The 115343-nt window shown below is 67.0% G+C and carries 97 protein-coding genes, 3 tRNA genes and 2 riboswitches (2 of these 102 cut by a window edge); of the genes, 28 read left to right on the top strand and 72 right to left on the bottom strand.

The features are described from left to right. A protein-coding gene (locus LFT46_RS07295) for a lipase maturation factor family protein (protein ID WP_236822008.1) crosses the window boundary here: on the top strand, positions 1 to 912 show its 3' portion. Its footprint begins 558 nt before the window's first position; the window shows 912 of its 1470 coding nt (coding positions 559-1470); the start codon falls outside the window, past its left edge; it ends in the stop codon at positions 910 to 912. Between the two features lie 47 nt (positions 913 to 959). Here LFT46_RS07295 and LFT46_RS07290 read toward each other — a convergent pair whose 3' ends face one another. The 7 genes from LFT46_RS07290 to LFT46_RS07260 are packed head-to-tail and all read right to left on the bottom strand — an operon-like array spanning position 960 to position 9029. Beyond that, on the bottom strand, positions 960 to 1799 hold the full coding sequence (locus LFT46_RS07290; RefSeq protein ID WP_236821716.1) for an HpcH/HpaI aldolase/citrate lyase family protein: 840 nt from the start codon (positions 1797 to 1799) through the stop codon (positions 960 to 962). Between the two features lie 4 nt (positions 1800 to 1803). Further along, a complete protein-coding gene (locus LFT46_RS07285; RefSeq protein ID WP_236821715.1) occupies positions 1804 to 2373 on the bottom strand; it encodes a MaoC family dehydratase in 570 nt (189 codons plus the stop codon). Then, on the bottom strand, positions 2370 to 3152 hold the full coding sequence (locus LFT46_RS07280) for a CoA transferase subunit B (RefSeq protein ID WP_373462204.1): 783 nt from the start codon (positions 3150 to 3152) through the stop codon (positions 2370 to 2372). The genes LFT46_RS07285 and LFT46_RS07280 overlap by 4 nt, the downstream gene beginning before the upstream one ends. After that, positions 3149 to 3913: a CoA transferase subunit A gene (locus tag LFT46_RS07275; protein ID WP_236821714.1), complete on the bottom strand. Its 765-nt coding sequence runs from the start codon at positions 3911 to 3913 to the stop codon at positions 3149 to 3151. Before LFT46_RS07275 ends, LFT46_RS07280 begins: the two co-directional genes overlap by 4 nt. A gap of 46 nt (positions 3914 to 3959) precedes the next feature. Beyond that, positions 3960 to 5135, bottom strand: a complete 1176-nt coding sequence (locus LFT46_RS07270; protein WP_236821713.1) for an acyl-CoA dehydrogenase family protein — start codon at positions 5133 to 5135, stop codon at positions 3960 to 3962. Between the two features lie 2 nt (positions 5136 to 5137). Beyond that, complete coding sequence (locus LFT46_RS07265) at positions 5138 to 7414, bottom strand: ATP-binding protein (RefSeq protein WP_236821712.1); 2277 nt, start codon at positions 7412 to 7414, stop codon at positions 5138 to 5140. A 7-nt stretch (positions 7415 to 7421) separates the two neighbouring features. Beyond that, positions 7422 to 9029, bottom strand: a complete 1608-nt coding sequence (locus LFT46_RS07260) for a carboxyl transferase domain-containing protein (RefSeq protein WP_236821711.1) — start codon at positions 9027 to 9029, stop codon at positions 7422 to 7424. A 145-nt stretch (positions 9030 to 9174) separates the two neighbouring features. Here LFT46_RS07260 and LFT46_RS07255 point away from each other — a divergent pair, with 145 nt between their 5' ends. Next, entirely contained in the window at positions 9175 to 9867 is a 693-nt protein-coding gene (locus tag LFT46_RS07255) for an SACE_7040 family transcriptional regulator (protein WP_272910826.1), read from the top strand. 97 nt (positions 9868 to 9964) lie between these two features. On the opposite strand, the gene LFT46_RS07250 is transcribed toward LFT46_RS07255, so the two are convergent. Genes LFT46_RS07250 through pdhA form a run of 3 tightly spaced genes read right to left on the bottom strand, consistent with a single transcriptional unit; the run spans position 9965 to position 13529 of the window. After that, a complete protein-coding gene (locus LFT46_RS07250; protein WP_236821710.1) occupies positions 9965 to 11341 on the bottom strand; it encodes a dihydrolipoamide acetyltransferase family protein in 1377 nt (458 codons plus the stop codon). Positions 11342 to 11349: 8 nt separating this feature from the next. Beyond that, positions 11350 to 12360 carry an alpha-ketoacid dehydrogenase subunit beta gene (locus tag LFT46_RS07245; protein WP_236801883.1) on the bottom strand — a complete coding sequence of 337 codons (1011 nt, stop codon included), beginning with the start codon at positions 12358 to 12360 and terminating at the stop codon, positions 11350 to 11352. After that, complete coding sequence (gene pdhA, locus LFT46_RS07240; protein ID WP_236801882.1) at positions 12360 to 13529, bottom strand: pyruvate dehydrogenase (acetyl-transferring) E1 component subunit alpha; 1170 nt, start codon at positions 13527 to 13529, stop codon at positions 12360 to 12362. Before pdhA ends, LFT46_RS07245 begins: the two co-directional genes overlap by 1 nt. Before the next feature lie 192 nt (positions 13530 to 13721). Here pdhA and LFT46_RS07235 point away from each other — a divergent pair, with 192 nt between their 5' ends. The 4 genes from LFT46_RS07235 to LFT46_RS07220 all read left to right on the top strand — a co-directional run bounded on the left by LFT46_RS07235 (position 13722) and on the right by LFT46_RS07220 (position 16155). After that, a complete protein-coding gene (locus LFT46_RS07235; RefSeq protein ID WP_236821709.1) occupies positions 13722 to 14195 on the top strand; it encodes an Lrp/AsnC family transcriptional regulator in 474 nt (157 codons plus the stop codon). Positions 14196 to 14463: 268 nt separating this feature from the next. Further along, complete coding sequence (locus tag LFT46_RS07230; protein ID WP_236821708.1) at positions 14464 to 14955, top strand: hypothetical protein; 492 nt, start codon at positions 14464 to 14466, stop codon at positions 14953 to 14955. Positions 14956 to 15112: 157 nt separating this feature from the next. Further along, positions 15113 to 15517 (top strand): DUF4383 domain-containing protein, encoded by a 405-nt coding sequence (locus LFT46_RS07225; RefSeq protein WP_236821707.1) that lies wholly within the window; start codon positions 15113 to 15115, stop codon positions 15515 to 15517. A gap of 14 nt (positions 15518 to 15531) precedes the next feature. Further along, positions 15532 to 16155, top strand: a complete 624-nt coding sequence (locus LFT46_RS07220) for a hypothetical protein (RefSeq protein WP_236821706.1) — start codon at positions 15532 to 15534, stop codon at positions 16153 to 16155. A 145-nt stretch (positions 16156 to 16300) separates the two neighbouring features. Here the strand turns inward: LFT46_RS07220 and LFT46_RS07215 are convergent, their stop codons facing one another. Beyond that, positions 16301 to 17917 (bottom strand): solute symporter family protein, encoded by a 1617-nt coding sequence (locus LFT46_RS07215; protein WP_236801877.1) that lies wholly within the window; start codon positions 17915 to 17917, stop codon positions 16301 to 16303. After that, positions 17914 to 18294 (bottom strand): DUF485 domain-containing protein, encoded by a 381-nt coding sequence (locus tag LFT46_RS07210; protein WP_236801876.1) that lies wholly within the window; start codon positions 18292 to 18294, stop codon positions 17914 to 17916. The genes LFT46_RS07215 and LFT46_RS07210 overlap by 4 nt, the downstream gene beginning before the upstream one ends. A 184-nt stretch (positions 18295 to 18478) precedes the next feature. On the opposite strand from LFT46_RS07210, the gene LFT46_RS07205 reads away from it, so the two are divergent. Genes LFT46_RS07205 through LFT46_RS07185 form a run of 5 tightly spaced genes read left to right on the top strand, consistent with a single transcriptional unit; the run spans position 18479 to position 22990 of the window. Continuing rightward, on the top strand, positions 18479 to 19660 hold the full coding sequence (locus LFT46_RS07205; RefSeq protein WP_236821705.1) for a sensor histidine kinase: 1182 nt from the start codon (positions 18479 to 18481) through the stop codon (positions 19658 to 19660). 32 nt (positions 19661 to 19692) lie between these two features. After that, positions 19693 to 20409 (top strand): LytR/AlgR family response regulator transcription factor, encoded by a 717-nt coding sequence (locus LFT46_RS07200; protein WP_236801874.1) that lies wholly within the window; start codon positions 19693 to 19695, stop codon positions 20407 to 20409. Next, positions 20406 to 20777 carry a hypothetical protein gene (locus LFT46_RS07195; protein ID WP_236801873.1) on the top strand — a complete coding sequence of 124 codons (372 nt, stop codon included), beginning with the start codon at positions 20406 to 20408 and terminating at the stop codon, positions 20775 to 20777. The genes LFT46_RS07200 and LFT46_RS07195 overlap by 4 nt, the downstream gene beginning before the upstream one ends. A 7-nt stretch (positions 20778 to 20784) precedes the next feature. Beyond that, complete coding sequence (locus tag LFT46_RS07190) at positions 20785 to 22251, top strand: sodium/solute symporter (protein WP_236821704.1); 1467 nt, start codon at positions 20785 to 20787, stop codon at positions 22249 to 22251. 19 nt (positions 22252 to 22270) lie between these two features. Continuing rightward, the gene (locus tag LFT46_RS07185; RefSeq protein WP_236821703.1) at positions 22271 to 22990 is read left to right on the top strand and encodes a hypothetical protein; all 720 of its coding nucleotides are present in this window, start codon (positions 22271 to 22273) and stop codon (positions 22988 to 22990) included. Between the two features lie 21 nt (positions 22991 to 23011). On the opposite strand, the gene LFT46_RS07180 is transcribed toward LFT46_RS07185, so the two are convergent. From LFT46_RS07180 to rpsB, 6 genes are all read right to left on the bottom strand, one after another. After that, positions 23012 to 23596, bottom strand: coding sequence for a DivIVA domain-containing protein (locus LFT46_RS07180; RefSeq protein ID WP_236801870.1), 585 nt, complete (start codon positions 23594 to 23596; stop codon positions 23012 to 23014). 121 nt (positions 23597 to 23717) lie between these two features. After that, entirely contained in the window at positions 23718 to 24638 is a 921-nt protein-coding gene (locus LFT46_RS07175; RefSeq protein ID WP_236801869.1) for a phosphatidate cytidylyltransferase, read from the bottom strand. Beyond that, positions 24638 to 25195: a ribosome recycling factor gene (gene frr / locus LFT46_RS07170; RefSeq protein ID WP_043452867.1), complete on the bottom strand. Its 558-nt coding sequence runs from the start codon at positions 25193 to 25195 to the stop codon at positions 24638 to 24640. Before frr ends, LFT46_RS07175 begins: the two co-directional genes overlap by 1 nt. Positions 25196 to 25325: 130 nt before the next feature. Continuing rightward, entirely contained in the window at positions 25326 to 26063 is a 738-nt protein-coding gene (gene pyrH, locus LFT46_RS07165; RefSeq protein ID WP_236801868.1) for a UMP kinase, read from the bottom strand. A 149-nt stretch (positions 26064 to 26212) separates the two neighbouring features. Further along, the gene (gene tsf, locus LFT46_RS07160) at positions 26213 to 27049 is read right to left on the bottom strand and encodes a translation elongation factor Ts (RefSeq protein WP_236801867.1); all 837 of its coding nucleotides are present in this window, start codon (positions 27047 to 27049) and stop codon (positions 26213 to 26215) included. A gap of 127 nt (positions 27050 to 27176) precedes the next feature. Beyond that, positions 27177 to 28052: a 30S ribosomal protein S2 gene (rpsB, locus tag LFT46_RS07155; protein ID WP_236801866.1), complete on the bottom strand. Its 876-nt coding sequence runs from the start codon at positions 28050 to 28052 to the stop codon at positions 27177 to 27179. Between the two features lie 449 nt (positions 28053 to 28501). Between rpsB and LFT46_RS07150 the strand changes: the two genes are divergently transcribed. After that, positions 28502 to 29083, top strand: coding sequence for a murein hydrolase activator EnvC family protein (locus LFT46_RS07150; protein WP_236821702.1), 582 nt, complete (start codon positions 28502 to 28504; stop codon positions 29081 to 29083). A gap of 33 nt (positions 29084 to 29116) precedes the next feature. Here the strand turns inward: LFT46_RS07150 and LFT46_RS07145 are convergent, their stop codons facing one another. From LFT46_RS07145 to LFT46_RS07120, 6 genes are all read right to left on the bottom strand, one after another. After that, a complete protein-coding gene (locus LFT46_RS07145) occupies positions 29117 to 30307 on the bottom strand; it encodes an acyl-CoA dehydrogenase family protein (RefSeq protein WP_236801864.1) in 1191 nt (396 codons plus the stop codon). A 148-nt stretch (positions 30308 to 30455) separates the two neighbouring features. Continuing rightward, positions 30456 to 30529: transfer RNA gene (locus tag LFT46_RS07140), tRNA-Ile, on the bottom strand. A gap of 75 nt (positions 30530 to 30604) precedes the next feature. After that, positions 30605 to 31801 carry a glycosyltransferase gene (locus LFT46_RS07135; RefSeq protein ID WP_236821701.1) on the bottom strand — a complete coding sequence of 399 codons (1197 nt, stop codon included), beginning with the start codon at positions 31799 to 31801 and terminating at the stop codon, positions 30605 to 30607. Between the two features lie 110 nt (positions 31802 to 31911). Next, positions 31912 to 32820, bottom strand: a complete 909-nt coding sequence (locus tag LFT46_RS07130) for a DMT family transporter (RefSeq protein ID WP_236801862.1) — start codon at positions 32818 to 32820, stop codon at positions 31912 to 31914. After that, positions 32820 to 33443: a CDP-alcohol phosphatidyltransferase family protein gene (locus tag LFT46_RS07125; protein ID WP_236821700.1), complete on the bottom strand. Its 624-nt coding sequence runs from the start codon at positions 33441 to 33443 to the stop codon at positions 32820 to 32822. Before LFT46_RS07125 ends, LFT46_RS07130 begins: the two co-directional genes overlap by 1 nt. A gap of 83 nt (positions 33444 to 33526) precedes the next feature. Beyond that, positions 33527 to 34378, bottom strand: a complete 852-nt coding sequence (locus tag LFT46_RS07120) for a phage holin family protein (RefSeq protein WP_236801860.1) — start codon at positions 34376 to 34378, stop codon at positions 33527 to 33529. Between the two features lie 180 nt (positions 34379 to 34558). Here LFT46_RS07120 and LFT46_RS07115 point away from each other — a divergent pair, with 180 nt between their 5' ends. The 3 genes from LFT46_RS07115 to LFT46_RS07105 all read left to right on the top strand — a co-directional run bounded on the left by LFT46_RS07115 (position 34559) and on the right by LFT46_RS07105 (position 36528). After that, entirely contained in the window at positions 34559 to 35782 is a 1224-nt protein-coding gene (locus LFT46_RS07115; protein ID WP_236801859.1) for a multidrug effflux MFS transporter, read from the top strand. A gap of 66 nt (positions 35783 to 35848) precedes the next feature. Then, positions 35849 to 36028, top strand: coding sequence for a glycine zipper 2TM domain-containing protein (locus LFT46_RS07110; protein WP_236821699.1), 180 nt, complete (start codon positions 35849 to 35851; stop codon positions 36026 to 36028). Between the two features lie 92 nt (positions 36029 to 36120). Beyond that, a complete protein-coding gene (locus LFT46_RS07105; protein WP_236821698.1) occupies positions 36121 to 36528 on the top strand; it encodes a hypothetical protein in 408 nt (135 codons plus the stop codon). Positions 36529 to 36616: 88 nt separating this feature from the next. Here LFT46_RS07105 and LFT46_RS07100 read toward each other — a convergent pair. The 11 genes from LFT46_RS07100 to LFT46_RS07050 all read right to left on the bottom strand — a co-directional run bounded on the left by LFT46_RS07100 (position 36617) and on the right by LFT46_RS07050 (position 46713). Continuing rightward, a tRNA-Asn gene (locus LFT46_RS07100) sits at positions 36617 to 36689 on the bottom strand. Between the two features lie 135 nt (positions 36690 to 36824). After that, positions 36825 to 36897 (bottom strand) — tRNA-Asn (locus tag LFT46_RS07095). Positions 36898 to 36994: 97 nt separating this feature from the next. Continuing rightward, a complete protein-coding gene (gene dnaG, locus LFT46_RS07090) occupies positions 36995 to 38974 on the bottom strand; it encodes a DNA primase (protein WP_236801856.1) in 1980 nt (659 codons plus the stop codon). A 42-nt stretch (positions 38975 to 39016) separates the two neighbouring features. Further along, positions 39017 to 39277, bottom strand: coding sequence for a ferredoxin (locus LFT46_RS07085; RefSeq protein ID WP_236821697.1), 261 nt, complete (start codon positions 39275 to 39277; stop codon positions 39017 to 39019). Continuing rightward, complete coding sequence (locus LFT46_RS07080) at positions 39274 to 40545, bottom strand: NADH-ubiquinone oxidoreductase-F iron-sulfur binding region domain-containing protein (protein ID WP_236821696.1); 1272 nt, start codon at positions 40543 to 40545, stop codon at positions 39274 to 39276. Before LFT46_RS07080 ends, LFT46_RS07085 begins: the two co-directional genes overlap by 4 nt. After that, positions 40542 to 41099, bottom strand: coding sequence for a ferric reductase-like transmembrane domain-containing protein (locus LFT46_RS07075; RefSeq protein ID WP_236821695.1), 558 nt, complete (start codon positions 41097 to 41099; stop codon positions 40542 to 40544). The genes LFT46_RS07080 and LFT46_RS07075 overlap by 4 nt, the downstream gene beginning before the upstream one ends. Continuing rightward, on the bottom strand, positions 41092 to 42192 hold the full coding sequence (locus LFT46_RS07070) for an FAD:protein FMN transferase (protein ID WP_236821694.1): 1101 nt from the start codon (positions 42190 to 42192) through the stop codon (positions 41092 to 41094). The genes LFT46_RS07075 and LFT46_RS07070 overlap by 8 nt, the downstream gene beginning before the upstream one ends. A gap of 1 nt (position 42193) precedes the next feature. Beyond that, positions 42194 to 42559 (bottom strand): hypothetical protein, encoded by a 366-nt coding sequence (locus LFT46_RS07065; protein ID WP_236821693.1) that lies wholly within the window; start codon positions 42557 to 42559, stop codon positions 42194 to 42196. Between the two features lie 127 nt (positions 42560 to 42686). Further along, complete coding sequence (locus LFT46_RS07060) at positions 42687 to 44036, bottom strand: deoxyguanosinetriphosphate triphosphohydrolase (RefSeq protein WP_373462203.1); 1350 nt, start codon at positions 44034 to 44036, stop codon at positions 42687 to 42689. Further along, on the bottom strand, positions 43984 to 45162 hold the full coding sequence (dusB, locus tag LFT46_RS07055) for a tRNA dihydrouridine synthase DusB (protein WP_236821692.1): 1179 nt from the start codon (positions 45160 to 45162) through the stop codon (positions 43984 to 43986). The genes LFT46_RS07060 and dusB overlap by 53 nt, the downstream gene beginning before the upstream one ends. Positions 45163 to 45231: 69 nt before the next feature. After that, positions 45232 to 46713, bottom strand: coding sequence for a YibE/F family protein (locus tag LFT46_RS07050; RefSeq protein WP_236822005.1), 1482 nt, complete (start codon positions 46711 to 46713; stop codon positions 45232 to 45234). A gap of 83 nt (positions 46714 to 46796) precedes the next feature. Between LFT46_RS07050 and LFT46_RS07045 the strand changes: the two genes are divergently transcribed. Next, positions 46797 to 47582 (top strand): alpha/beta hydrolase, encoded by a 786-nt coding sequence (locus tag LFT46_RS07045; RefSeq protein WP_442863691.1) that lies wholly within the window; start codon positions 46797 to 46799, stop codon positions 47580 to 47582. An 11-nt stretch (positions 47583 to 47593) separates the two neighbouring features. Beyond that, a complete protein-coding gene (locus LFT46_RS07040; RefSeq protein ID WP_236821691.1) occupies positions 47594 to 48418 on the top strand; it encodes a lysophospholipid acyltransferase family protein in 825 nt (274 codons plus the stop codon). 77 nt (positions 48419 to 48495) lie between these two features. Here LFT46_RS07040 and LFT46_RS07035 read toward each other — a convergent pair whose 3' ends face one another. The 3 genes from LFT46_RS07035 to LFT46_RS07025 all read right to left on the bottom strand — a co-directional run bounded on the left by LFT46_RS07035 (position 48496) and on the right by LFT46_RS07025 (position 52057). Beyond that, complete coding sequence (locus LFT46_RS07035; protein ID WP_236821690.1) at positions 48496 to 49548, bottom strand: GNAT family N-acetyltransferase; 1053 nt, start codon at positions 49546 to 49548, stop codon at positions 48496 to 48498. Between the two features lie 2 nt (positions 49549 to 49550). Next, the gene (locus LFT46_RS07030; protein WP_236821689.1) at positions 49551 to 50936 is read right to left on the bottom strand and encodes a glycine--tRNA ligase; all 1386 of its coding nucleotides are present in this window, start codon (positions 50934 to 50936) and stop codon (positions 49551 to 49553) included. 131 nt (positions 50937 to 51067) lie between these two features. Next, entirely contained in the window at positions 51068 to 52057 is a 990-nt protein-coding gene (locus LFT46_RS07025; RefSeq protein ID WP_236821688.1) for a DMT family transporter, read from the bottom strand. Positions 52058 to 52089: 32 nt separating this feature from the next. Here LFT46_RS07025 and LFT46_RS07020 point away from each other — a divergent pair, with 32 nt between their 5' ends. Further along, entirely contained in the window at positions 52090 to 52323 is a 234-nt protein-coding gene (locus LFT46_RS07020; protein ID WP_236821687.1) for an RNA-binding S4 domain-containing protein, read from the top strand. Between the two features lie 34 nt (positions 52324 to 52357). On the opposite strand, the gene LFT46_RS07015 is transcribed toward LFT46_RS07020, so the two are convergent. Next, positions 52358 to 53008, bottom strand: a complete 651-nt coding sequence (locus LFT46_RS07015) for an alpha/beta hydrolase (RefSeq protein ID WP_236821686.1) — start codon at positions 53006 to 53008, stop codon at positions 52358 to 52360. A 78-nt stretch (positions 53009 to 53086) separates the two neighbouring features. Between LFT46_RS07015 and LFT46_RS07010 the strand changes: the two genes are divergently transcribed. Together LFT46_RS07010 and LFT46_RS07005 are read left to right on the top strand one after the other, a co-directional pair. Further along, positions 53087 to 53956 (top strand): SGNH/GDSL hydrolase family protein, encoded by an 870-nt coding sequence (locus tag LFT46_RS07010; protein ID WP_236821685.1) that lies wholly within the window; start codon positions 53087 to 53089, stop codon positions 53954 to 53956. Between the two features lie 48 nt (positions 53957 to 54004). Next, entirely contained in the window at positions 54005 to 54595 is a 591-nt protein-coding gene (locus tag LFT46_RS07005; protein WP_236801841.1) for a hypothetical protein, read from the top strand. 95 nt (positions 54596 to 54690) lie between these two features. On the opposite strand, the gene LFT46_RS07000 is transcribed toward LFT46_RS07005, so the two are convergent. Continuing rightward, positions 54691 to 56175, bottom strand: coding sequence for a CoA-acylating methylmalonate-semialdehyde dehydrogenase (locus tag LFT46_RS07000; RefSeq protein WP_236821684.1), 1485 nt, complete (start codon positions 56173 to 56175; stop codon positions 54691 to 54693). A 51-nt stretch (positions 56176 to 56226) separates the two neighbouring features. After that, positions 56227 to 57144 carry a 3-hydroxyisobutyrate dehydrogenase gene (gene mmsB, locus LFT46_RS06995; protein WP_236821683.1) on the bottom strand — a complete coding sequence of 306 codons (918 nt, stop codon included), beginning with the start codon at positions 57142 to 57144 and terminating at the stop codon, positions 56227 to 56229. A gap of 111 nt (positions 57145 to 57255) precedes the next feature. Here mmsB and LFT46_RS06990 point away from each other — a divergent pair, with 111 nt between their 5' ends. Continuing rightward, positions 57256 to 58188 (top strand): LysR family transcriptional regulator, encoded by a 933-nt coding sequence (locus LFT46_RS06990; protein WP_236822004.1) that lies wholly within the window; start codon positions 57256 to 57258, stop codon positions 58186 to 58188. A gap of 31 nt (positions 58189 to 58219) precedes the next feature. Here the strand turns inward: LFT46_RS06990 and LFT46_RS06985 are convergent, their stop codons facing one another. From LFT46_RS06985 to LFT46_RS06970, 4 genes are all read right to left on the bottom strand, one after another. Then, on the bottom strand, positions 58220 to 59356 hold the full coding sequence (locus tag LFT46_RS06985; protein ID WP_236821682.1) for a zinc-dependent alcohol dehydrogenase family protein: 1137 nt from the start codon (positions 59354 to 59356) through the stop codon (positions 58220 to 58222). Between the two features lie 5 nt (positions 59357 to 59361). After that, entirely contained in the window at positions 59362 to 60744 is a 1383-nt protein-coding gene (locus LFT46_RS06980; RefSeq protein ID WP_236801836.1) for an MFS transporter, read from the bottom strand. A gap of 240 nt (positions 60745 to 60984) precedes the next feature. After that, positions 60985 to 62100, bottom strand: a complete 1116-nt coding sequence (gene metX / locus LFT46_RS06975) for a homoserine O-acetyltransferase MetX (protein WP_236801835.1) — start codon at positions 62098 to 62100, stop codon at positions 60985 to 60987. A 12-nt stretch (positions 62101 to 62112) separates the two neighbouring features. Then, positions 62113 to 62228: riboswitch (SAM riboswitch) on the bottom strand. A gap of 122 nt (positions 62229 to 62350) precedes the next feature. After that, on the bottom strand, positions 62351 to 63667 hold the full coding sequence (locus LFT46_RS06970; protein WP_236801833.1) for a bifunctional o-acetylhomoserine/o-acetylserine sulfhydrylase: 1317 nt from the start codon (positions 63665 to 63667) through the stop codon (positions 62351 to 62353). Between the two features lie 44 nt (positions 63668 to 63711). Further along, positions 63712 to 63826, bottom strand: a riboswitch (SAM riboswitch). Positions 63827 to 64129: 303 nt separating this feature from the next. Here LFT46_RS06970 and LFT46_RS06965 point away from each other — a divergent pair. From LFT46_RS06965 to LFT46_RS06955, 3 genes are all read left to right on the top strand, one after another. After that, positions 64130 to 66400 carry a S8 family peptidase gene (locus tag LFT46_RS06965; protein ID WP_236821681.1) on the top strand — a complete coding sequence of 757 codons (2271 nt, stop codon included), beginning with the start codon at positions 64130 to 64132 and terminating at the stop codon, positions 66398 to 66400. 115 nt (positions 66401 to 66515) lie between these two features. Beyond that, positions 66516 to 67154 (top strand): VOC family protein, encoded by a 639-nt coding sequence (locus LFT46_RS06960; RefSeq protein WP_236801831.1) that lies wholly within the window; start codon positions 66516 to 66518, stop codon positions 67152 to 67154. A 201-nt stretch (positions 67155 to 67355) separates the two neighbouring features. Next, positions 67356 to 69125: an HNH endonuclease signature motif containing protein gene (locus LFT46_RS06955; RefSeq protein WP_236821680.1), complete on the top strand. Its 1770-nt coding sequence runs from the start codon at positions 67356 to 67358 to the stop codon at positions 69123 to 69125. A 78-nt stretch (positions 69126 to 69203) separates the two neighbouring features. Here the strand turns inward: LFT46_RS06955 and LFT46_RS06950 are convergent, their stop codons facing one another. The 6 genes from LFT46_RS06950 to tdh form a co-directional block, all read right to left on the bottom strand. Next, positions 69204 to 69983 (bottom strand): CPBP family intramembrane glutamic endopeptidase, encoded by a 780-nt coding sequence (locus LFT46_RS06950; RefSeq protein ID WP_236821679.1) that lies wholly within the window; start codon positions 69981 to 69983, stop codon positions 69204 to 69206. A 68-nt stretch (positions 69984 to 70051) separates the two neighbouring features. Further along, the gene (locus LFT46_RS06945; RefSeq protein WP_236801828.1) at positions 70052 to 70840 is read right to left on the bottom strand and encodes a DeoR/GlpR family DNA-binding transcription regulator; all 789 of its coding nucleotides are present in this window, start codon (positions 70838 to 70840) and stop codon (positions 70052 to 70054) included. 101 nt (positions 70841 to 70941) lie between these two features. Further along, positions 70942 to 72153, bottom strand: a complete 1212-nt coding sequence (gene hutI / locus LFT46_RS06940) for an imidazolonepropionase (RefSeq protein WP_236801827.1) — start codon at positions 72151 to 72153, stop codon at positions 70942 to 70944. An 11-nt stretch (positions 72154 to 72164) separates the two neighbouring features. Beyond that, positions 72165 to 73295: an NAD(P)/FAD-dependent oxidoreductase gene (locus LFT46_RS06935; RefSeq protein WP_236821678.1), complete on the bottom strand. Its 1131-nt coding sequence runs from the start codon at positions 73293 to 73295 to the stop codon at positions 72165 to 72167. A gap of 40 nt (positions 73296 to 73335) precedes the next feature. Next, the gene (locus LFT46_RS06930; RefSeq protein WP_236801825.1) at positions 73336 to 74532 is read right to left on the bottom strand and encodes a glycine C-acetyltransferase; all 1197 of its coding nucleotides are present in this window, start codon (positions 74530 to 74532) and stop codon (positions 73336 to 73338) included. 21 nt (positions 74533 to 74553) lie between these two features. Continuing rightward, positions 74554 to 75600: an L-threonine 3-dehydrogenase gene (tdh, locus tag LFT46_RS06925; RefSeq protein ID WP_236801824.1), complete on the bottom strand. Its 1047-nt coding sequence runs from the start codon at positions 75598 to 75600 to the stop codon at positions 74554 to 74556. 130 nt (positions 75601 to 75730) lie between these two features. Between tdh and LFT46_RS06920 the strand changes: the two genes are divergently transcribed. After that, positions 75731 to 76642 (top strand): LysR family transcriptional regulator, encoded by a 912-nt coding sequence (locus LFT46_RS06920; protein ID WP_236801823.1) that lies wholly within the window; start codon positions 75731 to 75733, stop codon positions 76640 to 76642. Between the two features lie 23 nt (positions 76643 to 76665). On the opposite strand, the gene LFT46_RS06915 is transcribed toward LFT46_RS06920, so the two are convergent. From LFT46_RS06915 to LFT46_RS06895, 5 genes are all read right to left on the bottom strand, one after another. Further along, positions 76666 to 77373, bottom strand: a complete 708-nt coding sequence (locus LFT46_RS06915; RefSeq protein ID WP_236821677.1) for a hypothetical protein — start codon at positions 77371 to 77373, stop codon at positions 76666 to 76668. A 204-nt stretch (positions 77374 to 77577) separates the two neighbouring features. Then, positions 77578 to 79086, bottom strand: a complete 1509-nt coding sequence (gatB, locus tag LFT46_RS06910; protein ID WP_236821676.1) for an Asp-tRNA(Asn)/Glu-tRNA(Gln) amidotransferase subunit GatB — start codon at positions 79084 to 79086, stop codon at positions 77578 to 77580. After that, entirely contained in the window at positions 79086 to 80657 is a 1572-nt protein-coding gene (gatA, locus tag LFT46_RS06905) for an Asp-tRNA(Asn)/Glu-tRNA(Gln) amidotransferase subunit GatA (protein ID WP_236801820.1), read from the bottom strand. Before gatA ends, gatB begins: the two co-directional genes overlap by 1 nt. A 2-nt stretch (positions 80658 to 80659) precedes the next feature. Then, entirely contained in the window at positions 80660 to 80956 is a 297-nt protein-coding gene (gene gatC / locus LFT46_RS06900; RefSeq protein WP_175319340.1) for an Asp-tRNA(Asn)/Glu-tRNA(Gln) amidotransferase subunit GatC, read from the bottom strand. A gap of 146 nt (positions 80957 to 81102) precedes the next feature. Next, a complete protein-coding gene (locus LFT46_RS06895; protein WP_236821675.1) occupies positions 81103 to 82584 on the bottom strand; it encodes a CitMHS family transporter in 1482 nt (493 codons plus the stop codon). A gap of 231 nt (positions 82585 to 82815) precedes the next feature. On the opposite strand from LFT46_RS06895, the gene LFT46_RS06890 reads away from it, so the two are divergent. The 3 genes from LFT46_RS06890 (at position 82816) to LFT46_RS06880 (ending at position 86305) form a co-directional block, all read left to right on the top strand. Next, on the top strand, positions 82816 to 84558 hold the full coding sequence (locus LFT46_RS06890; protein WP_236821674.1) for a sensor histidine kinase: 1743 nt from the start codon (positions 82816 to 82818) through the stop codon (positions 84556 to 84558). Continuing rightward, positions 84551 to 85213 (top strand): response regulator, encoded by a 663-nt coding sequence (locus LFT46_RS06885; RefSeq protein ID WP_236821673.1) that lies wholly within the window; start codon positions 84551 to 84553, stop codon positions 85211 to 85213. Before LFT46_RS06890 ends, LFT46_RS06885 begins: the two co-directional genes overlap by 8 nt. A gap of 123 nt (positions 85214 to 85336) precedes the next feature. Continuing rightward, positions 85337 to 86305 (top strand): IS481 family transposase, encoded by a 969-nt coding sequence (locus LFT46_RS06880; protein WP_236799412.1) that lies wholly within the window; start codon positions 85337 to 85339, stop codon positions 86303 to 86305. Here LFT46_RS06880 and LFT46_RS06875 read toward each other — a convergent pair. The 16 genes from LFT46_RS06875 to LFT46_RS06800 form a co-directional block, all read right to left on the bottom strand. Beyond that, on the bottom strand, positions 86302 to 86682 hold the full coding sequence (locus LFT46_RS06875) for a RidA family protein (protein WP_236821672.1): 381 nt from the start codon (positions 86680 to 86682) through the stop codon (positions 86302 to 86304). The two genes, LFT46_RS06880 and LFT46_RS06875, sit on opposite strands and share 4 nt — an antisense overlap. 47 nt (positions 86683 to 86729) lie before the next feature. Then, positions 86730 to 87233 (bottom strand): GNAT family N-acetyltransferase, encoded by a 504-nt coding sequence (locus tag LFT46_RS06870; RefSeq protein ID WP_236821671.1) that lies wholly within the window; start codon positions 87231 to 87233, stop codon positions 86730 to 86732. 109 nt (positions 87234 to 87342) lie between these two features. Then, entirely contained in the window at positions 87343 to 88152 is an 810-nt protein-coding gene (locus tag LFT46_RS06865; RefSeq protein ID WP_236821670.1) for an inositol monophosphatase family protein, read from the bottom strand. Then, complete coding sequence (gene ligA, locus LFT46_RS06860; protein ID WP_442863680.1) at positions 88149 to 90443, bottom strand: NAD-dependent DNA ligase LigA; 2295 nt, start codon at positions 90441 to 90443, stop codon at positions 88149 to 88151. Before ligA ends, LFT46_RS06865 begins: the two co-directional genes overlap by 4 nt. 111 nt (positions 90444 to 90554) lie before the next feature. Then, the gene (locus LFT46_RS06855; protein ID WP_236821669.1) at positions 90555 to 91187 is read right to left on the bottom strand and encodes a hypothetical protein; all 633 of its coding nucleotides are present in this window, start codon (positions 91185 to 91187) and stop codon (positions 90555 to 90557) included. A 121-nt stretch (positions 91188 to 91308) separates the two neighbouring features. Beyond that, positions 91309 to 95751 carry an FtsK/SpoIIIE domain-containing protein gene (locus LFT46_RS06850; protein ID WP_236821668.1) on the bottom strand — a complete coding sequence of 1481 codons (4443 nt, stop codon included), beginning with the start codon at positions 95749 to 95751 and terminating at the stop codon, positions 91309 to 91311. Then, the gene (locus LFT46_RS06845; protein ID WP_236821667.1) at positions 95748 to 96452 is read right to left on the bottom strand and encodes a hypothetical protein; all 705 of its coding nucleotides are present in this window, start codon (positions 96450 to 96452) and stop codon (positions 95748 to 95750) included. Before LFT46_RS06845 ends, LFT46_RS06850 begins: the two co-directional genes overlap by 4 nt. Positions 96453 to 96555: 103 nt before the next feature. After that, the gene (locus LFT46_RS06840; protein WP_236821666.1) at positions 96556 to 98334 is read right to left on the bottom strand and encodes a serine/threonine protein kinase; all 1779 of its coding nucleotides are present in this window, start codon (positions 98332 to 98334) and stop codon (positions 96556 to 96558) included. Continuing rightward, positions 98331 to 100367, bottom strand: a complete 2037-nt coding sequence (locus LFT46_RS06835) for an FHA domain-containing protein (RefSeq protein WP_236821665.1) — start codon at positions 100365 to 100367, stop codon at positions 98331 to 98333. The genes LFT46_RS06840 and LFT46_RS06835 overlap by 4 nt, the downstream gene beginning before the upstream one ends. Then, positions 100354 to 101325, bottom strand: coding sequence for a PP2C family protein-serine/threonine phosphatase (locus LFT46_RS06830; protein WP_236801788.1), 972 nt, complete (start codon positions 101323 to 101325; stop codon positions 100354 to 100356). The genes LFT46_RS06835 and LFT46_RS06830 overlap by 14 nt, the downstream gene beginning before the upstream one ends. After that, positions 101322 to 103079, bottom strand: coding sequence for an RDD family protein (locus tag LFT46_RS06825; protein WP_236801787.1), 1758 nt, complete (start codon positions 103077 to 103079; stop codon positions 101322 to 101324). The genes LFT46_RS06830 and LFT46_RS06825 overlap by 4 nt, the downstream gene beginning before the upstream one ends. Continuing rightward, positions 103079 to 105640: a transglutaminase-like domain-containing protein gene (locus LFT46_RS06820; RefSeq protein ID WP_236821664.1), complete on the bottom strand. Its 2562-nt coding sequence runs from the start codon at positions 105638 to 105640 to the stop codon at positions 103079 to 103081. Before LFT46_RS06820 ends, LFT46_RS06825 begins: the two co-directional genes overlap by 1 nt. Beyond that, positions 105637 to 106980, bottom strand: coding sequence for a DUF58 domain-containing protein (locus LFT46_RS06815; RefSeq protein WP_236821663.1), 1344 nt, complete (start codon positions 106978 to 106980; stop codon positions 105637 to 105639). The genes LFT46_RS06820 and LFT46_RS06815 overlap by 4 nt, the downstream gene beginning before the upstream one ends. A 70-nt stretch (positions 106981 to 107050) precedes the next feature. After that, a complete protein-coding gene (locus LFT46_RS06810; RefSeq protein ID WP_236801784.1) occupies positions 107051 to 108022 on the bottom strand; it encodes an AAA family ATPase in 972 nt (323 codons plus the stop codon). Between the two features lie 83 nt (positions 108023 to 108105). After that, positions 108106 to 114219 carry an Ig-like domain-containing protein gene (locus tag LFT46_RS06805; RefSeq protein WP_236821662.1) on the bottom strand — a complete coding sequence of 2038 codons (6114 nt, stop codon included), beginning with the start codon at positions 114217 to 114219 and terminating at the stop codon, positions 108106 to 108108. 147 nt (positions 114220 to 114366) lie between these two features. After that, positions 114367 to 115343, bottom strand: partial view of an Ig-like domain-containing protein gene (locus LFT46_RS06800; protein WP_236821661.1) — the 3' end only. It continues 5194 nt past the right edge of the window; 977 of the gene's 6171 nt are visible here — the last part of the coding sequence; its start codon lies off the right edge, out of view — the gene reads right to left on this strand; it ends in the stop codon at positions 114367 to 114369.

Here is a 115343-nt window from a genome sequence, read left to right as displayed (position 1 = left end):
TACCACCATGAAACCCAGCCCATGCCCGGGCCGCTCAGCAGGCAGGCGCACCTGTTACCCAAGCCGCTGCACCGCATCGAGGTAGTGGGCAACCACATCGCCCAGTTGGTGGTGCCGTTCCTGCTCTTTGCACCCCAGCCCGTGGCCAGCGTGGCGGCCGCCGTCGTGGTGGTCACCCAGCTGTGGCTGGTGGCCAGTGGCAACTTCGCCTGGCTGAACTGGATGGCGATCGTGCTCGCGTTCGCCGCGGTAAGCGACCCCGTGGCGCACGCAGTGATACCGGCCATCCCGGCGGACTGGGAGGCGGCCACCGGAATGCAGCGGGAGACCCCGCCCTGGTGGCTGGCCATCACACTGGCCGCCTCCCTCCTGCTGCTGGTCCTGAGCTACTGGCCGCTGCGGAACCTCTTCTCCCGCCGGCAGCTGATGAATGCAAGCTTCAACCGGTGGCAGCTGGTCAACGCCTACGGTGCGTTCGGCACCGTGACCAAGCAGCGCATCGAGATCGTGGTGGAGGGAACGCTGGACGAGGACCCCGGCGACAGCTCCGACTGGCGTGAGTACGGGTTCAAGGGCAAGCCCGGCGATGTCCGCAGGATCCCCCGGCAGTGGGCCCCGTACCACCTGCGGCTCGACTGGCTGATGTGGTTCCTGCCGCTGCGCAGCGTGCACGAGGAATGGTTTTACGCCTTCCTGGCGAAGCTGCTGGCGGCGGACCGGCAGATGCTGCGGCTGCTGCGGCGTGACCCGTTCGACGGCGCCGCGCCCCGGTGGGTGCGCGTGCGCAGCTTCCATTACCGTTTCGCCAGCCGGAAGGAGTTCCGCGAGACGGGGAACCGCTGGGTGCGGACCCTCCTGTACGAACCCATCCCGCCTACGTCCCTGCGCCGTTCTCAGGGACAACAACGGTAGCTGGACCCGGCCAGACCTTCAGTGCTGGCTAAATTTTCAGTCCTGGGCTAAACCTTCTGGGCAGCCCGCCGGATGATCTCCTGGGCATGCTTGAGGATGGGGCCGTCGATCATTTTTCCCTCGTAGCGGAACACTCCGGACCCTGCTGACTCTGCCGCAGCCAGGAGTGCCTGGGCCGCGGCCACTTCCTCATCGGTAGGCGCGTAGGCCTTGCGCACGACCGCGGCCTGGCTCGGGTGGATGCACGCCTTGGAACTGAACCCTGACGCCACCGCGTCGGCTGCCTCCACCGCAAGCCCATCAAGGTCGGGAATGTTGGTATAGACGGCATCCACAGCTTCCTTGCCGAACGCCCTGGCCGCCACAAGCACTGACGAGCGGGCGTGCAGCGCAACAGCCCGGTAGCCGCCGTCGTCCGTCCTGCTGGAGGTCCCGCCAAGCGTGGCCAGCAAGTCCTCGGCCCCCCACATAAGACCCACCACGTTGGGGGCGGCGGCGATGGCCGGGGCGTTCAGCACGCCAAGGGCCGTTTCACACAGTGCGATCACCTGGTACCCCTCAAGGGCCTTGAGCTGTTCGGCGGATTCGGCCTTGGCCAGCATCACGGTGCGGTACGGCGTGTGGGCAAGGCAGTGCAGGTCCTTTTCAAAGTCCTCCGTTCCCACGGGGTTGACCCTGACGATGGTGCAGCTGGGTTCCAGTTCCGGCTCCACCCCGGTGGTTCCCAATTGGGCGAGGATCGCGCCGCGGGCGCGCTGCTTGTCCGCCGGCGCCACTGCGTCCTCAAGGTCAAGGATCACGGCGTCCGCCCGGGCCGCGGCCTTTTGGTAGCGCTCCGGCCGGTCGGCGGGGCAGAACAGCAGGGCGGGGCCCATCACGAAAGTCATAAGGCTATTCTCCGATGTTTTGAACGTTCCGTGCGTCCTGGTGAGCATCCCGCGTCCACATCAGGCAACTGCGCGTGGCCCGGGCCACCACGGTTCCGTCCTGGTTGCGGCCAGTGTGTTCCATGGTCACGATCCCCTGGCCGGGGCGCGAGGAGGAAGGCCGCCTGCCGGCGACGACGGTCTCTGTGTAGAGCGTGTCGCCATGATAAAGCGGGTGCGGGAAGGACACGTCGGTCAGGCCCAGCTGGGCGATGATGGTCCCCTGGGTCAATTGCGTGACGGACTGGCCCACCATGGTGGCAAGGGTGAACATGGAGTTCATCAGCCGCTGGCCGAAGGGCTGCCCGGCGCTCCAGGCCGCGTCCAGGTGGAGGGCCTGCGTGTTCATGGTCAGCGTGGTGAACAGGACGTTGTCGGCTTCGGTCACGGTGCGCCCCGGCCGGTGGGCATACACCACGCCTTCCTCCAGTTCGTCGAAGTACAGCCCGCGCTGCTCGACGACCCGCCTGCCTCCGTCAACGGCTGCGGTGGTTGGGCTGTCCGAATTGCTGCCCGCGGGGCTGTTGCCGGTCATACGGTCAGTTCCCTGTCTTCCTCGAACAGGTCAGTTCCAGTGGCGGCCACCACGTCTTCGACGGAGACGTTGGGAGCCAGTTCGCGCAGGACCAGCCGGGAGGCGCCGCCATCCTTGACGACGTCGATGACGGCCAGGTCCGTGATGATCCGATCCACGCAGCCCTTGCCTGTCAGCGGCAGCGAGCATTGCCGGACGATTTTGGGGTTTCCGTTGCGGTCAACGTGCTCCATCATCACGATCACCCGTTTGGCCCCGAACACCAGGTCCATGGCCCCGCCCATGCCCTTGACCATCTTTCCCGGGATCATCCAGTTGGCCAGGTCTCCGTTCTCGGCCACCTCCATGGCGCCCAGCACGGCCAGGTCCACGTGGCCGCCGCGGATCATGCCGAAGGAGGTTGCCGAGTCAAAGAACGCCGCTCCCCTGTTGACGGTCACGGTTTCCTTGCCGGCATTGATCAGGTCCGGGTCCAGGGCGTCTTCAGCGGGATAGGGTCCGACGCCGAGGATTCCGTTCTCGGAGTGCAGCACCACTTCCACCCCGTCAGGGATGTAGTTGGGTATCAGGGTGGGCATGCCGATCCCCAGGTTCACGTACTGGCCGTTGCGCAGTTCCCTGGCCACCCGCGCGGCCAGTTCGTTGCGGTTCCAGCCTTTGGTGTCTGCCGGCGACGTGGAGTCACCAGGGCCGGCGTGCTGCTGGGACCCTGCACGCCGGTACTCGGGGCGTACGGCTTCCGGGCGCGGAGCCTCGGGGCTGTTGGGATCCATGCTCATGCTCCTGCCTTGCTGAGGGCGACCGTCCGCTTTTCGATCCGTTTCTCACCATTCGGGACATGGACCACGCGCTGGACGAAGATGCCTGGGGTGTGGATATGTTCGGGGTCCAGTTCGCCAGGCTCCACCAGTTCCTCCACCTCGGCGATGGTGATCTTTCCGGCCATGGCACACAGCGGGTTGAAGTTCATGGCCGTGGCGTGGAAGACCAGGTTGCCGTGGCGGTCGCCCTTCCACGCGTGCACCAGCCCGAAATCCGGGGTGAGGGACTCTTCCAGGACGTAGTCGACGCCGCCGAACGGGCGCACTTCCTTGGGGGCCGAGGCAACCGCGATGCCTCCGTTGGCGTCGTACTTCTGCGGCAGGCCGCCGTCGGACACCTGGGTGCCTACCCCCGCCTTGGTGTAGAAGGCCGGGATGCCCGCGCCGCCGGCACGCAGTTTCTCGGCCAGCGTGCCCTGCGGGGTGAGCACTACCTCGAGCTCGCCGGCCAGGTACTGGCGGGCGAACTCCTTGTTCTCGCCCACGTAGGAGCTGATGGTGCGGCGGATACGCCCGTCCCGCAGCAGGATGCCCAGTCCCCAGTCGTCGACGCCGCAGTTGTTGCTGACGGTTTCCAGGTCCGTTGTCCCGGCCCGGTGCAGGGCATCGATCAGGGCCACCGGGATCCCGCAGAGGCCGAACCCGCCCACGGCCAGGGAAGCGCCGTCGGGGATGTCCCCCACGGCTTCATCAGCACTGGCAACAACCTTGTCAATCATCCTTGATCCTTTCAGGCCGGCTTGCGTGCCCTGTGCAGGCGCAGGGCTAAAGTCCCAGTTCGCGGGCGATCAGCATCAGCTGGACCTCCGTGGTGCCCTCCCCCACTTCAAGGATCTTGGAGTCGCGGTAGTGGCGTGCCACAGTGAACTCGTTGATGAAGCCATAGCCGCCGAATACCTGGGTGGCATCCCGCGCGTTGTCCATGGCTGCCTCGCCTGCGACCATCTTAGCGATGGCCGCCTGGGTCTTGAACGGCTTGCCTGCCAGCATCCGGGCGGCCGCGTCGTAGTAGGCCAGCCGGGCGGTGTGGGCCCGTGCCTCCATGCGCGCGATCTTGAAGGAGATGGCCTGGTATTTGCCGATTTCGTGGCCGAATGCCCGCCGCTCGCGGGCATACCGGACCGACAGGTCCACGCAGCCCTGGGCCGCGCCGGTTGCCAATGCCGCGATGGCGATCCGGCCCTCGTCCAGGATGGACAGGAAGTTGGCGTAACCGCGCCCCTCTTCGCCAAGCAGGTTTTCTTCCGGCACCCGGACGTCCTTCAGGGTCAGCGGGTGGGTATCGGAGGCGTTCCAACCCACCTTGTTGTAGGGTTTCTCCGCCTTGAAGCCGGGGGTGTCCGTTGGCACCAGGATGGTGGAGATTTCCTTTTTGATGCTCCCGTCTTCGCGTTCCTGCTGGCCGGTGACGGCCGTGACGGTGACCAGCCGGGTGATGTCGGTTCCGGAGTTGGTGATGAACTCCTTGTTGCCGTTGATCACCCAGTGTGTTTTGTCTCCGACGGCCTCGCGCCTCGCGTGGGTCTTGGTGCCGCCGGCGTCGGACCCTGCCTCCGGCTCGGTGAGCCCGAACCCGGCGAGCGCCTGGCCGGACGCAAGCATGGGCAGCCACTCCTGTTTCTGTGCTTCCGTGCCGAAGCGGTACACGGGCATGGCGCCCAGGGACACCCCGGCCTCCAGGGTGATGGCCACTGACTGGTCCACGCGGCCCAGCTGTTCCAGCGCAAGCGCCAGGGCGAAGTAGTCCCCGCCCATGCCGCCGTATTCCTCCGGGAACGGCAGCCCGAACAGGCCCATCTCCGCCATCTGCTTCACCACTTCGTAGGGGAAGCTGTGCTCTTCGTCGTGCTTTGCGGAAACCGGGGCCACCACGTTGTCCGCAAAGTCGCGCACGGTGTCGCTGAGGTCCTGGTATTCCTCGGTGAGTTCAAAACCGCTCATGGTCAGGCTCCTTCGCCTTGGTCTTCGTCTGCAACTGTTTCTGTGTCCGTGGAGCTGGGTCCGGCACCCGTGGGATGGGGGTGGACGGTGGCCAGCACCTGGTCGGCCTTCACCAGGTCACCGGTGCGGGCGGACAGATGGACCGTCCCTGCCAGCGGGGCCACCAAGTGATGCTCCATCTTCATGGCCTCCACGGACACCAGGACTTCCCCGGCCTGGACTTCATCCCCGTCGGCGACCGGGACAGCCACCACCGTGCCGGGCATTGGCGAACGCACCTCCGGATCGGCGGCGCCTTCCTGCCGCTGGACGGCTGCCAGCACCCGCTCCAGCCGCGCCTCGCGGGTCAGGACGTCAATCCGGCAGGACCAGCCGGCGTTGCCGAGGAAGAGTTGGGTGGGGCGACCGGGCAGTGGATTGCTCCACGTCGGTTCCACCGGCCCCGTGACGACGGGAGCCAGCCGGTAACTCCGGTGCTCGCCGTCAAGGTCAAGGTCGATGCAGTGCCGGCTGGACCAGTCCAGGGCTGCACGCCGCCGGGCGCCGCCGTCGACCGTTACCGTGACTGTCTGTCCCCCGCTGGGGCTGCCGCTGACCAGCACGGTTTTCACGCCGCCGTCGGGCATTCCTAGGCTGATCCGGCGCGGAGCTGGTGCGCCAAGCCGCCAGCCGCTCCTTTCCAGCCACGGGCCGGACGCAGGGGCCGGATGGTCCTGCGCCTCCATGGACAGCGCGTAGAGCGCGGCGGCCACAAGTTCGGGCTCTTCGATACGGCGGAATTCGAGTGCGGGCAGCTTCCGCTCGATCAGGCCGGTGTCCAGGCGCCCGGCGCGGACGTCGGGATCGTTGAGCAGGAGCCGAAGGTACTCGACATTGGTCTCGATGCCCAGAGCGGTGTACCCGGCCAGGGCTGTATCAAGGGACGCGAGGGCTGCGCCGCGGTCCGCGCCCCAGGCGATCACCTTGGAGATCATGGGGTCGTAGTGTGCCGAAAGCTCCAGCCCTTCCACCAGGGAGGAATCCACGCGGAGCCGGCCGCCGGGCTGGTCCACTTCACCCCGTGCGGGAGCGCTGGGCCGCTGCTGTGGTCCCGGCAACTCGTCCAGCTGCAGCACCGTCCCGGTGGACGGCAGGAAGTTCTTCTCCGGCACCTCGGCGTAGACCCGCGCCTCCACCGCATGGCCGGACAGTTCGACGTCGGCCTGCCGCAGCGTCAGTTCCGCCCCGGCGGCGATCCGCACCTGCCATTCCACGAGGTCGATGCCGGTGACCATCTCGGTGACGGGGTGTTCTACCTGCAGCCTGGTGTTCATCTCCATGAAGAAGAACTCATCTGGCGCGTCGTCGGACACCAGGAATTCCACTGTTCCCGCCCCGGTGTAGTTCACGCTGCGGGCGGCGTTGCATGCGGCTTCGCCAATCCGCGCCCGCACTTCCGCACCGTTGGGCAGGCCCTCCAGCAGGGGGGACGGGGCTTCCTCGATGACTTTCTGGTGCCGTCGCTGCAGGGAGCACTCGCGCTCGCCCAGGTGGATGACGTTGCCGTGGTTGTCAGCCAGCACCTGCACTTCGATGTGCCGCGGGGTGGTCACCAGGCGCTCCAGGAACAGGGTGTCATCGCCAAACGCCGCACTGGCAACGCGCCGCGCCGTGGCCAGGGCTGCGGGCAGGTCCGCCGGCTTTTCCACCACGTGCATGCCTTTGCCGCCGCCACCGGCGGAGGGCTTGATCAGGAGCGGATAGCCGACGGCGGCGGCCGCCTCGGACAGTTCGCCGTCCGTCATACCGGGCCTGGCAACGCCGGGGACCACGGGCACGCCGTAACCCGCCACATGGTTTTTGGCGCGGATCTTGTCGCCCATGACATTGAGGGCTTCCACGCCCGGCCCGATGAACGTGATGCCGGCCTTTTCAAGGGCCCTGGCGAAGTCCACGTTCTCGCTGAGGAAGCCGTAGCCCGGGTGGACGGCCTCGGCACCGGACCGCCTGCAGGCTTCGACGATCGCATCGGCGTTCAGGTAGCTCTCGGCCGCCGCGGCAGGGCCGATCCGGACCGCCGTGTCGGCTTCGCGCACGTGGCGGGCGCCGGCGTCGGCATCGCTGTAGACGGCCACCGAGCGGATCCCAAGCTGTCGCAGGGTGCGGATGACGCGGCAGGCGATTTCGCCGCGGTTGGCCACCAGGACCGTGCTGAAAAGCGGCGTGGCGTCGTTGGTGGCGGTGGCCGCTGCGGTCCCGGCGCCGGTGGTTTGGGTGGCGGTGTTGGTCTGCATGGTCATTGCTGGCTCACATCCGGAAGAGGCCGAAGGAGGTCTCCGGCAAGGGGGTGCGGGAGACGACGTCCAGGGCGAGGCCCAGGACGGTGCGGGTATCGGCGGGGTCGATGACGGCGTCATCCCAGAGCCGCGCAGTGGAGTAATACGGGCTCCCCTGGTCCTCGTACTGCTGGCGGATGGGGGCTTTGAAGGCTTCCTCGTCGTCGGCCGGCCAGTCCTCCCCCGCCGCCTCATACTGGTCCCGCTTCACGGTGGCCAGCACGCTGGCCGCCTGGTTGCCGCCCATTACCGAGATGCGGGCCGCGGGCCACATCCACAGGAACCGCGGGGAATAGGCGCGGCCGCACATGGAGTAGTTCCCGGCACCAAAGGAGCCGCCGATCACCACGGTCAGCTTGGGCACGCGGGCCGTGGCGACGGCGGTGACCATCTTGGCCCCGTTCTTGGCGATGCCGCCCTGTTCGGCGTCCCGGCCCACCATGAAGCCGGAGATGTTCTGCAGGAACAGCAGCGGGATGCCGCGCTGGTCGCACAGCTCGATGAAATGCGCGCCCTTGAGCGAGGACTCGCTGAACAGCACGCCGTTGTTGGCCACGATGCCCACGGGGTGACCGTCGATGCGGGCGAAGCCGGTGACAAGGGTGGTGCCGTAGTCCTTCTTGAATTCGTGGAACCTGCTGCCGTCCACCAGCCGGGCGATCACCTCATGGACGTCGTAGGGTGCGTTGACGTCCGTGGGCACGGCGCCGTAGAGCCCCTCCGGGTCGACGGCAGGTTCGACCCCGGGTTCCACCTGCCAGGCGGGCGCGGCGGGAGGAGGCAGGGTGGCAACGATGTCCCTGATGATCTGGAGGGCATGTTCGTCGTTGTCGGCCAAGTGGTCGGTCACACCGGAGACGCGGGAATGCACCTCGCCCCCGCCCAGTTCCTCAGCAGTGACGATTTCCCCAATGGCGGCCTTCACCAGCGGCGGTCCGCCCAGGAAGATGGTGCCCTGGTTCCGGACAATAACGGTTTCGTCGCTCATGGCGGGGACGTACGCGCCGCCCGCCGTGCACGACCCCATGACGGCGGCGAGCTGCGGGATCTTGGCGCCGGAGAGGCGTGCCTGGTTGTAGAAGATCCGGCCGAAGTGGTCCCTGTCCGGGAACACCTCATCCTGCTTGGGCAGGAACGCCCCGCCCGAATCCACCAGGTAGATGCAGGGCAGCCGGTTTTCCAGGGCGATCTCCTGCGCGCGGAGGTGCTTCTTGACCGTCATTGGGTAATAGGTGCCGCCCTTGACGGTGGCGTCATTGGAGATGACCAGCACCTGCCTGCCGTGCACCAGGCCGATCCCGGCGATTACTCCGGCGCCCGGGGCATCGCCGTTGTACATGCCGTTGGCGGCAAGGGGCGCGATTTCCAGGAACGGGCTGCCGTCATCCAGGAGCTGGTCGATCCGGTCCCGCGGCAGCAGCTTGCCACGGGCCACATGCCGGTCCCGCGACTTCTGGGGACCTCCCAGCGCCGCATCCGCCAGCCTTTTCCGCAGGTCCTCCGCGAGCGCCAGCTGCGCTTCCCGGTTGGCGCGGAAGGACTCGCTTGCCGGGTCGAGCCGGGTGGCCAGGGTCTCCATTGACGATCCGTCCTTGTGTGCACCGGGCCGGCTCCACGCCAACTCGGTTAGTGACTAATAACTGAAATTCAGGTTAGTCTCGATTAACTGTGATGTCCAACACACGGGCGCCTTGCTAGACTCTGCGTCGGCCCCAGGAGGAAAAGTGTCCAGCAATCCAGTGCAGCCGGTTCCTGCCACGCACGTCCCCACACCGCAGGGTCCCACGACGCAGGTCCCCACGACGCAGGTCCCCACAACGCAGCGCGGCAAGGCCAAGGAGAACCGGCGGCAGGCGTTGCTGACAGCTGCGGCCTCGCTGTTCGCAGCCAACGGCTTCAACCGGGTGTCCCTGGAGGACCTCGGCGCAGCTGCGGGCGTCAGCGGGCCTGCGGTCTATCGCCATTTTCCCGGCAAGCAGGCGGTCCTGGCCGACCTGCTGGTCACCGTGAGCCGGGAACTGCTCGACGGCGGCCGCCAGGTTGTGGAGCACGCCGCCGATCCCCTGGCGGCGCTGCGCCAGCTGGTGGAGTTCCAAGTGGACTTCGCGCTCGGCAAGCCGGACGTAATCCGGGTGCAGGACCGCGACCTCAGCAATCTGTCGGAGCAGGACCAGTCCGCCGTGCGCGCGCTGCAGCGCAGCTACGTAGAGGTGTGGGTGGACGTCCTGGCAAAGGTGCACCCCCGTATCGATGCCGCTGAACTGCGAATGCGCGCCCACGCCACCTTTGGCCTGATCAACTCCACGCCGCACTCCGTCCGCAGCCACGGCAGGCGGATGGCTGCCAGCGTTGCCCGCCCCTTGCTGGAGCGGATGGCGCTGGCAGCCCTGATGGTGGACAGCGGGCCTTCAGCCTGAGCCGCCCAACACCGGGCACCACACGAACGGCCCCCGCCCGCACAACCGGGCCCTGGCAGCACCGCTTATGCAGGTTGGGGCCGGTGGTGATGGGCCGCTACACCATGGTGAGGACCATCCCCGGCTCGGCCAGGATGGCACCGACGTCGGCCAGGAAACGGGAGCCTTGTTCCCCATCCACCAGGCGGTGGTCGAAGGACAGGCTCAGCGTGAGCACCTGGCGCAGCGCCACCTCGCCCCGGTATTCCCACGGCATGGTCCGGACCGCGCCCAGGCCGAGGATCGCCGCCTCCCCCGGGTTGAGGATGGGGGTGCCGGCGTCGATGCCGAAGACACCGATGTTGGTGATGGAGATGGTGCCGCCGGAAAGGTCCGCGGGGGTGGTCTTACCCGCCCGGGCGGTCTCGGCGAGTTCCGCCAGGGCCTGGGCGAGCTCCGGGAGCTGCAGGGCGCCGGCGTCCTTGATGTTGGGCACGGTGAGCCCCCTGGGCGTGGCCGCGGCGATGCCCAGGTTCACGTAATGGAACGTGACGATCTCCTGGTTTTCCTCGTCCCAGCGCGAATTCAGCGCCGGCTGCCGGCGAAGGGCAATGAGGACCGCCTTGGCGGCGAGCGTCAGGGGTGTGAGCTTGATGCCGGCGAATACCCTGCTCTCCTTCAGTTTGGCCAGCAGCTCAAGGCTCGGCGTGACGTCCACGGTGAGGAACTCGGTGGCATGCGGCGCAGTGAAGGCGCTTTGCACCATTGCGGCCGCGGTGTGTTTCCGGACGCCTCTGATGGGAGTCCGGGTCTCCCGCTCCCCCGCGCCTGCTCCAGCTGCAGCCGCCCGCCCAGCCATGGGAGTGGCGGCCTCTTCCGCGTGCCCGGAAAATCCCTGCACATCTTCCCGGGTAATCAGCCCGCCGGGACCGGTACCGCGGATCTGCGCGAGGTCCAGCCCCAGGTCCTTGGCCAGCTTGCGGACGGGAGGAGTGGACCGCGGTCGCTCGGCCGGCCTGGTTTCGACAGGTGTGGTTTCGACTGGCTCAACCACCGGCACCGCGCTTTCAGCCTGTTTTGTTTTGGCCGGCCCAGCCACCGGCGCGAAGTTGCGCGCCCGGCGCGTGGGGCGTCCGGATCCTTCGACGACGGCACCGTACCCCACCAGGTTCGGTTCCCGTTTGGGCGTCTCCGCCGGTTGTTCCCCGAGCCCGGCCGAACGGCCGTTCCCCTCCGAAGGCGACCCGCCGTCGTCGTCCGCCACCTCAAAGGAGACGATGGGCTTGCCCACCTCCACGACGGAACCGGGCTGCTCGTGAAGTTCCTTGATGACGCCGGCAAAGGGCGACGGAAGCTCCACTACGGCCTTGGCCGTCTCCACCTCGGCGATGACCTGGTTCAGGGTGACGGTATCGCCAACGCCCACTTTCCAGCTGAGGATTTCGGACTCCGTGAGTCCCTCACCCAGGTCCGGGAGCCGGAATTCCTTGATCATGGTGGCGCTCATCCTTCCAGCCCGCTCAGGGAGTTGGGGCGGCCTAGGGCACGATCCACACCGTCCAGGATGCGGTCCAGGCCCGGCAGGTGGTGCATTTCCAGCTTGGAGTAGGGGTAGGGGATGTCGAACCCGGTCACCCGGACGGGTGCTGCTTCCAGGTGGTAGAAGCACCGCTCCGTGATGCTCGCCGCCACTTCCGCGCCGAGCCCGCCGGACTGCCCGGCCTCGTGGGTGACCACCAGCCGCCCTGTCTTCCGCACCGAGGCCACCACGGGTTCGTAGTCAACGGGGGCCAGCGAGCGCAGGTCGATGACTTCAATCGAGATGCCTTCATCCGCTGCGGCGGAGGCGGCGTCCAAAGCGGTCTTGACCAGCGGCCCGTAGGCCACCAGGGTGACGTCCGCGCCGTCGGTCAGCACCCTGGCCTTGTCCATGGGCAGGGCCATGGCCGGGTCCACGGACTCGTCCACCTCACCTTTGTCGTGATAGCGGCGCTTTGGCTCGAAGTACAGGACGGGATCGTCACAGGAGATGGCCTGCTGGATCACGGTGTAGGCGTCCTGCGGATTGGCCACTGTCACCACCCGCAATCCGGAGGTGTGGGTGAAGTAGGCTTCCGGTGATTCCGAGTGGTGCTCGGGCGAGCCGATGCCGCCGCCAAAGGGGACGCGGATGGTGATGGGCATCTTGACGGCCCCGCGGGTGCGGTAGTGCAGCTTGGCCACCTGGCTGACGATCTGGTCGAACGCCGGGTAGATGAACCCGTCAAACTGGATTTCCACCACCGGCCGGTAGCCCCGGTAGGCCAGGCCGACGGCGGTGCCCACGATGGCGGACTCGGCCAGCGGCGTGTCCACCACGCGGTGGGTCCCGAAATCCTTTTGCAGGCCGTCCGTCACGCGGAACACCCCGCCCAGGGTGCCAATGTCCTCGCCGAGGAGGACCACCTTTGAGTCGTTTTCCAGCGACTTGCGCAGCCCGGCGTTGATGGCACGGGCAAAGGTCAACTGCGTCATCAGCGTGCACCTTCCTCTGAAACGGCTCCTGCGGGATCGCCGAAGGACGCCAAATAACGTGCGTAATGGTCCTGCTGGCGTTCCAGCCAGGAGTTGGGTGCGCTGTAGACGTGCTTGAAGATGTCCATGGGCTGGGGATCGGGCATGGTGGTGCAGCCCCGGCGCATCTCCGCCGCAACGGCGTCTGCCTTGTCCTTGACCTGCTGCTGCAGTTCCGCGGTGAGCAGGCCCTTCCGGTCCAGGAGGCCGGCGAGCCTGGAGATGGGGTCCTTGGCCGCCCAGTCCTCAAGTTCATTGGCGTCCCGGTAGCGGGTTGGGTCATCGGCCGTAGTGTGCGGCCCCATGCGGTAGCTGACCGCTTCGATGAAGGTGGGACCGCCGCCGCGCCGGGCCCGGTCCAGCGCCAGCCGGGTAGCGGCCATGACCGCCAGGACATCGTTGCCGTCCACCCGCAGGCTGGGGATGCCGAAACCGGTGGCCCGGTCCGCGAGCTGGATATGGGACTGCAGTCGTACCGGCTCGGAGATGGCCCAGTGGTTGTTGGTGCAGAAGAAGACCACGGGGACCTGGAAGCTGGCGGCAAACACCATGGCCTCGCTGACGTCGCCTTCGCTGGTGGCACCGTCGCCGAAGTAGGTGATGGCTGCGGCATCGGCGCCGTCATTCTGGATCCCCATGGCATAGCCGGTGGCGTGCAGGGTCTGGGCACCGATAATGATCTGCGGCGTGGCCATGTTGATGCTGTACGGGTCCCATCCGCCGGAGGCATTGCCGCGCCATACCCGGAGGAGGTCGGTCAGATCCACGCCGCGGCAGTATGCCACTCCGTTCTCACGGTAGCTGGAGAACACAAAATCGTCGGCCCGCAGGGACCGGCCGGACCCGATCTGGGCCGCTTCCTGGCCGAGCAGCGGGGGCCACAGGGCCAGCTCACCCTGCCGCTGCAGCGCGGTGGCCTCCACGTCGATCCGGCGGATGACAGTCATATCCTCGAACAGGGAACACAACTGCTCGTCGGTAATATCCCTGACCCAGAAGTCGAACTCCGGGTGGCTGATGCGCTCGCCTGCCGGGGTGATCAGTTGGAGAAATTCCTGCCCGGGGCTGCCCGGGTTTCCTGCGCTTTCGGGGGTCTGTGCGCCGCCAGGGCCCGTTTCGTCTGTAGACACGATTGCCGCAACCTTCGTACGTCGTTGACCCGTGGCTTCCGGGCTTTTGGCCCTGCCGCCACCGGCCTTCCGGGCGTCATTGCCCCAGATACTGTGACCCTACTCACAACACCCATGGGGTACAACCACTCGGGCATTTTTTGAGCAAAATGCCCTGTCAGGGCTGTTGGCACCGTGCTAGCGTTGCGCATTATGCAAGCTTTGGATGGCACTGACACCCGCCTTCTGTCGGCGCTCGCGGAGGACCCCCGCCGGACGGTGGTGGCGCTCGCCCAGAAGCTGGGGCTGTCCCGCAACACGGTCCAGGCGCGCATGGCCCAGTTGGAAAAGAAGCACGCCTTCCTGTCCTTTCAACGGCGCATCAATCCGGTGGCGCTGGGGTACCCGCTCATGGCCTTCATCTCGGTGCACGTCCAGCAACAGAAACTTGGGAGGCTGGCGGAGGAGATCGCGGCCATTCCGGAGGTTTTGGAGGGATACGGGCTGACGGGATCGGCGGACCTGCTGCTGCGCGTGGTGGCCCGGGATGCCGAGGACCTGTTCCGCATCAACGGAAAGATCCTGGCCTGCGACGGCGTGGAGCGGGCGGACACGGCCCTGGCGATGGGCGAGCTGATCCCCTTCCGTGTGCAGCCCCTGCTTGACCGCGGCTCAGAGGGCGCATAGCGGCAGGATTTGGAGGCGGCGCTGAAAGCACGACGGCGGCGGGCCGGGTTATAGGCTGGTTTCAGTCATACGCGGGCCGGGACCGGCCCGTCCGCCCGCCGGCGCCGAAGCGCCTGTTCGATGAAAGCCGCCAGTTTGATGAAAGGCTCACCACTTGACTAGTCCCCAGGACGCGGGCAGCCCCCAGGATCCGTACCAGCAAGGACCGTACAGGCAGGGCACGTATCAGCAGGGCCCTCCGGGCTTAACACCGCATCAGTTTCCCCCGATGCCGGAACAGCCGGCCCCGTTCGGCCTGCCCGGTGAGCCTCCCCCGCAGCGAAGCCGGCAGCGGAGCCGGCGGAAGCTGTGGATCATCCTTGGCAGCATCGGCGGAGTGCTGGTGCTGGTGACCATCGGCGTCGTCATCCTGGTGAACATCGTGGGCAGCGCCACCAACCAGGCCAGGGGCCTCGCGGACGACTTCACAAAGAAGGTGATCGCCGGCGACACCTCCGGCGCGTACGACGAATATCTCGACCCCGCCCTTCAGGAGCAGCTTTCCAAGGAGGCATTCATCTCCGGGGTGAAGAGCCTGGAAATGGACAGCTCCTGCCAGCCCTCCTACAACAACCTGAAGGTGGCCACCGAGAACGGCGTCAAGTCGGCCGAGGTGGTGGGCCAGATCAGCTGCACCGGCAAGAAGGTGGACCTGGCCTACAAGTTCCAGGGAACCGACCGGCTCACGATGACCAACATCAAGCTGCGTCCCGCCGCCTAGGGCCAGCCTGACGACGGGAAGGTTCGGGAAGGTGGAAAGGGTGCTGATCTTTTTACCCATCCACTTCCGGCCATGGTCCGAATCGCTTCCGAGGGTCCCGCCCAGGGACCACGGACCGGCGGGTGGCCACACCCGCCCTATCGGAAGGATCCAGGCCATGCGCAACTCACCCAACCGCCTCATCGCCACCATTTTCGGAGCCGTCTACCTGCTGGTGGGCCTCCTGGGCTTCGCAGTCACCTCCGGCGTCGGTTTCGCCGGCACCGAGGGCGCGAACCTCATCATCTTCGAAGTCAACCCGCTGCACAACGTCATTCACCTGGCCATCGGCGCCGCGCTGCTCTTGGCCGGGCTCCGCGGGACGGCCAGCGCACGCACGGTGAACGCCACCGTGGGCGCCGTCTACCTCCTGGTGGGCATTGTTGGCCTGTTCCTGCTGAACTCGCCGCTGAACATCATCGCGCTGAACGGGGCCGACAACGTCCTCCACCTGGCCAGCGCGGTACTCCTGCTCGGCGTGGGCCTGTCCCTGGACAAGTCCCCGGCCGCTGCCCGCGCGTAGCAGGACAGCGCGGCATGACAAGGCCCGGAATGGCTCCTGCGGGGCCAACTGTTCCAGCAATCCAGCCAGCGCCCCTGACGCACCCTTCGGTCCGCCTGGTCACCGGGTTCGCGGGATTCGGCGCGGGATCGGTCAACCTGGCCATCTCGTCCAGCATCCTTGCAGCCGGTTCGGCGCAGCCGGAGAGGATCATCGCCGCGGTGCTGGCCGGTCTATGGGGCACAGCCCTGCTGGCCGGTGCCGTGGTGTTCCTGGCCAGGGACCGGTCGGCGGGCGGCCGATGGGTGCAGTACCCGCTGGCGGCCGCCGCCGTGGCCCACCTCGCCGCCATCGCCTTCCCTGCGTTCGTAACTTCCGGGCTGGGCTTGACGCAGCTTTCGGCGTTGCTGCTGACGCTGATGATCATCGCCTCGCTGGCGTGGCTGAGACGGACCCAGCGGCTGGACGGCCGGCGGCAGCAGGCAGCCGGGGAAAGGGCCGGAGACCGGCCGGGCAGGCTGTTGCTCGCAGCGTTTGCCGGTGCCGTCCTGGTGGCGGGCATTACGACGCCGGGACTCGCCGCTTCCACCGCGGGCCAGTACGCCGTGCCGCACAGTGGGCACGGGAACCTGGCGCCGGGTGGCCACCACCAGCACTGAGCGACCACTGGGCCGCCCGCGGCTGGACCGCACCCTGTCCCACGGAAAGAGCCTCCATGCCGCAGTCTGCGGCAGGAGGCTCTTCGCGTTGCGCCGGAAAAATCCCGGCGCTGGTTGGCAGTGGACCCTCTTCAGGAACCCTGCCTTAGTGGTCCACGGCCTTCTCGGCTCCGATGCCCGTGAGCGACCGGACTTCCATTTCGGCCTGCTTGGCAGGATCTTCGCGCCTCTTATCCAGGGTGGTGCCCAGCCAGCCCAGGAAGAAGGCCAGCGGAATCGACACGATGCCCGGGTTGCTCAGCGGGAAGAGCGCGAAGTTGGCACCCGGGATCATCGAGGTCTTGGCACCGGAAACCACCGGCGAGAACACGATGAGCAGGATGGCCGCCGCCAAACCTCCGTACATGCTCCACACGGCGCCCTGGGTGGTGAACTTCCGCCAGAACAGCGAGTAGATGATGGTGGGCAGGTTCGCCGAAGCGGCAACCGCGAAGGCGAGCGCCACCAGGAAGGCTACGTTCTGGCCGTTGGCGAAGATGCCGCCCAGGATGGCCAGGATGCCGATCACCACTACGGTGCGGCGGGCTACCCGGACTTCGGTGGCGGCGTCGGCCTTGCCCTTGGCAATGACGTTGGCGTAAATGTCATGGGCAAAGGATGCCGCCGCTGTAATGGTCAGGCCGGCCACCACAGCCAGGATGGTGGCGAACGCGACCGCCGAGATGAACCCGAGCAGCAGCGGGCCGCCCAGGTGGAAGGCCAGCAGCGGGGCGGCGGCGTTGACGCCGCCGGGTGCGGACTTGATGGTGTCCGCGCCCACAAGGGCCGCAGCTCCATAGCCAAGCACCAGGGTGAAGAGGTAGAACAGGCCGATCAGCCAGATGGACCAGACCACGGACTTGCGTGCTTCCTTGGCTGTGGGGACGGTGTAGAAGCGCATCAGGACGTGCGGCAGGGCTGCCGTGCCGAGCACCAGGGCAAGGCCCAGGGACATGAAGTCCAGCTTGGACGTATCGGTCTTGCCGTACTGGAGGCCCGGGTTCAGGACCGCAGGGTTGTTGGCGGTCTCCACGGCACCGCCCAGCAGGGCGGAAAGGTTGAAGCCGTAAATGGCCAGGACCCACAGGGTCATGACGGCGGCACCGGCGATCAGCAGCATGGCTTTGATGATCTGGACCCAGGTGGTGCCCTTCATGCCGCCGATCAGGACGTACATGATCATGAGGGCGCCGACGACGATGATCACCAGGGCCTGGCCGCCCCAGTCGCTGATGCCCAGCAGCAGGGAGATCAAGCTGCCTGCACCGGCCATCTGGGCCAGCAGGTAGAAGAAGCAGACCGCGAGGGTGGAAATGGCGGCGGCGATCCGGACCGGGCGCTGCTTCAGCCGGAAGGACAGCACGTCAGCCATGGTGAACTTGCCGGTGTTGCGCAGCAGTTCAGCCACCAGCAAAAGCGCCACGAGCCAGGCCACCAGGAAGCCGATGGAGTACATGAACCCGTCGTAGCCGTTGATGGCGATGGCCCCGGTGATGCCCAGGAAGGATGCTGCCGACAGGTAGTCGCCGGCGATGGCGGTGCCGTTCTGCGAGCCGGTGAACGACCGTCCTGCCGCATAGTAGTCGGCGGCGGTCTTGTTGTTGCGGCTGGCGCGGAACACGATCACCATGGTGACCGCCACGAACAGGCCGAAGATGCCCATGTTCAGCAGGGTGGTGTCCTTGAGGGCGGCGACGTCCACCGCTGCGGGAATTGCGATCATTTGTTGGCTCCGCCCACTCGGTTTCCGTTCTTATCGAATTCATGCCCCTCGATCTCGTGCCTGATCTCCGAAGCGATGGGGTCCAGCCGCTTGTTGGAGTAGTGCACGTACCAGCCGGTGATGGCGAAGGTGGAGACAAACTGGAGCAGGCCCAGGATCAGGCCGATGTTGATGTTGCCCCAGACCTTGGTGGACATGAATCCCACCGCATAGTCGGCAAGCAGGACATAGGCGAAGTACCACAGCAGGAAGGCCACTGCCATGGGGAAGACAAAGCTGCGGTGACGCTTGCGCAATTCCTGGAACTGCCCGGTCGACTGGACTTGTTCAAAGTCCACGGACGCCGCTGCGTCCGGAGTATGGGCATCGTTACCCATCGTTCCTCCTCATTGAGTTGCCGGAACACACCGGGCGGCAGTCCCTGATCACACAGGGGCACCGCAGATGTGACACCAATCACTCTGCCGCCGTGGGTGCCGCCGGTTCCAGCACATCGGCCCCCACCGTCGCTCAACGGTCGCGATGCTGCGGCCAACGGCACCCGCCGCTACGCTGGGCAGCATGCCGGACTCCCCCCTCCTCACCGCCGCGGCCGTGGCTGTGATCGCCATGGCCATTGCCGTCGTCGTCGGCGTGGGCCTGAAGGTGCTCCGTTCCTTCCGTGAGCTGGGCACTGATGCCGAACGCGCCACCTACCACACGCTCCACGCGGCCTCCCAGGCAGGGCAGCACCTGCGGCGGGGCCTGAACCCGGCCGGAGCCGCAAAGGCCAGCCGCCAGCTCCGCGCCCTGCTTGCCTGCGATGCCCTGGCGATCACCGACACCTCGGGCGTCCTGGCCTGGGACGGCGGCGGCGAGGACATCAGGCCGCGCCTGATGGACCTCGCCGCCGAGGTCCTGGCTTCGGGCCGGGCGGCCGTACTGCCCGCGGGAGGCGATGGTACCGGCGGCCGGCTTGCCGGCGTCATCGCCCCCGTGCGGGCGGGCACCCGGGTGGTGGGTGCGGTTGCCGCCTTTGCTCCTTCCGCGGGGGCCGGCCTGGTCAGGGCGACAGGGGAAGTGGCGGACTGGGTGGCCGTCCAGGTGGAATTGGCCGAACTGGACGCCTCCCGCACGCTGCTCATGGAAGCGGAGGTCCGGGCGCTGCGGGCCCAGATCAGCCCGCACTTCATCTACAACTCACTCAACGCCATCGCGTCCTTCATCAACACGGACCCGGAACGGGCCAGGGAACTCGTAGTGGAGTTCGCCGATTTCACCCGCTACTCATTCCGGCGGCACGGCGACTTCACCACGCTGGCCGAGGAACTGCGCTGCATCGACCGCTACCTGCTCCTGGAGCGCGCCCGGTTCGGCGACCGGGTCCAGGTCAGCCTCCGCGTGGCGCCCGAAGTCCTCAGCACCGTCATCCCGTTCCTCAGCCTCCAGCCGCTGGTGGAAAACGCCGTCCGGCACGGGCTGGAGGCCAAGGCAGGTCCGGGGCATATCAGCATCACGGCGGAGGACGCGGGTGCCTTCGCCGAGGTCACCATTGAGGACGACGGCGTGGGAATGGATCCGGAGCAGCTCCGATCGGTCCTGGCCGGCCACACCGACGGGGACCACGTTGGGCTGCGGAACGTGGACGCGCGCCTCCGGCAGGTGTACGGCAACGACCACGGGCTGGTGGTGGAAACGGCGCCGGGCGAGGGAACGCTGATCACCATGCGGGTGCCCAAGTCCCAGCCCGGCCATGATGCGTAAGGCCGGCCTCCCGCTGGAAGTACCCTAGGAGAATGATTAACGTCCTCGTCGTTGACGATGAGCTGCCCGCCGTTGAGGAACTGGCTTTCCTGCTGGGCAGGGACGAACGCATCGGAAAGGTGCTGCGGGCCACGTCAGGCGCCGAAGCACTCACGGCCCTGTCCTCCGCCAGCATCGACGCCGTCTTCCTGGATATCCACATGCCCGCCGTGTCCGGCCTGGACATCGCCGGCGCGATCGCCCGGAGCAGCAACCCGCCCGCCGTCGTCTTTGTCACCGCCGACGAGGACCACGCCCTGGCCGCCTTCGAACTCGCCGCCGTGGACTACCTGCTCAAGCCTGTGCGCGCCGAGCGCCTTGCCCGTTCCGTGGGACGGATCAGCGAACTGCGCGACGGCGGGGCGGCGCCTGAGATGATCACAGTGGACCAGGGCGGAACCACCAGGATGATCCGCCGCGATGACGTCACGTACGTCCAGGCCCAGGGGGACTACGCGCGGCTGCACACCGCCGACGCAAGCTACCTCATCCGGGTCCCGCTGGCCGACCTGGAACAGCAGTGGGCAGACGCCGGGTTCATCCGCACCCACCGCTCCTACCTGGTGGCCCTGAAGCATGTGTCCTCCATGAAGCTGGCGGCCGACGGACCGCGCGTCACGGTGGCCGGCGCAGGCCTGCCCATCAGCCGCAGGCACCTGCCCATCGTGCGGGAGAGGCTGGAGGCCACCCGGATCAGGCCGCACGCATGACCCGGGTCCGCGTCACGGCCCCGCACGCGTCACCGCTCACCCAGGCCCGTGGCGCGTCAAAGCCCCTGGAGTCGCGCGAAGCGGCGCAGGAATCCGACGTTGGGCAGGTGTTCGTCCGCTCGCTGATCCGGTCCCAGCTGCGGCTGGCCCTGGTGGTGGCGGGTGGCTTCCTTCTGATCCTTGCCGCGTTCCCGCTGATCCTGGTGGTGGTTCCCGGCCTCGCCGACGCCCGCATCGCCGGGATCCCCTTTGGCTGGTTGCTGCTGGGCGCCGGCATCTACCCTGTCATCGGGCTGAGCGCGTGGCTGTACGTCAGGACGGCGGCCCGGAACGAGGCACGGTACCGGGACCTGGCGGGGGAACAGTGAGGCAGGGGTGAATGCCGGCGTCGCCATCACCGCCGTCACCGTGGTGTCCCTCGCCACCGCCATCATCGGGTTCTACGGGCTCCGGATCTCGCGCACCACGGGAGACTTCTACGTTGCCTCGCGGACCGTTCGGCCCTGGTGGAATGCATCGGCGATCGGCGGGGAGTACCTGTCCGCCGCCAGCTTCCTGGGCGTGGCCGGACTCATCCTGCTGTCCGGGACCGACGCGCTCTGGTTCCCCGTAGGCTATACCGCCGGGTACCTGATGCTGCTGCTCTTCGTCGCCGCCCCGCTCCGCCGGTCTGGGGCCTATACAATTCCGGACTTCACCGAGTCTCGCCTCGCTTCCCGGACGGTCCGCCGCGTCACCAGCCTTGTAGTGGTGATGGTGGGGTGGTTGTACATCGTGCCGCAGCTCCACGGCGCCGCGCTGACCATCCATATCGCCACTGGCCTGCCGTCCTGGGTGGGGTCCGTGGCCGTCGTGGTGGTGGTGTGCCTGACGGTGGTTGCCGGCGGGATGCGCTCCATCACCTTTGTCCAGGCGTTCCAGTACTGGCTCAAGCTGACAGCCCTGGCCGTGCCCATCCTGTTCATCATCTTCGTGCTGGCCGGGCACGGGGTCGAGCCGCAGTCCCCGCCGGCCGTCAACCCGACGGGCCTGGCACCGGCCGGGCCCTACCAGAACGTGTCCTTACTGGTGGCGCTGCTGTTCGGCACCCTGGGCCTGCCGCACGTGCTGGTGCGTTTCTACACGAACCCGGACGGGCACTCGGCACGGCGCACCACGCTGATCGTCCTGGGCCTGCTGTCCGTGTTCTACCTCTTCCCCACCGCTTATGGCCTGGTGGCCCGGATGTTCGCCCCGGACCTCGCCCGGTCCGGACAGCCGGATGCCATGGTCCTGAGGCTGCCCGGCGAACTCGTCGGCGGGATGGCCGGCGACATGCTGACCGCCTTGGTGGTGGCAGGGGCGTTTGCCGCCTTCCTGTCCACTACCTCAGGCCTGGTGGTGTCCCTGGCCGGCGTCATCAGCCAGGACGTCCTGGGCGGCAGCGTGCGGGGGTTCCGGCTCGCGGCCGTCGTGTCCGCCGTCGTCCCCCTTGGCTTCGCCTTCATGACCGGTTCCCTGGCACTGGCCGGCAGCGTCGGGCTGGTGTTCGCGTTTACCGCCTCCACGGTGTGCCCGGTCCTGCTGCTGGGCATTTGGTGGCGCGGACTGACCGACGCCGGCGCCATTGCCGGAATGGTGACCGGCGGTGTGCTGTGCGGCGGGGCAATGATCGCCGGGGCCCTCCCCGGTTCGGGTCCGGCACCGGCCTGGCTGGCACAACCCGCGGCCTGGAGCGTGCCCGCCGCGTTCGCCGTGATGGTCATCGTCTCGCGGGCCACCGCCGGCCGGATCCCGGCCAGCATGCCAAGGATCATGACCCGGCTGCACACCCCGGAACGGCCGCTGGCAACCGAACGGTGATCGGGAGGACAATAACGCCATGTCCACCGAGGACGGCGGCACGTCCCACCAGCACGGCTTCCACCAGGACCGCTTCCACCAGGACAGCGGGGTCCCGGCCTCCGTGCGGGCGCAGCTGCTCGCCACGGAACACTGGGGCCTGTTGGCATCACGCAGCACGGCGCAGGCGGAGGTGCTGACCCGCATCAGCATGTTCCTCACCTTCACGTCCGCCAGCGTGGTCAGCGTGGCGCTGGTGGGCCAGGCCACCGGGTTTTCGGACGCGTTCGTCCTGCTGGGGGTGGTGGTGTTGTTCATCAACGCGGCGATCGGGCTACTGACCCAGCTCCGGGTGAACAACGTGGCCCACGAGGACCTCATGTACGTCACAGCCATGAACAGGCTGCGGGCCGCCTACGTGGACCTTGACCCGGGCGTGGCGCCCTACCTGATGGCAGCCCACCACGACGACGAGGCCGGCTCAGTGCAGACCTACTATTTTTTCGGCAACCGCGGCAGCTTCAGCCACGTGGCGGGCAGCAGCATGATCTTCATAACGACGGCGAACGCTGCCTTGATTGCCATCCTGGCTGGCCTGCTGGTGACGCTCGCCGGCGCCGGTATGGGACCGGCCGCGGTGACGGGCGCCGTATGCGGAACCGGGTTCCTGGCGGCATCCGCGGTCCGGGGGTACCGGAGCTACCGCGACGTGTGGCGCCGTTTTACGCCCTTGTCCCCCACGCCGTCGGCCGGGGAATAGCCAGCACCGGCGGAAGCCCCCTCAGTCAATGGCAGCCATCAGTTCGACAACGCGGTCCAGGAAGGCGTCCACCTGGGATTCCTCGTATCCTTCCTGGCCCACGGCAGGACGGAAGACTGCACGCCGCACACTGTCCACGCTCAGCGGCTTGTCCTGCTCAAGGTAGGCGATGAGCTCATGGCACAGCCGGTCGACGTCGTGCGTGTTGTAGCTGCGCCCCTTCTTCTGGCTGGGCCGGCGGAAGCGGTCACCGTCCGGCCGGTGCAGCCGTCCCCGGAGGATGCCGGACAGGTTTCCGATTTCGCGCAGCCAGGCTTCCTCGCCCCTCGCCGCGATCAATTCGTCCCGCTCCCGTCGGGCAAAGGCATCCTCGAGCCGGTCCAGCGCTGCATCCACAACGGCAGCCGAGTAGCCGCCCTTGACCGGATCGAAGGACACCGCCCGCACATCGGAGCTCTTGACGGGGTCCGTGGCAGCTTCCGGCGTTTCCAGGGAGACCCGTGCCCGCTGCAGGAACTGGTCCACCTGCTTGGCGTTGTAGCCGTACTCGCTGCGCTCCACGCGCTCAAAGGACGCAGGGATCTGCCGATGAATGTCCAATGCCACTTCGATTCCTTCAATGCTCTTCAGCCGTAGTGCTTCCGCACCAGTTTAGGGTGCCGGGCCTGGTGCGCCCGCCCGGACCCCTGTTTGTGTCAATACCCGGGCCTCGCCGGGCTGGAGGGACCTAAGCGCCGGCCACAAGCCCATACAGGATGAAGGCCACGGGCGCGGCGAACACGATCGAATCCAGCCGGTCCATCACGCCTCCGTGGCCGGGCAGTATGCTGCTCATGTCCTTGACGCCCAGCTCACGCTTGACCATGGATTCGGCGAGGTCGCCGGCGGTAGAGGCAGCCACCGTTCCCACGGCCAGCACCACTCCGACCCACCACGGCTTGTCCAACACGAAAAGGGCGGCGAGGATGCCGATCAGCATGGCGCCTGCCACCGATCCTCCGAACCCCTCCCAGGATTTCTTGGGGCTGATCTTCGGCGCCATGGGGTGCTTTCCGATGGACGCCCCCACCAGGTAGCCGAAGGTGTCGTTGGAGACCACCAGCAGCAGCATGACGGCGATCTCCCACGCTCCGATGGGCGCCATGCCCCCGGGCCACAGCCCCAGCGGCGTTGTGCCGGCGGCATGCAAAGGCAGGGCGGCGAAGCTGATAAAGAACGGCACCCAGCCCAGGGTGAAGACGCCCGCGAAGATGCTGTTGGCCGATCCGGCGGCGCTTTCGATGGACCGCCAGAGCAGGACCGCCACGGCGCTCAGCAGCAGGGCAAAGAGCTGGCTTTCAATCCCGCCAAAATAGGCCGCGAACGGCATGGCCAGGGTTCCGGTCATGACCGGAACAATGGGCATCCTTGTACCGTTGGCTTCCAGCGCCCGGTAGATCTCCCAAACACCGAACACCGCGAAGGCGGTGACGATGGCGACAAAAACCAGCGGGAGGAACAGCAGCCCGCCCAGGACGGCGATGAGCATGGCCAGGCCCACCACGACGGCGGCAGGCAGGTTGCGCCCGGCCTTTGGTGTCGGGTTGCTCCTGGGCTGCTTCCCCCGTGTGCGCGCCCTGGGCGTGGGGGCCTGATCTGCCTGGCCCATCAGACTTCGAGCAGCTCTGCTTCCTTGCGCTTAAGCAGCTCGTCGATGCCGTCCACGTGGGCCTTGGTGAGGCTGTCCAGTTCCTTTTCGGCGCGGTTGCCTTCGTCCTCCCCGGCTTCCCCGTCCTTGACCAGGCGGTCCAGCGTCTCCTTGGCCTTGCGGCGGATGTTGCGGATGGAGATCTTGGCGTCCTCGCCCTTGGTCTTGACGATCTTGACGTATTCCTTGCGGCGTTCCTTGGTCAGCTCGGGAATGGTGATCCTGATGACGTTGCCGTCATTGGACGGGTTGGCGCCGACCTCGGAGTCGCTCAGGGCACGCTCGATGTCGCGCATGGCGGACTTGTCGAACGGGGTGATCAGGATGGTCCGGGCGTCCGGGATGGCAAAGGAAGCCAGCTGCTGCAGCGGCGTGGGGGAACCGTAGTAGTCCACCAGGACCTTGTTGTACAGGCCGGGGTTGGCGCGGCCGGTGCGGACGGAAGCGAAGTCTTCCTTGGCTACCTCAACCGCCTTGTCCATCTTTTCTTCGGCTTCGAGCAAGGTTTCTTCGATCACGGTCTCTCCTGACGGTTCTGGTGCGGTCCGGGGCGCCGGTTATCTGCACTCACGTGGTTCTTGGTTGCTGTTTTCCGTCCCCGCCGGGAAGGGCGGGGACGGAACTGTCCTGAAATCATCCTAGCCGCAGCTAGGCAGTGACCAGGGTGCCCAGCTTCTCGCCAAGGATGGCGCGGGTGACATTGCCTTCACCCTCCATGCCAAAGACCACCATGGAAAGGTTGTTGTCCTTGCACATGGTCATGGCGGTCTGGTCCATGACGCGGATGTCGCGGCGCAGGGCATCGTCGTAGCTGAGCTTTTCCAGGCGCTCTGCGGTGGGGTCCTTCTTGGGGTCCGCGGTGTAGACGGCGTCCACTCCGCTCTTGGCCATGAGGACCACGTCGGCGTGGACCTCCAGGGCCCGCTGCGCGGCAACAGTGTCGGTGGAGAAGTATGGCAGGCCGGCGCCGGCGCCGAAGATGACCACACGGCCCTTCTCCATGTGCCGGATGGCACGGCGCGGAATGTAGGCCTCGGCCACCTGGCCCATGGTGATGGCGCTCTGCACGCGGGTTTCAACGCCTGCCTGCTCCAGGAAGTCCTGGAGGGCCAGGCAGTTCATGACCGTGCCCAGCATGCCCATGTAGTCCGCCCGGGAGCGGTCCATGCCGCTCTGGGACAGTTCGGCGCCGCGGAAGAAGTTGCCGCCGCCCACCACAATGGCCACCTCCACCTGCGGGACAGCGGCTGCGATCTGCTTGGCAACGTCGCGGACGGTTTCGGGGTCGACACCCAGTTTTCCGCCGCCGAAGACCTCGCCGGAGAGCTTCAGGAGGACGCGCCGCCGGCTCTTCTCTGAATGCGTGACAGTGTTGACGGCTTCCATGGTGCCTTCCCGTTGGTGACTCTGAAAAAAGGGTATCGTGCCGGATCCGGTAGCCGGAACCGGCCGCGCCCCAGATGGACTGGACTTCCAGTGGTTTGCGCGCATGCAAAAGGGGCGGCCACCGAAGTGGCCACCCCCTGCAGTTTCGACTAGGAGCCGACGCGGAAGCGCGTGAACGCGGTTCCCTTGACACCGGCCTCTTCGAGGACCTGTGCCACGGACTTCTTGGCGTCCTTGGCGAATGCCTGGTCAACCAGGACCTCACCCTTGTAGAAGCCCGTCACGCGGCCTTCCACAATCTTGGTGAGGGCGGCTTCGGGCTTGCCTTCGGCCTTGGCGGTCTCTTCGGCGATGCGGCGCTCGGACTCAACGAGCTCGGCCGGAACGTCCTCGCGGGTGAGGTAGTTCGGAGCCATGGCGGCAATGTGGACGGCGACGTCGTGGGCGGCGGCGGCGGCGGCTTCGCCTTCACCGTCAACTGCGAACAGCACGCCGACCTGGGCCGGGAGGTCCTTGGAGGTCTTGTGCAGGTAAGCGTCGACCGTTGCACCCTCAATGCGGGAGATGCGGCGGACAACAACCTTCTCGCCCAGGATGGCGCCCTCTTCGACGACCACCTCGGAGAGCGGCTTGCCGTCAACGTCGGTTGCCAGCAGGGTGTCGAGGTCGGCAGCGCCGGACTCGACGGCAACGGCCAGGACCTTGTCGGCCAGCTGGATGAACTTGTCAGCCTTGGCAACGAAGTCGGTCTCGCAGTTGACCTCGATCATGACGCCGACGCCGTTGCTGACCTTGGCGGCCACGAGGCCCTCAGCGGTGGAGCGGCCTTCACGCTTGGTAGCGCCCTTGAGGCCCTTGATGCGGATGATCTCGATGGCCTTCTCGGCGTCACCGTTGGCCTCGTCAAGAGCCTTCTTGACGTCCATCATGCCGGCGCCGGTGCGCTCGCGCAGGGCCTTGATGTCAGCGGCAGTGTAGTTCGCCATGTGAACCCCTCTGTCTAGAAATGTGTGGTGGTGTACGGACCGACAGGACGGCAACCCACGGGTGCGGGTTGCCATCCTGTCAGCAGCTCCGGCTGCGGACAGCGCGGAGAATCCGGATTTAGATGTCTTACTTGGCGTCTTCGGCGGGAGCCTCGGCAGCGGGAGCCTCGGCAGCGGGAGCTTCGGCGGCAGCCGGAGCTTCAGCGTTTTCTGCCGGAGCGGCGGCGGCTTCTGCCTTGCTGCCTTCGAGGAGCTCGCGCTCCCACTCGGCCAGCGGCTCTTCCGGAGCTTCGGTGGCGCCCGTGCCGCGGTTGTTGCGGGCGATCAGGCCCTCGGCAACGGCGTCGGCGACAACGCGGGTCAGGAGGTTCACGGAGCGGATGGCGTCGTCGTTGCCCGGGATCGGGAAATCAACTTCGTCGGGATCGCAGTTGGTGTCCAGGATGGCCACAACCGGGATGTTCAGCTTCTTGGCCTCATCAACGGCGAGGTGTTCCTTCTTGGTGTCGACAACCCACAGCACGGACGGTGCCTTGGTCAGGTTGCGGATACCGCCCAGGTTGGACTCCAGCTTGGTGAGCTCGCGCTTGAGGAGCAGCAGTTCCTTCTTGGTGTAAGCGGAACCGGCGACGTCGTCGAAGTCGATCTCTTCGAGTTCCTTCATGCGCTGGATACGCTTGGCGACCGTCTGGAAGTTGGTCAGCATACCGCCGAGCCAGCGCTGGTTGACGTAGGGCTGGCCCACGCGGGTTGCCTGCTCGGCAATTGCTTCCTGGGCCTGCTTCTTGGTGCCGACGAAGAGCACGGTGCCGCCGTGGGCAACAGTGGCCTTGACGAACTCGTAGGCGCGGTCGATGTAGGACAGCGACTGCTGCAGGTCGATGATGTAGATGCCGTTGCGCTCGGTGAAGATGAAGCGCTTCATCTTCGGGTTCCAACGGCGGGTCTGGTGTCCAAAGTGGACGCCGCTGTCAAGCAGCTGGCGCATGGTTACGACGGGCATTCCGGCGCTCCTTATTTTCCGGCAGGTCATTCATGAGAAAACCCGGAGGCTTCTTACCCTGCCAATAGTTGACGGTTGATTAGCGTGGCCCGGTTGGGCCGTGCTCCTGGCATCCACCGTTCTTCCCATCAGGAACAAAGCCTGACCGCAGGAAGTGCGGTCCTCCAATGGCGACGCCGGGGCGTTGCCTGCCGGAGGGCTGGATGCGCGTAGTCAGCCGCCGCTCCCCCACACTCCTGAATGAGATGTGCCGACGCAATCCGGACAGGGCGATGCACCACGAGGGTGGGCCACTTGGACGGGAAGCGTTGAGGGCGCAGCAAACTGCTCCATCAAGTGTACTACAGGCACTCCCGGCTGCTGGACAGGAAAGTGCCCCGCCGGAGGCGTTGTCCACATAGCCGGAACCGGGGCTGCCGGCCCCGCAGGCGGCCGGGCAGGCTGGTGGCATGAAACCACCGGTCCTCCTGGCGGCGCTCCTGCTGCTGCCGGCGTCCGTGGCCTCACCCGGCCCGGCCTTCCAGTACACCGCGGCTCACGGGCAGCCTTCCCTGTCCCAATCCGCCGGCACCCAGCAGGAAAGGACGACGACGGCTGCCGGGGTGGGTGCCAGGCCTTCCTGGCAGTGGCCGCTGGCACCGCGCCCGCGGGTCTTGCGGGGCTTCGATCCCCCGCCCAAGCCATGGCTCAGCGGGCACCGCGGCGTGGACCTGGACTTCGCGGCGGGAACACAGGTTGTGTCACCGGCGGCCGGAACGGTCAGCTTTGTGGGCGCGGTGGTGGACCGCCCCGTGATCACCATCGACCACGGCGGCGGGCTGCGCAGCAGCTTCGAGCCGGTGGACAGCACGCTGGTCGCAGGGTCCACCGTGGCGGCCGGCCAGGTGATCGGGACCGCCATCCCCGGCCACTGCCCCGCGGCGCAGTGCCTGCACTGGGGAGTGCGGGAAGGAGAGGACTACGTCAATCCCCTGCAATTTGTCCTGGACCTTCGCCCGTCCATCCTGCTTCCCCTGCCCGGCCCGCCGTAGGCCGGCAAGAAAAGCAGCAGAGGGGTTTCCTGTTTAGACGATGGCTGAGATGCCTGTGATGGCCCGGCCGGTTACCAAGGTGTTGATCTCGGCGGTGCCCTCATAGGAGTAGATGGCCTCGGCATCGGCGAAGATCTTGGCCATCTCATAGTCGGTCACGATGCCGTTTCCACCCAGGATGCCGCGGCCCAGGGCCACGCTGTCCCGCATGCGGCCGGTGGCGAAGGCCTTGGCCAGGGCGGACTGTTCGTCCTTGGCCGCGCCCGCGTCCTCCAACTGGGAGAGGCGCACCATCATGCCCATGGAGCTGACGGTATTGCCCAGGATCCGGACCAGCTGGTCCTGGATGAGCTGGAAGGAGGCAAGCGGCCGTCCGAACTGGTGCCGCTCCACGGCATAGCGGCGGGCAACATCGAACGCGGCCAGCTGGAGCCCAACGGCCTGCCAGGCAACGGAAAGCCGGGTGGCCTTGAGTACCTTGTTGACGTCGCGGAAGCTGTTGGCGTTGGCCAGCTTGAAGTGGTCCGGGACAACCACGTCCGTCAGGACGATGTCGGCGTTCTGGACGGTGCGCAGGGAGATTTTGTTTTCGATCTTTGTGGCGCTGAATCCAGCCAGGGTGGTGTCCACCAGGAAGCCCTTGACCTGGTTGTCCGCAACATCGCGGGCATAGATGACCACCCAGTCGGAGAAGGTGGCGTTGCCGATCCACCGCTTTGCCCCGTTGAGGATCCAGTTGCCGCCGTCCCGGCGCGCCGTGGTGCGGGTTCCGCCGGCCACGTCGCTGCCCCCCAGCGGCTCGGTCAGGCCGAAGGCGCCAATCTTCTTCAGGGCATAGATGTCGGGCAGCCACTCGTCCTTTTGCTCCTGGGATGCCAACAGCTCGATGGAGCCGGTGAAAAGCCCGTCGTGTACCCCCAGGAAGGTGGCGATCGATGCGTCGGCACGCGTGACCTCGGCATGCAGCATTCCCGCGAAGAGGTTCGAGTATCCCTGCCGCCGGACCGGGCTGACCAGGTCCAGGTCGGCGAACTTGGGCACCAGCTCCATCGGGAACTCTCCGCGGTTCCAGCAGTCCACGGCAAGGGGTTTGACCTCGCGCGCCAGGAAGTCGCGGACCTCGGCGAGCCTGTCCTGTTCCTTGCCGGACAGAAGCTGCTCGAAGGCGAAGAAGTCGCCGTCGGCGTAGGGAAGCTCGTGGGATTCGGCTGCGGAGGTTGCCATGGGTACCTTCTTTGGTGATCAGCGCTGGCCGTGCAGCGGAACCGGGCACGGAATGTTACTGGGCAGTAACTTACCGCAGGGGTCCGGGTTAACCAAGAAGAACCGCGTCCGACGAAGACTGTCGTGCGCGGTTCTTCCTGGTTGGCGGTAGGGCTACTCGGACTTGAACCGAGGACCTTAGGATTATGAGTCCCGCGCTCTAACCAGCTGAGCTATAGCCCCCCAAACCCTGCGTATACGTAATGGAACACCACGCTCCAGCAGGGCAAAAACACTCTAGCAAACCCGGGAACTGGTTCAGACCACCTTGTCCTCGTACGTGGCGCCCCGGTACAGGTCCTCGAAGGTCTGCAGCGTTCCCTGGAGGCTGTGCGGCTCCACCATCTGCCGGCTGGCCCGGCCCATGGCGCGCTGCTGGTCCTTGGGAAGCTGCAGGACCTGGGTGATCTTCTTGGCGAGGTCGTCACTGTCGTTGGGGGTGAAGAGGTAGCCGTTCTCGCCATCGCGCACCAGGTGCGGCAGGGCCATGGCATCGGCCAGGACCACCGGGGTGGAAGCGGACATGGCCTCCAGCGTGACCAGGGACTGCAGCTCAGCCGTTCCGGGCATGCAGAACAGGTCCGCCTGGATGTACGCCTTGCGCAGTTCTTCGTCGCTGGCAAGGCCCAGGAACTTGACCCGGCTGCTGAGCCCGAGCCGCCGCACCAGGTCCTCAAGCGCAGGGCGCACCTCTCCCCCGCCCACGATTTCCAGGTGAACGTTCAACTCGGGCGGCGTCTTCGCGATGGCCTCGATGAGCACGTCCACATGCTTTTCCTCCGCAAGGCGGCCGGCGAACAGGACGGTGGGATGGGCATGCGGTTCGATGTGCTCGCCGGGCTGCAACTCATAGGCCGTTGAGTCGATGCCGTTGGACAACGGGAGCACCTTCCGCAGGAAGGCGTGCTCGTGCATGGCCCGGGCGGCAAGCGGCGTGGGGGTTGTCACCACGTCGGCCTGGCCCATGACCTTGCCCATGTCCTTCCAGGAAACCCGCCCGATGATGTCCTTGAACCACTGCGGGAACGGCAGGAAGGGGTTGAGGTTTTCGGGCATGAAGTGGTTGGTGGCGATGATCCTGACGCCGCGCTTTACGGCCTCGTAGAGCACGTGCTCGCCAATCATGTAGTGGCTCTGGATGTGCACGACGTCAGGCTTCACGCGGTCAAAGAGGAGGCTGATTTCCTTCTTGATTTCCCACGGGAAGCAGAGGCGGAAGCTCTCGTGGGTGAACGCCTTGTGCGAGCGGAGCCGGTGCACGGTTGCTTCCTCGCGGAACTCGGTGAAGCTCTTTCCCTTGCTGTCGCGGGACGCCAGGACATGGACGTTGTGGCCTCGGGCAGTCATGCCCTTGGCCAGGCGGTAGCCAAACTGGGCAGCACCATTGACGTCCGGCGGATAGGTGTCGGCGGCGATGAGGATGGTCAGGGGACGCTGGTCGGCTGGCGTGGTCATGGGGAGTACTCCTGATGGTCACGGTGCGGACAGCATGTAACTGACAGCACGGTTGGCCGGTGGCGCAGGGGCGCAGGCCTCGTGGGTTGCTGAATCTGGACGGAAATGGGCTAGTGGGACGGCCTGCCGGCGGCCTTGCGCGCGTCCTTCTTGCGCTTGGTGACCTCCGGGTGGTGCCGGGAAAGGGCGATTACCCCAACGATAGCAAGGCACGCAGCCGTTCCCATCGCAATGGCCATGACCGCATGGACGTCGGGACGCAGTTCGCCCAGGATGATGATGCCGATGGCAATGCCCACCATGGGATCGATTACCGTGAGTCCGGCGATGACCAGGTCGGGCGGCCCTGTGGAGTAGGCGCTTTGCACGAACCACGAGCCCAGGCCGCCGGCCGCGATGATGGCCACCACTGAGTACCACTGGACGTTGAGCAGGAAGAGTCCGTTGGGGTCCAGGAGGTGTTTGCCGATGATCCGGGTAAGGACCGCCACGAAGCCGAAGAGGATGCCCGCGCCCAGGATGTAGATGAACGCATTCATCCGGTGCCTGAACGTCACTGCCAGCGTGCCGAACAGCCCCACAGCCAGGGCCAGCAGCAACACGATGGTGAGCTCGTCCTCCGGGCTCACATGATGGTTTTCCTGGGTGACGTTAACCGCCAAGAGGACAAAGAGTGCCGAGCCGGTGACGCAGGCGCCGATGGAGACGGCGGTGGCGCGGTTGATGGACAGGTCCTGGTCGCGGGCGTTGACCACGGTGGTGATTACCAGGGCGATGGCGCCGATGGGCTGGATCACCGTGAGCGGCGCGGACACCAGGGCTACGGCGTTCAACGCCATGCCGGTGCACAGCAGCAGGAGCCCGAGCATCCACCGGGGATTGCGGAGAAGGCGCAGGAAGCCGTTGGAACTCAGGGCGAGTCCGCCGGTATCGGCTTTGACGGCGCTGCCCTGGCGCTGGGCACCCAGGGCGAGGCAGAAGGCGCCGAGCACCGCCAGGCCGACGGCAAGCCACACCATCAGCCGTTCCCGCCGTCGTGCCGTTTAAGTTCCCTGCCCTTTCGCAGGATGGCCCAGAAGTAGTTGTACGCGGCAATCCAGTGGCCGATCAGGCCAAGGCCCAATACCACCCAGGCGGCTACGAAGAGCTGGTCCGAAGCGCCGGTATCCAGGCGGGAGAGGACCAGCAGCGGGGTGCCCAGGAGCAGCAGGCCGGTCCGCACCTTGCCCACCACGCTGACGGGAAGGTCCGGATGGCCATGGAAGAAGGACAGCGTCAGGGCCAGCAGCACGGCATCAGGGACCACCAGCGCGGCCAGGTAGAGCCAATGCACGACGCCGGCAATCACCAGGGTGAAAGCCACGGCCAGCAGGGCCAGCCGGTCGGCGATCGGGTCCAGGACCCTGCCGAGCTTGGAGGCCTGGTCAAAGCGCCGGGCGATGTAGCCGTCAATCCAGTCCGTACCGGCCATGACGGCCAGGACGATCACGCCGGCGCCGTATTCCTTCTGGGCCAGGACCAGCCACATGAAGAGCGGAACACCCATGAACCGCACCACTGTGAGCAGGTTGGGGATGGTGAACACGAGGTCGTGGTCCACCTGGGGACGGCCGGGGCGGGCGCCTGCACCAATGAATTTCACCCGTCCCCCTCTCCTTCCTGCTGCGCCGGAGCGCGGTGTTTCAGTGATTGATTGTGTGCCGGGAGTGCTTGTGGAGCAGCAGGCTAGTTGGAACGGAACAACCTGCGGAGGAGGACAACCAGGACGGTTCCCGCGGCCACGAAGGCGGCCAATGGCTTCCAGCGCCTGGAGAGGTCCGTGGAACCGGACAACGCCGCGAGCCTTTCGCCCGCCGCGTCCACGCCGTGCTGCGCCAGCACCTGGCCTTCGCGCACCTTGACCTGCGCAGCGGCCAGCAGGTAGCGGGCCTGGGTCTTGAAGTCCAGCTCAGTACCGAGTTCGTCGCGGACCTCTGTGAGGTGGTGCCGCCGCTGGCTCAGGCGGCGCGCCAGCTCGGGTTCGGAGGCGTGCGGGAACTCCTGCTGCTCACGGGCCGCTTTCGCTTCCTTTTCAGCCTTCGCCTTGGCCGCGGCCTCGGCCTTGGCCGCCTTCGCAGCCTTCGCCTCGGGGCTCTCCGGATCCAGGATGGCGGGGTTGAACGCGGAGCCTTCCCGGGCAACGCCGATATCGTGCCTGATGCCGCGGATGGTTTCCTCGGGCATCAGCGGCATGGCCTTCTTGAACCGCGCGAGGCCAATCAGTCCGCCGACGAGCGCTATCAGCAGGAAGGCCGCGGAGACCAGGAGGGCTGCCAGCCAGGCAGGCATGATGGTGGCCAGGCCCATGATGGCCGCGACGATCAGGCCAACAACCAGGAAGGCCAGGAAGAGGAGTGCCACCGCGAAGAAGGCCGCGGCCACCCCCACCTGGATGCCCTTGCGTTTGAGTTCGATCTTGGCGAAGGCGATCTCGTCGTTGAGCTGGCGTGGGGCCAACCGAAAAAGGAGTCTTGCCGTTCCGGGCAGCGCAGTGATGCGCAATCCCGGGCTGGTACGCCCGCTGTGACGTCCGCTCATCGGTTCCGCCTTACTGGTTTCATGGGTCGATACTGCTTCCGTTTGCTGCGGAAATGTGCAGCCGCACAGTCCACGCCACCAAAACTACCATTCAGGTTCAGGGCGAACTTGGGGGCTTGCCGGACGGCGCGGCCTACAACGCTGCAAAAACAGTCCTGGCCGGGCCTAGGATTGTTCTCCGTGACCAATCCCCCCAATCCGGGCGACCTGCTGAGCCGCCGCCGCAAGCTCCTCTACATCCTCCTCCTGGGCGCCCTGACAGCCCTCGGTCCGTTCACCATCGACCTCTACCTGCCCGCCTTCCCCGCGCTGGAGGCGAGCCTTGGGGTGACCGAGGCGCAGGTTCAGCTCACCCTGGCTGGCACCACCGTCGGTTTTGCGTTCGGCCAGCTGGTGGTGGGCCCCTTCAGCGACAAGTTCGGGCGACGGACCCCGCTGATCCTTGCCACTGCAGTGCACATCGCAGCGTCGATGGGTGCAGCCCTGTCCACTGACATCGCCACGCTGGGGGTGTTCCGTGTCCTCATGGGCGTGGGCGCGGCCGGCGGCGGCGTGGTGGCCATGGCCATGGTGCGCGACCTGTTCTCCGGGTACGCCATGGTGCGGATGTTCTCGCGGATGGCCCTGGTCAACGGGCTGGCGCCCATCCTGGCACCGGTGATTGGTTCACAGCTGCTCCTGGTGATGCCGTGGCCCGGCATCTTCGTGTTCCTGGCCGCATACGGGACATTGGTCATCGTGGCGGCCCTGGTCGTGGTGCGTGAAACGCTTCCGCCGGAGAAGCGGGGCCAGAGCGGCATGACGGCCAGGCAGCGCTACAAGGCGCTCTTCAGCGACCGGATCTTCGTGGGGCTGCTCTTGGTGGCCGGCTTTAATTTCGGCGGCCTCTTTACGTATCTGTCCGCCTCCCCGTTCCTTTTCCAGGACGTCTTCGGGTTCTCGGCCCAGCAGTACGGGCTGCTCTTCGGCATCAACTCGCTGGGCATCGTGGCGGGCGTGCAGACCAGCTCGCGGCTTATCAGGATCGTCCCGCCGCAGTGGATCCTGGCCTGTGCCACAGCGTGGATGTTCCTGATGGCCGTGCTGATCGTGGTCCTGGACCAGCTGGGCCTGGGGCTTTGGGGCGTCATGGTGCCCCTGTGGTTCTACATCCTGGGCACCGGCTTCATGTTCCCCTGCGTGCAGGTGCTGGCCCTGGCAAGCCACGCCTCCCAAGCGGGAACCGCGGCATCCCTGCTCGGCGCGGCCACATTCCTCATGGCCGGGCTGATCTCCCCCGTGGTGGGCTGGGTCGGCATCACCAGCGCGGCACCCATGGGGGCGGTTCAGGCATCGTGCATCCTGGTGGCCATTGGAGCACTCTGGCTGGTGGTCCGGCCGCGCACGGTTCCTTCCATTCACTAAGTACCCTCGATCCATCAGGGACTTCAATCCACTGACCGCAGCCGCCAGGCACCAGGAAGGCAGCACATGGCCCGCAAACCGCACCGCAATGGCAGGGGGCTCTTCCTCGGGGCGGTGCTTGGCGCCGTGGCGGGCTATTTTGCCGGCCGTGCCGTGGGCAACCCCGCCTGGGGCATCATCCTGGGGACGCTGGCGGGCGCCGCACTCCTGTACCGGGTGAATCCGGGCCGCCGCAACCGCCGCTGACTGCTCCTGCTGCCGGACTTGCCGGTTGACGCCCGCCGTTCCTGGCTTGCGGCGGCACTGCGCGATAGAGCCCAGCGCGATAAAATGATCGCGTGTCCAGCTGGCAGAACCAACCGCCTCTTCCGGCCACATGGCAACGGTGCGACGCCAGGATCCTGCCACTGTGGTGGGAGCGGCTGTGCGCGCAGACAGGCCAGCAGTCGGCGGCGCTGTATGCGGCAGGTTTGTTCACGGAGGACCGGCGCCGGCCCATCGCCCAATGGTTCAACCCAGCCTTCAAGGCCGCCCTGCTGGTGGCCCCGGAAACCTCGCCGGAATGGCCTGTGCAGCGCTTTGGCATCTTCTACGCCCCGCCTGATGCCGGGTTTGTCCGGATCCACTCGGCCCCGCACGAATGGAATCCGCGCGAACCCCGAAAGTCCCCCACCGAGCGGGAAGCGTTCGAGTCAGCCATCGCCGAGGCCGAAAGGTTCCTGCAGGTGGAAATGGACTTCGTGTGAGCCCATCTTCCCCATCCCAGGCTTCCAGGCCCGCGGCAAGAAAAAATCCCCGTTCCTCCAGTTGGAGGAACGGGGATTTTTCGTAGCGCTCCTCCTGCTGGACTTGAACCAGCAACCCTTCGATTAACAGTCGAATGCTCTGCCAATTGAGCTAAGGAGGAATGAAGCAGGTATGACATTAGCAAAGGTTTCCGGCCCAAGGGAAATCGGCGGTTTTCCGGGCCACAGCAAGCCTCACGGCGTACAAAACGGGCAACAAAAATCCCCGTTCCGGAAGCCGGAACGGGGATTGGAAGCTCCTCCTGCTGGACTTGAACCAGCAACCCTTCGATTAACAGTCGAATGCTCTGCCAATTGAGCTAAGGAGGAATGAAGCGGGTACCAGCCTAGCAAACACCCGCGGCGGAAACGAAATCGGGCGGGACGTGACCTCCCCCACTTCCTGGTGCCGCGCGGACGCCGCGGCCTATGCCTCGGCCCGCAGTGCCCGGCGTTCCATCTCAAGCATCATCAGTTCGCGGTTGAGCCGCTGGTACGTTTCCGGGTCGGCCGCGGCGTCGAGGCGCTGCAGCTGGCCCATCTTGTCCGCCTTGATCCGGGTGATCTGGAGTTCGAAAAGCCGGGACAGGATGTCGCGGCAGTACTTCAGCACCGCCTCCTCCGTATGGGCCGGAAGCGGCACCACCGAAAGTTCCGACACCAGCGGCCGCAGCGGTTCCGGGACCTCATGCATGACGTGTTCCACCCAGCGCACGGGGTCACCCACCAGTCCTGGCCCGGTGGCGCGCATGGCGTCATGCACGGCCTGGAAGGCAGGGGTGGAGAAGCGGGCTGCGTCGAAGCGGTCCCAAACGTCGCCGGCCAGCAGCGACGGCTGCTGCAGGGCCACCTCCAGCGCCTGCCGCTCCATGGAGGCTACGGGGTCGCGCGGGTCGGGACGGTGGAAGGAAGGGACAGCGCCCGACGACGGCCCGGCAGCCACGCCGGGGCCGCCGGCAGGTGCCTGGCCGTTTTGGCCCTCGAATCCCCTGCCCTCGTAGCCTTGGCTGCGCTGCTGCTGTCCACGGTTGGTGGTGCCCTGGCCGCCGGGACCTCCGGCGTCCCCCCGTTTCGCTGCGTTCTTCACCTCGGCATTGACCATGCGCAGGACCTCATTGGGGTCGGGCATGCCCAGCCAGCCGGTCAGCGCCTGGCAGTAGCCGGTCCGGGTGGAACCGTCGCGGATGGCCGCCACCACCGGCACCGAAGCCTTCAGGCCCTGGACGCGGCCCTCCACGGTGTCCAGGTTGAACTGCTTCAGTGTGGTGCGGATGGCGAACTCGAACAGGGGCCGCCGGGACTGGATCAGGGCGTGCACTGCCTCGTCCCCCCTGCTGAGCCGCAGGTCGCAGGGATCGGCTCCGGTGGGTTCCACGGCCACGAAGGTCTGGGCGGTGAACCGCTGGTCCTCCTCGAAGGCGCGCAGGGCTGCCTTCTGCCCGGCGGCGTCGCCGTCGAAGGTGAACACCACTTCTCCCCCGGTGCCGTCATCGGACAGAAGCCGCCGGGCGACCTTAATGTGCTCGGTGCCGAACGCGGTGCCGCAGGTGGCCACCGCCGTCGTGATTCCTGCAAGGTGGCAGGCCATGACGTCTGTGTAGCCCTCCACCACCACCAGCTGGCGGTCCTTGGCGATGCTCTTCTTGGCCAGGTCGATACCGTAGAGGACCTGGGATTTCTTGTAGAGCGTGGTCTCCGGGGTGTTGAGGTACTTGGGGCCCTGGTCGTCCTCATAGAGCTTCCGGGCGCCGAAGCCGATGGTGTCGCCGGCGATGTCCTTGATGGGCCAGATGAGGCGGCCACGGAAGCGGTCATAGATGCCCCGGTTTCCCTCGCTGAACATGCCGGTGAGCTTGAGTTCGGCATCGGTGAAGCCGCGGCCGCGCAGGTGCTTCAGGAGCCCGTCCCAGCCCTGCGGCGCGTAGCCGCAGCCGAAGTGTTCCGCGGCTGCCCGGTCGAAGCCCCGGCCGAACAGGAAGTTGCGGGCCTCGGCCGCGCCGGGGGTGAGCAGCTGGGCGCGGAAGAACTCGTCGGCGATCTTGTGCGCGTCAAGCAGCCGCTGGCGCCGGCCCACTTCCTCGCGGTTAGGCCCGGTTCCGCCGTCCTCGTAGCGCAGCTCGTACCCGATCCGCGCGGCGAGCTTTTCCACAGCCTCCTGGAAGGAACTGTGGTCCTGCTTCTGCACGAAGGCGATGACGTCCCCGTCCTCACCGCAGCCGAAACAGTGGTACCGGCCCACCTGGGGACGGACGGTGAAGGACGGCGAGCGCTCATCGTGGAAGGGGCACAGACCCTTGAAGGTTCCCAGCCCGGCGCCTTTCAGCGTTACGTAGCCGTCAACAACTTCCTTGATGTCCGTGCGCTGGCGTACTTCATCGATATCTTCACGTTTGATCAGCCCAGCCACACAGCAATCTTAGTGTCACTGGCTTGGTGCCACTGGCCCGGCCTACCTGCCGGGTGTCCGCTGTCCCGGTTCGGGCGCCGTCCGCTGCACCAGGCTGAGTGCCAGCCTCGGGCAGAGGAAGACGGCCTCCTGCGCCGCGTCCAGGTCAGCGTCCCGCAGCGGAACGTCCGTGCGTTCACCGCCCACCTTGCCGCGCGCCACGGGGTACCCCCAGTCGTCCCGGTCGAGCACACCGGGAAGCAGTTCCGAGCACAGGCCGCGGCCATCGCAGCTGGTCCAGTCGATGTGCAGGTACGTTTTCATGCCGCCACGCGTCCCGGGCCTGCGCAGTACCCGGCCAGGTGGGCGCGGAAGTCAGCGGCGAAGACCTCCAGTGCGCTGCTGACCAGTCCCGTGGTCCCCTCCGGGTGGCGGCATGCGCCCCGCCCGGAGACCAGCCGCCCCAGGCGGTCCAGCTCGACGGTAAGCCGCGGATTCGTTTCCCCTCCCGCGATCCGGTTGAGGACTGATGCCATGGCCGGCAGGCCGAACATGCAGGGGCCGCACTGCCGGGCGGACTGGCCGGCCAAGTAGCTGACGATCCCGGCCGTGGCCTGGATGCCGCAGGTCTGCAGGTCCAGGGCGTGGATCACTCCCGCTCCGGGGCGGACCGTCCGGCCCGGCGGTCCCGCGGGTGCAAGGGCGTGGTCTGCCGGCCGCACCCACCGGCCGTGGTACCCGCCCACTAGGACGGCGGACAAGTAACCGGGATCCATTCCCGCTTCCTTCAGGACGGCGGAAAGTTGCACCCCGCCGGGTACCTCCAGCACCACGTCCCGTACCGGGGCTGGCCCGGAGACGGACACCAGCCTGGTGCCAGGGTCTGCGGCGGTGCCCGCCTGCCGGAACCACTGCGCGCCATAGCGGGCGATCAAGGCCACCTGGGCCAGGGTCTCGACGTTGACCACCAGTGTGGGGCGGCCGTTCAGGCCCGACTCGCTGAGGCGCCGGCGCTGGTCCGTAGGCAGGGCGGTACCGTTCGCAATCATGTTGACGACGGCGCTCGACTCACCGGAGATGAACGTTTCGGGAGCCTGCACCACATGGATCCGCCTGCCGCCCGGACGCTCCCCTAGTGCTTGCCTAAGGCGGGGCAGGCTGGCCGCCGGCGCGTAGACGTACATGCTGGTGCCGCCCGTACTTGTCTGGCTGCCTGTTCTGCCGCCCGTTTGGCCCAGGGCGGCGGCGAGCGCGACCAGCCCGTCAATGACCAGGTGGGGCGCGTGTGCGAGGAGTGTCCGGTCCTTGAAGCTGAGCGGTTCGCCCTCGGCACCGTTGGCAATCACCACGGGGCGGGCGGCAAACAAACCCTTCCGCCCGGAACCGGCAGCGGCGGTGGCCTTGCGCCAGGTTTCGAATGCGGCTCCTCCCCGGCCGGTTAGTCCGGATTCAGCGAGCACTTCCAGCAGGCCCGGTCCTGCCGCCTGCGGCTCCCACGGGCCGAAGGTGTCCAGGTGCCGCGCCCACCCTGCATCAGGGCCTGCCGCCAGGAGGCGCGGCTCCTGGCGGTGGCTGTCACCCGGTTGGCTCACGGGAGGTTTCCTTGCCTGGCGCGGAAGGTTTCGAGAAAGGACGGGCTCAGCCGCCACACCATGGCCGCGGCAACGGCCACCGCGGACACGGCAGCGAGGAGGAGGAACCATCCGCTTGACACGTCAGTGCCGTTTCCGAGGGCGTGCGCCATGGCAACCGGCCAGACGCCATAGCTGAGCCAGTGGACGGCCTTGAAGGCACGTTGCCCGATCCGGTGCCGCAGCAGCCCCGTGACCACGACGGCCAGGACCAGGTCCAGGGCGACGGTTCCCAGCCCCTGCCAGAACGGCTGGTACGACCCCAGGAATGGCACCACGATATCCACGGGACTTAGCTTGGCAAAAGAGTCAAGGAGCAGTGCTCCAACGTGCAGCCCCAGGAAGACCGTGGCGAGCAGGGCAATGTTCCGGTGCAGGAGGCTGATGGAGAACCGGGGCAGCACCAGCAGGGGCCGGCCTGACCGGTTCAGGATGCCCAACAGTACCGACGCGGTAAACAGTGCCAGTGACACGAAGCCGCTGACGCGCCCGAAAGCCCACATTGCCTCATCCATGGCGCAGGCTTCCCCTTCCGGAGCCTTTGGCTGGGCGGAAGCTTTCGGCGGGGAGATAATTCTCGGCGGGCCAACCCCCGGTGGTCGCCACCCTGCCGCGGCTGTCCACGAACCGTGCGGATATGCCCTCGCCCCGGAACCACTCGAGGGACTTGAAGCCGCGCACGATGGCCGCGGTGCTGAAGGCGTTCGCTTCCAGGCAGGTAGGCGCCGCCACGGTCACCGAGCGCCACACCGCTTCGGCAGGCAGGCCGAAACGGGGGTCAAGGATGTGGTGGACCTGGCTGCCCTGATGGAGCCAGCGGCGCTTTTGGGTACTGGATGTTGCCAGGGCAAATCCCGGAGCCAGGGAGATGTGCTGGGCGGGGTCGGCGGGAAGGTCCTGCACCACGATCTGCCACTGGCCGGGGTTCACGTCCGACTGGTCGTCCTGCCGGATGTGCTGTTGGTGCGGCCCAGGTCCTGCGCTGGCCAGGTCTCCGCCCAGGCTCACGAGTACCCCGCAGCCCAGCCGCCGGTGCACCTCGGCGGCGGCAAGGTCGGCTGCGACGGCCTTGGCCGATGCGCCCAGGTCGAGGCTAAGCCCGGGCGGCAGGGTCAGCGTGTCGTCGTCGAGGCGGAGGCGGGACCAACCGGGCACCCGGGTGGCCACCGGGTCCGAGTGCACCGGCGAAACCGGCAGGCTGCGGATCCCCGGCGTGGCAGCTAGGGCCGGACCGTGGCCCAGGGCTGCCAGATCCGCTCCCAGGGTGGGATCAACAGCGCCGTGGGTCATCCTGGCGGCGTCCAGGGCACGCTCCAGGAGCAGCCGGCACATGGGGCTCACCCGGACGCCGGATGCCATCCGCGGCTGGAGCGCCACCAGTTCCGAATCTGCGCGGAAGCGGCTGCAGGCACGGTCCACCGCCGCCAGCACCTGACGAACGATCTCTTCCGCGGCATCCAGCGAGCCGGGGACCGTCACCGTGATGGCTGCCTCGAGTTCCCATACCGTCCAGCTGGATTGTGCTGTGGGAGCTACAGCTGCTTCGCTTTCAGGGGCCGCTGCAGAATCGCGGCCACCAGTGCGGTGGGTGGTGTCTGAACCGGCCACGTCAGGACCCGGAGGACCTTCCGTGGATTGTGCCGCCGTTGCCGGGCTGGACTGGGCTGGTGCTGCCGTAGCTCTTGGAGCGCCGCGAGCCACCATTTTGGCCCGTGCCCTTGTTCTGCCCGGCACCACTGTCCTGCCGGGTGCCGGAACCGTCGTCATCAGAGCGGCCGGAACCGGACTTGGGCGTGCTCCCCTGCGCACCGCGGTCCTGCGTGCTGCTGTCCGTACCTGCAGTTGTCCTGGCAATGACGGACGGAGTTGCGGCATACACAGCGGACGCCGCCACGCCTGCGGCAGCGAAGCTGCCAACGCTTACGGCTGCCGTAATTCCGGTGGCCAGGCGCTTGCCCCTGCTGCGAGTACTCATGACCTGCTCCCGTTCCTGGCGGCCTGCCTTTCCCTCCATGGTGCGCCTGCTTCCTGTGTAGATGCTTTAAGGAAGCTGTTGATCAGGCGGGTGTCCAGGAGTTTCCCAGGGCAGGAGTGAAGGACGGCTACCAGAGCGAGGGCAGGCTCCCCACCAGGCGCTCGTACATGGCCAGGGCCGACCCGTCGGTGAGGGACGCCACCTGATCGATGACCACGCGAAGGCGTGCGCCGTCGTCGTCCGCTGCCCGCCAGTCCGCCGCGAACATCGGCTCCAGGTGCCGGTCTCCGGTGGCGCTGAGGGCAGTGACCAGGGCGTGGAGCACCTCGCGCTGGCGCTCGTAGATGGGCTGCCGGTGTTCGGTGGTCATGACGAAGGTGGTGGCAAGGCCCTTCATCACCGCGATTTCCATGACGGTCTCATCCGGAACCATGAGTTCGGCGTTGTACCGCGTCAGGTTTTCCGGCCCATAAACGGCGCGGGTGGTTTCCAGGGCTGACTGGCAGAACCTGCCGATCAGTTGGCTGGTCATGTTCTTGAGGGCTGCCATCGATTTGCGGCTGCCGTCCGCCTCACGCACCCAGACGTCGGTAGCCTCGAGCCGGGCCAGGGCGGCGTCGATGGCGGCGGGGTCGTTGTGCGGCAGGTACCACTGCTTGGCGTAGCCCACCACGCGGGCGCGGTGGTCCGGGTTGTCCATCCAGCGCAGCTGGAAGTGGCCGGCAACGATCGCGTCCTCGACGTCGTGCACGGAGTAGGAGATGTCATCCGCGAGGTCCATCACCTGGGCTTCCAGGCAGGTCCGGCGCTCCGGGGCTCCTTCACGGATCCAGTTGAAGATGGGGAGGTCGTCCTCGTAGGCGCCGAACTTGCTGGTCCGCTGCCCGTGGATCACCGGTGCTTCCAGGGCGGACCAAGGGTATTTCGACGCCGCGTCCAGGCTTGCGCGCGTGAGGTTCAGCCCGGCGGGTCGGCCGTCAGCCGTGAGCACCTTGGGTTCCAGCCGGGTGAGCAGGCGGAGGGTCTGGGCGTTGCCCTCGAAGCCGCCGATGGCATGCGCCACCTCGTTCAGTGCCGATTCGCCGTTGTGGCCGAAGGGCGGGTGGCCCAGGTCGTGGCTGAGGCAGGCCGTGTCCACCACGTCCGGGTCGCAGCCCAGCGCCCGGCCCAGCTCGCGGCCCACCTGTGCCACTTCCAGGCTGTGCGTGAGGCGGGTGCGGACGAAGTCGTCCGTATCCGGTGCCACCACCTGGGTCTTGGCGCCCAGGCGGCGCAGGGCTGAGGAGTGCAGCACCCTGGCACGGTCCCGTTCGAAGTCGGAGCGGTAGGTGCTCTTGGGCGGCTCCTCCATCCAGCGCGCCGAATCATGGGCGTCGTAGCCGGGCAGAGCCAGGGCGGCGGTGGGGGTTCCGGCGGTAGGTGTTTCAGCCACCGGAAACGTCCAGTTCGGCAGCGGCGATATCCCGGGACTGGTCATCGTTGAGGGCGCGGGAGTCCAGCCAGTCCTTGGGCAGGGCGGGCTTCTTGGGCGAGCCGGCGCGGCCGCGCGGGCCTTCGGCGTCCACCCCCGGATAGGGCGAGTCCAGATCCAGCTCGGCGAGGGTGTCCCGGAGCACCTCCAGGCTGGTGACCAGGGCCAGCCTGGTGCGCAGATCGCCGCCCACGACGTAGCCCTTGAAGTACCAGGCGATGTGCTTGCGGATCTCGCGCAGTGCCTTGCCTTCGTCACCGAAGGTTTCCACCATCAGTTCGGCATGCCGGTATACGCCTTCGGCCACCTGGCGCAGGTTGGGGCGGTGGCGGACGTCGCTGCCTTCGAATGCGGCCTGCAGGTCGCCAAAGAGCCAGGGCCGGCCCTGGCAGCCACGGCCCACCACCACACCGTCAACGCCGGTCTCCCGGACCATCCGGACGGCGTCCTCGGCGGACCAGATGTCACCGTTGCCCAGCACGGGGATGTCGGGCAGTGCCTCACGCAGGCGGGCGATGGCCGACCAGTCGGCCTTGCCCGAGTAGAACTGCGCGGCCGTGCGGCCGTGGAGCGCGACGGCGGCAACACCGGCATCGCGGGCGATCCGGCCGGCGTCCAGGTACGTCAGGTGGTCGTCGTCGATGCCCTTGCGCATCTTGATGGTCAGCGGGACGTTGCCCTTGGATGCTTCCTTGACGGCGGTCTGCACGATGGAGGTGAAGAGGTCGATCTTCCAGGGCAGCGCAGAGCCGCCGCCGCGACGGGTCACCTTGGGGACGGGGCAGCCGAAGTTGAGGTCGATGTGGTCCGCGCGGTCCTCCTCAACGAGCATCCGCACCGCGGCACCCACCGTGACCGGGTCCACGCCGTACAGCTGCACGGAGCGCACCTTCTCGTCATCGTCGTGCGAGATGATGCGGAGGGATTCGGGAGTGCGCTCCACCAGCGCACGGGAGGTCACCATCTCCGCCACGTACATACCGCCGCCGTACTCGCGGCAGAGCCTGCGGAAGGCGGAGTTGGTGATGCCGGCCATGGGAGCGAGGATCACGGGGGTGTCAACCGTGATGGGTCCCAGCTTCAGGGGCGGGAGTTCCAGCTTGGGGGCGGGAGGGGTTGCTGCAACAGTCACCTGTCCATTGTTGCAAAGCCGGGCAAATCGGGATTTTGCCGGTCCCCGCCGGCTCCCCCGCGGCAGCAGTCAGCCGCGGTCGGCCCGGCGTCCCCGCCGGGTGCCCGGCTCCGCTGCAGGTTCCGCGGCGGGTTCGACGGCGGCGCGCCGGCTGCGTTCCTCAAGCGCGGCTGCGGCGAGCGCCCCGGTGTCCGCAACATCGTCTGCTTGGCGGTGCCCGCCGTCGTGCGTTCCGTCCTGATGTCCGGCATTCACTGCGTGGACCTCTGCCGGCCTGATGCCGGTTGCCTTGACCACCAGCACGGCGATCAGCGTGGTGACGGGGATGGCCAGGACCAGCCCGATGGAACCGACCAGGGTCCGGATGACTTCCTCTGAGAGTTCGGCACTGGTGAGGGTGTCCATCAGGGGCCGGTCGTAGAGCATGACGATGATCAGGATGGGCAGCGCGGCGCCGGCGTAGGCAAAGGCAATGGTGTACACGGTGGAGGCGATGTGGTCGCGGCCGATCCGCATGGCCGAGGTGAACAGCTTCCGGGCACTGCTGGCCGGTGCCAGTTCGTAGAGTTCCCAGACGGCGGAGGACTGCGTGATGGTGACGTCATTGAGGACGCCCAGGCCGGAGATGATGAGTCCGCAGAGGATCACCCCGGAGATGGAGATGTTGGACGACGTGTTCACCAGGGTGGCGGCGTCGTGGCTGCCCACGCCGGCCAGATTTGCTGCGTCCGTGGCCCAGGCTGCCAGCAGGGCGGTGATGGCCAGCCCGAAAATGGTGCCCAGGAGCGCAGTGGATGTGCGCGCCGAGAAGCCGTGGGCGAAGTACAGCACCCCGATCATGATCACCGTGGACCCCACCAGGGCCAGCAGCAGCGGCGGCTTGCCTTCCACCAGGCCCGGGAGCAGGAAGTTCGCGAGCACGAAATACGCGCCTACCAGCCCGATCAGGGCGCGCAACCCGCGCCACCTTGCGACGGCGATGACCACCACGGCGTAGAGCACGGCCAGCAGGATGATCGGCAGGGTGCGGACGAAGTCCACGAAAATGTAGGCCGGCGATCCCTGTGATCCCGTGGCGCCCTGGACGTTGGAGAGGTTCAGGTACCGGATCTGGTCCCCGGGCTTCACTCCATGGGAGGAGGCGACGTCCGGGTTGATGACCACCTTCACCGGGCTTCCGCCCTTGTCCGGTTCGGTGACGGCGAAGGTGCACTCGGAGCCCTGGCTTGGCGGCTGCTGCGTGGTGCTTGGCTGACCGGAACCCTGTTGGTTTGAACCCTGCTGCCCGGAACCCTGCATGCAGCTCCCGGTCAGCACGCTCTGGATGGTGCCCGTATCGAAGGTAACCCCCGGGGCGGTGGAGTACGGGTTGGCGAGCGAGATGCCCTCCTTGCTTCCCGACGGCCAGAGCGCGGCCATCCCGGCGAGCGTCAGCAGCGCCAGGGGAATCAGCACTGCGGCAAGGATGCGGTTCGCCTTGCTGCGGGCAGCCATCGCCTGGGGCGTCGGCTCCGAATGATCCAAGGAAGCGTGGGAGTGACCGGCGCCCATCAGCAGTACAACCTCATGGTTGAACTCTACGTGCGGCGCCATAGGGTTGATAAATGGACCATCGGGATGGGGAGGAACCAGGCATGGACAACCATGGCAGGGGTGGGGCCGGTATTCGTGGCGCAGCGGACAACGGCGGGGCCGTGGAGGGTGGACAGGTGCCGGTGGTTCCGGCCCACCAGCCCGTGCTCAGCGTCCTGGAGGCGTCCGGTGGCACCAAGGGCGTGGTCCTGGTCCTTCACGGTGGCAAGGCCCACAGCCGGGAGCCGGTGGAGGCCCGGCACCTGAGCCCGGCACGCATGGTGCCCTTCGCCCGGCACCTGCACCGCGCGGGCCGGAAACACGGGCTGGCCGTCTGGTCCCTGCGCAACAGTGTCCGCGGCTGGAACGGGCCGGACATGTCCCCCTTGCAGGACGCGCGGTGGGCGCTCCGGCAGATCGCGGAACGCCACCCCGATGTTCCAGTGTTCCTGCTGGGCCACTCCATGGGCGGCCTGACCGCCATCTGCGCCGCAGACCACCCGCAGGTGGAGGCCGTGGTGGCACTGGCCCCCTGGCTGGACCCGCAAACCCCTGCGGACAGGGTCACGGGCCGGAAAGTCCTGATTATCCACGGGACCACGGACCATATGACCAGCCCCAGGCAGTCCCTTGCCTTCGCCCGGCGCGCTGCCCCCGACGCAGCCAGCATGCAGTACGTGTCCCTTAGGGGCGTGGGGCACTTCATGCTTCGCAAGGTCCGCATCTGGCATACCCTCGCCACCGGTTTCCTCATCAAGTCCTTTGCCGAGAGCACAGGGGCGGCGGTCCAGCCGGCCCGGGCCTTCACCCAGCTGCTGCCGGACTCGTCCGTCCAGGTCACCCTCTAGGCCGCCCGGCCATGCCCTGGCGTCCTCCATCCAACGACCGCTTCTACCGGCTGATCGTCCGCACCGGGTTGTTCCTCCGCTGGGCCCTGCAACTGGACATCCGCGCAGAGGGCCTGGAGCACCTCCCGGCGGCACCACCCCCGGCCGGCCCGACCCGGCAGGTGACCCCCGGCGGAGGCGCGGTGTTCGCAGTCACGCACTTCAGCTACCTGGACTTCGCCGTCCTTGAGCTGCTCCTGTGGCACCGCAGCCGTGCCCAGCTGCGGTTCCTGGTCCACCAGGGCGCCGCGGACCATTGGCTGGCCGGCCCCGCCATCAGCGCCTCCGGCCAGGTGGTGGTGGGATACACCGATCGCTCCGATGCCTACGGCACCGCCGTGGCCAAGCTGCGCGCCGGCGAGTACCTGGCCGTGTTCCCCGAAGCGGGCGTGAGCCGCAGCTTCACGGTCCGCGAGTGCCAGACCGGGGCTGTACGCATGGCGGCGGAGGCGGGCGTCCCGGTCATCCCGGTGGCTGTCTGGGGCGCACACCGGATCCTGACCCGCGGCCATGGCTTCTCCCTGCGGCGCAGCTGGCGCGCTCCCATCCAGGTCCGGGTTGGCGGGCCGATAGTGTATCCGCCGGACGTTGACGCGGACACTGCCACGAAGAGGCTGCGCACCACGCTCCAGGCGGGGATTGACCGCTGCATCGCCGGCTTCCCCCTTCAGCCCGGACCAGGGGCGTGGTGGATGCCCGCACACCTGGGCGGCAGCGCCCCCACCGACGCCGAGCGGCAACTGCTGGACGCGGCTGACGCAGCCGCGGGCCGCCGTCGTGCTCCCCGCACAAAGTAGCCGGCTTAAACGGCAATGCCACGCGCCGTCCCAGGGACGGCGCGTGGCACGGCGGTGATGATGTGGACCGGCAGTCGCTAGTCCGAAACCACCAGGGTTTCGGCGCCCGCCAGCCGGGCTTTGCCGCTCTCCAGGAGGGGCTCGACGGCGGCGCGCAGGGCAGTCATGGAATCGTCCAGTTCCAGCATGACCGGGTGCTGGTAGGCGATCAGGGCAAGGATGTCGCGGACGGCTTCGGCGGCATCGTCAGCGGCGAGGGATGGCTCGTGCCCCACGAACACGTCCGTGGGGGTGTCGGCACCCGTTGCCTCTGCGCCCGAGCTGTCCAGATGGGCCGGCGCGGCATCCGGGTCCGCGGGCGCGGCGTAGCTGACCGCGAATGCGCGGATGCGGCCCTTTTTGCTGGGCGCCACTCCCTGGCCGAACGCGGATTCCGGCTGGGCCCGCAGGACGATGGCTCCGTGGGCTCCGGTGAGCTCGTCCAGGAACAGCCTCTGCACCTGGCCGACGGACAGGACGCCCGGGGAGTCCCAGCCGTGGATGGAGGTGTAGTACCGGCCCACCACGTCCGTCAGCTCCACCGAGCCGGTGGCCAGGTCCATCACAATGTCGGAGCCGGCGTTTTCACCGTCAATGGGGCGGCCGCCGTGGTCCTTGTCCGGGAAGACGGGCAGCTTCAGGGCTCCGGGTTCCACGATGACCAGCCGGGAGCGCTGGATCGGCGCCAGCCCGGATTCTTCAGCGAACGCGGCACCTGCGCTGCCGGGTTCCACCTTGGCACGGAGCCTGCTGACGCCCGACGGCGCGTTCCCGGCTTCGCGCCGCAACATGGTCAGGAGGCTGGCCCCAATGCCCGCCCGGCGGTGGTCCTTTGCCACTTCGATGTACGTCCACAGGCGCTCGGGGTGCAGCGAGGCTTCATAGACGACGCCGGCGGCCACGGGAATGCCCACGCCGTCAACGACATCTTCCGCCACGATGCAGCGGCGCCAGGGCATGCCGTCCCTGCCGTTGGAGGACACTGCGAGCGCGCCACGGAACTGGCGGGCCTGGGCGGTGTCCGGGTCACCCCAGATTTCCAGGAGCGCCAGGTCGTCGCCGTCGCGCCATTCACGGTATTCGATGGCCATGCTCAGGCGCCGACCAGCCGTGCCGCCAGGTAGCCCTCCACCTTGTCCAGGGAGACGCGTTCCTGGCTCATGGTGTCCCGCTCGCGGATGGTGACGGCCTGGTCCTCGAGGGTGTCGAAGTCCACCGTGATGCAGAACGGGGTGCCGATCTCGTCCTGGCGGCGGTAGCGGCGGCCGATGGCACCGGCATCATCGAAGTCAATGTTCCAGTTCTTCCGCAGCTGGGCACCCAGGGCCTTGGCCTTCGGGGACAGGTCCTCGTTGCGGCTCAGCGGCAGCACGGCGGCCTTGACCGGGGCCAGGCGCGGGTCCAGCTTCAGCACGGTGCGGACGTCCACGCCGCCCTTGGCGTTGGGGGCCTCGTCCTCGGTGTAGGCGTCCACCAGGAACGCCATGAAGGAACGGGTCAGGCCGGCCGCAGGCTCGATCACGTACGGGGTGTAGCGCTCATTGGTGGCCTGGTTGAAGTAGCTCAGGTCCGTGCCGGAGGCCTTGGCGTGGGTGGAGAGGTCGAAGTCGGTGCGGTTGGCGATGCCTTCCAGCTCGCCCCATTCCGAGCCCTGGAAGCCGAAGCGGTACTCGATGTCCGTGGTGCCCTTGGAGTAGTGGCTCAGCTTCTCCTTGGGGTGCTCGTAGAAGCGCAGGTTCTCCTCGCGGATGCCCAGGCCGGTGTACCAGGCCATGCGCTCGTTCATCCAGTACTTGTGCCACTCTTCGTCCGTGCCGGGCTCCACGAAGAATTCCATCTCCATCTGCTCGAACTCGCGGGTGCGGAAGATGAAGTTGCCGGGCGTGATCTCGTTGCGGAAGGACTTGCCGATCTGGCCGATGCCGAACGGCGGCTTCTTCCGGGACGTGGTGAGGACGTTGTTGAAGTTCACGAAGATGCCCTGCGCGGTCTCGGGGCGCAGGTAGTGCAGGCCTTCCTCATTGGCCACCGGGCCCAGGTAGGTCTTGAGCAGGCCGGAGAACTCCTGCGGTTCGGTCCACTGGCCGCGGGTGCCGCAGTTGGCGCAGGCGATGTCCTTCAGGCCGTTCTCCGCCGGGCGGCCCTTCTTTTCCTCGTATTCTTCCTCGAGGTGGTCCGCACGGTAGCGCTTGTGGCAGGAGAGGCACTCCACCAGCGGGTCGGAGAAGACCTCCACGTGTCCGGAGGCTTCCCAGACCTGGCGGGGCAGGATCACGGAGGAGTCCAGGCCCACCACGTCCTCGCGGCCGCGGACCATGGACTGCCACCACTGGCGCTTGATGTTTTCCTTCAGCTCGGCGCCGAGGGGGCCGTAGTCCCAGGCAGACCGCGAGCCTCCGTAGATCTCACCGGCCTGGAACACGAAGCCCCTCCGCTTGGAGAGGGAAATGACCTGGTCGAGGACGGATTTTGCTGCCATGGGATAACTCCAATTTTCTACAGGGCCGCTGGGTGCGGTCCGCGGGTTGTTCGGGCCCCGGCCCCTGCGTGCCTGGGCACAGCGGGCGATGCGTCGGGGCGGATGAAGGAAGACGGTGGAAAGCTCGTGTCCTAGCGTACCGGCCGCTGCCTGCGCAGCGCGCCCCGCGGCCAGGGCAGGGTTGCCAGGATGATCGCGGCGAGGGTCAACAGGGTCCCCAGGACGGTGGCGGGAGCCACGATGGTGCCCGGCGCGGGGAGCACCAGGTCCAGGCCCAGCGAGCCGAGCAACTGGCCGGCGATCATGCCCAGGCCCGTGACCAGCACGCCCAGGCTGCGGACCAGGAGGGCCCCCAGGCCGATGAAGACGCAGCCCATTGGGCCGCCCAGGTAGTACCACCACTCCCCCGGCAGGGGGTTGGCGGGACCGGCCACGGCCAGCTTCACCGCGAACGCTGCCCACAGCACGATGCAGCCGGCCACGAAGTTGACCAACGTGGCCGCGATGGGCGTCCCGTAGTGGACCGTGGCGGTGCCGTTCATGGCCTGCTGGAAACTCATGAGGAAGCCCGCCGCCACCGGCAGGAGGAGGGGAAGGAGCAGTCCGGCCGCGCCGTCCCCGGGGCCCCCGCTGCTGAACCGCGGGGACACCGCCCACGCAACGGCGGCGATGGTCAGGATGCAGCCGATGATGCGGATGCCCGTCACGGATTTCTTTCCGGCCGGGCCGATTCCCAGCCGGTCCACCAGCAGGCCGCTTACGGTCTGCCCGGTGACGGTGGCGACGGTGAAGAGCGCTACTCCAAGGATGCCGACGGTGAAGGACTGGGCAAAGACAAACAGCGCGCCGATGGCGCCTGCCACCACGTAGATCCGGGGGAAGGCCCGGTTCCGGACAGCCGGGAGGATGTTTGCCAGCCCGGCCCGTCCGCGCGGCAACACCAGGGAAATGATGATCATGACCAGCAGGCCTGTGCTGAAACTCACGGCCGCGGCTGCGATTCCATCGTTGAGCCGCGTACCCAACGCCCCGTTGATCCGGCCTTGGACGGGGATGGCAAGGCCGGATCCCACGGCCAGGGGCAGGCCTGCGAGTACCGGCAGGCGCGAAGGGGAGGTCATTGAATCCACCTTAGTTCAGGCATTATTGCTGTATGAGCAACCCCATTGACGACGTCCCCATCCGCGACAGCATGATCCGGCTGGGTCAGCTGCTAAAGCTCGCCAACCTCGTGGAGGACGGCGTGGAGGCGGCGGAGCTCATCAAGAACGGGCTGGTCAAGGTCAACGGCGAGATCGACGACCGCCGCGGCCGGCAGCTGCACAACGGGGATACCGTCACGGTGAACGGCCAGACCGTCCGCGTGGTGGCACCCCAGGCGGACTAACCCCGCACCGGCTGGCCCGCCGCCGTCGTACGTCCTACTTGTTCAGCACCTCATGCGTGAGGAACTCCCCCACGTGCCCGATCTCCTGCTGGTTAATGCCGTGCCACATGCCGGTGTAGAGCACCTTGGTGAGCTTGACGTGCTTGCGGACCCAGCCCATGGTGAACTCAATCTTGTCCTGGGTGATCACCGGATCCTGCTGGTCCCGGCCCCAGAACATGGGCACGGTGCCGTCCAGCTCGTCGTCTTTGAACGTGGGGTCGCCGGCCGCGTCCACCACAAAGCCTGAGAGTCCGACGACGGCGGCAAAGTCCGTGGGCCGCTGGCGCAGGAGCGTGGTGGCCATGGCCATGCCCATGGAGAAGCCCAGGAGAGTCACCGAAGGGTGGCCGGGCCTGATGGCGTCGATCCAGTCCAGCACGTAGGCCGAGGCCTTCTTGACCCGCTCCAGCGAGTACTCGATGGACGCGGTAAGCGGGAACCAGGTAAAGCCGGGGCCCATGGCGATGGGCGCCCGTATGGACGCGACGGCGAAATCCCTTGGCAGCATGTCGGCAAGGCTGAGCAGGTCCTGCTCATTGGCACCGTAGCCGTGGAGCAGGACCAGTAGCGGTTTACCGGCGCGCTGGTCTTCCGGGTGGGACCACAGGACAACGGGGGCAGGAAATACTTCGGCGTCAGTCATGGTTTCCATTCATACCAGTTACCCGGAAGTAACAACCTACGTTCGCGTAGGCAGCGAAGCGGAAGGCAGGATAGGACCGTGACTGACGCAAGTGCCCTCCAGACCCCGTCCGCCCACCCCGGTTCCCACCCCTGGACCCGGTACGTGGCGATGGGAGACTCCTTCACCGAAGGCATCGGCGACCCCGAACCCTCAAGCCCCGGCGGCCACCGCGGCTGGGCCGACAGGGTGGCGGAAGAGCTGGGCCGAACCCAGCCGGACTTCGCCTATGCCAACCTTGCCGTGCGCGGCCGGCTGCTCCAACAGATCGTGGACCAGCAGCTTGCCCCGGCCCTGGAACTGAAGCCGGACCTGGTCACCCTGTCCGCCGGCGGCAACGACCTGATCCGTCCCGGCGGCGATCCCGACGCGCTGGCCGAGAAGCTCGATTCCGTGGTCCAGATCCTGTCCATGGGCGGAGCCACCGTGGTCCTGTTCAACGGGCCGGATACGGGCTCCTCGGTGCTCAGCCGGATCCGCAGCAAGGTGGCCATCTACAACGAGAACCTGCGCACGGTTGCCGCGCGCCACGATGCCGTCATCGCTGACATGTGGTCGCTGCGGCAGCTGAGCGACCCGCAGATGTGGGACCAGGACCGTCTGCACTTCTCCCCGCTGGGACACCACACCATTGCGGCCATGGTGCTGGATGCGCTCAACGTGGAGCACTCCCTGGAACCGCTGCAGCCCAAGCCGCTGCCGCCGCGCACCTGGCGCGAGGCAAGGAGCGGGGACCTCGTGTGGGCGCGTGAATACTTCGTCCCATGGGTGCTGCGCCGATTGCGCCACCAGTCGTCCGGGGACGGCATCACGGCAAAACGGCCGACGCCGGGTCCCGTCTTCGGCCCGGGCGTTCCGTTGGGATCCGGCGAAGGCCCCCTTGGTACCTCCGAGCCCAGCCGCCGCTAGGGCTGCCGGGGTTACGCTGGAAGGACACCACACGAGAGGCGCGGCACCGTGAGCAGCTTGTTTTTCTGGATCATCATCCTGTCCTTCGTGGTCCCCATGGCCATGCGGGCGTACCGGCGCTCCATGGCGCGGCGGGACCGGGACCAGGGCTTGCCCGGTCCGTTTTCGGGGCCCGGGCAGTTTCCGGGGCCGAACCAGTTCCCCGGTTCGGACCAGTACCCAGGTTATGGCCAGTTCCCCGGTTCGGCCGGGCCGCAGAACCGCCAGCCCCGCGACGGCTACACCCAGCAGGACTACTTTTCCGGCGGCTTCCGCCAGCCAAGCCAGCCGCCGCAGCCCTATGGCGGGCAGCAACTGCCGCCGTACCAGCACGGACAGGCGCCCATGCCGGACCCCCGGTTCGGTGGTGCGCCACAGGAATTCGGGCAGGAACCGCCGCTCCAGCAGCCGGGGTACCAGCAGCCCCAGCTTGGCCGGCCAGGCCCCGGGCAGCCCTCCGGGCCTGCCACTCCCCCACCGCCCTCGGCACCGCAGGGGTTCCGCGCACGCAAGCTCGCCGAACTGGACCAGCAATACAGCAACGGCGAACTGTCCATGGAGGAGTACATGAAGCGCCGCGGCGACATCATGAACGGCTGACTCTGGTAAGCAGGCAGGTCGGGGACCGGTTTCCGGTCCCCGACCTGCTCTTTATCAATCTCATTTGGCGTAACCCGCCGGTTCAATCCACCGAACTAGTCCACCTGGGGGAAGCCCAGGTCGATCACCGAGGTTGATGGGTCGGGCCAACGCGTGGTCACCACTTTGCCCCGGGTGTAGAAGCGGATGCTGTCCGGCCCGTACATGTGGGTGTCGCCGAACAGGGAGTTCTTCCAGCCGCCGAACGAGAAGGTGCCCACCGGAACCGGGATGGGCACGTTAACGCCCACCATGCCCGCTTCGGCGTCGAACTCGAACTGCCTCGCTGCGCCGCCGTCGCGGGTGAAGATGGCAGTGCCGTTGCCGAACTGGTTCTCGTTGACCAGCCGGACTGCGTCGTTGTAGGTATCCACGCGGACCACGGACAGGACGGGGCCGAAGATTTCGTCGTCGTACACCTTCATGCCGGGCTTGACGTGGTCCACCAGGCTGACGCCGATGAAGAACCCGCCGGAGTCGAACTGCTGCGAGCGCCCATCCACCACCACGGTTGCGCCTTCACCTTCCGCTCCCGCAACGTACGAGGCCACGCGCTCCCGGTGCTCCGCGGTGATCAAGGGACCCATCTGCGAGGCCGGATCGGTGCCGTCACCAATCTTGAGGTCCGCCATGCGGCTTGAGATCGCCTTCACCAGGTCGTCAGCGATGTTCCCCACGGCCACCAGGACGCTGACAGCCATGCAGCGCTCGCCGGCGGAACCGTACGCGGCGGAAACCGCTGCATCGGCAGCCATGTCCAGGTCGGCGTCGGGAAGCACCACCATGTGGTTCTTTGCACCGCCCAGGGCCTGCACCCGCTTGCCGTGCTCAGCTGCCCGCTTGTAGATGGACTGGGCCACCGGGGTGGACCCGACGAAACTCACGGCCTTAACGTCAGGGTGCTCCAGCAGGACGTCCACGGCTTCCTTGTCCCCCTGGACCACGTTCAGGACGCCGGCCGGCAACCCTGCTTCGGCGAACGCTTCGGCGATGAAGACTGCAGCCGACGGGTCCTTTTCGCTCGGCTTCAGCAGGACGGTGTTGCCGCAGGCCAGGGCGCTGCCGATCATCCACAGCGGCACCATGGCCGGAAAGTTGAACGGGGTGATGCAGGCCACGACCCCCACCGGCTGGCGGATGGAATGGACGTCGATGCCGCTGGAGACCTGCTCCGACCGCTCGCCTTTCAGCATGTGCGACAGGCCGGTGGCGAAATCGATGTTCTCCAAGCCGCGGGCGATTTCCCCTTCCGCGTCGGAGAGGACCTTGCCGTGCTCGCTGGTCAGAATCGCGGCGAGTTCGGATTTGCGCTGGTTCAGGATTTCGCGGACCTTGAAGAAGATGGTGGTGCGCTTGGCAAGGCTGGTTGCCCGCCATGCAGGCAGCGCGGCGCGGGCTGCCGCGATGGCTTCCTCTGTCCGGGCCGTGGAGGCAAGTGCCACCTGCTTTTCCTGTTGGCCGGTGGCGGGGTTGAAGACCGGACCGAAGCGGTCGGCATCGGTGACGCGGGCGCCGTTGATGTAGTGCGGGATGGTTTCCAAAAGAGTCTCTTTTCCTGCGGTGCTTGCCGGGTGGTTGGTTGGACGGCGTGGTTAGTTGGACGGCGCCCGGTCAGCGGCCTCGAGCGAGCCGTCCACGAGCTTGATGATCATGGAGCAGTCCTTGCCCGCGTCCCCGGCGTCGACGAGCCGCTGGAACAACTGCTGGACGTGCTTGCCGATCTCCAGGGGTGTGCCGGTGTCTTCGGCGGCGCTGATCGCCAGGCCGATGTCCTTGTTCGCGAGCTCGGTGGTGAAGGTAGGTGCGAAGTCGTTGTTGGAGGCCGCTGTGGGAACCACACCGGGCACGGGGTACCAGGTCCGGAGCGCCCATGAGTCTCCCGAGGAAACCGAGGCGATGTCCCAAAAGACCTGCTTGTCCAGGCCCAGCCGGTCTGCGAGCACCGCGCCCTCAGCGGTGGAGGCAAGGTTGATGAAAAGCATCAGGTTGTTGCAGATCTTGGCTGCCTGCCCCGTGGTGGGGCCGCCCGTGGGGATGATGTTGCCGGACATGGGGCCGATGTAGCCGGCAGCGTCCTTGACGGCGCCTTCTTCCCCGCCCACCATGAACGTCAGAGTTCCAGCCTCGGCCCCGCTCATTCCGCCGGACACCGGCGCGTCCACGAACCGGAAACCGGCGGCAGCAGCGGCGTCGTGCAGTTCCTGGGCAGAGGCGATGTCGATGGTGGAGGAGTCGATGAGCAGCGTGCGCGTATCCGCGTGCGCCAGCACCCCGTCCGCGCCGAGATACACCGCGCGGGCGTGCTCGCCCTTGGGGAGCATGGTGAACACGGCGTCCGCGCCATCCACGGCTTCGGCGATGCTGCCGGCCCGCTTGACGCCGCCCGCTGCAGCCGCATCCAGGGCTGCGGGGTTGAGGTCAAAGCCGCGGACGTCATGCCCCGCCTTCACCAGGTTCACCGACATGTGGCCGCCCATGTTGCCCAGGCCAATCCAACCGATAACTGCCATGCGTAAGCTCCTTTGCTTTCATTCCGGCGCTTCTGCCGGCATGCCTGTGTCAACCATCACACCGTGTTAGGGTGCAATCAAGGGGAAAAATCACAGACACTCTGTGCATTGATGCACATCAACGGAAGGTCCAACGTGGACGCCAGACGGCTGCCGAGCCCCGACGACCTGCTTATCCTTTTGACGGTTGCACGCCTGGGCCGTTTCAATGCCGTGGCCGAGAGCCTGGGGACCACCCACACCACGATTTCGCGCCGGATCCTCGCGCTGGACAAGCAGCTGGGCGGCCGCACGCTGGAGCGCAGCCCGCACGGCTGGGAACTGACGCAGCTCGGTGCGGCCGCGGTGGACGCGGCGGAGGCGATCGAGAGTACACTCGGCTCCCTGTCGGGCCTGATCAGCCAGGACAATAGCGCCCTTGCGGGCCTGGTCCGCGTGGCCACCACCGACGCAGTGGGAGCGGTGTTCGTCACTCCATCGCTGGTGCGGCTCCAGCAGCAGAACCCGCAACTGAACATCGAAATGCTGAGCGCCACCCGGAAAGTCAGCCAGAACCGGTCAGGGGTGGACCTGGAGATCGTGGTGGGCCGGGCCGACGTCAGCACCGCACAGACCATTTTCCTGAGCAACTACTACCTGCGCCTCTACGCCAGCGCCGACTATGCAGGCCGGCACGGCCTCCCGGAAACGCTCGACGACGTGCGGCAGCACGCGTTTGTCTCGTACGTCGAGTCTGCGCTCCAGGTGGCGGAACTGGGCCCCCGCTGGTCATCGCAGCTGCCGATGCCCCGGACAAGCTTTCAGGCCACCAGCATATTCGCACAGGTGGAGGCCGTTCGGCAGGGCGCCGGCATCGGGCTGCTGCCCAACTTCATGGTGGCGGACCGGGAAGATTTTGTTCCAGTCCTGCCTGCGGATTTCGAACGCCAGCTCCCTATCTGGGCCGTGGCCCGCCCGGAGTCGCTTCGGTCGGCCCGGGTGCAGGCGGTGATCGCGGCCCTGAAGGAGGAGCTGAAGGAGCGGGCCGGACTGCTGGCAGGCTGAGGCTGGCCCAGCCGTAGGAGCAGACGACGGGTCAGGCCTGGAAGAGCCGCCGCACCACCTTCCCGGCGGCAAGCGCATCCAGCCCCTCGTTGATCTCGTTCAGTGGCCGCGTGTCGGTGTGCAGCAGCTCAACCGGCAGCTTGCCCTCCCGCCAGTAAGCCAGGTACCTCGGGATGTCGCGGGCGGGAACGGCATCACCCATATAGGAGCCCAGCAGGCGCTTGCCGGCGCCGGCGAACTGGAGGGCCGGAACGGTCAACTCGGCGGACGGGTGCGGCAGGCCCACCGAGACCACTGCCCCGCCCCGGGTCACCCGTTCCAGGCAGGACGCGATCACGCCTGCCGAGCCCACCGCCTCGACGGCAACATCCACTCCGTCGCCGGACGCTTCCTGAATGAGGCGCCCCGCGTCGTCCGGCGTACCCACCGCGGTGGCACCGGCGTCACGGGCCAGCTGGTGTTTGCCCTGGTTCGGATCAATGGCAATCACGCTGGCAGCTCCGGCCAGGCGTGCCGCCATTACCGCGGAGAGCCCCACCGCCCCCAGGCCGAAAACTGCCACGGACTGGCCGGGACTGACCTCGGCGGTGTTGAACACCGCGCCCATTCCGGTGAGCACGGCGCAACCAAACATCGCGGCGACCGTGTCCGGGACGTCGTCGTCAATCACCACCACCGATTCCCGCGCAACCACTGCGTAGTCCGCGAACGCCGAGACGCCCAGGTGATGGTTGATGCGCTTCCCTTCCGGCGTCCGCAACAGGGCAGGCCCGTGCAGCAGGTCTCCTGAGCCGTTGACCTCCGCTGCCCGGTGGCAAAGCGCGGGCCGGCCGGCCAGGCAGGCCCGGCAGTGGCCACAGCTGGGCACGAACACCAGCACCACGTGGTCGCCCACGGAGATGTCTCCTACGCCCTGGCCCACGGACACCACGCGCCCCACCGCCTCGTGGCCTAGGGCCATGGGGAGTGGCCGGACCCGTGAGCCGTCCACCACCGAGAGGTCCGAATGGCAGAGGCTCGAATAGGTGATGGCAACACCAAGCTCACCGGTGCGGGGCTCCGGCTGCTCGAGTTCCTCCACGACCAGTGGCCGGGCGTCGGCGAAGCTGCTTTTACCAGAGGCGTTTCCAGTGGCGGGGACGGTGGCGTACAGGACGGCGGCTTTCATGGGCCCTACTTCTTGCTGGCGGCCAGCAGGTCGGCCGTGCCCTTGGCGTCGGCTGCGTCCACGTCATGCAGCGAGACGCCGCGGGTTTCCTTCAGGAAGAAGACCGCGACGGCGGTAATGGCGCAGGCGATGAGCAGGTAGACGGCCACGGGGACCGAGGACTTGTAGGTGCCCAAAAGCGAGGCGGCGATGATCGGGGCCAGGGAGCCGGCCACGATCGACGTCACCTGGTAGCCCAGGGAGACGCCCGAGTAACGCATCCGGGTGGGGAACATCTCCGCCATGATGGCAGGCTGCCCAGCGTACATGAAGGCGTGGAACACCAGGCCGATCATGATGGCCGCCAGGATAATGAAGTCGTTCTTCGTGTCCATCATGGGGAACGCGAAGAAGCCCCAGGTGGCGCCCATAATGGCGCCGGCCATGTAGACGGGCTTGCGGCCGAACCGGTCCGAGAGCTTGCCGACCATGGGCACCACGGCAAAGTGCAGGGCGTGGGCCAGGAGCAGCAGCAGGAGGATGCGCGTGGTGTCGGCCTGGACCACGGTCTTCAGGTAGGTGATGGAGAACGTCACCACCAGGTAGTACAGGATGTTCTCCGCAAAGCGCAGGCCCATGGCGGTGAAGACGCCGCGCGGGTAGCGGCGGAAGACCTCGGCCACGCCGTAGCCCTTGTGGCCGGCGTCCACTTCCTTACGCGCTTCAAGGAAGATGGGGGCGTCGTTGACCTTGGTCCGGATGTAGTAGCCGATCAGCACGATCACCGCGGACAGCCAGAAGGCAACACGCCAGCCCCACCCGAGGAAGGCTTCCTGGGTCAGGGTGGAGGACAGGATGAACAGCACGGCCGTGGCGAGGAGGTTGCCCAGGGGCACCGCGGACTGCGGCCAGCTGGCCCAGAACCCGCGGGACTTACTGGGGCTGTGTTCCGCCACGAGGAGGACGGCGCCGCCCCATTCCCCGCCGACGGCGAATCCTTGGGCAAACCGGAGGATGACCAGCAGCGCGGGAGCCCAGTAGCCGATCTGCCCGAACGTGGGCAGGCAGCCCATGAGGAAGGTGGAGACGCCCACCAGGATGATGCTGAGCTGCAGCAGTTGCTTGCGGCCGAACTTATCGCCGAAGTGGCCGAACACGATGCCGCCGATGGGACGGGCCACGAAACCGACGGCGTAGGTGAGGAAGGCGGCGATGATGCCATCCAGTTCTGTCCCGGCGTTGGGGAAGAAGGCTTTCCCGAACACCAGGGTGGCTGCGGATGCGTAGAGGAAGAACTCGTACCACTCCACGACGGTGCCGGCCATGGAGGCCGTCACCACTTTCTTCAGGCCTGATGCCTTGACGTCGGTTTCCTCGGTGCGCCTTGCGGCGGAGCGTTCCGTACTCAATGCGAACTCCTTCGGCGTCGTCGTCGACACCACGGGGACAGTCGATGGCAGCCGGATGTGATGTACACCACGAAAACCGGCTTCGATGAGTATGGTCTGCTTGCCGGTGCAACCTCAACGACCATTAGTGCAGAAGGCATCTGCAGGAATGCACACTGCTGGAGGTTTCCTTGGAGCTGGCTGAACCTCGGAGGCTTTGACCAGGAACGTGTGGACCAAAACTGCCTGGTCCAGGAGTGCCTAGACCAGGAAGCTGCCCCGCAGCTGCGCCCCCAGTTGGCCTATCTCGGTGAGGAACCCGTCGTGGCCGATGGGTGCCTGGATGACGTGGACGTCCACCTCGCCGGGCAGCGCCTGCGCCAGTTCCCGGGACTGGGACGGGAAGTAGAGTCGGTCGGAGTCGACGGCGGCCACGAAGAAGCGTGCAGTAGCACCGGCCAGGGTTTCGGCCAGGGTTCCCCGTCCGCGGCAGACGTCGTGGCTCATCAACGCTTCGGTCAGGGCGATGTAGCTGTTGGCGTCAAAGCGCTTCACGAGCTTGTTGCCCTGGTGGTCCAGGTAGCTTTCCACCTGGTAGCGGCCACGGGCTGCCAGTACTTCCCCCTGAAGGGGCGACTCGGATGCCTGGGCCGCCCGGCCGAAGCGGCCTTCCAGTTCGGCGGCGGACCGGTAGGTGATGTGGGCGATGCGCCGGGCAAGGGCCAGGCCCTCTTCAGGACAGGGACCGCCGTAGTAGTCGCCGCCGTTGAAGTTTGGATCCTGCCGAATGGCCAGGGTCTGGGCCTGGGCAAAGGCGATTTGTTCTGCCGTGCTCGCAGCCCCCACGGCGATGACGGCACAGCGCTGCACCCTTTCCGGGTAGGTCACTGCCCATTCCAGCGCCCGGGCGCCGCCCATGGAGCCGCCAAGAACCGCGAACCAGCTCTTGATCCCCAACTGGTCCGCCAGCCGGGCCTCCGCCACGGTGCTGTCCCGCAGCGTGACCAGGGGGAAGCGGGAACCCCAGGGCGATCCGTCGGGGGCGGGCGATGAGGGGCCGGTGGAGCCGTAGCAGCCGCCCACAATGTTGATGGACACCACGAAGAAACGGTCCGTGTCCACGGGGGCACCGGGCCCGGCCAGCTGCTCCCACCAGCCTTCCTCGTCGGTGTCTCCGCGGGTTACGTGAGTGCTGCCCGTGAGCGCGTGCTCGATCAGGATGGCGTTGCTGGCGTCTGCGTTGAGGGTGCCCCAGGTTTCGTAGGCCAGCGTAACGTCGGGCAGGTATCCCCCGGCCTCGAGCTCCAGTTCCCCAATGGAGGCGTAGCGGACGATTCCGTGTTCGGGGATGGTGGTTGGGGCGACGGAAACCGTCATGGCAAGACCTCTTCTACGCGCTTGCCCGCCGTCAATTGACCGGCAGGCCAGGTCCTCACCCGGGGCACCCCACCGCGGAAGGAGGGTTGCCGGCCAGCAAGCCGGGGCTGTCGCTGGCACTCATGACCTGGATCGAGTGTACGAAACACCACCCGGTCCAAGCCAAGAGTGTGACTGGTTGTGACTTCCCGACTTGCTGCCTGCCCTGCCCTGCCGCCTAAGTGGCGCCCCGGCGTCGTACTTTAGGCTTCTAGGCGTCCTTCGCAGCCCTGAAGCCTGCTTCAAGGTCGGCGAGGATGTCGTCGATGTGTTCCAGGCCCACGGAAAGCCTGACAAGTCCCGGGTGCACCCCGGCCACCACCTGCTGCTCCGGCGAGAGCTGGCTGTGGGTGGTCGACGCCGGGTGGATGACCAGGGAGCGCACGTCGCCGATGTTGGCCACATGGGAGTGCAATTCCAAAGCGTCGACGAAGCGTTTGCCCGCCTCCGCTCCGCCGGCCAGGTTGAAGGCGACGACGGCGCCCGTCCCCTTGGGCCCATACTTGCGGCCACGCTCGTACCAGGGGCTGGACGGCAGCCCGGCGTAGGCGACCGATTCGACGTCGTCCCTTGCTTCAAGCCACCGCGCAACCTCCGCCGCGTTTGCAACATGGCGCTCCACCCGCAGGCTCAATGTCTCCAGGCCCTGGGAAATCAGGAAGGCGTTGAACGGCGAAACCGCCGAGCCCAGGTCCCGCAGGAGCTGGACCCGCGCCTTGAGGATGTAGGAGAGATTGGCACCGAGCGCTCCATCGGCTCCCAGGTCGCGGGCGTAGACCAATCCGTTGTACGTGGGATCCGGGGTGTTGAAGCCGGGGAACCGTTCCGGGTCCTTGCTGAAATCGAACTTGCCGGAATCGACGATCACGCCGGCGATGGCTGTGCCGTGGCCGCCCAGGTACTTGGTGGCCGAGTGGATCACGATGTCCGCTCCCCACTCCAGCGGCCGGATCAGGTACGGCGTCGAGAGGGTGTTGTCCACGATGAGGGGCACGCCGGCCTGGTGGGCGACTTCGGAGATGCCCTCGATGTCCAGGACGTCCTGGCGCGGGTTGGAGACCACTTCACCGAAGAAAAGCTTGGTGTTGGGCCGGACGGCGTTGCGCCACTGGTCCAGGTTGTCGGGGTCGTCCACGAACGTGACGGAGATGCCGAATTTTTTCAGGGTGTGGGCGAAAAGGTTGTAGGTGCCGCCGTAGAGGCTGGGGCTGGCTACGATGTGGTCGCCGGCCTCCGCAATGTTCAGGACCGCGAACGTTTCGGCGGCCTGGCCGGAACTCAGCAGCAGCGCGGCCAGGCCGCCTTCAAGGCTGGCAATCCGCTGTTCGACGGCGTCCTGCGTCGGGTTGCCGATGCGGGTGTAGATGGGCGCCAGTTCGGAGAGTGCAAAGCGGTTGGCTGCGCTCTCGGCCGTTGGGAAAACAAAGGACGTGGTTTGGTAGATGGGCAGGGCACGGGCTCCCGTTGCACTGTCCACTTCCTGGCCGGCGTGGATCTGGCGGGTTTCGAAGGACCAAGCGTTGGACATCCAAATCTCCTTTGACATGGGCCCGGCATGCTCAGGGGCAGTGCGGGCCGCGCTTGCTGTCGGCTCGTGCCGGACAGCCAGGTCCTCACCCGGGGCACCCCACCGCGGATGGAGGGTTGCCGGCCAGCGAGCCGGGGCTTGGCGCTGGCACTCATGACCTTCGCCAAGTCTAGGAAGCGGGGGCGCCCAACGCCATGAGTATGACGGGTCGTGACAAAAGCCTGGACGTGGAAACACACCGCCAGGACTGCAGCGTAGGTTTGCGAAGATTCGCACAGGGAATGCGAAGGATCGCCCGAGCTTCGGAAGATCGGGTTCCCGTCCCCGATAGATTTGAACGGGGAAAACCCCCTCGTTTCTCACAGTCAAAAAAGGACGGACGTTCCGTTGCCTCCGATTCTGCGCCCTGCCGCACGTGCCACTGCTCTATACATTGCATTGGTCTGTTCAATGCTGGGAGCGGTGCTTCTCCCTGCTCCCATCGCCAGCGCCGCGGGGGCTGACAAGGGTGATTACATTGTCCGGTTCCCCGCGGCAGCGGACGTCAGGCAAGAGAGCAGTGCACTGCGCGGCCAAGGTATTGGCGTTAGCCGTATGTTCGAGAATGCGATCAAGGGAGCTGCGATAAAAGCCACCCCGGCGCAAGCCTCAGCCCTGATGCGGTCCGGCAAAGCCGTTGCCGTTGAGCCGGACCAACCCGTCACGGTCTACAGCACAACCCAGGAGCAGGCGCCATGGGGACTGGACCGGATAGATCAACAATCGCTGCCCCTATCCAGCACGTACACGCCCTCCGGCACCGGGCAAGGCGTGAGCGTCTATGTACTCGACACTGGGATCCTCGCATCCCACGTCGACTTCGGCGGCCGGGTTGCGGCAGGTTGGACGGCGAAGTCCGACGGCCTCGGGTCCAGCGACTGCAACGGACATGGCACCCATGTCGCCGGCACTATCGGCGGTTCAACCTATGGCGTGGCAAAACTCGCGACTTTGATCCCGGTGCGGGCACTGGCCTGTGACGGCACAGGCCTCTACTCGGACGTTATTGCAGGACTCGATTGGATTGCAGGGGACCACCGTGCCGGGACTCCGGCTGTGGTGAACCTCAGCATTGGCGGCCCCACGAGCAGCACCTTGGACGCTGCCGTGGAGGCGGTAATCGCCGACGGTATTTCCGCGGTTGTTGCTGCAGGTAACAGTGCCACCGATGCATGCACGGCTTCCCCCGCCAGGATTCCGGCGGCAATCACGGTCGCTGCCAGCGATTCCACGGACCACCAGGCCAGCTTCTCAAACTTCGGCAGTTGCGTGGATCTTTACGCCCCCGGCGTTGGCATCACATCCGATTGGTACACCTCCCCGGCCGCCACCGCATCTCTAAGCGGGACCTCAATGGCCACTCCCCATGTGGCAGGCGCTGCTGCCCTCATGCTCTCGCAGAACCCGCTGCTCTCCCCTGCCCAGATAGGAGACGCACTGAATTCTTCCTCAGCCAGCGGCAAGATCTCCAACGCCAGCCCGGGAACCCTAAACCGATTGCTGCAAGTTGCGTCACCGGCAGGAACCAGCAATCCGTCGAACCCTGGCTCGTTTTCCTCCCAGGCACCGTTCCGGCAGCTTGATACGCGCAACGGCACCGGAGGCACCAGCGGGCCAGTCGCTCCCGGAGCCACCATTAAGGTCCCGGTAACCGGACGGGGCGGCATCCCGGCAACAGGCGTATCAGCCGTGGCCGTGAACGTCACTGTCACCGAGCCCACCAGCAACGGATTCATCACCGTCCACGCCGGAGGCACCACCCCACCGGGAACCTCCAACCTGAACTTCGCCGCAGCCCAAACCGTGCCCAACCTCGTCATCACCCCCGTCGGCAGTGACGGAACCATCGCCCTGACCAACAACTCCAACGGCACCGTCCACCTCACCGCCGACACCTCCGGCTACTACATCGCTGGAACCGCCGTAGACCCTGGCGCGTTTTCCTCCCAGACCCCGTTCCGGCAGCTTGATACGCGCAACGGCACCGGAGGCACCAGCGGACCAGTCGCTCCCGGAGCCACCATCAAGGTCCCGGTAACCGGACGGGGCGGCATCCCGGCAACAGGCGTGTCAGCCGTGGCCGTAAACGTCACTGTCACCGAGCCCACCAGCAACGGATTCATCACCGTCCACGCCGGAGGCACCACCCCACCGGGAACCTCCAACCTGAACTTCGCCGCAGCCCAAACCGTGCCCAACCTCGTCATCACCCCCGTCGGCAGTGACGGAACCATCGCCCTGACCAACAACTCCAACGGCACCGTCCACCTCACCGCCGACACCTCCGGCTACTACATCGCTGGAACCGCTGTAGACCCTGGCGCGTTTTCCTCCCAGACCCCGTTCCGGCAGCTTGATACGCGCAACGGCACCGGAGGCACCAGCGGGCCAGTCGCTCCCGGAGCCACCATCAAGGTCCCGGTAACCGGACGGGGCGGCATCCCGGCAACAGGCGTGTCAGCCGTGGCCGTAAACGTCACTGTCACCGAGCCCACCAGCAACGGATTCATCACCGTCCACGCCGGAGGCACCACCCCACCGGGAACCTCCAACCTGAACTTCGCCGCAGCCCAAACCGTGCCCAACCTCGTCATCACCCCCGTCGGCAGTGACGGAACCATCGCCCTGACCAACAACTCCAACGGCACCGTCCACCTCACCGCCGACACCTCCGGCTACTACATCGGTGGCTGATCAGATGCCGATCCTGGTCAGCTGGGAGGCAGGAAAACAGCCCGAATCCACGAAGGAAATTCCAGTAAGGGTATCCTTAGCTGAGAGCCGCATCACAAAGTGCCAAGATGTTGCCATGCGCATGGATCACGTCTCTTACGCCTGTGAACACGACGGCCTCGCGGCCACTACCGAACGTATTGCAACTGCCCTCGGCGTTGAGGCAGTGAAGGGCGGGGTGCACCCCCGGTTCGGAACCCGGAATATGATCATCCCGCTGGCCGGTCACAAGTACCTGGAGGTCGTGGAGGTCCTGGACCACCCCGCTTCTGACAAGGCACCGTTTGGACAGGCCGTACGGGCCCGTTCCGCGGCCGGCGGCGGCTGGATGGGCTGGTGCGTCGAAGTGGACGACCTCGCCCCCTTCGAGGAACGCCTTGGCCGCTCCGCCGTCAACGGCAACCGCAAGTTCCCGGACGGCCGCGAGCTGGTCTGGAAGCAGATTGGCATCCTGGGCCTCATCGCTGATCCCCAGGTCCCGTACATGCTCAAGTGGGAGGGCGATCCCTCGCTTCACCCGTCCAACGCCTACCAGAGCAGCCTCAAGATGAGCTGCCTGACCATCGCCGGCTCCGCGTCGAGGGTCACGGAATGGCTGGGCGAGCCGGTGGAGAAGCCGCTCGAAGATGTTGCGGTCGAGTGGGTCGCCCCGCACGGAACGCCGGGCATCCTGTCGGTCACCTTTGAGACCGCCAACGGGGCCGTCACTATCTGACGAGCCAGCCCTAGTCTCTTTTTGGGAGATGGGTGTGCCGGGTCCACGCCCGGATAATCTTCGGCCGCCATGAGGTGGTGACAACGGCGTCACCACCTCATGGCGGCCGAATTCGTTTAAGTGGTACCCGCGTTTTTGGTACTCGTGCTTCTGCCCATGCCTCCAGGTTCAAATGTCAGACCCCTGTTGGATGATCTTCATATGGGAATCAGCGGTGGTGTTGGGGCAGGTGCGGAGGGTGTTCATGCCTCTGTGGCCGCCCTTGATGCGCGCACTGCACTTGGTGCGCTGGATGCCATAAGTGCGCTGGAGCGGGAGGATGCGTTCCTGGCCTCCGGGGTTGGTGTTGGTTCGGGTGTTGATGTGTTGCAGCGGCGGTACGAGATCCGGCTGGAGCGGCTGGAACTCACGGCCCGGTTGGAGGCGCAGCTCGCGGCGATGAAGGCGCGGGATGCAGCCGAGGCGATTGGGTTTCAGCTTGCCATGACCCCGCCCGACGCGTCCATGCAGGACCGCACCTACGCCGAGATGTCCGTGGTGGAAGAGATCGCAGGCGTCCTCACCGTCAGTTCCGCCGCCGCAGGTGCCCTGGTGGAACAGTCCCGAAAAATCTGCTCCCTCCCGCCGGTGTTCCAGGCCCTGACCGCCGGTGCCATGTCCTGGCAGCACGCCCGCATCATTGCGGACGAAACCGAGGGCCTCGATCCGGCCGGCGCTGCCGCGCTGGTGGCGCACTTCTTCGACCCCGACGCACCCCACCCCGCCCGCGGCGCAGCCCCTGGCGAACTCGTCCCCTCCCGCTTCCGGGCCAAAGTCCGCGCCTGGCGCGAACGCCACCACCCCGAGACACTGCAGAAACGCCACGCCAAAGGGGTGACGGACCGGCGAATGGAATACACCCCGGACCGGGACGGCATGGCCTGGGTCTCGCTCTACCTCCCCGGCGACACCGCCTGCGCCATCTGGAACCGCACCACCGCCACCGCCCGCGGCCTCCAAGGCCCCAACGAACCACGCACCATCACCCAACTCCGCCCCGACATCGCAGCATCCCTGCTCCTCAGCGCCGGCAACACCACCGGCACCGGGACCGGGACCGGGACCGGGACCGGGACCGGGACCACCCTGACAGCCACGGGCACCACCACCGCGGCGAAGCCGGCCAGCATCGACGAAGGAACCGGCAACGCCATCAGTTCGTCGGCCGTGACGGAACCCGGCAAGGTCCCCACCCCGCGGGCCGACGTCCTGGTCACGGTGCCGGTGTTCTCCCTCCTCGGACTCACGGACGAGCCAGCCATGCTCGACGGGCTCGGCCCCATCCCGGCATCCACCGCCCGCAAACTCGTCGCCGACGGCGCGAACTCCTTCTACCGCGTCCTGGTCGACCCGAGAGACGGGGCACCCTTGGAGATCGGCCGGAAGAACTACCGGCTCACCGAAACCATCAAACGCTGGATCAGAATGCGCGACGCCAAATGCACCTTCCCCGGCTGCACCAACCGCACCCCGGACAACGACACCGACCACCTGCAAGCCTGGGAATCCGGCGGAACCACCGGGGCCAGCAACCTGGCACAACTCTGCCCCAAACACCACCGGCTCAAACACCACACCCAATGGACACCAGACCCGGCCACCAACAACGAATCACCCGGCTGGACCTCACCCACCGGCCGCCACTACAAACCCGAACAACCCAACCCAGAACCCCCGTACTGGCCACCGGGAGTCCTGCCGGCGGAAACTATCGTGGCTGCCATGTCGGTGGACGCTCCACAGTGGCAGCAGCTGCTCGCGGACATGCCTGATTGGGCCGATCCACCACCCGAAGATCCACCCGGTGAAAACCTGCTCGAGCCGGGCGAACTATGCCCGACAGATCCACTGTGGGAGGACTTCTACGCGCAGCCCTTCATTCTGCCACCGGACCCAGAAGCGGACTCCTGGTTGCTGCTGTCGTTCATCTGAGGGCAGCTATCACGCCAGTAACGCCCTCCATCGTCATACCGGTCAGTCCGGGCAGCCCAGACTGAGGATGTGGGGTATCTACCCCAACCCCACCGCTTTCCCGAAAAGGCTGAACCCGACGAACGCCACGATATCCAGCAGTGCGTGGGCTATCACCAGTGGCATGACCCGACGTGTCCGGGTATACAGCCAGGCAAAGACAATGCCCATCACTGCGTTGCCAATGAATGGACCGAAGCCCTGGTACAGGTGGTAGCTGCCGCGCAGCACCGAGCTCACGGCGATGGCCAGCGGCATGCTCCATCCGAATTTCCCAAACCGGTCGAGCAGATAACCCACCACAATGACTTCCTCGAGCACCGCATGGCGGACGGCCGACAGGATGAGGACGGGAACCGTCCACCAGTAGGCATCCAATGCACTGGGAATGATGGCCGTGGTGATCCCGAGCGCCCTGCCGGCCGCATACAGGCCCAGCGAGGGGATGCCGATCAGTGCAGCCAGCCCCAGCCCCTGAAGCAGGTCCTTTCCGGGCCGGGCGAAATCGAACCCGAGCTTCTGGAACGCGGACCTGGAGGTGCCGGGCTCACCGGGCGCGGCGGGGCGGTCCTCAGTAAGGAAGTAGAAAACCAGCAGTACCGGCACCAGCGCAAAGACGATATCCAGCAGCTGGTACGTCAGGTCAAAGTACTCGCGGGTACTTCGGGAACGGTTCAGGGTGGACGTGCCCTCCGCCAGCGGGGCGCGGGTCATCTTGTCGAGCAACTGCACCACGGAGTAGACGGCCGACTGGCCCAGGGACAGGCCCAGGACGATCCAGACTTCGAGCCGCAGGCGGCGGCGGGAGGGAACCAGCATGTTCCCATCTTGCCTTCAGTTTCTGGATCCGGCCTGATGGAACTGCCGATGCACCCAGCTCCGCAACATCAGGCGGGCGCGACGATCACTTCCGTGCCGTTGGCCTCGAACGCAGCCTTGTCACGGGCAGAAATGCCGGAATCCGTGATCAGCCTGTTGAAGTCGTAGCCGTCCATGGTGGCGAAGGCGCGCACTCCTACCTTGGAGGAATCCGCGATGACATAGGACACCCGGGCACGGGAGGCCAAAAGGGCATTGACCGAGGCCTCCCCCTCGCCCGTATTGGTGGGCCCCACCTCGGGATCGATGCCGTTGACGCCAATAAAGGCGATGTCCAGCACTACCTTCTGCATGATGATGTCCGTGTAAGGCCCCACCAGTTCGTAGGACCGCGGGTTGAGGATCCCGCCGGTAACCATCACCTTGATGTTGGGTCGGACCGCCAACTGGCCGGCAATATTAATCGCATTGGTCACCACAGTGAGGGTGGGCTGGTTGGAGGGTGCGTTCAGGTCCTCCCGGGTGGCGAGAATCTGTGCAAGGGCGGTGCTGGTGGTACCCCCGCAGAGACCGATCACCGCACCGGGACGGATCAAGGCCGACGCACACTGCGCAATCTGCTCTTTGGCTTCGGCATGGTCGTCGCGGTTGTAGCGGCCTGGCAGGTCGTAAGCCAGGGCACCCGTGGTCGCCCCGCCGCGCGTCCTCGTCAAAAGTCGGCGCTTGGCGAGGCTGTCCAGGTCGCGCCGGGCAGTGGCCGGGGAAACATTGAGGGTGCTGACAATCTCGTCAACCTCTACCTGTCCCGTCTTCGCCAGCAGGTCGAGAATTGCCGTAAGCCGGTCAGTGCGCGTCATTCAAGTGGGCCTCTCAATCAAAGCAGCCACCATCCCTGATGACGTTTTCTGACTATAACGTACATCATATGATCAGAAACAATCATGTGAGCGTACTGAAGCTATCGCTCTCTGGCTCCGGCCCGCCACACAGCGTACGTCAAGGGCACGCCCGGGCGGTAAGCGAGGTGCGTGGCCGAAGGCGCATTCAGCAGGTGCAGGTCGGCACGGTGACCGACGGCGATTGACCCCACGGCGCGTTCACCGTCCGCATCCTGCCCGGTGTCCTTGTGCAACGCCAGGGCACCGCCATAAGTGGCGGCCCGTACTGCCTCATGCACGGAGAGGTGCATCTGCAGGACAGCAGTGGTCACGCAAAACGCCATGGAGCTCGTGTAGGACGTACCGGGATTGCAGTTGGAAGCAATTGCCACCTGCACTCCGGCATCGAGAAGCTCGCGGGCAGGAGCCAGCGGCTGGCGGGTGGAGAGGTCGCAGGCCGGGAGGCAGGTGGCCACAGTGCCGCGCTCCCCCGCACCGCTCACCGCGTCCCACCCGGACCAGGAAGCAGCCAAGGCTTTGACGTCCTGCCCCGAGAGGTAGTTCACGTGGTCCACGCTCGCCGCTCCCAGCTCCACGGCAAGCTGCACGCCAGGCCCCTCACCGAGCTGATTGCCGTGCACGCGGAGGCCCAGGCCCGCGTCCCGGCAGGCCAGCAGTACCCGGCGGGACTGTTCAGCGGTGAACGCGCCCTCTTCGCAGAAGACGTCGGCCCACTGTACGTACGGGCGAACGGCGTCGAGCATGGGTCCGCAGACCAGGTCGGTGTACTCGTCCGGGTCCTGGCCGGCGGGAACCAGATGGGCGCCGAGGTAGGTCACCTGGTCTGCCACCGTGGACGCGATGCGGGCGCTGCGGGCCTCATTCTCGACGTCCAGGCCGTAGCCGGTTTTGGTTTCCAGGTACGTGGTTCCCTGCGAGACGGCCTCGGCCACCCGGCCCATGGCCAACCGTGTGAGGTCGAAGTCGGAGGTGGCGCGCGTGGCTTCCATGGTGACGGCGATGCCGCCGGCGGCGTAAGCCTCGCCCGCCATCCGGGCTTCGAACTCGGCGGTGCGGTCGCCGGCGAAGAGCAGGTGGGTGTGCGAGTCCACCCAGCCTGGCAGCATGGCCCGGCCTCCAGCGTCGACGGCGTCGTCGGCTGCGGGGGCATCGGCTGCGGCACCGATCCATGAGATCCGTTCCCCCTCGATGACCACCGCCGCGTCCTTCAGGACCCGCTGCTCAAGGTCCTGCGTCATCAGCTCGGCAATATTGGTGATCAGGGTACTCATGGGACCATTCTTCAACGCCGGATGGACCAGCGCGTGGCGGCCAGGGCCTGCGCTGTCCGGGATGCCGGACCGTCGGCTGCGCCGGCAACGAAGGCAGTACTTCCGGAGGAGTCCTGCCCGGCCAGGATCTGGGCGGCCGCGAACTCCGCCAGGGCTGCCGAGGTCTGGAACCCATATCCGCCCTGCCCCGCCAGCCAATAGAACCCTGCCGCTTCGGCGTCGAATCCCGCAACCGGAACTCCGTCCGCGGCTTCGGTGCGCAGCCCCGTCCACGCCCGCCGGACTTCCGTAATCCCCAGGCTGGTGAAGGCGTTCAGTTTCTCCACCAGGCGTTCCACGTCTCCGGGGCGCGGGCGTGCATCCTCGGGGCCACTGGGAACGGTCTCCGACGGCGAAATCAGGACGTCGCGGCCGTCGGGGCGGAAATAGAACGTGTTGTCTGCGGCAGCCACCATTGGAGTGGCGCCAGGAAGGGGACGTTCGACGGCGGCAATCGCCGCGGTGCGCCGGTACGGCTGCAGGCCCAGCTTTTCGACGCCGCTGATCACCGCGAGCTCGTCCGCCCAGGCTCCCGCGGCGTTGACCATCACTCCCACTTCGAACCCCTCGGCACCGGCACCCACCCGCCAGCCCGAACCCAGCCGTTGCGCCGAATGGACCCGGGCGCCGGTGATGATGTCGGCGCCGGCGGCGAGCGCCCGCTTGCGATGTTCTTCCAGGAGCAGCGGGGCGTTGCAGCCAAAGGATCCAGTATCTAGTCCCGCGGCAGCAAAGGTTCCGGGCTTCAGGGCCGGGCAGAGCTCCAGGGCGCGCTCCACGGAGATGGGCTGCATGTGCCCACTGGCTTCCGCGGCCACCTCAGCCTCGGAGCCGATCAGCATGAAGCTGCGCGGCGTCAGGACCGGTTCCGGGAGTTCCGCGTCCCGGGCCGCGAGCAGCTCCAGGGTCCGGACGGTGAGTTCCTGGACCACCGGCGGCCCGTAGCTGGGGATCAGCTGTCGGGCGGAGCGGGAGGACGTGTGGTACGCCAGCTCCTGCTCCGCCTCCACCAGGACAACACTGCAGCGGCCCGCGAGCGCGGACGCAAGGGAGAGGCCGGCAATGCCGCCGCCCACGATCAGGACATCGTAATGAGCTGCCATCGGTCCATCCTTGCAGAATTCAGCTGGGGTGCGGCAGGTGTCAGGCTGCCGCCTCGTCACGGCTGGCGACGAAGGCACGAACGCACGCTTCGACGTCGTCCGCTGAATGTGCGGCGGAAAGCTGCACCCGGATCCTTGCGGCACCCCGCGGAACCACGGGGAAGCTGAAGGCGGTGACGAAGACTCCGTGCTGCAGCATCCGGTCGGCCACCTTGGCGGCCATCACGGCATCACCGAACATCACCGGGACGATGGCGTGCTCGCCCGGAAGCAGGTCGAACCCCTCCTCGGTCATGCGGCGGCGGAAGAGTTCGGCGTTTTCGAACAGCCTGCGCCGCAGGTCACCGGAGCTTTCCACCAGGTCCAGCGCCTTGAGCGTGGCTGCAACGATGGCCGGAGCCAGGGAATTGGAGAACAGGTAGGGCCGTGCCTTCTGGCGGAGCATGGCGACAATCTCCCTGCGGCCGGACACGTAACCGCCCGAGGCTCCGCCCAGCGCCTTGCCGAAGGTGCCCGTGTAGATGTCCACGCGGTCACTGACACCGGCGTGTTCGGGAGTACCCGCACCTGTGGCACCCATGAAGCCCACGGCATGGGAGTCGTCCACCATCACCAGGGCGCCGTACTTGTCGGCGAGGTCGCAGATGGCCTCGAGCGGGGCAAGGTAGCCGTCCATCGAGAACACGCCATCGGTGACGATGATCTTCCGGCGGGCGTCCTTCGCTTCCACCAGCTTGGCTTCCAGGTCCGCCATGTCCTGGTTGGCGTACCGGTACCGCTGTGCCTTGCACAGGCGGATTCCGTCGATGATGGAGGCGTGGTTCAGGGCATCGGAGATGACGGCGTCCTCGGCCCCGAAGAGGGACTCGAACACCCCGCCGTTGGCGTCGAAGCAGCTGGAGAACAGAATGGTGTCCTCGGTACCCAGGAACTTGGCGACCCGGGCTTCCAGTTCCAGGTGCAGGTCCTGGGTGCCGCAGATGAAACGGACGCTGGCCATCCCGAAACCGCGCTCGTCCATGGCGGCCTTGGCGGTGCTGATGATGTCAGGATGGTCAGCCAGTCCCAGGTAGTTGTTGGCGCAGAAGTTCAGCACGTCGGCGCCGGGGCCGCCGATCTGTCCGGCGGTGATGTGGCTGGACTGCGGTGAGCTGATGCTGCGTTCGGTCTTGTAGAGCCCGGCCGCGCGGATTTCTTCCAGCTCGTCGTGGAGCTGATCCTTCATGGAGGTGTACATGGGGTTCCTTAGTATCGGGTCTTAGAGTCGGGTCCAGTCCAGGACAACCTTGCCGCCCACGCCGCTGCGGGCAATCTCGAAGCCCTTCTCCCAGTCCGCGGCCGGCAGTGCGTCCGTGACCACGGCGGAGATTCCGGCGTGGAGCACCGGGTTGGACGAGAGCATGGCGCTCATGGCGTACCAGGTTTCGTACATCTCGCGGCCATAGATGCCCTTGAGCGTGAGCATGTGGGTGACCACCTTGCCCCAGTCGATGGTGATCTCCTGGCTGGGCAGCCCCAGCATGGCGATCCGGCCACCGTGGTTCATGTTGTCGATCATCTCAGGCAGCGCGGAAGGGTGCCCGGACATTTCCATTCCGACGTCGAAGCCTTCGCGCATGCCCAGCTCACGTTGGGCGTCGCGCACCCGGGTGGTGGAGACGTCGATGGCAAGGTCGGCTCCGAGCTGCCGGGCCAGGTCGAGCCGTGGCTTGGAAACGTCCGTGATGGCGATTTTGCGTGCACCCGCGTGGCGGGCGACGGCGATGGCCATCAGTCCAATGGGGCCGGCGCCGGTGATCAGGACGTCCTCGCCCACCAGCGGGAAGCTCAGCGCGGTGTGGGTGGCGTTGCCGAACGGGTCGAAGATGGCGCCAAGCTCCGGGGTGACTGAAGGGTCGTGGTGGACCCAGACGTTGGTTTCGGGGATCACCACGTACTCGGCAAAGGCACCGTCACGCTGGACACCCACACTGACGGTGTGGATGCACATCTGGCGGCGTCCTGCGCGGCAGTTCCGGCAGATGCCGCACACCACGTGCCCTTCGCCCGAGACCCGGTCGCCTACCTTGACCTCCCGGACGTCGTCGCCCACCTCCACCACTTCGCCATAAAACTCATGGCCGGCAATGAGGGGAGCCTCGATGATCCCCTGCGCCCATGGATCCCAGGACTGGATGTGCAGGTCCGTGCCGCAAATGCCGGTGGTCATGACCCGGATCTTCACGTCCGCCGGCCCGGCCTCTGGTTCGGGCCGCTCGACGAGTTCGAAACCGGCCTGCGGGCCAGCCTTATAAAGGGCCTTCATTGGCATCCTTACTGATTGGGGTTCACGTTTGCGGGGTATGTCATCCCCATTGAAGCGCCGAGCACGCGTAAGAACAACAGCATTTTTCTCAATCAACGATGTAGCAATAGCTAATGATTAGACTGGAGCCATGGAGGTTCATCAACTCGAAATTCTGCGGGAACTCGGTGCCCTGGGCAGCGTGAAGGCGGTGGCCGACACGCTCATGGTCACCCCGTCGGCAGTGTCGCAGCAACTGGCCCACCTGCAGCGCAGCGTGGAGGTGCCCCTGACGCGCAAGGAGGGCCGGAACCTGGTGCTCACCGAAGCCGGCCAGGTCCTCGCCGACGCCGGTGCCGCCGTCGTCAGCGCCATGGCCGAGGCCCGCGGCGCGCTGCGGACCTATCATGGCTCTCCCGCCGGCAGGGTGACGGTCAGCGGGTTCCACAGCGCGGGACAGGCTTTGTTCGCGCCGCTGGCCAGGATGCTGGACCGGCCGGAGCATCCGCGGATCGAGCTCTCCGACGAGGATGTTGCGCAGCAGGACTTTCCCGCCCTCACTGCCCGTTACGACCTGGTGCTGGCGCACCGCATGGACCACAGCCCGCGGTGGCCGGCGGAACGGGTAGCCGTCATCCCCCTGGCGCACGAACCCCTCGACGTGGCACTGCCCGCCGGCCACCCCTTGGCGCAGAAGGACACGGTGACAGCGGACGACGTCGGCGCCGAAGCCTGGGTGACCAGCCACCCTGGCTACTCCCCCGCCGACGTTCTTGCCGCCGTCGCTGCCGTTTCCAGCCGGGAACCGAACATCGTCCACCGCATCAACGACTACTCGACGGTGGCGGCCTTGGTGGCCACCGGCGGCGTGGTGGGACTGCTCCCCAGGTACACGGCAGGGCCGGTGCTTAACCCGGACATCGTGCTGCGCCCGCTGGCGGGGATCAGCACCCGGCGCAGGATCGACCTGCTGGCCCGGCCGGAGAACCTGAAGCGGCGGGCGGTGGTGATGGTGTGCGAGGCACTTGAGGACATCATGGCGGGGCTGGTGCGCCAGGGCTGAAAAGTGCAGCGGGGCTGAAAAAGTCAGGCGCCCTGGTCGTCCTGGTGGTCTTTGCCCATCTTGTGGCCAAGGCCTTGACCGTGTCCCGGCGCGCCGCCCAAACCATGCCCCAGCCCAGGGCCGGGCTTGTCACCGGCGCCCTTCACGATCCGCTTGGCCGTGGCATTGTCCCCGTCCTTGACGCCTGCAATGCGGACGGCATCCCCTGCGGCAATGTCCGCGATGGTTCCGTCCGTCGGCTTAAGCCTCTTGCCGTCGTCGCGCTTTGCTCCCGGGCTGGCCGGCATGCGTGGGCTGGCTGGCGCGTCCGGGCTGGCAGTAGGCGCGGAACCATCCGCTGCTGCCGGAGGAATCCTGGTGATTCTCGTGTCGCCGTTGACGGTGTAGGTCTGGATGAAGCCGTCCTCGCTCTTGACCGTGATGGCCGAGCCGCTGACCGATTCCACCGTCCCCCGCTGTTCCAGGACGGTCTGGAAGGTGCCATCCGCGTTCTTGACCACCTCCTCGCCATGAAGTGGCTGGGGACGCTGGGCTTTCTTGTCCTGCTTGTTTTGCTGTCCGGGCGCGCTGCCTGAATGGCCTGGGGCGGATTGCGGTGCCGATTGTGACGGCGAGGGGGTGGGCGTGCCCGTGGCCGACCAGGCAAGGGCAGCCCCCGTGCCGGTCAGCGCAAGGGCCACCGCCCCGGCAAGCGCGGCCTTGCGCACCCTCATTGATTCCCGGACCACCATGGTTGTTCCTCCCGCACCTTCGCGCCGCAACTCCCCGCCCGGGGCACCGGCTCACCTGGCCTCAAGTGTAAGGGTGATGCGCACGCTCAACCACGGGTACTTTCTGTGACGGCCGCCTGAGTACTTAAAGCGCAACTGGGTCGCAGTTGTTGTCGTTATGAGGGCTCAAAACGACAACAACTGCGACCCAGTTGGGTGGGTTTGCTAGACGGTGACGCCCAGCTTCTCCAGGATCAGTTCGCGGACGCGGCCGGCGTCGGCCTGGCCGCGGGTGGCCTTCATGACCCCGCCAACGATTGCGCCGATGGCCTGGACCTTGCCGCCGCGGATCTTCTCCGCAACGTCGGGCTGGGCGGCGAGCGCGGCGTCGATGGCTTCCAGGAGGGGGCCGTCGTCGGACACCACGGCGAGGCCGCGTTTTGCGACAACCTCTTCCGGGGTGCCTTCGCCGGCGAGCACGCCGTCCAGCACCTGCGTGGCCATCTTGTTGTTGATCTTGCCGGCCTCCACCATGCGGGCGAGCTCCACGATGGTGGCCGGCTCGACGCCCAGCTGGCCGGGGTCAACGTCGGCGGCCTTGGCGCGTCCCACGATCTCGCCCATCCACCATTTGCGGGCCACGGAGGCCGAGGCGCCGGCGGCAATGGTTTCCTCTATCTCGTCCAGGACCCCGGCGTTCACCACGTCACGGAACTCGAGATCGGAGTAGCCCCAGTCAGCCTTGAGGCGCTTGCGGCGCTCGGCCGGAGGCTCGGGCAGGGTGGCGCGCAGCTCCTCCACCCATTCCCGGGAGGCAACCACGGGGACCAGGTCCGGTTCCGGGAAGTACCGGTAGTCGTCGGCGTCGGACTTGGGCCGGCCCGAGGTGGTGGTCCGGGTGTCCTCGTGCCAGTGCCGGGTTTCCTGGACAACCGGGTTGCCGGAATCCAGGACGGCTGCGTGGCGCTGGATCTCGTAGCGGACCGCGTGTTCGACGGCGCGCAGCGAGTTCACGTTCTTGGTTTCGGAGCGGATGCCGAACCGTTCGCGGCCGTGCGGGCGGAGCGAGACGTTGGCGTCGCAGCGGACGTTGCCGCGTTCCATCTTCGCGTCGGACACACCCAGGTTCTTCACGATCTCCCGGACAGCGGCCACGTACGCCTTGGCCAGCTCCGGCGCGCGCGAGCCTGCGCCCTCGATGGGCTTGGTGACGATTTCCACCAGCGGCACGCCGGCACGGTTGTAGTCCACCAGGGAGAAGTCGGCGCCGTGGATGCGGCCGGTGGCGCCGCCCATGTGGGTCAGCTTGCCGGCATCCTCCTCCATGTGCGCGCGCTCGATCTCAACGCGGAACACGGTGCCGTCCTCAAGCTCGATGTCCAGGTAGCCGTCGTACGCGATGGGCTCGTCGTACTGGGAGGTCTGGAAGTTCTTGGGGGTGTCCGGGTAGAAGTAGTTCTTCCGGGCGAAGCGGCAGGATTCGGCGATCTTGCAGTTCAGTGCCAGGCCGATCTTGATGGAGGATTCCACGGCGGTCTTGTTCACCACGGGCAGGACGCCGGGCATGCCCAGATCCACTTCATTGACGTTGGTGTTGGGCTCATCGCCGAAGACGTTCGGGGCGGAGGAGAACATCTTGGTCTTGGTGTTCAGCTCCACATGGACCTCGAACCCCAGGACGGGATCGTACTTCTCCATGGCCTCATCGAAGCTCAGGATTTCGTCAGTGCTCATTATTTTGCCTCCTGGGTTTCGAGGGTTTCAGCCGCAAGGTCGGGAGCCTGGGCCAGCAGCGGGCCGCCCCACTTCGCTTCGAGCAGCGACTCCAGGACCGCACCCACCCGGTACAGGCGGGCATCCTCGCGGGCCGGGGCCAGCAGCTGGATGCCAACGGGCAGCCCGTCCTCGTCCGCCAGCCCGCCGGGCAGCGACAGGCCGGGCACGCCGGCCAGGTTGGCCGGGATGGTGGCGACGTCGTTGAGGTACATGGCCAGCGGATCGTCCAGTTTTTCACCGAGCGGGAAGGCCGTGGTGGGGGCGGTGGGCGAGATCAGGACGTCGGCCTGCGCGAAGGCAGCCTCGAAGTCCCGCTGCACCAGGGTGCGGACCTTTTGGGCGGAGCCGTAGTAGGCATCGTAGTAGCCCGCGGACAGGGCGTACGTGCCCAGGATGATGCGGCGCTTGACCTCGTCGCCGAAGCCGGCGGCGCGGGTGGCACCCATGACGCGTTCAATGGTCATGGGGCCCTCTTCGGGGAGGACGCGCAGGCCGTACCGGACGCCGTCGAACTTGGCCAGGTTGGAAGAGGCCTCGGAAGGCATGATCAGGTAGTAGGCGCCCAGGGCGTACTGGAAGTTGGGGCAGGAGACCTCAACGATCTCGGCGCCGGCTTCCTTGAGCAGCTCCAGGGCGTCGTTGAAGCGGTTTTCGACGCCGGCCTGGTAGCCCTCGCCGTGCAGTTCCTTGATAATGCCGATCCGCAGTCCCTCCACGTTGCCGGTCTTCGCGGCGGCAACGAGGTCAGCCAGGGGTTCGGGCAGGGAGGTGGAGTCACGGGGATCGTGCCCGCCGATGACCTGATGCAGCAGGGCGGAGTCCAGCACCGTGCGGGTGACGGGACCGATCTGGTCCAGCGAGGAGGCCATGGCGATGGCGCCGTAGCGGGAGACGCTGCCGTAGGTGGGCTTCACGCCGACGGTTCCGGTAACGGCACCGGGCTGGCGGATGGAGCCGCCGGTGTCCGTTCCCAGGGCCAGGGGCGCTTCGAAGGCGGCAACGGCGGCCGCGGAACCGCCGCCGGAACCGCCGGGGATCCGGTCAAGGTCCCACGGGTTGCGGGTGGGGCCGAAGGCCGAGTGCTCGGTGGAGGAGCCCATGGCGAATTCGTCCAGGTTGGTCTTGCCCAGGATGGGCATCTTGGCGGCGCGCAGGCGTTCCACGACCGTTGCGTCGTAGGGGCTCTGCCAGCCCTCGAGGATCTTGGAGCCTGCCGTGGTGGGCTGGCCGATGGTGACAATCAGGTCCTTGACGGCGATGGGAACACCGGCCAGGACGTGCAGGGCCTCGGCTTCGGCACCCCCGGCGGCACGGATCGCGTCCACCTCGGCCGCGACGGCCAGGGCTTCCTCGGCGTTAACGTGCAGGAAGGCGTTGACCTTGCCGTCAACGGCGGCGATGCGGTCCAGGTAAGCCTGGGTCACTTCGACGGCGGTGACCTCGCGGGCGGCGAGCTTTTCGGCCAGCTGCGCGGCGGACAGTCGGACCAGGGCGTCGGCGCTGGTGCCGGTGGAGTTTTGTTCAGTCATGGTTATGCCTCATCCAGGATGGCCGGGACCTTGAAACGGTTTTCATCGGAATCCGGGGCGCCGGAGAGGGCCTGTTCCGCCGTGAAGGTGTGCCCCACGACGTCGTCGCGGAACACGTTGGTGAGCGGAATGGGGTGCGAGGTGGCCGGAACGTCGTCCCCGGCGGCCTCGCTGACGGACTTGACCGAATCGACAATGACGGCGAGCTCGCCGGCCATCCTGTCCAGCTCTTCGGCACTCATCTCGATGTGAGCGAGACGCGCGAGATGCGCGACGTCGTCACGGTTGATCGCAGCCATGGATCTCCCCTGCAAAGTTCGAATTGTTTTCCGATCCAGTCTAGTGCGGAAACGCAGATGCCCGTCTGACATCCCCCAGCGGGCGTCAGACGGGCACCTTCGATGCCCGGTCCGGTCACGGGGACGGGAGCGCGGGCAGCTACAGACTAACCGATCCCAATGGCTCCGGTCAGCATCCCGACCCCGAGCATTACAAGCGAGATCACGGCGGTGCGCCAGAGGACCTTCTTGTGGTGGTCACCGAGGTCTACCTTGGCCAGTGACACCAGCAGCAGGATGGCCGGAACCAGCGGGCTCTGCAGGTGGAAAGGCTGGCCGGTGATGGAGGCACGGGCCATGTCCGCGGCTCCGACGCCGTAGTGGGCGGCGGTCTCGCTGAGGACCGGCAGGACGCCGAAGTAGAACGCGTCGTTGCTCATGAAGAACGTCATGGGGATGCTGAGCACGCCGGTGATGACGGCCATGAACGGGCCCATGGAGGACGGGATGATCTGGACCAGCCAGGCGGACATGGCTTCCACCATGCCGGTGCCTTTGAGGACGCCGGTGAGGACGGCGGCGGCCATGACCATGCTGACCACGGCCACGATGGACGGTGCGTGCGCAATCAGCTGGGCGCCCTGGTCCTTGACCTTGGGGAAGTTGACCAGCAGGGCGATCGCGGCGCCAACCATGAACACGAACGGCAGCGGGATGACGTTGGCCACGAGCACCACCATGACGACGACCGTCAGGGCCAGGTTGAACCAGAACAGCTTGGGCCGCAGGGTGCTGCGGTTGGGATCAAGGGCGGTGTCGGCAAGTCCGGCGCCGCCGTTTTCAGTAGCGGTGTCGTTGCGCTCCAGCACGGCCACGGAGGATCCTGCCGGGAAGCCGTCGACGGCGGGGGCTGCTCCGCCGGGGTTGCCGCCCTTGCGTCGGCCAATGCCAACACCGGTGCCCGCGGCACCCGCCGGGCTGCCGCCGTCGAACTCTTCCGCTGTGTCCGGCACGCTCCAGATCTCCGGCGCAGTGGCGCGGAGCCGGTTTCGTTCCTGCAGGCCGAGCAGCCAGGCGAAGGCGAAGACCACGACCAGGCCGGCCACCAGGGAAGGGATCATGGGAACGAAGACGTCGTTGACGTCGATCTTGAGGGCGGTGGCGGCGCGGGCCGTGGGGCCGCCCCACGGCAGGATGTTCATGGTGCCGTTGGCCAGGCCGGCCACGCAGGTGAGGACCACGGGGCTCATCTTGAGGCGCAGGTAGACCGGCAGCATGGCCGCGGTGGTGAGGATGAAGGTGGTGGAACCGTCGCCGTCCAGCGATACGGCAGCGGCCAGGATGGCGGTGCCCAGGACGACCTTGGCGGGGTCATTGCCCAGCTTGCGGAGGATGAACTTCACCAGCGGGTCAAACAGCCCAACGTCGATCATCAGGCCGAAGTAGATGATGGCGAACATCAGCAGGGCCGCGGTGGACGTCATGGACTTCATGGAGTCCATCACCATATCGCCGATGCCCAGGCCGGCGCCGGCGAAGAGGCCAAAAACAGTAGGGACAATGATCAACGCCAGCACTGGCGTCAACTTCTTCGTCATGATCAGCACCATGAATACCGCGATCATGGCGAATCCAAGTATTACCAGCACAGCCGGCTCCTTCTTGTGAACAGCACCACGGCGGTGTGATGCGTGCTACAGACTGTAGGGTGGCGGCCGTCACGGCAGTGCCTTTGGCTCAATTGATTGGCATACTGCTTATTGGGAACATTTTGCTCATTGTGCTCACCGGACTTTTCGCACTTTTCGTGCTGCCACGGCACCCTTGGAGCGCAGCGCCACAACCCGCTAAACCCGCGCCAGAACCGTCAAGGAGGATGAATGCAGCGTCCCGCGCCCCGGCAGCCGCTGCGGTTTTCCACCCAGACGCTGCTGCTGCAGCTGGCGGTAGTGCTGTTGGTGGTGCTGCTCAGCGCCGCCGTGCACGCCTGGCTCACCTATGACCGGGTAGGCAGCGACGCGGAGAACCAGGCGCTCACCCTGGCCCGGACCGTGGCCTCCGACCCGGAAACCCGCGCCAACGTGCAAGCCATCAGTGAACAGCCCGGCACTCCCCCGCCCGCCGAACTCCTGGCCGGGCCCCTTCAGTCATCGGCCGAGGCTGCCCGTTCCCGGACCGGAGCACTGTTCGTGGTGATTACCGACGAAACCGGCATCCGACTGGCCCATCCTGATCCGCAGCGGCTTGGTGAAAAGGTCAGCACCGACCCGTCCGAGGCGTTGTCCGGGCAGGAGGTCACCACGCGGAACACCGGGACGCTTGGCCCCTCCGCCGGGGCGAAGGTTCCGGTGTACGCTCCGGGCACTGGCACGGTGGTGGGTGAGGTGAGCGTGGGCTACTCCATGGAAACCGTGGCACAGAGCGTGGCCCGCGACATCGGACCGGTGGCCCTGACGGCCGCGGGCGCCCTGCTCGCCGGGGTCCTGGGCTCCTTTCTGCTGCGCCGCCGGCTGCAACGCCTCACCCTGGGGTTGGAACCGGAGGAGATCAGCACGCTGGTGCACGACCAGGTGGCGGTGCTGCAGGGCGTGGACGACGGCGTCATTGGCGTCAGTGCCGACGGCCGGATCAGCGTGTTCAATGCCGCCGCGCAGCGACTCCTGGGACTGCCCGACCTGTCCGGCACGCGGTGGGAGAATGCGCCGGTGCCGGAGCAGCTGAAGACGCTCACCCGGTCGGTCCCCCGCGTAACCGGCGCCGCAGGTTCAACACTTAATGCCCTGGAGCTGGTGGCCGGCGGCCGGGTGCTGGTGGTGAACGCCCGCAAGGCGCTGCACCGGCGGGAGGACCTGGGCTGGGTGATCATGCTGCGCGACCGGACGGAACTGCAGGGGCTGACGCGGCAACTGGATGCGGTAGGGACCATGTCCACCGCGCTGCGGGCACAACGCCACGAGTTCGCCAATCAGCTGCACACGCTCGCCGGCTTCCTGGGCATCGGGCAGCACCAGGAAGCACGCGATTACCTGGCCACGCTGGCGGCCACCGGTCCGCTGAAGTTTCCGGTGGACCAGGCCGAGCTGCTCCAGGACCCGTACCTGCAGGCGTTCGTAGGCGCCAAGGGCGTGGAGGCCGACGAGCGCGGCGTCACGCTGCGCATTGGCCCGGAAACCCTGGTCCGCGGACAGGTCACAGATGCCCAGGATGTCACCACGGTGCTGGGGAACCTGATCGACAATGCCGTCAATGCGGCTGTGGCGGGCTCAGCGACGGACCGGTGGGTTGAGCTGGAGGTGCTGGACGAGCCAGGCGACGACGGCGGCACACTGCACGTGGTGGTCGCGGACTCTGGTGACGGGCTGGCAGAGGGAACGGCTACGGAGCACGTGTTTGCCGAGGGCTTCACCACCTCTTCCGGTTCCGTCCGCGCCGGCGGCGGCCAGGGCTTCGGGCTTGCCCTGGCTCGCCAGCTGGCCCGGCGCCGCGGCGGTGACGTGAGGGTGCTCGAACGCGGGACGAAGGGCGGGCCGGGAGCCGTGTTCATGGCCACCCTTCCGCACACCACGGCAGGCAACCCTGCCAACAGTAATTCGGGGGCAGCCGGAAAGGACGGAAATGGCTGACGATTTTCGGGTTCTGATCGTGGACGACGACTTCCATGTGGCCAAGCTGCACGCCGCCTATGTGGACTCGGTGGCGGGCTTCCTTGCCCTGGCCCCGGTTGGCACGGCGTCGCTGGCGCTGCAGGCCATCCACAGCCTGCGGCCTGACATGGTGCTGCTGGACGTCTACCTTCCCGATGCCTCCGGCCTGGACCTGCTCCAGCAGCTGGATGTGGACACGATTATCCTCAGCGCTGCCTCCGACGCCGCATCCGTCCGGGTGGCATTCCGCCGCGGCGCCCTGGGGTACCTGCTCAAGCCCTTTACGTCCGAGTCGCTGTCCCAGCAGCTGCGCTCCTACGCCCGGTACCGGCGCCTCCTGGCCCAGCCGGGCGCACTGGACCAGGATGCGGTGGAACGTGCCAAACGGTCGCTGATTCCGGGCGACGTCACGCCGTCGTCGAAACCCCGCTCGGCAACCGAGGCGGCGGTGCTGGAGTCACTGGCCCCGGGCGAGCAGTACTCTGCCGCAGAGGTGGCCTCCCGCGTGGGCGTCTCGCGGGCAACCGCCCAGCGCTACCTGTCTTCGCTGGCCGACGACGGCGCAGTGGATATCCAGCTCCGCTACGGGACCACCGGGAGGCCGGAGCACCGCTATGGCCTGCCGGGAAGGTAGGGCAGGAAGCCTAGGTGTATTGACCACGGAGGTTAGGAACATGCGGCGTGGTTAGGTGACAAAAAGAAGACCTCCAAGTGGAGTGGGGCTTGTCTAAGAGTCCGATCCACAAGGAGGTCTTCAATGTCCCATGCTAACGCGCTTCTGACGCCGAAGGGACGGCTCCGGCTGGCCCGGTGCATCGTCGATGACGGGTGGCCGCTGCGCCGTGCTGCTGAGCGGTTCCAGGTGTCGGTGACGACCGCAGCGCGGTGGGCGGCCCGTTACCGGGAGCACGGGGAGCACGGGACGGGTGATCGTTCCAGCCGGCCCATCAACTCCCCGCGTCGGACCTCCACGCGGCGGGAGCGGCGGATCGTCGCGATCAGAGTCAACCGGCGCTGGGGCCCGGCACGGATCGGCTATCTGCTGGGCATTCACCCCTCCACGGTGCACCGGGTGCTGTCCCGGTTTGGGCTGGCGAGGCTGGCGTGGATGGACCGGGCCACGGGCCGGGTGATTCGCCGGTACGAGCACCACAGCCCCGGGGACCTGGTCCACGTCGACATCAAGAAACTTGGACGGATCCCTGACGGCGGCGGACACCGCAGTGTCGGCAGGGCCGCCGGAAACCGGAACAAGACCGGTACCGCGGCGAACCGGAGACCGGGTCACGCCTTCTTGCACAACGCCGTCGATGATCACTCCAGGCTCGCCTACACGGAGATCCTGACCGATGAGAAAAAGGACACTGCGGCCGGATTCTGGGAACGCGCCAATGCCTACTTCGAGTCCCACGGGATCACTGTCAAACGGGTCCTGACCGATAACGGATCCTGCTACCGCTCCTACGCATTCAAAGACGCTCTGGGCCCGGACATCAAGCACAAACGCACCCGCCCCTACAGGCCTCAGACAAACGGCAAAGTCGAGCGCTACAACCGCACCATGCTCGACGAATGGGCCTACGCCCGTCCCTACGCCTCCGAGGCCGAGCGTGTTGCCGCTTTCGCCGACTGGCTCCATCATTACAATCATCATCGAGGCCACACCTCACTCAACGGTCAGCCACCGGCCAGCCGCGTCACCAACCTCTCAGGTCAATACACCTAGGCGCTCTTCTGGGCGACCAGTTCGATCTCTACGAGCATCTTCGGGTCCAGGAACGGGAGCACATGGACCAGGGAGAGGGTGGGGCGGATGTTTGCGAACACCTCGCCGTGCGCCCGGCCGGCTTCTTCCCATTTGCTGATGTCCGTCAGGTACAGCTTGGACTGCACCACGTCCTCGTAGGCGAAGCCGGCGTCGGCCAGGACCTTGCCCAGTTTCTGCAGGATGTACTGGGTCTGTGTGTAGAAGTCATCGCCCACCACTCCGTCCTCGCCGCTGGCCGCAGTGGCGGAGATGTAGAGGGTGTTGTCCACCTGGACGGCACGGGAGTAACCGAGGGTCTGTTCCCAGACGGATCCGCTGCCGAAGGTTTTGCGCATGGGTGGGCCTTTCAAAGCTGGAATGGGTCGCCACCACTGTAGGGCTGCTACAGGTCGCGCCGATAAACCAGCAGTTTTGTGTCGGTGCCGGGAACGAACCAGTCCCGCTCGGGCACGCGCTGGAACCCGGTCTTGCGGTACAGGCCGTGCGCGCTTTCCCAGGCCTGGCCGGTGGTGAGGGACACTGCCTTGATACCGGGAAGGGTTTTCGCGTGATTAAGGATGGCGTCCACCATGGCCTGGCCGGCACCGCTCCGCTGGACGGCCGGGTCCACCACCAGCATGCGGAATTCAAGCTCATCCTGCAGGGCGATGTCCGCGTACGGTTCCCCGGCCAGCGCCAGCGTGACTGAACCGATGACGGTTCCTTCCCGTTCTGCCACCCAGATGGTGGCCTGCTGGGCGCGGGCCGCAACGTCCATGATCTTGACCATGTACGGGTGGGCGGGGTCGTCAAAGTAGCCTGCGGAAAGGTAGGAGTCGCCGGTGATGCGGGCGACGGCCGCGAAATCGGCCTTGACGGCGGGACGGATGGTCAACTGCTTGTGCACCCGTCAATGGTAGTAGCTCCCGTGCCTGCCCTCGGGCGGAACAGCGCTTTCCGTGATCGAACTATCACTACGGGCGACGGGAGCACGTGCCGCTGCCGGGAACCCGCCCCTACAGCGGGAACTTGCCGGACAGTTCCAGGCTGGCGGCGCAGGTCCAGGCGTCCAGTCGCTCATCGTCCGTGGGGCCGCCGTCAAGGGGGCTGGTGAGGCGCGGCCTGCGAACCCAGCAGCCGGCTTCCTCCGCGATGAGGGCGCCGGCCGAGAAGTCGTGCTCGTTCAGTCCCCGCTCGCCGTAGGCGTCATGGGTTCCATCGGCCACCATGCACAGGTCAAGGGCAGCGGAGCCAAGCCGGCGGACATCGGCAAAGCCGTCCATCAAAGTACCGAAGGCCGCAGCCTGCTGGACGCGGATCTCGGGTTCATAGCTGAACCCTGTGGCCAGGATCTGCCCGGCGCGCCCCGGAACCGGGCCGTCGAGCCTGGTGACGACGCCCCGCTCCTCCAGCCACGCACCCTGGCCGCGGGCAGCGTAGTACACGCGGCCCAGCGCAGGCGCGTCCACAACGCCGGCCTGCCAGACGCCGTCGGCATCCGCCACAGCCACCGAGGTGGCGTAGTAGACGATATTGCGGATGAAGTTGGTGGTGCCGTCCAGCGGATCAATGGACCAGCGGTAGCCGGTGGGATCGGCGGGGCGGGTGGTTCCCTGCTCCTCACCGGTGACGCTGTCGCCGGGCCGGGCCGCGGAAATGACGTCCCGCACCGCACTTTCGGCTGCCACGTCGTAGGCGGTGACCCAGTCCCCTGCCGCCCCCTTGTTGCTCGCGTCCAGGGCGTTGCCGTCGCGGCCGGACAGGACGTGGGCACCTGCGGCGGCAGCCTTCCGGGCCACCTCCAGCAGTTCCGAAGCGGATGTCATTCGTTCTCCCCAGTCTCGTCTTCGATTGCCGCGTCTTCCGTCTCGTCTTCGTCCGCTGCTGCTGGGTCGCCCAAAGCGGCCGGGCCGCCGTCGAGCAGCTGCCGGAACCCATCCTCATCCAGCACCCGGATCCCCAGCTGCTCTGCCTTGTCCAGCTTGCTGCCGGCGCTTTCGCCGGCCACCACGTAGCTGGTGTTTTTGGAAACGGACCCCGCGGCCTTGCCGCCCCGGAGCAGGATGGCCTCCTTGGCCTCGTCGCGGCTGAAGTTGGGCAGGGAGCCGGTGACCACCACGGTGAGCCCTTCGAGGGTGCGCGGCATGGACTCGTCCTGTTCGTCCTCCATGCGGACACCGGCGGCTGCCCAGCGGTCGATGATCTCCAGGTGCCAGTCCTCGGCGAACCATTCCTTCAGGGCGGCGGCGATGGTGGGTCCCACCCCGTCCACGTGGGCCAGTTCCTCCTCGGAGGCTGCACGGATGCGGTCCATGGAGCCGAACGCCTGGGCCAGGGCCCGCGATGCCCGGGGACCAACGTGCCGGATGGACAAGGCGACCAGCACGCGCCACAGGGGCTGGGTCTTGGCCTTTTCGAGTTCCTTGAAGAGCTTCTGGGTGGTGGCGGTGGGCTTGGAGGGCGACTTGGCGGTGCCCTTGCTGAAGAAGTACGGCACCAGCTCGTACTCGCCTGTAGGGACTCCCTTGACCTTTTTTTCGCGCCGGATCCGGACGCCGGCCAGGTCCTCCGGGGTGAGCTCGAACAGCCGCGCTTCGGAAGTCAGAGGCGGCACCTCGGGCTCCGCGGGCTGGGTCAGGGCGATGGCGGCTTCCCAGCCCAGGGCCTCGATGTCGAACGCACCCCTGCCCGCTACGTGGAACACCCGTTCGCGCAGCTGGGACGGGCACGACCTGGCGTTGGGGCAGCGGACATCCACGTCCCCTTCCTTGGCGGGGGCCAGCGGCGTGCCGCAGGAGGGGCATTCGGTGGGCATGACGAAGTCGCGCACCGGCGGGTCCTGCTGGTCGCGGAGGTTCAGGACCGGGCCCACGATCTCGGGTATGACGTCCCCCGCCTTCCGCAGGATCACGATGTCGCCGATCTTGACACCCTTGGCCTTGACCACGTCCTGGTTGTGCAGGGTGGCCATTTCCACGGTGGAACCGGCGACCTTGACCGGCTCCATGACGCCGTAGGGGGTGACGCGGCCTGTGCGGCCCACGTTGACCTGGATGTCCAGCAGCTTGGTGTGGACTTCCTCGGGCGGGTACTTGTAGGCCACGGCCCAGCGGGGAACGCGGGTGGTGTTGCCCAGGGCCCGCTGGGTGGCGAAATCATCCACCTTGATCACGATGCCGTCGATCTCATGGAGCAGCTTGTGGCGCTGGTCGCCGTACCGCTTGATGAAGCCCAGCACGTCGTCGCGGGTCTCCAGCACCTCGAAGTACGGGCTGACCGGCAGGCCCCAGTCCTTGAGCAGCCCGTACGTCTCCGACTGGCTGCCGGCCGCAAGCCCCTCCCGGGCGCCGATGCCGTGCACAAACATCTTCAACGGCCGCTTGGCAGTCTCGGCCGGATCCTTCTGTCGCAGCGACCCGGCTGCCGCGTTCCGCGGGTTGGCCAGCGGCGCCTTGCCGGCCTGGATCAGTGCCTCGTTGAACTCGGCGAAGGCCTTGGACGGGATGAAGACCTCACCCCGTACCTCCATCTCGGCCGGGAAGCCAGTACCGCGCAGTTCCTGCGGGATTTCCTTGATGGTGAGCAGGTTGTGGGTGATGTCCTCACCCGTGGTGCCGTCGCCGCGGGTGGCGGCACGCACCAGCTTGCCGTCCCGGTACAGGAGGTTGACTGCCAGGCCGTCGATCTTGAGTTCGGTCAGCCAGGCTGCCTTGGCGCTGCCGTCACCGATTTTTTCGATGCTGGCCTCGGCCCGGTTGAGCCAGGCCTCAAGCTCCTCCAGCGAGAAGACGTCCTCCAGGCTGTACATCCGCTGCAGGTGTTCCACCGGCGCGAATGCGGCGGAGACCTCGCCGCCCACTTCCTGGGTTGGTGAATCGTTGGCCACCAGTTCCGGGTGCAGCGCCTCGATCTCCTCGAGCCGGCGGAAGAGGGCATCGAACTCGGCGTCCGACACCAGCGGAGCATCCTCCTGGTAGTACGCGAACCGATACTTCCGCACCAGGTCCGCAAGGTTTTCGTATTCCTCGCGGACGGCCTCGGTGGGGATCGCCTCTGGTTCGTGCGGTGCCGGGGTCCGGGTGGCGGTCTTTTCTGCGGGTCCTGGTCCTGTGCTCACAGACCTATCTTGCCCTACACCTCCGACAGCCACCCGGCAGGCCCGCGCGGCAGGCAGTAAGCGCTGCGGCCGGGAAGCGCCGAAGCCAGGCAGTGTTGCCGCAGGAACAGGTCAGTGCGACCGGAGCCGGTTGCGCGTCCACCAGGCAAAGGCGCCGGCTGACACGGCCAGCAGCACCGTTCCGGCGGCGATGGGCAGCAGGGCCGGGCCGCCGGGGGCCTGGCCCCGGACAGGGGCTGCGGCAGCCAACTGCGCTGGCGCGGCGGACCGGGTGACGGGGCTGTTCCAGTCCTGGCCGCTGGACGGACCGGTTGGAGGCCGGTAACCGGCTGCGGCCGAGGCGGTGCCAGGCGGGGGCTCATCCAGGTCCGCCCCTGCGGTGGCAGGGATCGCGGCGGGACCAGGTGCCGGGGCAGCGGGCTGCGGGGCTGTATCTGCCTGCGGAGGCTGGGGCTGGGCAGGCTGGGCGGGCGGCTCGGCAGGGGGTGCCGGCTGGGCGGGCGGCGGAGCCGGTTCCTTGGATTTCCGCGGCCGCCCGTTCTGGCCCGTGTCCGGGCTGCTGGCAAGGATGGGAAGGCAGATCAGCCCGCAGTCGGTGGCCTGCGTGCCGGACGCCGGAGCGGGCGAGGGTGCAGTGGTTGCAGCGAGTGCCGAGCCTGCTGGGAAGAAGCCAAAGGCGAGGGCCAGGACGGCTGCGGGTGCCGTCGTCGAAACGGCGTGGCGGAACGGTGCGGACGGGGTCATTGCTACCTTTCGATGCGCGCAGCCCCCCACCACGGCTTTCTGGTGTCCCCGGTAGTCTTCTACAGCGCCCTGCGGGGCCGCAAATCCGCAACGGTGCCGGCCCCGCGGTTGTCCGGGCTGTTCAGTCCCGGTTTTCAGGCGGCAGCGCCACCTGGATCTTCCGCGCCTTGCCGCGTCCCACCACGTAGCCGCGGCCGGGGATGAACTCGGGACTGACGCGGCCCAGCGAGGTGTTGAGCAGGCTGTCGCCCTCGATGTCCCCCGGGTTGAGCAGCAGCCCGCGGCGCCCGGATTTGAAGGGCTGGGCCAGCTGCCAGGCACTGGACCAGGTGGAGGATTCAGACTCGCCCACCACCCATTGGTCCGCCTTCAGCGAGGCGGTGACCAGCTGCGCCATGCCCGACTCGGCGATGGTGTCGGTGAACTCGGTCAGGCCTTCGATGAAGAAGGCCACGGTCCCCGGATTTCCGGTGGAGTGCTCGACCAGGTCCTCCACCACCTCGGCGAGGTCGTCCGGCCCCACTACCGAGCGGTTCCAGATGGGGAGGGAGGCGACGGCGGACCGGCGGGATCCGAGGTAGATCAGCTCAGTGGCGGGGTTGGACCGCCGCAGCGCGTAGGCCAGGGTGACCAGGGCTACGGTCCGTCCGGCGCCGGGCGGGCCGGCCAGCAGCAGCGGGCCGCGGGCCATGATCTCGGCGGGCTGCAGTGACTCGTCGTCCACGCCGACGACGGGCAGGTCCGGGCTGCCGGCGGGCAGGACGTCCAGGTCCACCTGCTCCGGAAGCCGCTCGATGCCGGGAGCACTGCCCAGCCCCTGCCGGAGCATCGCTTCGCTGAGCTTGTGGACTTCCCTGGCCTGCAGGGCCAGGTTCGAGTTGCCGCCCAGGACTGCCAGCTGGACTTCGAGTCCGTCCAGGAGTCCGCGGCCCGGAGGCGAGTTGGCGGTGAGGACGTCCCTGGGCACATCCATGGAAATGTAGTCGTCCTCGTTGGAGAGCCGCAGGACCAGCCGGCGCTGGATGGAGGCCAGGAGCGATGCGGGGACCGCGTTGGGCCGGTCCCCCGTGACCACCAGGTGGATGCCCAGGGTGCGGCCGTCCGTTGCCAGCTGCAGGAAGATGTCCCAGAGCCCGGAGAGCTTGCTGTGCTCGTACGCCTCCCGGAAGGCGGACATGCCGTCCACCAGCACGAAGATGCGCTTCTCATCCGGCCGGTTGGCCAGCTTCCGGTACTCCACGATGGTGGAGGCACGGACCTCGGCGAACTGGGCCGAGCGCAGTTCGGCGATGTCCCGCAGGAGCCGCAGCAGGCGCCCGACGCGTTCCACGTCGTCGCCGTTGATGATCTCGCCCACGTGCGGAAGCTCCTCAAGCATCCGCAGCCCCGAAGAACCGCAATCGATGCCGTACACGTGGACCGGGCCGCCGCGCGGGGTGACCGCGGCTGCGATGGCGATGCCGCGCAGGGCCGCGGACTTGCCGGAACCGCCGGTGCCATAGATGGCCATGTTGCCGTCCCGGTCCGGTTCGTAGAACACGGTGGGCTGGTCCTGGTGGACGGGATCGTCGGCCACCCCGAGCAGGAGCTGTTCGTCGGTGCGGGGGTTGGGGAGCTTGGAGAAGTCGTAGGTCTTGGCCAGCTCATCCAGCCACGGCTTGCGCGGCGGCTGGATGGCCAGGGTGTCCGCGGCGTGCACGATGGTTGAGGTCATCCTGGCGATGTCGTTGGGTCCGGCCGGTTCCTGGGCCACCGGCTTGTCGGGGGCCGGCGCTTCCCAGCTGGGACCGGAACCGAAGGCCATCTCCACGATGTCGATTTGCGGGCGTTGCGGCTTGTCCGTAGTCCAGCCCCCCGCGTAGCCGGTCTGGAACCCTTGGATGCGGCCGGGGCCGGTCTTGGCGGCGCCGCGGCCGGGTATGGCGGGGTCGAAGTAGGCGGCATCCGGGACACCCAGGATGTCGGTGGCATCCTCGTCCGCCATGCGAAGTGCCACGCGGAGGTTGGTGTTGGCGCGCAGGTTGTCCTTGATGACGCCGGCTGGCCGCTGCGTGGCAAGGATCAGGTGCAGGCCCAGGGAGCGGCCACGGGCAGCCACGTCCACCACGCCGTCCACGAACTCGGGAACGTCGTTGGCCAGGGCCGCGAACTCGTCCACGATGATGATCAGGTACGGCGGCGCCTCGGGATCGGCCTCCCGCTGCAGGGCCAGCAGGTCCTTGGCTTTCTTCCGGTTCAGCAGCTGTTCCCGGTAGTGCAGCTCGGCGCGCAGCGACGTGAGGGCGCGGCGTACCAGATGCGGGGACAGGTCGGTCACCAGGCCCACGGTGTGCGGAAGGTTGATGCAGTCCGCGAACGCGGCCCCGCCCTTGTAGTCCACGAACAGGAAGCTGACCCGGTCCGGGCTGTACGCCGCGGCCATGCCCATGACCCAGGACTGCAGGAATTCGGATTTGCCGGCGCCGGTGGTGCCACCCACCAGCGCGTGCGGTCCTTCGTTTTTCAGGTCCAGGTACAGCGGTTCGATGCCTTTGGACCCCACCAGGGCCCGCAGCGTGCCGTTGTCCTTGCGGTTGGCCACGGCACTAGCGTGCACGGAGTTGTTTTCGGTCCAGCGTTCGGCCACGGCCTGCGGGTTGTCCAGGAAGTCCTTGCCGATCAGCGTGGCGTAGGAAACAGCCCTGGGCAGGTCGGAGTCGTCATTGACGGGCTTGCCCACGTCCACCACGGGCGCAAGCATCCTGGCCAGCTGGCCGGCGAGTTCCGCGTCCACGCTTTCGCAGCTGACCGGGTAGGTGTGGCGGCCCAGGCGGACCTGGCCGGTGGTGGTGCCGTGGTCGCCGTCCACCACCATGAAGTCGCGGCAGGCTGCAGGAAGGGCCTGGATGTCGGTGGCCACCCACAGGACGTGGACGCCGGAATCCGGGCCACGCTCGGCCAGCCGGGTGAGGCGGCCGCGGTCCACCGGGGCGTCGTCTTCCACGATGACCAGCACGGAGGGCAGGACCGGCTCTTCCAGCTCGTGCTTGACGGGGTCGATGCCGGGCCGCAGGTCCGGCGCGGTCCGCTTGGCTGCTGCTTCACGCGCGTCGACCAGGTCCTCGAGCCTGGCCACCAGGGAGGACCCGCCGGCCGAACCGGCCGCCAGGTGGTCCCCGCCCAGCGGGCTGTGGCCGGATCCGACGTGCGGCAGCCATTGCAGCCAGTTCCAGCGTTCCCGCGACTGGGCGGACGTGATGGCGGTGAGGACCACCTCGGCCGGGGAATGCAGGCCCACCAGCTGCAGGACCATGCCGCGGGCAACGTCGTCCACCAGGCCGCGGGCCCCTGCGATGCCCAGGGCGCCGGAGGTGCGCAGCTGGGAGACCAGGGGAACGCCTTCGATCTCGCTGAACTGCTTGATGCAGTCCTGGATCTCGCGGGCGTACTGGACCTCGGTGTCGTTGTTGGAGGGTTCTTCCAGCGGGATGCGCGACGGCGCCGTTCCAAGCCCAAAGCGCAGGCCCAGGAAGGACGAGTGCTCCGGCCGGTGCGTCCACAGCAGCGGCCCAAGCTTATAGATGGCATCCACCGTGTCGCTGACGGACGGCGCTTCCTGCAGCCGGACCGCCCGTTCCACCTGCTGAAGCTCGGTGAGGTCCTGCCGGAAGGCAGCCATGGAGGCACGGAACTGCTTGAGCTGCTCCTTCTGCTGCTTCCGGGTCCGCATCTTCGTGTCCACGTAGTGGCCCACGATGAACAGGGGCATCATCAGCATGAACACCATGGAGAGCACGTTCTGCGTCACCGCGAAGATGACCGCGCCCATCATCAGGGGCGCCACCAGCATGATGTAGGGGAAGGGCTGGTCCTCCGGACGCTTGGGCCCGGCGGGAAGGACCCGCTTGGGTACCTCGAACCGGGGCACCACCCGCGGGGAGCGGTTGAAATCCACCAGGGGCGACGTCGGTGCTGCCGCATGGTTGTGCCCCAGCGGCACCACGGTGACAGTGGTGTCCCCCAGGGTCACCGTGTCGGAGGAGTTGAGGGTGGCGCGCGTGACGGGCAGGCCGTCCATGAGGAGCCCGTTGGCGGAGTTGGTGTCCACGATTTCGATGCTCTCGCCCACCGTGATCCGGGCGTGCCGCTTTGACGTGAGTGGGTCCGTCAACCGGATGTCCACGTCCCTGTCCCGGCCGATGTAGCTGGTGCCGGTGGGCAGCGAAAATTCGCGGCCGACGTCGGGCCCGGACAGCACCCGCAGGGTGGCAGCTGCCGGGCCCCGGTTCGCCCCTGGTTCGTGGAACTGTTCGCTCACCTGGGCCAGGGAGACCACAGAGCCGGGGCGCAGGCCCGATTCGAGGAGGTTGTCCTGGCGGGCCAGGATGTTTCCGCTGATGCCGGCGCCCACGAAGGCCTCATCGATCCGCAGGGACAGGTTGTCCGGCGCGGGCGTGCCCTTGCGGTCCGGGTCTGCCGCCCACAACACGGTGGCGATATCGGCCACGGTGGCCATGCCGTCCACCGTGACGGCCAGGTCCTTGGCGTCGGCGGGTTCACGGCGGAGTGTCAGCCGGATCCTCATCCTTCGTCCACGCCCCTCATCTTTTCGAGCAGGTACAGGTCATCGGGTGTCACCAGGTGGGTGGTGACGGCGTGTTCCACCAGGCGGGCACGGCGGTTGGTGGCCAGCTTGCCGCCGCCGCCGCGCAGCCCCACCACGCCCACCCGGTCCAGCTTGTCGCAGACATTGTCGAGTTTGCGGTTGAAGCGGGTCAGCGCCCATCCCAGGGTCTTGGCGGCCGCCGCCGAGGAGGGGATGGTGCTGAAGCCGGTGCCTTCGCGCCGGAGCACCGGCTCGGCGAGCGCCACGATCAGCGCCTTCTGGGCGTCGGTGAAGACCACCGGGCCGATGGTGGTGTCCCCGCTGCTGGCGCCTTCTCGGGCTTCCTGCCGGAAGGAGGGCGTCTTCAGGTGCACGGCGAACTCGTACGTGGTGGGTCCGGCGGTGAAGATCACGTTGGTGTGGCTGAACACCAGCGGAATCCGGGCGCCGGGTGACAGCCAGGCCTGCATGCCGCCGGATGCGTCGGCAACGGTGGCGGAGAGCATGCTGCCCACGTTGCTGAGCCACCAGATCCCGTCGTACCGGGCCACCTGCAGGAACTGCCGGTGCAGGTACGGATTGTCATCCACTTCAAGGTCGCCCTCGCGGCCGATGTTGAAGATGTCGTCGTCCGATGGCTCATACCATTCGCCGCAGAAGTCTATTGCTAGATCCCCCATGATCCACGCCTCCTTAAGGCAGAACTGTTCCGGTAACCGGAGTACTGGTGGTGTGCTGTTGCCGCGTGCCGATGCCGGCATGCCATGTGCCGGCGCAGTGACATCACTGGCCGGTGCAGGCGATGGAGTTCCCCTCCATGGGTGAGAATGCGCCGTCGGAGCGGACGATCATCACCTGGATGCAGGTCTGCCCGGTCGGGTTGGGCCGGATCTTGACCGGTGGCTTATCCACTGCGTGGAATTCAGCGCTGTTCCCGCCCATGGTGTACACCTTCCATTTGTAGGTGTCCCCTTCCTTGGGCTGCGGGTTGGTCCAGGTGAAGCTGGCCTCCCCGTCGCCGCCGATGGATCCCTTGAGGCCTTCGACGTCGGGCACCGTGCCGTTGTCCAAAGCGTCCGCAGGGGGCTTGGTCACCTGCTGGGTGGCCACGGTCTTGGGCGGGCCCGGGGCGGCGTTGGCCACCACGATGCCCACCACCGCCGCCAGCGCCAGGAGGGTGCCGCCGGTGATTGCCAGCCACAGGTTGCGTTTCCCGTGGTCTGCTTCCGGTGCCGCCTGCGGCTCGTCCACTTTTACGGCCCGCTGGACTGTTGCGTCCGCAGTGTAGGCGTCCTGCCCGGCGTCGGTTACCGGCGCACCGTAGTTCACCGCTCCCGGGCTGCCGCGCAGGATGGTGGACTGGGCCCACTCCCCCTGCCCGTCGCCGTCGGCTACTGGTGTTCCGGTGGAGCCCGGTGCTCCTGTCGGACTTGCCGGGATGGAAGGAACGGCCGGGGCAGGCCGCCATTGGCTGGGGGCTGCAGGGGTGAAGGACGACGGCGGGACGGCGCCTGTCCTGCGTCCCGTCGCGTCGGTTGCGGCCCCAGGATGATTGGCCCCGGCCGTGTTGGGGCGGGTGCGTGCCGGGAAAGTGGGGGCGCTGCCGGTGCCTTCCGGGTCGATCGCGGCGATGCTGCGGACGCGGGTCTCCTCGGTGCCGTCGTCCGGGTGGCCCTCGTCCTGCTGGGGCTCCTCCAGGACCTCGAAGGGCGTGACCGAGAGGTTGAGCTCGGCCTGGATGCGCTGCAGGGCCAGGGCGAAGGCGTGGGCCGACGAGTACCGGGACTGCGGTGACTTGGCCATGGCCGTGGCCAGCGCCAGTTCCAGGGACTCGGGCACATCGGCCCGGCCCAGCCGCGGCAGGGCCGTGTTGCTGATCCGGTTGATCAGCTCGCGCTGCGAATTGTCCGCCCCGGGCATGACGAAGGGCGAGCGTCCGGCCAGCAGCGTGTAGAGCGTGGCGCCCAGGGCCCAGACGTCCACCATGATGCCGTCTACGGGGCCGTCCCGGAACTGCTCCGGCGGGGACCACGGGATGGACATTCCGGAGTCGTCGTCCGCGTCCCCGGCCAGGGTTCCGGAAATGCCGAAGTCGGTGAGGGCCGGGCGGTTGTAGTCCGTGACCAGGATGTTGGCTGGCTTGATGTCGCGGTGGGCGATGCCGGCGCGGTGGGCGGTTTCGACGGCGGACGCCACCTGGATGCCCACCGCCAGGACCTCGTCGACGCTGAAGCGCTGCCGCCGGTACCGGACATCCAGGCTGGGCCGGGAGCAGTACTCCATGGCAAGGTAGGAGTGCCCGTCGTCGGTTACTTCCGCTTCAAAGATGGTGACGATGTACGGGTGCGAGGACAGCTGGGCCATCAGGTTGGCCTCGGACTCGAACCGCCGGCGGGCGCCCTCCGTCTTCAGGTCGGAGAGCAGTACCTTGACCGCCACCTTCCGGCGCGGCCTGTCCTGTTCGTACAGGTAGACGTCGGAGAAGCCGCCGGATCCCAGCAGGCTGATGTAAGTGAACCCCGGGATGCGGGGCGGCGGCGCGACGGGCCGTTTGGAATTCACGGAATCTCCTCAAAACGCAGTGAGATGTTGTCGCCCAGCTCCGCGATGTCGCCGTCGAGCAGGATGGCCATCTCGTTTTGGGCCAGCCGGCGCGGCGGCTGGCCTTCGCGGACCAGGACGGTGCCGTTGGTGGCTTTGAGGTCGCAAAGCATGACGTGCCAGCCCTCGAGCCGCACCTCAACATGGGACCGTGAGATGTCACCGCCGGGACTTGCCACCTGGACCAGGCGCGGCATGATCCCGCCCTGGACCCGGGAGACGGAGGGCTGGCGGCCGATGACCATTGACTGGTCCAGGTCCAGCAGTTCGCCGGTGGACAGCCGCATCCGGCCCAGCCGGGGACGTGCCACTTGAACGGCATCGGGCAGCAGTGCGGCACCGCAGGCGCTGCACTGGGCACGGGTGGGCGGGTTGGCGTGGCCTTGTGAACATACGCGGGCCAGTACCACCGGGCCGTCGCCTGCATCCCGCTGCGCGGCCGACGGGTTCGCGGCCAGGCCCGGACCTGCTCCCGGGAGGCTGCTCTTCATGACCGTCTGGCCATCGTGGTCGGGATCGAAGCCAACCTCCGGCTGGGCCTGATGTGGTCCCTGGGTTGCGCCGGCGGGTCCGCCGTCGGTTGAAGCGGGGGGCCCAGCTGCCGGTGACGGTGTCGTGCCGGGGCTTGGCGATGGGGCAGTTTCCGGGGTGGGTGTTGACGCTGCTCCGCCGGTACGCCAGGGCACGGAATCGATGAGGCCCGTGGAAGCAGGGCGGGGCGTGGGAGGCGCTGCTCCGGTGTCCGGGCCAATTGCTGCCGGGTCGTCAGCGCGGGTGCCAGCGCGGGGGTCCCCTGCGGACCCGGAGCCGGCTGCCGGGAGTTGCGGGCTGGCATCCTCCGCCGAACCAAGGGCGGCCAGCGGTTCGGCCGCGGGCAGGGCCGGTGGTTGCTGCGGGACCACGTGGCCGGAGTCGGCGTCGGGTTCCTCGCGCACCGCTGCGTCCTCAATGTTCCGCATAACAGTGCGGTCCCAGAGGTGGTCGTAGGAGCTGGTGAGTTCCTCCGCCGGAGCGGCGTCGATGGGCTCGCTTTCCGGCCCCGCCGTTCCGTCGCTAACCGGTCCCAAAGTGGCAGGTGCTCCCAGCAGTTCATCATCAGCGTCGATGATGGCGCCCGGAGCGATGGTGGCGTCTGGGTCAAGGCCGTCTGGGTCAAGAGCCTCGGGGTCTAGAGCCTCGGCGGCGAATGCCTGGGGCAGGTTCGCTTCTTCCGCGCGTTCCCCCTCCAAGTCGTCGTTCAAGTCAGCATCAGCGTCCAGTTCGTCGTTAAAGTCAGGGGCAGGGTCCTCGGGCTGGTCCGTGTCCAGGTCCTCGTCAATGACTCCCACCACTGTCTCGTTACCATGGATGGCGTCGGCGATACCGTTCACTTCGCCCATGCCGTCCACTTCCCCGGCAGCGTTCACTGCGAATGGCCCGTCGGGAGCGGTGGAACTCTGGGCTGCGTCCTTACCGTTCGCAGCCGCCGGGCCTTTCCCGTCCGCCGCGCCATCCACGGCGGCGGGGCCATCGACGGCAGCCGGACCAGAGGGCGCTCCAAAGGTCAGGGACCGCAGCAGCACCACGCCCTCGCCCAGCGGCAGTTCGGGGCCCGCAGCGTTCTGTGGACCACCGTTGCCTTCGGTGCCGCCGTCCGCAATGCCGACCCTGCACGTGCCGGGCACCACGAACTTGCGTTCGTTCCAGGTGGTCACGTCCCTGCCGTCAAGGTCCACCGCTCCGCCGGGCTGTTCGATGGTGAGGTCGACGGCGCCGCGCAGGAACACTCGCAGCGATCCGTTGAAATCGAGGATGGCGAAGGACGGAATGCGAGTAAGGGACCCGCCGGAGCTGCTGGTCACGGCAGCGAGGACCTCGTGCGGTTCGGGCCGGCCGGCCAGGAGTTCCCACAGTGCACCGGCCAGTTCAGCGGGCGCCTCCGGTCCCAGCAGGACTGCGGTGCGGGACCGGACGATGCCCAACCAGCCGCCGGGAATGTAGCTAGCGCCGGTCATCGCCCGGCTCTTCCTCGAGCGAAGTGCCGTCAGTCAGCGCGGTCCTTGCTTCCAATGCCGTGCCGTCCACCAGCGGTTCGGGCAACGGTTCTGTCACGGCCTCGGAGGACTGCGGGCGCGGCAGCGTCACTTCGTCCCCGTCAGCGGTGGTGTGGCGGGGCGCCGTGGTGCCCGCGCCGTCGTCGTTCGCCACGTTGCGGGCGTCCACCACGATGGCGGTGACGTTGTCACGGCCGCCGTTGCGCAGGGCCGCCTGGATCAGGGCGTCCACGGCGTCCTGCGGGTCTGGCACGGTGCTGAGGATCCGGAGGATGTCATCGTCTGCCAGTTCGCCGGTCAGGCCGTCGGAACAGACCAGCACGCGGTCGCCTTCCTCGACGGGGAGGAGCCAGTAGTCCGCCTCCGTCTCATCCCCGGTGCCCAAGGCCCGCGTCACCACATGCCGGCGCGGGTGGACGGTGGCTTCCTGGGGGGTGATTTCACCGGCGTCCACCAGTTCCTGGACTTCCGAGTGGTCCACGCTGATCTGCTCGAAGCGTCCCAGGCTGAGCCGGTAGGTGCGGGAGTCGCCGATGTTCATCACCAGCCAGTACGGCATGCCCATCTGTTCCACAATGACCGCGCCCGTCAGCGTGGTACCGGCGCGGGCACCGGCGGCTTCACGGATGGAGGCGTCGGCGCGGACCAGGTGCTGCTGGAGGACGGACGCAGTGATGTTCCGCTCCCCCGTGGTGACCTGGGGCATCTCGGCCAGGGCACGCACGCACAGGCCGCTGGCAATCTCGCCGGCTTCGTGGCCGCCCATGCCGTCGGCCACGGCGAAGACTGGATCGGCGGCTATGTACGAATCCTCATTCAGCTCCCGGCGGAGCCCCCTGTCCGTCCCGTAGCCGCAGGAGAGGCTAAGGCCCGGCCCCGGCTGGATGGTGGAGGAAACACTGGCGGGGTGCTGGTTCATGCCTGTCCTAGGTAAAAGGTACGGTCTCCAAAATTCACGCTGGATCCCGGGGTAACAAAGGTGGGGACGCCCGGCACCAGCGGGGTGCGCAGCCCGTCCGGGGTGGTGACGGCGCTTCCGTTGGTTGAGTGCCGGTCCGTCACCCAGATGCCTGCGCCGTCGGTGAGCAGGTGCAGGTGCGTCTTCGAAATGGAGCGGCCGGGATCGTCCACGGCCAGCAGCTGGGCATGCTGTTCCCCGACCTGTCCCACGGGGTTGCGGCCCACTAGGACGCTGCGGTCCAGCTGGAAGTCCCTGCCGTCGTCGAGGCGGATGCGCAGGACTGCGGCCTGGGCCGGCCGATTGGTGCCGGGGCGCACCTGGGTGCGTTCGACGTCGTCGTCCACATGCGGTGGGGGCATCCGGTGACCGGAGGCAGCGCCGGCAGGCACAAAGGACTGCGCGCTAGCCTGCTCGAAGCCTGCCGGCGAAACCTGGGCACCAGCAGCAGGGGCGCTATCGGCGGGCGTGCCACCGGCCGGCGGCGCGAAGGATGCCGGCGAGGTGTACGGCATGGTCTGGGATGGCAGGGCGGCCGACGGCGCAGGTGCCTGGGGTGCTTGGGCTGCAACTGCCGGGGGCGCCGCGGCCTGGGTCACGTCAGGCTGGGGCGCGACGGGCGCCGGCGCGGAGTGTGCCGGCGTGAAGGATGCCGGTGGCTGGGATGAAGCTGTTGGGGACGCCGATATCCCGGACGCCGATGCCCGGGATCCTGCCGCGTGCGGCGCTTTGGCTCCAGCAACCGGGGACAGCACCTGCTGGACGGGCGGAAGGTCCAAGGGCGCGAAGCTGTAGGGCCCCTGGATGCCACCCGTGGTGATGGGGTCCCGGCCCGCTTTGACGTCGAAAACCAAGGTCTTGGCCGCGGTGTCATTCCAGCCGCGCAGCCCGCCGTTCTTGTCCCATGTGCAGGAAACAACCACCAGCACAGCCCAGACGGCAGCCACCAGGACCAGCGGCCCCAGAATGAACAACGCAACGTCAAACCACTTGAACACCACCACCAGCACCGCCGCGAGCAAGGCCAGCAGGACGCCGGCTCCGGTAATGAGACCGCGCAGGAACACAGCTCCGGCGCCGGGCGCGTAGCCGTCCTGGTCCGCGCTGCGGATGCCCATCAGCAGGTTGCCGGGCGTCTTGCCGCTGCGGCCCTCCAGCCCGAGGACGACAAACAGGTAGGCCAGGGTCAGGCCAAGGCCGATGCCGCCGAAAAGCACCAGGGACGACGTGTCGTAGACAATGAAGCCGCCGCTCCTGGTCCGCGTGATGCCGGCAAAGCCAATGGCGAACGTCACCACCAGCACCGCCACCCCGGGCAGCCAGTCAATGACGGCAGCACCAAGCCGCTTGCCCGCCGTAGCCGGAACAAGCTGAAGGTTTACTGCCATTCCCGTTCCTCCCCCTGGAGCGGTTTCCACCTTCGTGGAACCTCCGGTCCTGCCCGGCCCGGAGCCCGTGCGTACAGGGCCCGTCAATGCGCTGCCCGCCGGCTGACCTGCCGGGGGCCTTTCTACTACCGGGATAGTACCGGGAATCCCCGGCGCATGCTCGGGGCGCGCCTCCCTGGCAGCACTGGGGCCGTGATCGGGAAGCGGGTCCGGAGTGCGGGTGCGGCGCGCCGCCCGGTTGGGCAGCGGCGCGCCGCAGGCAGTGCAGAAGGTGGCCCCCGCACGGATCTGCTGCTGGCAGCGGGGGCAGCGTTCGGCGTCGGGCATCACTGCTGGCTTGGTCCTTGCTGGGTGGGTTCTTGCTCCCGGGGCGGCGGCGCATCAGCATTGCCGGACGTTCGGCGGCGGCGTGCGGCAAGGATCCCAGGGACCGTCGGCAATGCCAATCGGCCGCCGCGCAGCTTGAGGCTCCTGCCGGAGTTCATGGCCGTCCGGGCGTCGGCGAGCAGCGAGCGCGGCGAAAACCGCGCCTGCTGCCGGCGCCAGAAGCCCATCCCGGATGTCATCTCCTTGAGCGACCCGTCAACGATCGTCCAGTACTCCCGGACCTGCTCCTCCGTCGGTTCCCCGGCCCCGAAGATTGACGCGTCCGCACGGCGGGCCAGCATGGTGGTGGTCCCCGAGGTTGCGGGGAAAGCCTCGGCGAGGACAGCGGCGCTTTCGCGCCGTGTCGAACGGGTGTCGACGGCGGCACCCAGGTCCGTCGCCAGGCTCACCACCTCGTTCCAACCTCCGCCCACACGCTGGGCGGGGTGGCCGTCACGGAAACGCGACTTCCGCCGTCGTGCCTTCAGCAAAGCGATCAGCAACAGCGGCAGTGCCAGGATGACCAGCGGAATGGCGGCGACGCCCAGGGCGCCCAGGAGCGCGCCCCAGAACAGCCACGGATTGTTCTTCTTCTGGTCCGCGTCCAGCGCGTCCGGTGAGGAGTCCGGCGGCAGGTCCGCCGGCTCCTGCGGCGGGGGCGGCGGCTGCAGCACCTGCGGCTTGGGCTTGGACTTGCTTTCGGGGTCCGGCGGGATGGGGATGTTGTCCTTGGGCGGGGTGGGATCGAAGCTGACCCAGCCCACCCGCTCGAACGCCACTTCCACCCAGGCGTGGACGTCCTTGCCGGTGATCTTTACCTCGCCCGCACCGTTTTCGGGGCTGGTCGGCTCCGGGTAGAAGCCCATCACAACGCGGGACGGGATGCCAAGGTGCCGCAGCATCAGGGACATGGCCACCGCGTACTGTTCGTCGTCGCCGAGCATCTGCTTGGCGGTCAGCAGGCTGCGGATGCGGGCGGAGCCGTGGCCCGAGACGCTGGGCAGCTGCCCCTCGCTCACCAGGCCGTTGCTGAAGGCGCCGGTCTTCTGGAAATGCGCCTCGATCTGGCGCACCCGGTCGATCGCCGTCGGGGCATCGGCAGACAGGTCGTTGGCCTGTGAGCCTACTACCGGCGGTACCTCCAGGGGGTCCGGGAGGGAGACCTTGGCGAAGTCGTACTGGGTCAGCTGCCCGTGCTCAAGCTTGACGGGATCGGAGACCTGGACAGTGTAGGAGTCGCCCTTGGACAGCCCGCTGGTGGAGACGGCGGTGTCGGATCCCGGGTTGAAGTAGAGGCCGGCAGCCGCGGCGGAGCCGGTCTGGTCAAAGCTGATGCCGGTGGTCTTGCGGCCGCCGGGCACGAAAAAGCCCTGGTAGTCCTCGATGCTGATGCTGATCGAGTAGTCGTTGGTGGGCACTACCCCGGACGTGTCGGCGAGCGTATTGATGGACTTGGCGTCGCCCACCTTGCTGAAGTTGCCTGAGCCGTTGGGGTCCATGTTGTAGTTGGTGCCATTGAAGGCATCCAGGGCTCCCAGGCGCACCCGGCCATCGCGCGGGAGGCCCTTGACTACGAACAGGGTGTCGTCCTTCTTGTCCTTCACGTAGGTCCGGAAACTGGCGAGCGGGGTGATGTAGTCCTTGGGATCGAACGGCGGCACCACCACGTTGCGGAGAACTTTCCGGTCCTCGCCGGCGCTGACCAGCGGGGCAGCCACCGCGGTAATTCCCACGCTGACGGCGATGACGCCGGCGGCCATGCCCAGCCGGCGGATCCTGGCCCGCCGCGCAGTGGAACTGTCATTTTGCGGGTTGTTCACCGCCACCCGCTTGGTGCTGTTCCGGCGCAGGGCGTCCCGGCGGAAGGTTGCCCAGGCGATTCCGAGGACGGTCAGGCCGATGCCGCGTTCCAGGGTCAGGAAGGCGGCGTTGGTGCTGAAGGCGATGCCCGTGACGAACAGGACCAGTACCGGCAGGAGGGGCAGGTAGGGGCTGCGGAGCCGCCAGGTCAGGAGCGCGGCCAGGAGGGCTGTGATGAGCGAGCTCAGGAACGGGACGATGAGCACGCCGCCCGCCGTGCCCACCGGTACGCCCACGGTGAGCATGTCCTTCCAGGCGAAGACGACGCCCAGCAGCAGGGTGCGCAGCGAGTCCAGGGTGGGGACGAAGCCGGCGATGGCGGCGTCCGGCACGGCCAGCCAGGTGCCGAGCACCAGGTACGCTGCCAGCGCCAGGGCAGTGGTAATCAGCAGGCCCAGGCGCAGGTGGGCGTTCGCCGCCCCAATCGCCAGGCCCAGGATGATGCCCCCGAATCCCGACAGAAGGTAATAGGGGTCGCCGCCGAAGCTCAGGCCGAATCCAAGCAGGCCCAGGCCCAGCAGGACCACCAGGGCGCCGGCGTCGAGCAGGAAGTGCCACAGCGGCTGCCCGTCAGCGAAGGCCGACTCCGGGGCGGCAGCTTTCCGGCGGGTACGGGTGGGCGGGATGGACGTCTCTGGGGAACGGCCCGGTGCGGTGCTCATGCGGCCGCCTTTCTCAGCACGATGGCAAGGTCGGCCAGGTCGCCGAGCGTCAGGACAGTAAGGTCTGCGATGTTGGCCCGGGTGGGGGCCGCCCCGGCTTCCACCCGTACGGCCAGGCTTCGCACGCCGGGCGGTACCGAGGCGGCGGCGGAACGGAGCTGGGTCGCCGTGACGTTGCTGCCCACCACGAAGAAGACCACGGAGGCGTTGGGGACGGTGTCGGCCAGGGTCCGGGCGAGGTCGACGGCGGTGCGGCGCATCGGAGTGCCGACGATCCGTGTCATGTCGTCCAGCATGTTGCGGCCGGTTTCGCAGCGCAGGGGCCCCTTTTGGGTCAGGACATCCAGTTCCCGCTGCTCGCGGATGGCCTGGCGGCCGATGGAGGCAGCCACCGAGATGGCCATCTCGAACTCGGTTTCGGAGGCGTATTCCTCGGTGTTGATGGACAGCGAAATGGCCAGGTGGGCGCGGCGCGTTTCCTCGAACTGGCGCACCATCAGCTTGTTGGTGCGGGCGGTGGTCTTCCAGTGGATGTGCCGGCGGTCATCGCCCGGCACATAGTCGCGCAGTGCGTGGAAGGAAACGTCGGCGCTGGAGAGGTCTGTGGTGGGCATGCCTTCGAGGTCGCGGATGAAGCCTGCGGCCGAGCCTGCCAAGGCGACGGTACGTGGGTGGACGAAGAGGTCTTCCGGCTCGGTCCAGAGGACCTGGCGGCGCAGCAGGTGCAGTGGGTCTGCGCGGACGGAGCGGACCGGTCCCACCACGATGACGGCGCGCCGGGCGGTGGGGATGGTGAACAGGTCCTCGTGGACTTGCCCGGGCTTCATCCGCGGCAGGTGGAACACCGCGGTGGTGCTGCCCACGGGCAGTTCCAGCGCGGCCGGCAGCAGTGGCCGCGCGGAAGTGTTGGAGACGGCAATGCTGCCCACGGCACTGTCCCCCACCGCGACCCGCGTGCGGGCCAGGTCCAGGACCACCCCGTAGGAGGACCGGCCCAGGATGAAGGCCACCGCGATCACGAACATGGCGAAGGCAGCAATGGAGGCCGCAGTGGCTTCCTGCCAGCCGAATGCCTGGCCCGTGGTCCAGAGCAGGATGGCGGCGGCCAGGACGGACCAGCCCAGGATGCTGACTACGGAAAGCACCGGCCAGGCATACTTCAGCCAGGTGTCGCGGACGGCCCGCCAGGCTGGTGTCAGGGCCTGGAGGGCTGTGCTGCTGGCTTCGGACCATACCGCTGCAGGGTGCAGGCGGGTGGGGCGGCCGTTCCGGTGGAAGAGCTGTTGGAATCGCTCCGTGAGCCGGGTCAACGGGGTGCCGCTGGACGTGCCGTCGGACATAAGGGTGTGCCTTCGTTGTTGCGCTGGGATGGAGTGGTGGCGGCTGTAGCGCCGGGCTGCAGCCAGCCGGTCAGGCGTTGGTGCGCTGCTGCGGTGCGGCGACGTCGGCCAGGATCCTGGTCAGCACGGCCTCTGCGGTGGCACCGGAGAACTCGGCTTCGGGGTCCATCACGAACCGGTGGGTCCACACCACGGGGGCCAGTTCCTTGATGTCATCCGGCAGCACGAAGTTGCGTCCCTGCGAGGCGGCCCACACCTTGGCGGCCCGCACCATGGCAAGGGCGCCGCGCACGGAGACGCCGAGCCTGGTTTCGGGAGCGTTGCGGGTTTCCTCGCACAGGCGGGAGATGTACTCCAGCACCGCTGTGTCGATGTGTGCCGTTGCCGCGAGGTCCGCCATGTCCGCCACCGCCTGGGTGGTGATGACGGCGGACAGGTCCTTGGACCGGTCCTTCAGGTTGCTGCCGCCCAGGAGGCGGACGGTGGACGCGTGGTCCGGGTAACCGATGGATGTCTTGATCAGGAAGCGGTCCAGCTGGGCTTCGGGCAGGCGGTACGTGCCGGCTTGCTCGATGGGGTTTTGGGTGGCCATGACCATGAACGGGCGGCCCGCGGAGTAGGTGACGCCATCCACAGTGACCCGGGACTCCTCCATGACCTCGAGGAGAGCCGACTGGGTCTTGGGCGAGGCGCGGTTGATTTCATCGGCCAGCACGATGTTGTTGAAGATCGGGCCCTTGTGGAACTCGAACTTCTGCGTCTTCTGGTCGTAGATGGTCACGCCCGTGACGTCCGAGGGAAGGAGGTCAGGGGTGAACTGGATGCGGTTGTTGGAACCCTGCACGGTGGCGGCGAGGGCCCGGGCCAGGGAGGTCTTGCCCGTGCCCGGCGCATCCTCGAACAGGACGTGGCCCTCGGCCAGCATCGCGGTGAAGGTCAGCCGGATGACGTGTTCCTTGCCCAGCACCGCCTGCCCCACATTGGCAACCAGCTTTTGGAATGTGTCGGCAAACCACTCGGCCTGCTCGATGGTCATGGTCATAGGGTGCGCTTCCTTTATTGGTTCAGGTGTTGGTGGAGCCCGGTTTTTCGAGTGCCACTGATGCGAGATGATGCTGGAAATTGCTAGCGGTTTGGCATGCCGTTTGGCGGGTTGCAGCCAACGTTGGAGGTGTCGCAGCGGAGCCAGTTGCCCTTGGCCATCCCGTCGCTGAGGTGATACCAGATGCCGCTGGGGTTATTCGAGGTCTTGTACCAGACCTGGTAGCGGTCGGCCCGGGAGTAGGCGCCGGCATCAAGCCAAATGCCCTCGCCGTTGCATTGGGACGGGTTGCCCGCCACGAAGCTGTCCGTTCCCTTCCTGGGCTCGGTACAGCTTCGGGTCGGGCTGGCCGTGACGTTCCAGTCCGTTGGCGGAGGCGGGGTGTTGTCCGGGCCGGACGTCGAGGTGACCGGTCCGCCGATTGCGCCGGCCGTGACGGTGAATGCGCGGACCCGCAGTTTGTGGCTCTGGTTCCAGCCGCCGGCTCCGGCGTCGAACTTGTTCGCCTTGCCAACGTTCTGCCAGCCGCCGCCATCCATGCTCACCTCGTAGTAGCTGAGCGGCCTGCCGTTCGTCGCGGGATCATTCCAGGTCCAGTGCACCTGGCCATCACCCTTGGCCGATGTGGTGCCGTTCACGTTCGGGGCGTTGGCAGGACCGTAGGGGTTGCCAGTACCGATTGCCTTCGCGTCACCGGACATGTTGTTCTTCGTGGACGTGGCAATGATGGTCACGGTGATGTCGCGGCCGTTGGTCATCCCACCGATGGTTCCACCGCCTGCCCTAATGGCCCCGGTCTTGCCGTCGGCATTGTAGGAGTATGCGATTTCTGACGCGGTGGACCCGTTGCGCTGCGCCTCCGTCAGGGGCGTGAACGTCACATCGAGCTGACCGCTGGTCCCGTTCTCCTTGACAGTCCCAGCGTTCACAGTGCCGGGCTTTCCTGCTGCCCGGATCGCGGCGGACTGCGCACTGGTGGCGCTCGTCCCGGCCTTGTTGGTGGCAGACACAGTGAAGGTGTAGTTGGTTTCGGAGTTGTCCACGGTCACGTTCTGCGACGTCCCCGTAACCTGCTGGCTTGAGATTGCAGCTCCGCCCCGAAGCGTGGTCAGGGTGTAGGCCGAAATGGCATCACCGTTGTTATTGGGCGCCGACCAAACCACCCTCAGTTGGCTCTGGGAACCCACAGGCGTGGCCTGTGCCACGCCTGGCGCAGCCGGTGTTGCCGGCACTCCCGCGGGAACTTCCGCCGCCGAATAAGGGCTCCACTCGGACGGATCCTTGGCGTCGTTCCTGGCCAGGACCCTCACCTTGTAGGACACGCCGTTCTGCAGGCCCTTCCACACGTAGTTGACCGACGTCAGCCCCTGGATCTGGGCGTTCTGGCCAGCAGGCGCCGGCGAGATTTCCAGGTCGTAGGACTTCACGGGCGATCCCTTGCTGGCCGGAGCGGCCCAGGCGACCGTCAGCTGCTTGTCGCCGAACTTCAGCGCCGGCGCGAGAGGGGTATCCGGCTTCACATCGGGGCGGACATCGGCCGAGGCCGGGGACCGCTCAGACTCACCGAACTCGTTGGTGGCCGTCACCTGGAAGTGGTAGGTGGTGTTGTTGGTCAGGCCGTTCAGGGTGCAGGTGTTGGCCGGGCAGTCCTGCCGGAAGCCGCCCTCCCCGTACACGGTGTACTTGGTGATGGCTGAACCGCGGTCTGCGGGCGCGGACCAGTTGAGGAGTGCGGTTTGGTCACCCACGCTCTGGGCCTGCGGAGTGGTGGGCGAGGCCGGCTTGTCCTTGACCGTAAGCCGGACCCGGGCCGTAGCGTGCCGGGAGCTGTCCTGCGTCTTGTCCTCCACTGTGTACGCCACCACCAGGGTTCCGGTGAAGCCAGGTGCAGGGGTCACGGTGATCGAGTCACCGTTGACGCCCACGTTGCCACTGCCGGTTTCCGTGTTGGCTGCGATGATCTTCAGCGGAGTTTCCGGGAATGGGTTGGCGTCGTTCGCCAGGACGTTGATGGTCACGGGCTTTCCTGCGGCAGCGTTTGGTTCGACGTCGTCGTTGGCCACCGGCTTGGGCCGGTTCGAAGCGGTCACCGAAAGCTGGAAGGTGGCAGTCGCTTCAAGCCCGCGCGGATCCGTCGCCTTGACCTGCACAGCCGCCCGGGTCCCGGTTGCCGTGGAGTCTGCCGCCGAAACCTTCAGCGTGTTGCCTTCGATCCGGGCGTTGAAGCCCCCGGGAGAGTCCCCCACCATCTCATACTTCATCTTCTCGACGTCGTCCTGGTCGGGATCGGAGGTAAGCTTTCCGAGGTCGGTGCTGGCCGAGTCACCCTTGGGAACGTCCACGGTGGCGCCCAGCAGGTCCGGCGGGTTGTTCTTGTTGGGGTCCGGCAGGACCTTGGTGCGGATGCTGAGGGTCGACTTGAGACCGGCCGGATCATCGGGTCCTGTACCGTCGGTCACCTCGAAGGTGAGTGATCCAGGGCCGACATAGTCAGCTCCCGCGGAGTATTTAAGGCCTGCACCGTCCCGGATGATGGGATCGCCGCCGTCGGCCCCAATGAGCTTGATCCGGTCCGCCTGGGTCAGCCGGGGCGAGCGGCCTTCGCGTACCTTGACCCATTCCTTCAGGTCGACGTCGACGGACTGCCCGGCGACCACTTCGATGACCTCGTCCTTGGCCAGGGTGGGAACTTGCTGGCCCAGGCCCGGGACCCAGATGATCGCGGTGGACTGCTGCCCATCCACGTCTTCGACGGTGTATGGAATGAGCTGGGGCTGTTCGGTGAGGTCCACCAGAACGTTGCCGTTGCCCCCGGGACGTGCGGTGGTGGCCTCGGTGCTGATCTTCAGGTTTTCGCCCACGCCGTCCGGGTCCTCATCGTTCTTGAGGACGGGGACGTCCACGGCCGTCTTGCCCATGGCCTGGGCCGAGGTGACCCTGTCGTCGCGCGCGATCGGGGCCTTCAGGGGCACATCATTGTCAACCACCAGGCGGATGGTGGCCTGGGCGGTGGCGTCGCGGTCGTCGGCAACTGTGTAGCGGACGTTGACGGTACCGGCCTCGTTGGGTGCCAGGAGGATGATGCGGCCACTGTTCTTGCTGACGGTGGCCTGCAGAGCGGGGTCGGCCTCGATGCCGTCTGTGAGGATGCGGATGCGGTCGCCGTCGGGATCGGTGTCGTTGGCAATGGCGTCCACCGCGATCTGCCGGCCCGGCCGGACCCGGACTTCGTCATCAACCGGGGTTGGCTTCTGGTTGATCTCACCACGCGGTGCAATGCCCACCGTCACGGTGCCCGTATTTGCCACACCCTGGCGGTCCACCACCTTGTAGCGGAAAGTGTCGGTCCCGGCGCCGTCGCCCGCGGCAGTGAAGTCGATGAAGTTGCTGCCCACGGTGGCGGTGCCCATGGCAGGGGTGCTGTCGATGCCGGTCAACTGCACGGAGTCACCGTCGGGGTCGATGCCGTCGAGGGGCACGGGGATCCGGACGGTGCCGGCGGCCACCACGCGGGCGGTCAGGTTGCGCGGCTGGGGCCTGGAGTTCTCGGCGCCTTCGAGCGGCAGGATGTGGATGGTGACGGCTGCGGCGCTCTTCTGGCCCTGGGGGTCCACGGCGTTGTAGATGGCACGCACGGTCTTGGGCTGGGCGCCCGCGATGAAGCGGAGCGTGTTCTCCGAGACGAAGCTCTTTCCGTCGGCGGGGTCAACGGACTGCGGCAGGACCGGGTCCACGCTCAGTTCCTGGCCCTGCGGGTGGGTGTCGTTGTCCAGGACCGGGATGGTGACCACGTCGTTGACGCGGACATTCACTTCGTCCGGTTTGGGCTGCGGGGCCTCCACGACGGCCGGCGCAGGGACGGGTACCACGGAGACACTCCCGGTGGCGGACTTCTTGCCGTTGGACATGGTGTATTCGAACAGGATGGGGTCCTTGGTCCCCAGGATGTCGGTAATCCGCAGGACGCTGTGGTTGATCACGCTGACTGAAACTGTCGCGTTCTCCGGAAGCTTCACGGACTGCAGCACCAGCACCCCGCCGGAGGGGTCGGAGTCGTTGGCCAAGGGGTCCAGCAGCACGCTTCCGCCGGTGGGCATCAGTGCCACGTCATGGACTGCCACGGGGTCCCCGCCGTCGTTGCCGGATTCGACGTCGACGCGAATGAGGCCCTGGCTGCTTTGCGGCCCGTTGCTGGCGATATACGTGAGGTAGACCGGCCCGGGGGTGCTGCTGCGGAACGTGAAGGTGCCGCCGTCGGTGACGGGGCCCAGTTCGGCCGGGCCGTTGGCTTCCACCTGCGCCAGGCGGAGGGCGCCGCCGTTGGGGTCCACGTCGTTCTTGAGTGGCGAGATGACCAAGTCCTGGCCTACGACGGCGGTGACGTGGTCGGCGTTGACCACGGGCGCCAGGGCGCCGGGCGGCTGGACGTTGACCACCACCTTGCCGGTGACGGTGGCGCGGCCGTCCCAGATGGTGACCTGGACGTTCTTCTTGCCGGCGGTTGCCCCGGAGTCCTGGAAGGTGAGCAGGCCGTCGCGCCGGACCTTGACCTGGTCCTGTTCGTTGCCGGCTTTCGCGTCCAGCAGCACCAGGTCGTCGCCGTCGGGGTCGATCCAGTCGGTGAGGATGTTCTGGCTGACGGTCTTGCCCTGTTCCACCAGCATGGTGGTGTCCTCGCCGCGCTTGAACTTCGGCGGCTTGTTTTCGTCGGGTCCCACGACGCTGAGCGTGACCTGGCCGGTTGCGGACAGGCCGCGCCCGTCGGAGGCACTGTAGTTGAAGGTCTCCGTCCCCGGCTTGGCGTCCGCGGGGACGGTAATCTGGAAGGCCGTGCCGCCGTAGATGCTTTCCAGGCTGCCCGACTTGGGTCCGGAGTCCGCCGCCACGGCGGCCGTCAGGACGTCGCCGTCGGGGTCGGAGTCGTTGTCCAGGACGCTGAGAATGGTGGTGCGGCCGGGGCGTACGCCCACGGCGTCAGGCTTGGTTTCCGGCGGCCGGTTGGGTTTGGTCCGGTCCGGCAGCACGTTGATGGTGTTGTTGTCCGCGGATTCCTGGTCCTGGTCTTCGGACTGATTCTTGGGCGGGATGACGTCGTCCCAGTTGTTGACCAGCTGCATGTTCTGGTTCACGAGCCACACATTGCCCGAATTCACATCATTGAGGACCACCAGATCCCGGTTCACCCGGAAAACATACGACGGCGACGCACTCGCCTTAGGCACGTCCACCTTCTTATCGTCCCCATCATTGACGCAATCCCGGACATACTTATTCGCCCCCGACCACGCCGCATGCACACAACCACCCAACTGCACCGGAGCAGCCGGAACACCCTCACCATCGAAGGTCACCGTCCTCGCAGTCCCCCCACCCAACGGCTGCTCCAACAACGCCGACCGCGTCGCCACCGCCACAACATCACTGCCCGGCCCGGCCTGCTGCAGCTTCGCCTCCCGCGCATTCTCCAACGCCAACTTCTTACCACCAGGCAAAAACAGGTTCCCCGCCGCAGCATCCAACACCACCGGCCGGTCCCCCACCACCGTCATCTGCAAATCCCCCGCACCCTTAAGACCATCCCAGGCACTGGACTCCGACGACGTCACCGCCCCACTGGCGTCCACCCCCGTCACCGTCACCACCCCGGTCTTCGGATCCGCAGAATAAATCCGGTCATCGGCACCCACCGCCGACACAATCCCCTCCGAACCCACCATCACCGGCTCGGACGCTTCCTTATCAAAACCATTCACCGTGGACGGCGACACCGCCCACACCTTCCCCGACGCAGCATCCGTCACCGAAATCGTCCGCGCACCAAAACTCACATCGGCCGCCCCCGGCAACTGCTTATCCCCACCAAGACGCATATTCGCCGGCGACACCTGATTCAACGTCGAACCAGTCTCATCATCAACAAACACCTCACCGGCATGCTGCAACACATCAAACGTCGTCGACGCCGGCGTCACCGCCCCATCCAACACCCGCGACGGATAATTCAACCGCCCCACAGCATTCTTCGACTTCGACACCACCCACACGCCACCGTCATTCAACTCCACCTCAGTGGTCTTAAACCCCGGATACAACACAGCACCCGTCACCACAACAGCCACCACAGCACCAAACGCAGTACCGGTGGCCAGTTTTTTGTGTCGCTTCTTCAGCCCAAGCTTCCCCAGCAGAGTTGTCACAGCGTTACTTTTCCCTCAGATTATGTAGCCGAATGGCGGCCTGTTCGCAGGACAGGCAGCAGGCTTGCTTTCCCCCGGGACAGAGTACCGAACCCGCGCAAAACCCGCGATGGGGACATCTGCCCGGGCCGCCACCGGGCATGGGGCCTAGCAATGCGGTGCCCCAAGCGCGGCGGGATCGGCCAGCGTGGTGTGTCCGGCGATGACGTAGCGGCCAACGTTGCGTGCCGAACCGGATTCCACCCGCCACCAACGGACGATGCCGTTGCCGGACCAGTTGTCGCTTTGGTCGATGTAGCACGCCACCATGATGCGGTCCTGGTCAGCCTTGTAGAACCACGGCGGGCTGTCGGCGTTGACGCCGTCACAGTCGAAGTAGGGACTTGGCCGGTAGTTGGACCCGCCCAGCGTGAACGTGCAGCTCCGGACGAAGTTGGGGTCGGAGGTCTTGATCCTGGTTTCCCAGAGCCCCTGTTTGCCCGCGTTGGCGCTGGCCGTGGCCACTGCGCTGCCGGTACCCATGGAGTTGAAGGTCTGGACTGCGATGGTGACGGTGTCGCCGAAGTTGGCCGTGTTGACCGTCCTGCTGCCGGAGGCGGCCACGTTCTCCCACCCGCCGTTGTTGATCCTGATCTTGGTCTGCGCCACATCATTGGTGCTGGTGGACGGTGAGGACCAGTTGAGGGTTGCCGACTTCTGGTTGACGGCCCCGTCCTGTCCGGAAGCCGAGGGCGTGCCCGGGGATCCGTAGGGCGTGGTGGTGGCGGGTGCGCTGCTGTCCGAGCTCGGTGCCACCGTGGAGTTGGCGATCACGGTGATGCTGACGGCGGTTCCATTGCTGAAACCGCTGATGATCTGCCCTGGCGTAATGGGCCCGCGGGCGCCATTGCTGGCGTTGTAGGTGTAACTGACCTCGTTCTCGGCAGAGCCGTTGCGTTCCGCCGCGGTCAGTTTGCGGAAGTCCACGGTCACCGCACGTCCTGCTCCCCCGGTATTCGCCGGCGTGGCGGTCACTCCGGAGACAGTGGAGAGCTTGCCGGTGGCGCGACGGGGCGCCGACTGCGGACTGACTGCGCCCTTGCCGGCCTTGTTCTCCGCCTGCACGGTGAAGGTATAGGCGGCCT

Source organism: Arthrobacter sp. FW306-07-I, assembly GCF_021800405.1.
Lineage (GTDB): Bacteria > Actinomycetota > Actinomycetes > Actinomycetales > Micrococcaceae > Arthrobacter.
The sequence above is the reverse complement of the archived record's forward strand: the minus strand, read 5'-3'. Positions and strand labels throughout refer to the sequence as shown.

Bases quoted from the DNA above. Each gene is read 5' to 3' on its own strand.
- LFT46_RS07290 (WP_236821716.1), bottom strand. From the start codon at position 1,799: ATGACTTTCGTGATGGGCCCCGCCCTGCTGTTCTGCCCCGCCGACCGG.
- LFT46_RS07285 (WP_236821715.1), bottom strand. From the start codon at position 2,373: ATGACCGGCAACAGCCCCGCGGGCAGCAATTCGGACAGCCCAACCACC.
- LFT46_RS07280 (WP_373462204.1), bottom strand. From the start codon at position 3,152: ATGAGCATGGATCCCAACAGCCCCGAGGCTCCGCGCCCGGAAGCCGTA.
- LFT46_RS07275 (WP_236821714.1), bottom strand. From the start codon at position 3,913: ATGATTGACAAGGTTGTTGCCAGTGCTGATGAAGCCGTGGGGGACATC.
- LFT46_RS07270 (WP_236821713.1), bottom strand. From the start codon at position 5,135: ATGAGCGGTTTTGAACTCACCGAGGAATACCAGGACCTCAGCGACACC.
- LFT46_RS07265 (WP_236821712.1), bottom strand. From the start codon at position 7,414: ATGACCATGCAGACCAACACCGCCACCCAAACCACCGGCGCCGGGACC.
- LFT46_RS07260 (WP_236821711.1), bottom strand. From the start codon at position 9,029: ATGGAGACCCTGGCCACCCGGCTCGACCCGGCAAGCGAGTCCTTCCGC.
- LFT46_RS07250 (WP_236821710.1), bottom strand. From the start codon at position 11,341: ATGATCAAGGAATTCCGGCTCCCGGACCTGGGTGAGGGACTCACGGAG.
- LFT46_RS07245 (WP_236801883.1), bottom strand. From the start codon at position 12,360: ATGACGCAGTTGACCTTTGCCCGTGCCATCAACGCCGGGCTGCGCAAG.
- LFT46_RS07235 (WP_236821709.1), top strand. From the start codon at position 13,722: ATGCAAGCTTTGGATGGCACTGACACCCGCCTTCTGTCGGCGCTCGCG.
- LFT46_RS07230 (WP_236821708.1), top strand. From the start codon at position 14,464: ATGCCGGAACAGCCGGCCCCGTTCGGCCTGCCCGGTGAGCCTCCCCCG.
- LFT46_RS07225 (WP_236821707.1), top strand. From the start codon at position 15,113: ATGCGCAACTCACCCAACCGCCTCATCGCCACCATTTTCGGAGCCGTC.
- LFT46_RS07220 (WP_236821706.1), top strand. From the start codon at position 15,532: ATGACAAGGCCCGGAATGGCTCCTGCGGGGCCAACTGTTCCAGCAATC.
- LFT46_RS07215 (WP_236801877.1), bottom strand. From the start codon at position 17,917: ATGATCGCAATTCCCGCAGCGGTGGACGTCGCCGCCCTCAAGGACACC.
- LFT46_RS07210 (WP_236801876.1), bottom strand. From the start codon at position 18,294: ATGGGTAACGATGCCCATACTCCGGACGCAGCGGCGTCCGTGGACTTT.
- LFT46_RS07205 (WP_236821705.1), top strand. From the start codon at position 18,479: ATGCCGGACTCCCCCCTCCTCACCGCCGCGGCCGTGGCTGTGATCGCC.
- LFT46_RS07200 (WP_236801874.1), top strand. From the start codon at position 19,693: ATGATTAACGTCCTCGTCGTTGACGATGAGCTGCCCGCCGTTGAGGAA.
- LFT46_RS07195 (WP_236801873.1), top strand. From the start codon at position 20,406: ATGACCCGGGTCCGCGTCACGGCCCCGCACGCGTCACCGCTCACCCAG.
- LFT46_RS07185 (WP_236821703.1), top strand. From the start codon at position 22,271: ATGTCCACCGAGGACGGCGGCACGTCCCACCAGCACGGCTTCCACCAG.
- LFT46_RS07175 (WP_236801869.1), bottom strand. From the start codon at position 24,638: ATGGGCCAGGCAGATCAGGCCCCCACGCCCAGGGCGCGCACACGGGGG.
- pyrH (WP_236801868.1), bottom strand. From the start codon at position 26,063: ATGGAAGCCGTCAACACTGTCACGCATTCAGAGAAGAGCCGGCGGCGC.
- tsf (WP_236801867.1), bottom strand. From the start codon at position 27,049: ATGGCGAACTACACTGCCGCTGACATCAAGGCCCTGCGCGAGCGCACC.
- rpsB (WP_236801866.1), bottom strand. From the start codon at position 28,052: ATGCCCGTCGTAACCATGCGCCAGCTGCTTGACAGCGGCGTCCACTTT.
- LFT46_RS07150 (WP_236821702.1), top strand. From the start codon at position 28,502: ATGAAACCACCGGTCCTCCTGGCGGCGCTCCTGCTGCTGCCGGCGTCC.
- LFT46_RS07145 (WP_236801864.1), bottom strand. From the start codon at position 30,307: ATGGCAACCTCCGCAGCCGAATCCCACGAGCTTCCCTACGCCGACGGC.
- LFT46_RS07135 (WP_236821701.1), bottom strand. From the start codon at position 31,801: ATGACCACGCCAGCCGACCAGCGTCCCCTGACCATCCTCATCGCCGCC.
- LFT46_RS07130 (WP_236801862.1), bottom strand. From the start codon at position 32,820: ATGGTGTGGCTTGCCGTCGGCCTGGCGGTGCTCGGCGCCTTCTGCCTC.
- LFT46_RS07120 (WP_236801860.1), bottom strand. From the start codon at position 34,378: ATGAGCGGACGTCACAGCGGGCGTACCAGCCCGGGATTGCGCATCACT.
- LFT46_RS07110 (WP_236821699.1), top strand. From the start codon at position 35,849: ATGGCCCGCAAACCGCACCGCAATGGCAGGGGGCTCTTCCTCGGGGCG.
- LFT46_RS07085 (WP_236821697.1), bottom strand. From the start codon at position 39,277: ATGAAAACGTACCTGCACATCGACTGGACCAGCTGCGATGGCCGCGGC.
- LFT46_RS07075 (WP_236821695.1), bottom strand. From the start codon at position 41,099: ATGGATGAGGCAATGTGGGCTTTCGGGCGCGTCAGCGGCTTCGTGTCA.
- LFT46_RS07065 (WP_236821693.1), bottom strand. From the start codon at position 42,559: ATGAGTACTCGCAGCAGGGGCAAGCGCCTGGCCACCGGAATTACGGCA.
- LFT46_RS07060 (WP_373462203.1), bottom strand. From the start codon at position 44,036: ATGACCAGTCCCGGGATATCGCCGCTGCCGAACTGGACGTTTCCGGTG.
- LFT46_RS07050 (WP_236822005.1), bottom strand. From the start codon at position 46,713: ATGGGCGCCGGTCACTCCCACGCTTCCTTGGATCATTCGGAGCCGACG.
- LFT46_RS07045 (WP_442863691.1), top strand. From the start codon at position 46,797: ATGGACAACCATGGCAGGGGTGGGGCCGGTATTCGTGGCGCAGCGGAC.
- LFT46_RS07040 (WP_236821691.1), top strand. From the start codon at position 47,594: ATGCCCTGGCGTCCTCCATCCAACGACCGCTTCTACCGGCTGATCGTC.
- LFT46_RS07035 (WP_236821690.1), bottom strand. From the start codon at position 49,548: ATGGCCATCGAATACCGTGAATGGCGCGACGGCGACGACCTGGCGCTC.
- LFT46_RS07030 (WP_236821689.1), bottom strand. From the start codon at position 50,936: ATGGCAGCAAAATCCGTCCTCGACCAGGTCATTTCCCTCTCCAAGCGG.
- LFT46_RS07025 (WP_236821688.1), bottom strand. From the start codon at position 52,057: ATGACCTCCCCTTCGCGCCTGCCGGTACTCGCAGGCCTGCCCCTGGCC.
- LFT46_RS07020 (WP_236821687.1), top strand. From the start codon at position 52,090: ATGAGCAACCCCATTGACGACGTCCCCATCCGCGACAGCATGATCCGG.
- LFT46_RS07015 (WP_236821686.1), bottom strand. From the start codon at position 53,008: ATGACTGACGCCGAAGTATTTCCTGCCCCCGTTGTCCTGTGGTCCCAC.
- mmsB (WP_236821683.1), bottom strand. From the start codon at position 57,144: ATGGCAGTTATCGGTTGGATTGGCCTGGGCAACATGGGCGGCCACATG.
- LFT46_RS06990 (WP_236822004.1), top strand. From the start codon at position 57,256: ATGCACATCAACGGAAGGTCCAACGTGGACGCCAGACGGCTGCCGAGC.
- LFT46_RS06985 (WP_236821682.1), bottom strand. From the start codon at position 59,356: ATGAAAGCCGCCGTCCTGTACGCCACCGTCCCCGCCACTGGAAACGCC.
- metX (WP_236801835.1), bottom strand. From the start codon at position 62,100: ATGACGGTTTCCGTCGCCCCAACCACCATCCCCGAACACGGAATCGTC.
- LFT46_RS06970 (WP_236801833.1), bottom strand. From the start codon at position 63,667: ATGTCCAACGCTTGGTCCTTCGAAACCCGCCAGATCCACGCCGGCCAG.
- LFT46_RS06960 (WP_236801831.1), top strand. From the start codon at position 66,516: ATGCGCATGGATCACGTCTCTTACGCCTGTGAACACGACGGCCTCGCG.
- LFT46_RS06955 (WP_236821680.1), top strand. From the start codon at position 67,356: ATGGGAATCAGCGGTGGTGTTGGGGCAGGTGCGGAGGGTGTTCATGCC.
- LFT46_RS06950 (WP_236821679.1), bottom strand. From the start codon at position 69,983: ATGCTGGTTCCCTCCCGCCGCCGCCTGCGGCTCGAAGTCTGGATCGTC.
- LFT46_RS06945 (WP_236801828.1), bottom strand. From the start codon at position 70,840: ATGACGCGCACTGACCGGCTTACGGCAATTCTCGACCTGCTGGCGAAG.
- hutI (WP_236801827.1), bottom strand. From the start codon at position 72,153: ATGAGTACCCTGATCACCAATATTGCCGAGCTGATGACGCAGGACCTT.
- LFT46_RS06935 (WP_236821678.1), bottom strand. From the start codon at position 73,295: ATGGCAGCTCATTACGATGTCCTGATCGTGGGCGGCGGCATTGCCGGC.
- LFT46_RS06930 (WP_236801825.1), bottom strand. From the start codon at position 74,532: ATGTACACCTCCATGAAGGATCAGCTCCACGACGAGCTGGAAGAAATC.
- tdh (WP_236801824.1), bottom strand. From the start codon at position 75,600: ATGAAGGCCCTTTATAAGGCTGGCCCGCAGGCCGGTTTCGAACTCGTC.
- LFT46_RS06920 (WP_236801823.1), top strand. From the start codon at position 75,731: ATGGAGGTTCATCAACTCGAAATTCTGCGGGAACTCGGTGCCCTGGGC.
- LFT46_RS06915 (WP_236821677.1), bottom strand. From the start codon at position 77,373: ATGGTGGTCCGGGAATCAATGAGGGTGCGCAAGGCCGCGCTTGCCGGG.
- gatB (WP_236821676.1), bottom strand. From the start codon at position 79,086: ATGAGCACTGACGAAATCCTGAGCTTCGATGAGGCCATGGAGAAGTAC.
- gatA (WP_236801820.1), bottom strand. From the start codon at position 80,657: ATGACTGAACAAAACTCCACCGGCACCAGCGCCGACGCCCTGGTCCGA.
- gatC (WP_175319340.1), bottom strand. From the start codon at position 80,956: ATGGCTGCGATCAACCGTGACGACGTCGCGCATCTCGCGCGTCTCGCT.
- LFT46_RS06890 (WP_236821674.1), top strand. From the start codon at position 82,816: ATGCAGCGTCCCGCGCCCCGGCAGCCGCTGCGGTTTTCCACCCAGACG.
- LFT46_RS06885 (WP_236821673.1), top strand. From the start codon at position 84,551: ATGGCTGACGATTTTCGGGTTCTGATCGTGGACGACGACTTCCATGTG.
- LFT46_RS06880 (WP_236799412.1), top strand. From the start codon at position 85,337: ATGTCCCATGCTAACGCGCTTCTGACGCCGAAGGGACGGCTCCGGCTG.
- LFT46_RS06875 (WP_236821672.1), bottom strand. From the start codon at position 86,682: ATGCGCAAAACCTTCGGCAGCGGATCCGTCTGGGAACAGACCCTCGGT.
- LFT46_RS06865 (WP_236821670.1), bottom strand. From the start codon at position 88,152: ATGACATCCGCTTCGGAACTGCTGGAGGTGGCCCGGAAGGCTGCCGCC.
- LFT46_RS06855 (WP_236821669.1), bottom strand. From the start codon at position 91,187: ATGACCCCGTCCGCACCGTTCCGCCACGCCGTTTCGACGACGGCACCC.
- LFT46_RS06850 (WP_236821668.1), bottom strand. From the start codon at position 95,751: ATGAGGATCCGGCTGACACTCCGCCGTGAACCCGCCGACGCCAAGGAC.
- LFT46_RS06845 (WP_236821667.1), bottom strand. From the start codon at position 96,452: ATGGGGGATCTAGCAATAGACTTCTGCGGCGAATGGTATGAGCCATCG.
- LFT46_RS06835 (WP_236821665.1), bottom strand. From the start codon at position 100,367: ATGACCGGCGCTAGCTACATTCCCGGCGGCTGGTTGGGCATCGTCCGG.
- LFT46_RS06830 (WP_236801788.1), bottom strand. From the start codon at position 101,325: ATGAACCAGCACCCCGCCAGTGTTTCCTCCACCATCCAGCCGGGGCCG.
- LFT46_RS06825 (WP_236801787.1), bottom strand. From the start codon at position 103,079: ATGCCCGACGCCGAACGCTGCCCCCGCTGCCAGCAGCAGATCCGTGCG.
- LFT46_RS06820 (WP_236821664.1), bottom strand. From the start codon at position 105,640: ATGAGCACCGCACCGGGCCGTTCCCCAGAGACGTCCATCCCGCCCACC.
- LFT46_RS06815 (WP_236821663.1), bottom strand. From the start codon at position 106,980: ATGTCCGACGGCACGTCCAGCGGCACCCCGTTGACCCGGCTCACGGAG.
- LFT46_RS06810 (WP_236801784.1), bottom strand. From the start codon at position 108,022: ATGACCATGACCATCGAGCAGGCCGAGTGGTTTGCCGACACATTCCAA.